The organism is Lacrimispora sp. YZC11 (assembly GCF_057543815.1).
In genome coordinates this window covers 1-115,343 of record NZ_BAAJYQ010000003.1, presented here as the reverse complement: position 1 = coordinate 115,343, position 115,343 = coordinate 1, and the positions used below count along the sequence as shown (strand labels likewise).

Sequence of the window (115,343 nt, the reverse complement as noted above, 5' to 3'; positions counted from 1 at the left end):
CGGCGGTTTCCAGGGTAGGCATGAGAATGTGGCAGGCAAAGGCGGTAATACTGACCATGGGCTGCCGTGAGCGCACGAGGGGAGCCATAGGGCTTCCGGGAGAGCGGCCTGCAGGCGTATTTACAGCAGGCGTTGCCCAGGCTTATATGAATCTGTTTAATACCATGCCTGCCAGGGAAGTGGTAATCCTGGGCTCGGGAGATATCGGCATGATCATGGCGCGCAGGCTTACTCTGGAAGGGGCTCATGTAAAGGCTGTATTTGAAATCCAGCCTTATCCCAGCGGCCTGCCCCGGAATGTGGAGCAGTGTCTGGGAGATTACGGCATCCCTTTGTATCTAAGTCATGGCATAACCGCAATTCATGGAAATACCAGGCTTACCGGAGTTACTGTCTCTGAAGTGGATGAGAATTTAAAGCCCATTCCGGGGACAGAAAAAGAATATCAATGTGACACGCTCATCCTTTCCGTAGGCCTGATTCCGGAAAATGAATTGTCCCTGGATGCGGGAGTTATCCTGGATGAACGGACTAAGGGGGCCTTGGTAGACGAATATTTCCAGACTGGCACAGAAGGGATCTTTGCGGCAGGAAATGTCCTCCATGTTCATGATCTGGTTGATTTTGTATCCATGGAGGCGGAGAATCTGGCCGGTTCGGTGGTGGAATACGTAGAAAAAGGGAGCTTAAATCCGGCTGCTATTTCGATTAAAACGGATTGCAGCATCGGATATACGGTGCCTCAGAGAGTCAGCGGAACGACAGAATTCACATTGTCCTTAAGGGTAAAAAAACCGATGAAGGACTGCCGCATTGTTGTGCGTCAGGATGGAAGAGAAGTGGCTGTTAAAAAGATGAAAAAGGCCATACCGGCAGAAATGATCCGCTTTTGCATCTCTCATGAAAAGCTGGTATCCGGTTTAAATTTGGAGGTGAGCGTGGAATGATGAGGGAATTTACCTGTATTATCTGTCCAAATGGATGCGGGATAAGCGCAGACATAGAAATAGAAAGCGGAGTCAGCGTGATACGATCCATAGATGGCGCTCTCTGCCCCAGAGGGGAGACTTATGTGAGGCAGGAACTGATTGATCCCCGCCGCAACATTGCGACCTCAGTTCTGGTAAAAGGAGGAATTCTGCCGTTAGCCAGCGTACGCCTGACAAAACCGATCCCAAAAGACAGGATCTTTGATGCTATGGAAGAGATAAAGAAGTGCAGCCTGACGGCACCTGTTACCGCCGGTACGGTTATCGTGAAAAATGTTCTTGGATATGATGCAGATGTCATTGTAACAAAATCTGTGCCTGCCGGTGAATTGCTGAAATAATAGAAAATCAGGCAATATTACAGCAGCCGTAAAACAGAATTGTTTTACGGCTGCTTGTAGTGTAAAAATGTGGAATTATCTATTCAATGAAATAATCAGCAAATTCTTTCTTTAGTATGGTCTGATCTGCCAGTGCGGTGGATATGTGCCGGATCATGGCTTCGGAAGCTTTTTTCTTATCCTTTTCCTCGATGGCTTTGCAGATGGCGGAGTGATCGCTGATAACACGGTCTGACACATTGATCTGGTAACTCAGCTTTCGCTGCCTGTCAAAATGGGGCATAATGGTCTGCATGGTATTATAGATAAAGGACATTCCGCATATATCGTAAAATTCTTTATGAAAAGCAATATCCAGAGTCAAAAATTTCTCAAAATTCTCCCTAGGTCCATTGGACGCATAATCCTTTTGGAGCGTTATATAATCGTATAAATTATCTAAGTGCTCCTGGGTGATAAAATCGCAGCTCATTTCTGCCAGCGGCCCCTCTATCATTTTCCTCATGGTACAAACCTGTTCCACAATATTACAATCAATCAAAGAAATGAAAATTCCTTTTTGAGGATAGCTTTCGATCAAATGACCATTGGTCAGAGAAAGAATTGCTTCTCTGACCGGAGTCCGGCTGATGTTTAATTCTTTTGAAATTTCTATATCAGAGATTTTTTGTCCTGGCGTGAAATCCAGGTTGATGATCTGATCCAGAAGAAACCGAAGAGCATATTCGCGTGCGGATTCTCCCGGGTTTTGAGTAAATTTTTTCGTCATTTCTGCGCTCCTTTGGGTTACGGCGATGTCACGGTGAAATTCGGACATGGTATTTTAAATTAAAATCAATATATTACTTTGAAGAAAAATGGCACAATAGATACAGTATACGGTACAAACAATGTTTTTACCATGGATGAAAATAATAAATATAAATAAAAAAATAGACGTTTATTACATAGAAAACGATTATTTTGGTCAAAATGCATAAAATTTATATGTTTTTAATGGATAAAAGAAACAAAATCCTTGTTAAATAAATATCTATTATTGCTTTTCATTTACTGCTATAGTATACTAACGCCATAAAAATATATTACATAGCGACTAATATATTTTTAAATCAATTCAATTATATTCAGAATGCGCAAGAGGAGGATTACTACATGAGAAGGATGAAAAAAGTTTTATGCATGGCAATGGCGGTCGGTTTGACCGTCTCATCTCTGGCTGCCTGCAAAAGCAGTCCGTCAGGAGCGGCCAAAGCTTCCGCTGCAGGAGAAACTCAGGCAGGAGCCCAGTCAACAGCAACCGGTAAGCCGATCAAGGTGGGAGTTTCCAACATGGTAACAGGCCCCATGGCAGCGGGAGGGCTTCGTATGAAGCAGGCTGTAACTATGGCTTTTGAAGAAATCAATGCCAAAGGAGGAGTGCTGGGTGGAAGACCTTTGGAGATGGTTCTGGTTGATGATACAGGTACTCCCACAGGCGCGGTGAATGCAGTCAATAAGATCCTGGGAGAGAATGTTTCGGTGGCCATTGGTCCTCATACATCACCGATGGCATCTGCAACTCAGGAATTGTATCGGAAGGCAGCAGTTCCTTTTATCAGCGCAGCTACCTCACCGAAGCTTTTAGATGCACAGAATCCATACTTTTTCCGTATATCTGTTTCGGATGGGGCTGTTGGACCGGCTATGGTGGAGTTTGCCAAGGAACAGTTTAGTGCAGGAAAAGTAGGAGCTCTCTATGATACGGATGATTACGGTGTTGCAGCCGACAATGCTACAAAACAGTATTGTGAAAAGAATGGAATTGAGTATTACTCAGAAGGCTTTACAACAGGAGATAAGGACCTGACTTCACAGCTTTCCAAGCTAAAGGGCTGGGGACCGGATGTTATCTTTGACTTTACCCATGACGCTGAAGCGGCTTTGGTTGTACGCCAGCTGGACGAGCTTGGTATGGGAGATCTGCCTCACGTTGGACCCAATGCCCTGGCCCAGTCCCAGACCTATGATTTATGCGACGCAAAACAGCTGGAAGGGACTTATGCATCTACGGATTTCTATGCTGACCAGACCAATGATACCATGAAGAAATTCCTGGATGATTTTAAGGCACGCTGGGGAGCAGATGTGGAACGTTATGCAGCTATGTATTATACGGCAGCTTACTTAACGGCCGATGCCATTGAACGGGCCGGCTCCGATAAACCGGAAGATATCCGGAAGGCTCTTTCTGAAACAATGGATTTTAATGCGGTATTCGGCAAACTTAATTGCTCCGAGCAGGGAGAGATGAATACCAACCTTTATATTCTGGAGTTTGACGGGGAAAAGAATATGTCTGTAACCAAGCAGGTATCCTTAGACTGATTTTAGCAGGTGAATGAACGGCACCCGGCGGCTTATAACTGCCGGGTGCTAATAACGAGGAGGTACTACATATGCAGGTATTTGTACAGCTTCTCATTACCGGTATTGCCATGGGCTTTATCTATGCTCTGGTAGGTATTGAGTACACTCTTATCTGGAACGCAACAGGATTATTGAATTTCAGCCATGATAAGTTCATCTTATTTGGAGCTTATATGTTTGCCGGTACCTATGTGTTAGGTCTCGGGCTTCCGCCGGTATTGGGAATTCTTTTTGCTGTTCTTACCATGTTTTTGTTTGGAATTGTCAGCGCATTTGTGATTTTTAACCCGCTCAGCAAGCTTTCCACCAATTTATTCGCCGTTATCGGAACGGTCATTCTTGGAAGGATCATGATAGAATCGGTCCGTCTGATCTGGGGCCCGCTTCCCTTTACTCTGGACAATTTCTTAAGAGGATCTATTCACTTCGGTTCTGTGGTGGTTTCAAAAGCCCATCTGGTGATTATTGTGGTATGTTCCCTGATTACCGCCGGCCTGCAGATTTTCTTTAAAACAACCAAGACAGGAAAAGCCATGCGCTGTGTATCGGAAAATAAAACGGCGGCTTCCTTAATGGGAATCAATGTTCCCATGAACATCGCTTTTACCATTGGTTTATCAGCGATTGTCTGCGCCACCATCGGAATCCTGGTAATTCCTATCTTCAATGTGGAGCTTCAAATGTCCTCCATGATCGGTTTAAAAGGCTTTGCCTCCGGTGTTATCGGTGGTTTTGGCTACCTTCCGGGAGCAATTGTGGGCGGCATACTTTTAGGACTTGTTGAAATTTTTGGAAGTATGCTGATTCCGTCGGTTTATAAAGACTGCCTGTCATTTGTACTGTTAATTATCTTCTTGTTGGTGAGGCCGTCAGGAATTCTGGGAAATAAGAGATAAGCGAGGAGGAAAGCAATGAAAATAAATAAATCATCGGTATTAATTGCAATAGCTGCGATAGCTCTGGCAGCGGTCCTACCCATGTTTATTTCCAATAACTATCATCTGAATCTGATGATCCAGGTGCTGATTAATATCATTATTGTAGTGGGCCTTAATTTTATTACCGGTCTTACCGGGCAGATGAATCTGGGAACAGCCGGTATTTTCTCTATGGGAGCATATACGTCTTCCCTGCTGGCTACGAGACTTGGGATCAATCCATGGATTTGCTTAATAGCGGCCGTGGGCATGGGACTTTTAATAGGAATGGGTCTTGGCTATCCTTCCTTAAGGGTATCCGGAGTATATCTGGCCCTTACTACCATTGGATTTTCTGAAATCGTCCGTATTCTGATGACGAATTTAACAGGTCTGACAGGGGGCGCGTTAGGTGTGACGGGAATTCCTCCGTTTTCCATATTGGGCCATAAATTCCAGACCAATAAAGAGATTTATTATCTCTACCTGATCATAGCGGTAATTCTTATCTTCAACGCATACAGGATTGTTAATTCCAAATGGGGACGGGCCTTCCTGGCAGTTAAGGATAATCCGGATGCTGTGGAAGCAGGAGGAATCAACATTGCCTCCATTAAGATTCTGGCGTTTACCCTTGCGGCCGTCTATGCAACAGTGGCAGGAAGTCTTTATGCCCATTACGTTGGTTTCATCAACCCCAGTGCGTATAATTTGGAGTATTCCATTAATTACGTTGTCATGCTGGTAATCGGAGGATTAGGCTCTGTGCCAGGCAATGTCCTCGGTGCCATTCTGGTCACTCTTGTGCCGGAATTTTTAAGATTCATGGAAAATTACTACTGGCTTGTATTTTCGATCATCACTCTGCTGTTTGTCATCTTTATGCCAAATGGGATCGTTTCTCTGTTTAAGGGAAAGAAGTGGACGGCAAAAGCAGGGAAAGGAGAGCAGGTAAATGGCAGATAACAGAGAAGGAAAATCCATTTTAACCTTAAATCATGTAACAAAACGCTTTTCCGGGCTGGTTGCAGTAAATGATCTGTCTCTGGATATGAAGGAACGCACCATTCATGCGCTGATCGGTCCAAACGGGGCAGGCAAGTCAACCGCTATCAACATGATCACCGGCCTTCTTCCGCTTACGGAGGGTGAGATCTACCATGAGAATACGAAAATAAGTGGCATGAGTGCTCATCAGATCGCCCGAACCAACTGCAGCCGGACATTCCAGAATTTAAAATTATACCGTTCCATGACGGTAAAGGAAAACTTAATGATGGGAAATATGACAGACCGGAAGCAAGGGTTTGTGCCCTTTCTGTTTGATATTAAGAACGCTTACAGAGAAGAAAAGCTGATGAATGAAAAAGCGGATCAGATTCTGGAGTTTATGGGATTAAAGGATCTGGCAGAAGAGTATCCGTCCAATATGCCTTACGGGAAACAGAAACTTACGGAGCTTGCCAGGTCTCTCATGTCAGACCCCAGACTGTTGTTCTTAGATGAACCTGCCGCAGGGCTGAATCCTTCCGAGCGTGTGGAATTTGTAAACATTATGCTAAAGGTATTTGATTCCGGCATTGATATTTTCCTCATTGAGCACAATATGGATGTTATCATGAATATCAGCAATTACATCACTGTTATTAACTTCGGCGCTAAAATTGCAGAAGGCACACCGGAAGAGATACAGCAGGATCCGGTGGTAATAAAGGCGTATTTGGGCGACCGGTATAAACAGAATATGGCAAGGGGGGCTTCACATGCTTAAGGTAAATGGCATTGACGTATATTATGGCAAGGTTCAGGCTCTGTTTGACGTATCCATTGAAGTAGGTGACAAAGAAATCGTATCCATCATCGGGGCCAATGGGGCAGGAAAGACTACCCTGATGAAGTCCATCATGGGAATCAATAAGCCCAAAAAGGGTACCATCGAATACAACGGTCAGGTAATAAGCGGTCTTCCTCCCCACAAGGTGGTAGGCAAAAAAATTGTTTATATTCCGGAAGGACGGGAAATTTTCCCCAATATGACCGTTCAGGAGAACTTAGAAATGGGCGCTTATTCCGTAAAGATGTCAAAAACGGAAATGGAACGGCATTTAGAAGAACAGTACGATATTTTTCCAAGGCTAAAGGAGCGGGCAAAGCAAAAAGCCGGTTCTATGTCAGGAGGCGAGCAGCAGATGTTAGCCATCGCAAGAGGGCTGATGTCAGACCCCCAGCTTTTGATGTTGGATGAGCCAAGCCTTGGCCTTGCTCCGGTAATTGTTGATGATATGTTTGATGTGATTGTCCGCGTGAACAAGGTGAGAAATATACCGATTGCGATCGTGGAGCAGAATGCATTTATGGCCATGTCCATATCTGACAGGACCTATGTACTTGAGGTGGGCAGTCTGGTTACCTGTGGAGAAAGCAAATCTTTGATGGATTCGGATGAAATCAAAAAAGCCTATCTGGGTGGCTGATGGCTTGTTGTTGTTGACATAATTTATGGAGGTAAAGGAACTATGCGCGCTATCTATTTAGAAGAACCGTGGAAGGTTGCATGTATTGACATTGAAAGACCAGAGCCAAAGGAAGGGCAGGCTCTGATAAAAGTAAGGGCAGCAGGTATCTGTGGAAGTGATATAGGCGCTTTCCGGGGAACCAACCCTTTGGTATCCTATCCAAGGATCATCGGCCATGAGGTTGTGGGTGAGGTAATATCCATTCCGGAGGACAACAAAAATGGAATCAAGGCAGGAGACCATGTGATCGTAGATCCCTATCTCTTCTGTGGAGAGTGTTATCCCTGTTCGATTGGACGTACCAACTGCTGTACCGATTTAAAGGTGCTTGGCGTCCATGTGGAGGGAGGAATGTCCGACTATATGGTACATCCGGCAGATATGCTGTGGAAGCTTCCAAAAGATATGCCTTGGGATATCGCACCTATGGCAGAGCCTCTTACCATTGCCCTGCATGGAATACACAGAGGAGGCTTAAAGAAAGGCGAACATGTGGCTATCATAGGGGCCGGCCCCATAGGCCTTCTGGCAGCCATGTCAGCTCTTGCTTACGAGGCAGAGCCCATTGTCATTGACGTTGTAGAAGAGCGCCTTTCTTTTGCGAGAGAGCTTGGAGTAAAATATACGATTCATTCAGCAGAAGAAAATCTGACAGAAAAGGTACTGGAATATACAAACGGACGCATGGCAGAGCTTGTTATGGAGTGTTCCGGCGCTAACCCGGCAGTTCGTTCTGCTCTGGACATTACAGCAAACGCAGGCCGGATTACTCTTACCGGATGGCCGAAAAAGGAGACCCCGCTCCCTACCGATATGATCACCAGAAAAGAAATCGATATCCGAGGAGCCCGTACCAGTGCCAATGAGTTTGAAGAAGCCATTGATCTGATCCATACGGGCAGGGTAGATGTAAGAAAAATACTGACCAAAACCGTTACAATGGAAGAAACTCCGGCAGTGATTGCTGACATTGAGCAAAATTCCGGTAATTATATGAAGGTTAACGTAATGCTTTGACAGATAGCAGGAGAAATTGATTGTTGACAAATGAGCCATTAGAACGTATAATTGTCTGGATCGAAGACAGAAGTATCTGATTTATAACTGAATACGCTTCATTAAGAGGGAGTAGTTTTAATGCATCATCAACATCCTGATTGCCAAAGGGCAGTCTGGTGGTGCATGCCAGACAATGGTTACCAGACTTTTAATGTATTTATTCTGAACTTTTCATATTTTCAGAATAAGTGCATTAAAAGTCTTTTTCTTTTTCTTTTTGGGGCAATAATAAATCAGAGACGGTATGTACATGATGATGCAGGCTGTCCGTATGGGCAGCAGAATGGAGGAAAGTTTGAAAGACTGGTATCAGAAAACAGAGGAAGAAGTATTAGAAGAGCTTCATACGTCAAAGGAAGGATTGAGCACGGAGGAAGCTGCCGGACTTCTTGCCAGCAAGGGAGAAAATATTCTGGAGGAGGGAAAGAAAAAAAGCACCCTTCAAGTATTTGCCGAGCAGTTCCGGGATCTGCTGGTGGTCATTCTGATTGCAGCGGCCGTCATTTCCATGCTTTCGGGAAATGCGGAAAGTACCATCGTTATTGTAGCGGTTATTGTATTAAATGCGGTTCTTGGGACAGTGCAGCATGAAAAAGCCCAGAAGTCCCTGGCCAGCTTAAAATCCTTATCATCACCGACAGCCAAGGTGATCCGGGGCGGTCAAAAGATTGAGATCGCTTCAAGAGGCGTGGTTCCGGGAGATATCCTGCTTTTGGAAGCCGGAGATATGGTAGTGGCTGATGGAAGAATTATTAATAATTATTCCCTGCAGGTAAACGAAAGCTCCTTAACCGGCGAATCCACCAATGTGGATAAGGAAGAGGGGACTCTTGAAACAGAATCGACTTTGGCAGACCGGACCAATATGGTTTATTCCGGAAGCCTGGTTACTTACGGCAGAGCGGTTGTGGCTGTCACCGGAACAGGAATGGATACGGAGATCGGAAAGATCGCCAGCCTGATGAACGCTACAAAGGAGAAGAAAACTCCTTTGCAGGTCAGCTTAGACCAGTTCTCCAGCCGCCTTGCCATGGTCATCATGGTAATCTGCGCCCTGGTGTTCCTGTTAAGCATTTACCGCAAAATGCCGCTTTTAGATTCCCTGATGTTTGCGGTGGCTCTTGCAGTCGCTGCCATACCGGAGGCCTTAAGCTCCATCGTAACCATTGTTCAGGCAATGGGAACCCAGCGGATGGCAAAGGAAAACGCTATCATTAAAGAATTAAAGGCAGTAGAAAGTCTGGGCTGCGTTTCTGTCATCTGTTCCGATAAGACCGGAACCCTGACCCAGAATAAGATGACTGTACAGGAAATCTATGTGGACGGCAAAGTCTGTAAGCCGGATGAGTTAGATCTTCGCAACCAGCTCCACCGGTACCTTCTTTATGATGCGGTGCTGACCAATGATTCCTCCATTGTGGAGGGAAAGGGGATCGGAGATCCTACGGAGTATGCCCTTCTTGAAATGACGGGAAAAATCAGCTTAAGCCATGATCTCATCAGGGAAATGATGCACCGCTTAGAAGAGCTTCCCTTTGATTCCGACCGGAAGCTGATGAGCACCAAATATCATCTCCATGGGGTTCCTACCGTACTGACAAAGGGCGCGGTGGATGTATTGCTGTACCGGACCACCCGTATCCGTACCGCTGAGGGAGTCAGGGAACTGACAGAAAAGGACAGGGAGGAGATCCTTGAGCAGAATATGAGATTTTCAGAAAATGGACTTCGGGTGCTTGCCTTTGCCTATAAGGAAGTGGAAGAAGACCATGTGCTTTCTTTAAATTCTGAAAACGGTTTTATCTTCATTGGGCTCATTTCCATGGTCGATCCGCCGAGAGAGGAATCCAAAGAAGCGGTAGCCGATGCCAAACGGGCAGGAATCCGGCCGGTAATGATCACCGGAGATCATAAGATCACGGCGACTGCCATAGCAAGGCAGATCGGTATTTTCGAAAAAGGAGACATGGCTGTGACCGGCGCGGAATTAGACGCCATGAGTGATGAAGAGCTGGACTCAAATATTGCAAAGACCTCCGTATATGCCAGAGTATCGCCGGAAAATAAGATCCGGATTGTGGATGCATGGCAGCGGCGGGGAAATGTTGTTTCCATGACAGGAGACGGTGTCAATGATGCGCCTGCTTTAAAGAAGGCCGACATTGGAGTCGCTATGGGAATCACCGGTACAGAGGTTTCCAAGGATGCTGCGTCCATGATACTGGCAGATGACAATTTTGCAACCATTATAAAGGCAGTTGCCAACGGCCGTAATGTGTACAGGAACATAAAAAACGCCATTCAGTTTTTGCTTTCCGGAAACATGGCGGGAATCCTTTCCGTCCTTTATACATCCATTATGGCACTTCCTATCCCCTTTGCTCCGGTTCATCTGCTGTTCATTAACTTGCTTACGGACTCCCTTCCGGCAATCGCCATTGGTATGGAGCCTGCGGAGCATGGCTTGCTTAACAAGAAGCCAAGAGATCCTAAAGAGGGAATCTTATCCAAAGAATTTATGCTTAAGTTACTGGCACAGGGCACATTGATTGCCGTGTGTACCATGACGGCTTTCCATATTGGTTTAAATCAGGGCAGTGCAGCCACAGCCAGCACCATGGCTTTTTGTACCCTGACACTTTCCCGTTTGTTCCATGGATTTAACTGCAGAAGCCGCAGTTCCATTTTCCGGCTGGGCTTTGCAAGCAACTGGTACAGCCTGGGAGCATTCCTGGCAGGTGTTGTCCTGTTAAGTCTTGTCATGTTTGTACCTGTTCTTGAAAAGCTTTTTTCCGTTACGCCTCTATCGGCCGGCCAGATCGGCATTGTATATGGCCTTGCGGTCATCCCTACGGCAATCATACAGCTTGTAAAAGTCATAAAAGAAAACAGGAAATAATTTCTTGAAAAAAAGAGGTTCAGCCATGAAAAAAGTGTTGAACCTCTTTTCTAAAAATGATAAAATATTTCATAACCTAAAATCTAATATAGAAGAAAGGAACGACATGACAGGACAACTTTCATTAAAAGTAAGAAATTGCGGACCGCTGTCCAGGCGGACGAAATTCCAGATTCTTGCCCTGGTGCCGATTTATTTTATTGTTGCAGGCCTCTTGCTGCAGCCGTTTGATGAAATCTTTAAGGGTATCATTACGATTGTCAGGGAGCCGGATTTCCTGATTACGGATTATTTTGCTATTGGAGGCGTAGGAGCTGCGTTTGTCAACGCGGGTGTATTAACTTTATTAAGCATTGCAATTGTTTATTTTCTAGGTATGGAGATGAGCGGCCATACTATAACTTCATGCTTTCTTATGTTTGGTTTTTCCCTGTTTGGGAAAAATATCATGAACATATGGGCTATTATGATGGGTATCTGCCTGTATTCTTATTATCATAAAACTTCCATAACACGATATATTTATGTTGGCTTTTACGGGACTTGTCTGTCCCCGATCATCACTCAGACCATGCAGATCGGCCACCTTCCTTTGGCGGCCAGGCTGATTCTGAGTATTTTTATCGGATTGAGCATTGGATTTGTGCTCCCGCCCTTATCCACCCATACTCACGATGCCCATAAAGGGTATTCCCTTTATAATGTGGGTTTTTCCGCCGGAATCATTGCCACGGTCATTGTATCCCTGATGAAATCCTTCGGAATTTCCACAGAGGAAAGACTGATCTGGTTTGAGGGCGACAATGTGCTTTTTGCAAGGCTGCTTCTGTTTTTGTTCCTCAGTATGGTGATTTTTGCATTTCTGTTGTCCAAGAATGTTGGAAAGCGTTATCTGAACATACTTAAATCCTATGGTATCAGCGGAACCGATTATGTAAAGAGCGATGGATTTGCGCCTACGCTGCTGAACATGGGGGTTAACGGTATTGCAGCGACACTGCTCCTTCTCATGACAGGCGGAGCTTTAAACGGACCTACCATTGGCGGGATATTTACCATTGTAGGCTTCAGTGCAACAGGGAAACATCTTCGAAACATATTTCCCATCATGGTGGGAGTGATTCTCGGAGGGTATATCCAAAACTGGGAGATTACGGATCCAAGTGCCCTTTTAGCGCTTTTGCTGTCCACGACCCTGGCGCCGATTGCCGGTGAGTTCGGTATTGTTGCGGGTGTTATAGCCGGATTTCTTCATTCTGCCGTTGCCCTTAACGTGGGCATTGTTTACGGCGGTCTGAACCTTTATAATAATGGCTTTGCAGGAGGCCTTATTGCCACCTTTATGGTGCCGGTGCTCCAGTCCATCCGGGACAAAAGCGCGCGGGCCAAGGCCCATATGTCATTATAGTTTCATGAGATATGAAAGTTAAACAGAAAAAAATGTAAGAACAGAGGAATTTAAAAATGCTGTATCAGATAAAGGATGGGACTGTTACTGCCGGAGGCAGCCTGATCCTGTCACACATTGATTTTGAAATACACGGCAAGGAAAAGATCGCTGTGGTAGGAAACAATGGAGCCGGAAAAACCACGCTTTTAAGGCTGATAGCCGGAGAATTGGATATGGACCGGGATGACAAGCGGGAAGGCCCTGGAATCACCAGTTCCAGAAAACTGACCGTAGGATACTTAAAACAGCAGACGTTTGAGGATAAAGGCAGGACAGTAGAAGAAGAACTGCTGTCCTCTTGTCCGTATGGGGATTCTTTTGCTGTGGAGCGGTTTGAGTATGAACGGGAATATGATACGTTGTTTACCGGGTTTGGATTTACAAAGGAAGATAAGAAGAAAAGGATTTCCCAGTTTTCCGGCGGAGAGCAGACCAAGATTGCCCTTATCCGCCATTTGCTTTTAAAACCGGATATCCTGCTCTTAGACGAGCCTACCAATCATCTGGATATTCAGGCAACGGAATGGTTGGAGCAGTATATGGAGCAATATGAAAAATCAGTGGTAATGGTATCCCATGACCGCTTTTTCCTTGACCAGACGGCATCTGTGATATATGAACTGTCCGGAAAAAGGCTTACCCGGTACCCGGGAAACTATACCCATTACCGGGAGGAAAAGAGGAAGGCGGTCAAGATACAGACAAAGGCTTATGAACGGCAGCAGGAAGAGATCAAACGCTTAAATGATCTGGTGGAACGGTTTAAGAATAAGCCCCGCAAGGCTGCGTTTGCCAGGGCAAAAAGAAAGACAATAGAAAGGATGGGCCAGGCGGTAAAGCCGATGGAAGATGATATCCATATGTTCACAGGGCCTTTGGAACCGGCTTTCTTAGGCAGTAAATGGGTTTTTGAAGCAGAACACTTGAAAATCGGTTATGACCATCCTCTTATGGAGCTGACTATGAGGATCCGCAGGGGGCAGAAGATAGGGATCCTTGGCCCAAACGGGGCCGGAAAAAGCACCTTTTTGAAAACAGTGGCAGGTCTTATTCCTCCTGTTTCCGGAGATCATTCCCTGGGAAACCAGATTACCATCGGCTATTTTGACCAGCATTCTTCGGAAATTGATTCCGATAAATCCGTTGCCCGGCATTTCCATGATTTGTTCCCTTCCCTGACAGAAAAAGAAGTACGAAGCATATTGGGGTCATACTTGTTTGGAGGGAAAGAGGCTGGAAAACGAGTGGGCCTCCTGTCAGGAGGAGAAAAAGCAAGGCTTGTCCTGGCAGAGCTTTTGCAGAGCAGGCCAAATTTTCTGATTCTGGATGAACCCACCAACCACATGGATATCAGAGCAAAGGAAACCCTGGAATCCGCATTCCGGGCTTATACGGGCACCATTCTGTTTGTATCCCATGACCGCTATTTTTTAAGCCGGGTTGCTGAATCGGTCCTCATCTTTGAGAACCAGTCCGCTTTTTACTATCCATTCGGTTATGAGCATTATCTGGAACGGAGCAGAAGGGCAGAGAATGGAGAAGGCCTTGCAGCACAGATAAGAGCAGAGGAGCAGGCTCTGATCGCCGGAATACGGGGAGTCCCCAAGGCAGAAAAGCACAGGCTGAGAGAGATACCGGTGGAAGAAGCCTATTTGGACTGGAAGCTTGGGCTGGTCCTGGAACGGCTTTTGCCGGCAAGGGACAGGGTGATGGAATTGACTGCTGTAATGGCTGAGAGGAAGGAAAGGTGGCTGGAATCGGAAGGCTTCTGGAAGGAAGGCGAGTGGGAAGAGTCCGTCCGTTATGAGGAGCTAAAGGAAGAGCTGCAAAAGGCATGGGAGGCCTGGCATGAGCTGTGCCTGGAATGGTTTGATACGGCTTATGAGGAAGGGATGTGAAAGTCTGCCGAAGTATGTTTGTATAGTCAGCTTACACAATAAAACAGGTTTACGGCATAAAAAATGAGCTTTGAAATGGTTTTTAGACCAATCAAGGCTCATTTTTTTATATATTATATTACTTACTCAATCAATACTTGCCGGAATAATCATAGGCTGTTGCCGTTTTAGCATAAAATTCAGGTTCTGCGCTCTCAAAGGAAGGGACATATTCTTTATGAAAATCAACTTGCTCTCCGTTTAACTTAAATCTTCCGACTTCCTGCTGCAGTGTCTGGGACTGGGCAGCCAGCTCTTCGCTGGAAGCGGAGCTTTCTTCTGCGGTTGCTGCGTTTGTCTGTATTACTGCAGATACCTGTGACAGACCCTGGTTGATCTGTTCGATTGCCATGACCTGCTCGGAAGAAGCTGATTCGATTTCCTGGATCGCCTGCTCCACAAACCTTGACTTTTCCTCAACTTCCTTAAGGATTCTTGCAGTATCAACTGACATTTGTCTGCCTTCTGTAACGGCTTCTACGGAATGGACGATAAGGTTTGCCGTCTCTTTTGCCGCTTCAGCAGATTTGATTGCAAGGTTGCGCACTTCATCTGCCACCACTGCAAATCCTTTTCCGGCGCTGCCGGCACGTGCGGCTTCAATTGCGGCATTTAAGGCAAGAATATTTGTCTGGAAGGCAATGTCCTCAATCACTTTCGTTATGTTGGAAATTTCTTCGGAAGCTGCGTTAATCTTACTCATAGAATCGTTCAGGCTTTGCATGCGTGTATTGCTTTCATTGACTCCGGCTCCGTTTTGCTCTACGTACTTATATGCAACACGGACATTGTCTGCATTTTGGCTCGCCTGTCTTGATACTGTTGTAATGGCGGCGTTAAGTTCTTCCACGGTTGCGGCCTGTTCCGTTGAACCGGAAGCCAGAGCCTGTGCTGCGGAGGCCACCTGCCCTGCGCCGCTGCTGACCTGATCGGCGGCTGTGCTTATAAGAAGCAGGGTCCGGTTGAGATCCTTTTCAATTTTGCGAAGTGCAAGTCCAAGAACATCTTCCTCAGAACGAAGGGGAACTTCCTGTGTAAAATCCCCGTTGCTGATTTTTTCAGCGATGAGCACCTGATCCCGGATGCCAGCAAGCATGGCGGTAAAAGAGGAGGCAAGCTGACCGGTCTCATCTTTGGAGTTAACATCCTTTAAGTCAACATCCACATGTCCAAGAGCGATTTTGTCGGCAGCCTTTACAATCTGCCCGATAGGCAGGCTGATCATGCGGGAAATTCTTAAGCCCAGGTATATGGCAATGGCTGTTCCGGCTAAAAGGATGACGCATAGAACAACGGTCAGGATGATTGCGGTAGAATCGTTGGTTTTACTGGTCTCGTTAGCCACCCTCATCCGGACATCCACCAGCTTGTCAAAGTTATCAAACATCTTTTGGATGTTGTCCTTCTCATTATCAAAAGCGTGCAATGCCGTGTCTTTAGACCCCTGTTTAGCTACGTTTAAGCATTTTTGGATGGAGGGATCAAAGGAATCCGTAAATAATTGGGTTGCTTCATCTATTAAAGTGAGGGCTTCTGTATTCTTGATACTTGTCCGGTACTCGGCGGAACTGCTAAGAAAGTTGTTCTTTGCTTCCACATAGTTTTTTTCCAGAGATTGCAGTTCCATGGTATCACCGGCATGGCTGGCCATTGCGTTGGCATCTGCACGAAGCTGATACAGGTTTTTGGTGGCAATGATTAAGTCCTTCATGGGAACCGTCTGCTCTTTGTACAAATAGGTGTCCATCTTGTTGATTTGAGACATGCCCAAAATCCCTGTGATGCCGATCACAAGCATAATAAAGACCATGCTGAGAAAGGCTGTAAGTAATTTCCTGGTGATGCTGTAGTCATTGAATTTCTTCATATTGATACCTCCTAGTTTTTCGTCTGCAACTTATGTATGATTTTTCCATTTGGACTGTCATGTTCCTCAAAACACATATACATACGACGTCTGAAGCCCCGTTTTCGGTATACAATATGAACCCATATTTTGTGAACATCCCAAATCAGCAGTTTTACCAAAACCCTGCCATCCTTTTTTTGACAAATATCGACAATGTTCATTATATAATACATAATTATTGTTTGTCAATCTAAAGAAAAAGAGTGTTAAATATGGGGTTTTATTTTGTTTTGATAGAAAATAAAAAGTATTGCATGCAGATTTTAATATATTCAACATCAGAAATTTCGGCATAGAATAAAAGAGATGTTATTTTTAAAAATATTGTGCAATATACACATGACAATTGTCATATAACTCATTACATTAGTAATAAATGCATAAAAAATATTGACTTTTTCTCTGGAGTTGTTATGATGATTACAGAGAGAGGGGGTTAAACATGAATTATCAGGAAGGGAAGAAAAAAATTGTGGTGGCCGGACATATTTCCCTGGACATTACGCCGGTTTTTAAAAACAGCGGTGACCAGAAGTTTTCTGCGCTTTTGCGTCCGGGAAAGCTGCTGCGTGTGGGAAAGGCGCAGGTATCCACAGGAGGGGCTGTTTCCAATACGGGCCTGGGTCTTTATGCACTGGGAGCCGACGTACTTTTGATGGCAAAGGTTGGAAATGATGATTTTGGCCTGATATTAAAAGAAAAGATCAGACAAAGCGGATGTGAGAGCAGCATCCCGGCAGTGGAGGGGGAATCCTCATCTTATACGGTGGTGATAGCTCCAAAGGGATTTGACCGTTTTTTTCTCCATGATCCCGGGTGCAATGATACGTTTTGCTGCGATGATGTGGATTTTGAGCTGGTGTCCGGGGCGTCCCACTTTCATTTTGGATATCCCACGCTGATGCGCAGATTTTACCAGAATAACGGAAAAGAGCTGGCCTGCCTTTTCAAGCGGGTCAAGGAGCTTTCCCTTACCACATCCCTGGATTTAACGGCAGTTGACCCGGATTCTGAGGCGGCTGGCTGTGACTGGGAGCGGATTCTGGCATCTGTGCTTCCTTATGTGGATTTTTTTGTCCCAAGCATTGAAGAACTGGGATACATGCTTGACAGAAAGCTCTATGACAAATGGCAGGAAAAGGCAAGAGGGGAAGACATCACTTCCATACTTTCCCTAAGTGAGGATGTAGAGGTTTTAGCGGACCGGGCTTTGAGTCTGGGAGCAAAAACCGTATTGTTGAAATGCGGGGCGGCCGGCATGTTTTTAAAGACTGCACCGGAGCATTTTATGGAAGGATGGGACGGCATTGCCATTTTCCAGAACAGCTTTGTGCCTGACCGGATCCTTTCGGCAACCGGAGCAGGGGATACGAGCATTGCCGCATTTATAAAGGCCATGCTGGATGGATTAGGGCCAAAGGAGTGTCTGGAGCTTGCGGCCGCAACCGGAGCTTCCTGCGTGACGGCTTATGATGCCGTCAGCGGACTTCTGCCCTTTGAAGCCCTGAGGGAAAAGATACAAAACGGGTGGGAACAGCAGAAAATCATCCGCCCATAAAAAAATTATAAAACAGGAGGAAAAAGATATGCTGATCACGATGAAAGCCATATTAGAGCTGGCGGATGCAAAAAACATAGCAATAGGGGCATTTAACATTACTTCCCTGGAGGGGATCCAGGCAGTGCTTGAGGCTTCGGAAGAATTAAACCAGCCGGTAATCCTGCAGTTTGCCCCGGTACATGAAGCCATCATCCCCTTGTCAGTCATAGGTCCCATCATGCTCATGATGGCGGAAAATGCTGCGGTGCCGGTAGCAGTGCATCTGGATCACGGCGACGATTTAAGCATACTGAAGAAGGCCCTGGATATGGGATTTACTTCGGTCATGTATGACGGCTCTGCCCTGTCCTTTGAGGAGAATGCGGCCAACACAAGGATCGCAGTCCAGATGGCAGAGGTATATGGAGCATCCGTGGAGGCGGAGATCGGCGCCATGGGAAGACAGGAATTCTCCAGCATAGGTGAAGGGGAAGAGGGAGAAGCCACGGAAGGCTGCTACACAGACCCGGAACAGGCGGAGAGATTTGTAATGACAACGGGTATCGATGCCCTGGCATGCTCTTTTGGCACGGTACACGGACTTTACCTTACGGAACCAAAGCTGGATTTTGACCGGATCAGCCAGATACGGACCCGGATCGGACTTCCTATTGTTATGCATGGAGGCTCCGGCGTCAGTGACCAGGACTTCAAGAAGTGTATCGAAAACGGTGTCCGCAAGATCAATTACTATACATACTTAGCCAAGGCAGGCGGGATGCATGTAAAGGAAAAGGCCATGGAGGCGGAAGGATACGTATATTATCACGATGTGACCTTATGGGGCATTGAAGCCATGAAAATGGATGTGCTTCATACCATAAAGATATTTTCCAATTTGAAATAAGAAAGGGTTCAGGAGGTATCAGATGAAACGTTCAGAGATTAACAAAGCATTAAGGGATATGGAAGAGATGACAAAGGCATGCAGCTTTGCCCTTCCCCCCTTTTGCAGTTTTACGCCGGAGGAGTGGAAGGAAAAGGGCCATGACTATGATGAAATCCGCGACAACATGCTGGGTTGGGACATTACGGACTTTGGAATGAACGACTTTGATAAAGTGGGATTTTCCCTGATCACACTGCGAAACGGCAATGTGAACTTGGAGAAGTATGCAAAAACTTATGCGGAAAAGCTGCTTTATATAAAGAAAGGCCAAACCGCGGCCATGCATTTTCACTGGAATAAAATGGAGGATATTATCAACCGGGGCGGAGGCAATGTGCTCATCCGTGTCTATGAGTCAACAGCGGATGGGGAATTTGCGGATGGGGATGTGACCGTTCACAGCGACGGGCGGGAATACAAGGTGGCCGCAGGGACTCAGGTAAAGCTGTGTCCGGGGGAAAGCATTACCATCTATCCCGGACTGTATCACGATTTTGAGCTGGAGCCGGGAAGCGGTCCTGTTCTTTTGGGAGAGGTATCCATGTGCAATGATGACAATGGGGATAACCGGTTTTATCTGCCTGCCGGGCGATTCCCGGAAATAGAAGAGGATGAGCCTCCCTACCGCCTTCTTTGCAATGAATATCCGGCAGCAAAATGAGACTGGGAAAATAAAGATGTTACATTTGTCACATAAAACTCATTACATTGTGCACATGTTTTAAAAATAAACTCGTGATATGATAAAAATGTAGCAATTACAACAAACAAAATGTGTACAAGGAGGATGTAACATGAAAAAAAGCACAAAAAAATTAACTGCAATGTTGATTTGTGCAGCTCTTGCAGGAATTTCACTGGCAGGGTGTAGCAATGGGGAGCCAGAGACGAAAGCGCCTGAAACAACGGCAGCCGCCACTACGGCAGCAGAGACAACAGCCGCCGCCGCCGCAGAGACCAAGGCAGCGGTGAAATTCGACGCCGGTGTCAATATGGCTGATGCAAATGTGAAGAAAAAAGACCCAAGCAAACACTACAAATTCGGATATACCTGTATGGATGGCACAAACCCATTCTTCGTTACCATTGAGAAGACCATGAGGGAAATGGTTGAGGCCCAGGGCGATGAGCTTATTTCCGTGGACCCGGCCAATGATGTAACCCTTCAGATCACCCAGGTGGAAGATTTGATTTCCCAGAGTATTGATGCCATGTTTATGAACCCGGCCGAGGCAGAAGGCATTCTTCCGGCCCTGGACCAGTTAAAGGCGGCAAATGTTCCCATCGTAGGCTTTGATACGGAAGTGGCTGACTTATCCTATTTAATTTCCTATACAGGATCCGATAACTATAACGCCGGTTATGTATGCGGCGAGGATTTAGTTAAGAAATGCCCGGACGGCGGAGATATCATCGTGCTGGATTCCCCAACCATGAATTCAGTAACCGACAGAACCAACGGATTCTTAGATGCGATCAAAGGACATAACTTTAACATCGTGGCCCAGCAGGATGCAAAGGGCAATTTACAGGTTGCCATGGGCATTGCAGAAGACCTTCTTCAGGCACACGGTGATGTAGTTGCTATTTTCGGCGGCAACGATCCGACAGCACTTGGAGCCCTGGCAGCAGCCAATGCGGCAGGCATTAAGGACTGCAAGATTTACGGTGTTGACGGTTCTCCTGACATCAAGGCAGAAATGGCTACCGGCGATTCCCTCATTGAAGGAAGCGGCGCACAGTCACCGGTTAAGATCGCACAGTCTGCAGTAAATATTATGTATTCTTATTTAAATGGCGATAAAGTAGATGACCGTTATCCGGTAGAAACCTTCCTGATCACATCTGATAATGTAAAGGACTACGGAACTGACGGCTGGCAGTAACAGAAACTTTGAAAGTGCTGTGGGAGGGCGTCTCAAAACAGGAGAAACATTGGGTTTGGGACGCCCTCCGGGCGCTTTTTAACGGTAAATCCCAGAAGGCAAAGCAAAAGTGAGAACAGGCAGGTGAGTTTATGAGCGAAAAGATTCTGCTTCAGATGAAAAATATCCATAAATCCTTCCCAGGAGTAAAGGCGCTTTTGGGAGTGGATTTAGAACTCCGTACCGGTGAGGTCCATGCGCTTCTTGGGGAGAACGGAGCCGGCAAGTCAACGCTAATAAAGGTTTTGGGCGGCATTTATATAGCGGAAGAGGGAGATATTTTCATTGATGGCCAGAAGGTGATCATTGACGGAGTAAATACGTCCCATGCAAACGGTATCTCCATCATCCATCAGGAGCTGGTTCTGGTTCCTCATATGACCGTAGCGGAAAATATCTTTCTGGGACGGGAGCCAGGAAAGGGCGGCTGGATCAATCATGAGGCCATGGAAAAGGATGCCCAAAAATTACTTGATGCCTATCATATGAACATTGATGCCCAAGCACTCGTTAAAGATTTAACCATCGCCCAGCAGCAGATGGTGGAGATCGTAAAGGCGATTTCCTATAATTCCAGGATCCTGGTTATGGATGAGCCGACCTCCTCCATTTCGGATAAGGAAGTGGAATTTTTGTTCCAGACCATGCGGGCGCTGACAAAGAAAGGCGTAGGCATTGTTTACATTTCCCACAAAATGGATGAACTGGAGCAGATCTGTGACAGGGTGACCGTATTGCGGGATGGTGCATTTGTAGGAACGGAAGTCGTTAAGGACACCACGAGAGATAAGCTGATCGCCATGATGGTTGGCCGGGAGCTGACAAAATACTATACCCGTGATTATCTGGAGCCGGGCGAAGTGGTATTAAAATGTGAAAATATTGCAGACGGAAAAATGGTAAAGGGAGCCAGCTTTGAGCTGCGTAAAGGGGAAATCATAGGATTTGCAGGACTTGTGGGAGCAGGGCGCAGTGAAACCATGAAATGCATCTTCGGCCTTACTCCTGGTTCTACGGGAGAGATTTACGTGGAGGATAGGGAAGTGAAGATCAAATCCCCTGTTGATGCCATGAAATTCGGTATTGCCCTGGTGCCGGAGGACAGGAAGCAGGAGGGGCTTTACAAAGTGCAGACCGTCCGCTTTAACTCTACCATTGAAGTGCTTAAATCCTTTATAAAGGGAATCTGGGTGGATTCAAATAAGGAAGAGAAGATCACTCAGGAATATATTGATATGATGGACACCAGGACACCGTCCCAGGAGCAGTTAATTGGAAACTTATCCGGCGGAAACCAGCAGAAGGTCATGATCGGCAGATGGCTTGCAACCTCTCCTAAGATCCTGATTCTTGATGAGCCTACCAGAGGCGTGGACGTAGGGGCAAAATCAGAAATCTACGGGATCATGAACGAGCTGGTAAAGGATGGCGTGTCCATCATCATGATTTCCTCCGAGCTGCCTGAGATCTTAAACATGAGCGACCGGGTTTATGTCATGTGCGACGGCAGGATCACAGGCTGTTTCAGCCATGAGGAATGTGTCACCCAGGAAGAGATCATGAAGCTGGCAGCAAAGTAGGAAAGAGGGGAAAATCAAATGACAACAAGACTTCAAAAAAATATTAAGCAATACTTGAAAGACAATATCGGTATTATCGGGGCATTGCTGATTCTGTGTATTTTCTTATCCGTATTTCCAAAGACCAGCGGTGCCTTTCTCACACATAAGAACATGTTCAATGTGTTAAGGCAGATTTCATCCAACTTATTCCTGGCATGCGGCATGACCATGGTCATTATTTTGGGAGGCATCGATCTTTCTGTAGGCTCTATCATCGCTTTGTCCGGCTGTGTGGCGGCCGGCTGTGTGGCCCGCTATAATCTCCCCATTTTTGCAGCAATCATCATTGGCGTGCTCATCGGCATGGCGGTGGGCATGATGAACGGTGTGGTCATTTCCAAAACCACCATTCCTCCGTTTATCGTAACCCTTGCTACCATGAACGTGGCAAAGGGTCTGGCGTATGTATATACCGGCGGTTCACCGGTGCGGGTGGTTACGAAGGCATGGCAGTTTCTTGGTGCCGGTTACATCGGCGGAGTTCCCACGCCCGTCATACTTCTGGTATTTGTCCTGATCATAACGGCGGTTATCATGAATAAGACAAAGCTGGGGCGCCATATCTACGCGGTTGGCGGCAACGCCCAGGCGGCGAAGTTCTCCGGCATCAGCACCGCCAGGGTAAAGCTTCTGGTTCATACATACTCCGGCATCATGGCCGGCCTTGCCGGTGTGGTATTGGCCTCCCGCATGTACTCCGGGCAGCCCACAGCAGGTGACGGTGCGGAAATGGATGCCATCGCAGCAGTTGTGGTAGGGGGTACTTCCATGGCGGGCGGTTCCGGAAAGATCGGAGGAACCATTATCGGCGGCCTTATCATCGGTGTTTTAAACAACGGGCTGAATCTGATGAATGTCAATTCCTTCTGGCAGTATGTGGTGAAAGGCATCGTCATTCTTCTTGCCGTATTCATCGATTATTTAAGAAACAAAAAGAAGGATTAATATCATGTCCTTACAAAAGCGTTTCCTTAAAAAAGAGACGCTTTTTGTGGTATACTATCCAAAGCAATGAGCAGGATTCGTTCGCTGCACTTCGGTACAATAAATAGACCATATTAGGGAGTGAAACACATGAAGGTGAGGACAGGATTATTCGTTCTGGTCATTGGAATATTGGCCCTCTTACCCGGCTGCAGAAGAAATGAGGGGGAACCAAAGCAACACGAGGCTCTCCTTTTTGGGGCGACCTATATGACCAGGAACAACCCCTACTTTGACGTTTTAAACCAGGGGATCGAAGAGGTGGTTGAGGCCAATGGGGATATTCTTCTCACCAGGGATCCGCTGCAGGACCAGGAGAAACAGAATGAGCAGATAATGGAATTGATTCATGAAGGAATCTGCATGCTGTTTTTAAATCCGGTGGACTGGGAGGCTGTTTCCCCTGCCCTTGATGCGTGCAAAGAGGCTGGAGTTGCCGTCATCAATGTGGATACCGTGGTAAAGGACAGGGATTCTGTCATATCCATCATAGAGACGGATAATTATCAGGCAGGTCAGCTTTGTGCCCTGGATATGATGAAGCGGAAGAAATCCGCCAACATCATAATTCTGGACAACCCCATACAGATGTCCATCACCTACCGTTCCCAGGGGTTTACCGACGCCATTGCAGGCAACGAGAATTACCGGGTGGTGTACCGCCATGCGGCCGGCGGGGAAATTGAAGTGTCTTCCAAGGTAATGGAGGAGATTTTAAGAAAAAACATTGATTTTGATGTGATCCTTGGCGGCAATGATCCTACGGCCCTGGGGGCCCTGGCGGCTTTGCAGCAGGCCAAAAGAGAGGAAGGGATCCTGATCTACGGGATCGACGGTTCACCTGATTTTAAAGCAATCCTGGATATGGGCTATGTAACCGGGACCAGCGCCCAAAGTCCTAAGTCCATTGGCAGGGTTGCGGCAGAAACAGCATACCGGTATCTGGCAGGAGAGCCGGTGGATAAATACATAAGCCTGCCCAGTACCCTGATCACAAAGGACAGTCTTGATAATTACGAAATTGACGGTTGGCAGTAGGTAGAAGAGATGGAAGCAAAAAAATACAACAGCCGGATCGGCCTCCTCCAGGTGGGGATTCTGGCCCTGAACATGATCTCGGTCATGGGGATCAGCATATTTATTTACTGTACAATTGAAAAAATCCGCAGGGTGTACGCTGCAAGGGAATTTTTAAACGGGATCCAGGCGATTGTGTGGTATCCTTACGCAAAAATCTGGCTCTGCGCCCTTCTTTTGGTATTGCTTACCTTAAGCATGGTGATCCGGGACCGTTTGTTTCCCAATAACAGCAAGGTCATACTCACCAGCCTGGTGGCGGATTTTATCATATGTTTTATAATCATCATCCTTTTAAATTTCAATTATAACGGAATCCTGCTGCTGGTGTTTTCCAATGTCATCATGTATGTGAAGAATGGAAAATCCAGATATATCCTGGCCGCTGTTGCAATCGGAAGCTTCATATTGGCTGATTATGAGCTTTTGTCCATTTCCTACCGCCTCTATTCCATCCAGGATTATATCTCTTATTACAGCGTATCGGTGCAGCAGTACCTTTTAAGTGTATACAATATTTTAATATCCTTAAATGTCATTGTGTTTGTTGTGTACTGTGTCAATATCATCAACGAACAGCAGGGAAATTTAGATGAGATCCACGGACTCAATGAAAAGCTGCAGGAGGTCAATGAGCAGCTGCAAAAATATTCCCTTATGGCTGAAAAAATGGCTGAGACAAGGGAAAGGAACCGCCTGGCACGGGAGATTCATGACACCCTGGGCCATACCCTGACCGGGATTGCAGCAGGGATCGATGCCTGCCTTGCCATCATCGGAACTTCCCCGGAGCAGACGAAAAAGCAGCTGGAGCTGATCTCCATGGTCACCAGGGATGGGATAAAGGATATCCGCCGCTCGGTCAGCGAATTAAGGCCGGATGCCCTGGAGCGTTTCAGCCTGGAATATGCCATTAACAAAATGGTCACGGATATTAATGCTGTATCAGAAACCAGGATCTATTTTGATTGCAGGGTCCAGAATTTAAAGTTTGATGAAGATGAGGAAAATGCCATCTACCGTGTCGTTCAGGAAGGGATCACCAATGCCATCCGCCACGGACATGCCAGGGAAATCTGGATCACTGTGAAAAGAGAAAATCAGGACATCCTGGTTCAGATTAAGGACAACGGGATCGGCTGCGAGGAAATGAAAAACGGCTTCGGCACAAAGCATATGAAAGAGCGGATCAGGATGTTGAGCGGAGTTGTGACGTTTGATGGAAGCAATGGGTTTATTGTCAATGCAAGAATACCGATTCGGAGGGGAGAGACTTATGATTAAAGTATTGATCGCGGATGATCAGGAATTAATCCGTCAGAGCCTGCAGATCGTATTAAACAGCAGGCAGGACATGACGGTGACCGATGTGGCTGCAGACGGCCAGGAGGTGATCCGGTGCGTGAGAAAGAACGTGCCGGATGTGATTTTAATGGATGTGAGGATGCCAAAGATGGACGGAGTTCAGTGCACGAAGATCATAAAGGAAAGCTATCCACAGATCAAGATCATCATACTGACCACTTTTGACGATGATGAATACGTGTATAACGCGCTGAAATACGGGGCAAGCGGGTACATGTTAAAGGGTGTTTCCATGGATGAGTTAGTAGGAGCCATCACAACGGTTTACAATGGATGGGCAATGATCAATCCGGATATAGCGGCAAAGGTGCTGCGTTTCTTTTCACAGATGGCCCAGGCGGATGATACCATATCTGTCCGGGAGAAGAACATGGATGAACTGACCAGGACGGAATGGAAGATCATCGCCCAGGTGGAGAAGGGGGCCAGCAACAAGGAAATTGCAAAAACCTTAAACCTTTCCGAGGGAACGGTCCGCAATTACTTAAGCACGATTTTGAATAAGCTGGATTTTAGGGACCGTACACAGCTGGCCATCTGGGCTGTCCAGACCAATGTAAGAAAGCGGATAGAAACTTAGAAAGTAAAATAGAACAACAAAGGGGAAGCAGCAATGGGGAAGTGGAGAAAGCGCCTTTGCATCAGTACCATGATAGCGGCACTGATTACAGCGGCCTTGATTTACCGCGGTCAGCATAGGGAAATCATCCTTGAATTCGGCATGTTCACAGGGAGCAACTGGGATGTGGCCAGTGCCAACAGCTTTAAGATCATAGACAAGGCGGTCAGACGATTTGAGGAGTCACACCCGAATGTGAAGATCCATTATTACAGTGGAATCGCAAAGGAGGATTATTCGGAATGGTGCGCCCGCAAGCTGTTGGAAGGGGAGATGCCGGATGTGTTCATGATTCTGGATTCAGACTTTGACAAGTTTACCTCCCTGGGAGTCATGAAGGATCTGGATGATCTGATGAATGGGGACAACACATTTCATAAAGAGGATTTTTTCACCACGGCCTTAAATACGGGCCGGCGCAATGGACGCCAGTATGCCCTCCCCTACGAAACAGTTCCCACGCTCATGTTTGTAAACAAGTCTCTCCTGGCAAAGGAGATGATCCAGATGCCAAGGGAAGACTGGACCTGGGAGGATATGTACGGGATATGCAGGAGGGTGACAAAGGACACGGATAAGGACGGGCTTTTGGACCAGTTCGGTACTTATAATTACAGCTGGCGGGATGCATTTTATACCAGCGGGGGAAAGCTGTATGATGAGAGCCAGGACCAGCTGTCCTTTACAGATGGCCGGGTGCTGGACGCAATCAAATATATCAAACGGCTGAACGACTTAAACCAGGGGCAGAGCGTCACCCAGGAAGATTTTAATGAGGGAAGGGTAGCGTTTATGCCACTGACCTTTGCAGAATACCGCACCTACAAGACCTATCCCTACCGGATCAAGAAGTACACCAGATTCCAGTGGGACTGCATCACCTTCCCGGCGGGCAGGGAAGGAGAAAACATATCAAAGGTAGATGCCCTTTTGATGGGGATCAACAGCAGGACAAAGCATGAAAAATTGGCATGGGAATTCTTAAAACAGCTTACCTATACGGAAGAGATGCAGATGGATGTGTACCTGTATTCCCAGGGGGTCCCGGCCTTAAAGAGCGTAGCTTCTTCTAAGGAAGGAGCGAATATCATTCAGGAAGATATGGATGAGGGAGAGCAGGTCATCAGCAGCACGCTGCTGTATAATGTCATTGAGGAGGGCATTATTGAGCCTAAGTTATTGCAGTATCAGCAGGTCATGAATCTGGCTGATGGGGAGGTATCAAAGATTTTGCAGGAAAATAAAAATGTTGACAGCAGTATGAAAATATTCCAGAGGACGATCAGTAAATATCTTCAGCAGCAGAAGTGAAGATAAGACGCATGCCGTTGATTTGATATGTGCTCTTTCTTTTTGCAAAAAACGGGGATGCCGCAAAATTAACGTGAGTTGTTTTGCGGCATCCCTATCTGTTTCATATTCTGTTTTTGAATCTTGCAGTACAGATTACTTTATTACAAATGATTCAGCAATTATTTGTTAGTATATTTTCTCAGCAGTATGTTTGCAGATGCTGCCATGCCTAAAAGTGCCGAGATGCAAAGCAGGCCGTAAATAACCATATCGCCGGATACGTTGTCGCCGGTTTTTGGCAGACCATTTCTTCCGTATCTGGTTCCGGTAGGAATATTGCCGTTGATGTCAACCAATTCGTCGGGGGTTTTGCCTTCCATGTTGCCGGTAGGTGTACTGCCGTCTACGTTGACTGTGGGATCTGCCGGAACAGGAGCAGCAGGTGTTGTCGGTGTGTTAGGCTTGGCAGGCACCTTTGGATTGCCGCCACCGCCGCCACCGCCGCCTGAGCTGGTGGGTTTGCGGTATGTGTTTGTAAATGCAGCGGTTGATGATACAAGGGTGCGGATAGTGCCTGTGTCTCCTGTATTGGTGGTCGTGTATCTTTCAGAGGAATAGTTTGCCTCTGTCACCTGATATTCGGTTCCGTCAGGCAGTCCGGTGATGGTGATGCTTTCCCCATCTGCGAGAGAAATCTTATCGCCGCTCTTGATGGTTCCGTTGGAAACACCTTTTCCCGTATAGGAATAGGTACCGCCTGCTTTAAAGGTCACTGTAAAATCAAACTTCTTTTTGGTGTCGGCTCCACTTCCCGCAACTGTTTTGCTGATGGTCAGGCTTCCTGGCATAATCTTCGTGTTGATGAAGGAGGCTATTTGTTCCTCATCTGTCCGAATGGTGCCGGACGAGCCTGTAGAGGCAGTGGAAAATCCGTTATTGGAATAGTCTTCTTCAATTACCTCGTAGGTAATATCTTTTGGAAGTCCGGTGATGGTGATGCTCTGCCCATCCGCGAGAGAAATGGTATCCCCGCTCTTAATTGTTCCGTCAGGAACCCCGTTTCCTTTGTAGGAATAGGTGCCATCTGCTTTAAAAGTAACAGTGAAATTAAACTTCTTATTGGCTTCACCGCTGTTTCCGGCAACGGTTTTTTTGATGGTCAGGCTTCCTGGCAAGAAATTTGTGTTAATAAATTCGGCAATCTTCACCTCATCGGCTGCAATGGTGCCGGATTCGCCGTTACTGAAACTCTGATATCCATCACTGGAATAATCTTCTTCCGTTACCGCATAGGCCGTATCCTTTGGCAGTTCCAGAATGGTGATGCTTTGGTTATGGGCCAGAGATATGGTATCCCCGCTCTTGATGGATCCATTTGGAACTCCGATTCCGATGTAAGGATAGGTACCGGATATATCACTTAAGGTCAGTGTGAAATTAAATTTCTTATTGGTCTCTCCACCGTTTCCGTCCACTGTTTTTTTAATGGTCAGGCTTCCCACCGTATTATCATGGAAGTTTTTAACCGTGATAGTATTTGCATTTGCTCCGGATTTGCCATCAATGGAGGTAATGACTGTTTCACCGGTGGTCGTAACTGACAGAGTATGCTTGATTCCCTCCAGATTGTAGCCTGCTGGTGCTGCAGTCTCCAGAAGTATGTATTCTCCATCAGGAATGACCTTGAGCTTAAGTGTTCCGTCATTGGCAGTGATTCCTTTTTTTATGACAGTCACGCCGTCTAAGGCAAAAAGTGTAAATTCAGCACCTGGAAGACGTACGCCTGATCCATCAGTTTTTGTTATGGTGATATAACCATTTCTTTGCATGCTGGCACCGCCGTCAGCAGCAGTAATGGAATAGGGCTTACTTGTTTCTTCCTGTTTGGTGCTGTCTCCATATAAGGATACCTTATTGGATACGGAACCAGGTTCTCCTGTAATATCCGTAATATAGCTGAAGCAGTATGCTTTTTTGCTGTCAGGAATCATGAAGCTCAAAATCCTGGTTGTGTTATCGTAGGAAATATTTTCCCCCGGTATTAAGGTGACTTCATCTCCTGAGGCATAGGTGCCGTCAGCATTCAGGGTCATCTCATTAACCGTAATGTTTCCGCCGGTTAAGAGCAGAGCTCCGCTGGCGTTGGTTCGTAAATCGATTCCGGTTGGCAGCGTATCTTTTAGTACGGAACCTGTCTGCGGAAGATTATAAGGCTTGTAATACACGGTCCATTTCAGCTCCCCGGCTTTGGGAAGGGTATTGGATTTCTCAAGAATCTGGCTGTTAATGGTAACTTTCTGAGAACTGGGCACTTCCGGGGATTTGTCGGTCTTCAGGCTTAGATTATTAGTTACATTCGTTGCCTTATTGGTGTCAAAGTATCCGGCAGCCGTTTCGCTGGTTGGCCTTGCCTTGACCAGAATCACATATGGCTTATCAAGGGGATTAAACGTAAACGTGGCTGTTCCTCCGCTGAAACTGGAAGTAAGACCTGTGACTGTTACCGGTGCAGAGCCTGCCGCCTGAACACTTCCGCTTCCGTCAGGGTAATTGGTTCCTTCAAAAATCAGGTAATCCGATCCGTCTATTTTATCGAACACCCAGCCAGTGGGTAAAGTATCGGTAACGGTTGCCGTTCCCATTATCTCTCCGGCTGCATTTACCATGTTGGTCAGATCCATGCCGTTTGCGTTGACGCTTAAGCGGAAAATCACGGATTTGTCTTGATAATCAAATCCTTCCGAAGCGTTAGTGGTGCGGTTGTTGACTCCGGCGGCAGGATCAGCCATGGCTTCACGCTTTAACATCTCCTTGGAGAGCATCTTGCTTTGATAGCCGGGGGTTGCCGTTGCTTCATTCAGCTTTGCGTTGGAGCTGAAGAGAGAGGCGGTATTATAAACGGTTGACGATTGGTTTGTTGCAAATATTTCCGGGTCTAAAACCTGACTTTTAAAAGTAAAGGTGCTGGCACCGGAACCAGCGCCGGTGAGAAAACCGGTGATTTCTAATAAGTCGGCTACCGGAACGCCGCCCTGATCAATCTGGTGCACGGTCAGAGTGAGACCCGATCCTGAAAAGCTGTTTTCTATATACTTTTGGCCATAACGCGCCGTTAAATCGCCGGGAGTAATTCCAGCAGGAATCCCCGTAGCAGATGAGAGATCAAATCCACTTGAGCTGTTTCCATAAACAAGAAGGTCGTATACCTTGGGATCAGGTATTATCTGTTCCCTTGGATCAACGGTAACCTTCCAGGTGACCTCACCGGTGGACGGATTGGCAGTGCCTTCCTTCTTAATGGCATTATACCCGATACCGACACCAACATTGCCCGAGCCATAGCCGGGGCCTGTCAGACCATCCCATTTGATGTTTGCAGAGTTAGTAAAGGTGGTTACTCCGGTAGTAAGGTTTGTGTCCAGTACTTTCGTTACGATGGTAAGTTTAATTTGGGAGTTTATATCACCTATGACGTATTCACCGCTTGCTCCAGGATCAGGAAGATTTACATCATTGACCCAAACGGTACCGTTCCATGTCTGCCATTTTGCAGATAAAAACTGTAAACCGGAAGGAAGTACATCAGTGATAACAGCATTGTCAAGCTTTGCTCCATTGTGGTTAGCAGTTATGGACCAGGTGATCGTGCGGTTTGTAGGATCATAAATACCTGTACTGCCCTTGTCACTTGATTCGCCAGACTTCTCAATCCATTTCGGAGTCCATGAAACTGTAAATTGTCCTTCCTTTTTTAATGTATCCTCTTTATCCAGAAGCTGTGCTTTGTTACCGATTGTCTGTCTGGAAGAGGAATAGTAGGAAGCATCGGGTATTTCGGTTTTGAAGGTCACCTTTTTGGGGCTTGTTGAACCCGCAGGAAAGGTATAACTGATGACCTTGCCATTCTCCGCAGGAGTAACACCGGTATTATCTACCATAAATGAGCCTGGGATATATTCTCCTACGCTTGTTAAATCATCAGAAAATTTATAGCCCTCTAAATCAATGCCTTCGCCTGATTTGGCTGCGGAAATATTTACCGTCCATTCAATGCTTTTACTTGTCAGATCAACTTCTCCTGATTTTAACACATTATAAATGGTCTCAACCGGAGGTACCGTAACGGTGTAGGTTTTGTCTAAAATGGTTATGAGATGATCTCCTTCACTGCCGGCAGAGCCGCTGGAATCATACTTTAAAGTTGCGCTGAACTTACAGCGTACATTATTAAACACTTCATTGAAGACATCCGGGTTTCCATCAAAGTCAACCTGGGCATACATTGTACCTGAATCAGTGAAAAAGGTCACATGGCCGACCAAAGTGTTATTTTCACTTCTTAAATCAATATTTGTGCCGGAGACCAGCTTAAAGGCATTGCTCAGCTCAAAAATCGCTGTGTCGCCCAATTGTACTGTGGTGGGAGCAGGGGTTATGCCGCTGAAGTCATCCCCATCCACCGGTACTCGAAAGGAGACTTCCACAGAAATAGTATCCGTGCTTGTTAAAGTTTCCCCTTCGTTGATTATTTTTCCGTTTTGCTTGATGGTCTTTTTCAGTTCCATGAGTGCACTTGTTTTATCCTCTGAACTGAATGCCACCGGCAGAAGACTTACGCTGGAAGGTGTCGCCTTTGGTGCGCCTGATGTACCGCCTTTACCAGAATCCGTTGGATCCCTGTCTGCATTGGAAGGAGTTCCCGTGGGATCATCAGTTTTTTCATGATCGTTGACCACCGGATCCCGGTCCGCATTGGAAGGGGTTCCTGTGTTCACGTTGATTACGTCTTCACCAGATGTTCCCAGCCCTTCGGCCCATACATTGTTGAGCGGCGAAAACATGTTTAACGCGAGCATCAATACCAGCAGCCAGCTTACCAGCCGTCTATGTTTCCTTATTTTCAATCTCATTCCTCCTCTTGTTACTGCCTTTCATCTGTTTTTCAAGCGTACGCCTGAGAATGACGGCCTTATATTTGAAGTAATTCCTCCGCCTAAGGTTCCCGCCTCAGCGTAAAGAATCCTACAAAGATTATATAGGTAGGTTTTTCCTGATGCTTGAAAGTTTGGATAAAAAGTTACGGGAAAATAGACAGGAAAGAAAAAATATGTAACAATATTTTCCAGGAAAAGAAAAGAGAGGATGAAAACGTCACACTGAAATAGACAAAAGGAAAAAACCGTGTTACAATATTTTGCAAAACAGGAAATAGTGGGGGAGCAAGAGATGAAAACCGGTAAATTGCTGGAAGAGCTGATCGATATTGCACAGACGCCGAAAACAGACTTTGCAATCAGCATGAATATGACTCCTAGTGGATTAAGTAAGATCCTAAAAGGAGGCAGGCTGCCTTTTTTAAAGGAAAAGAGGGCATTCAGCAGGCAGGCTGCCGCCTATTTTGCCGAGGTTCTGTATGGCCACGGCTGTTATTTAAAATTTATGCACATCTTTCCGGTCCTTTATGATTTCAGTTCCAGATATGAACTGGAAATGTTTCTGGCCTATGCCATAGAATATGCTTTTGATAAAGATTTTGATGAAGAGAACAATGGAAATATGGGCTATCCTGACAGGGAGGCCAGCTTTTTGGGAAAAAAGACCATCCTGAACATGTTCTGTGTGCTTGTTTCCGATCATATTTTGGTCAATCATGATATCCCCCTGGAGTTTTACAGTACCATCCCTTTTTTTGACCAGTCTTATTCCGATATTTTCCAAAGGATAAAAATATCAAGCTCACAGAAGCGGGAAAGAGCTGCCTTTAACCACTTTTTTGATATGTCCGCTATTGAGGCGTCAGCCAGCGATAATAATACGGACCTTCTCTCCGCCATTGTCGAGGCACAGAAGTATGTGGATTTGAATTTATGGAAAGCCACAAAGGAAATGAATCACACCTTTTTGCTTTTGAAGGGACAATTTCTTCTGCTCTTCAGCCTGCAGCTGGATGGGATGCCTCTTATGACCTTTGTCAGTCATAAAGGCTATATAAATGTATTCTTTAATTCACTTGTAAAAAAGGACGCCAAGAAAATAAGCTATAGCGGAAGGGAGGCATCAGCGGCTTTAGAAGCAGACCCAACGATTCTGCCCAGGCAGATGGGCAGGCATGTAGATGCCGTATATAATTTTATATCCATCGGTTATTTAGTAGAAGAAAAGGACTTAGAGCCTGTAAATGGCAGGGAGGTCTCAAAAAGAGCCATTCTGGAACTTTTTCATAAAATTCTGGATAAGGAAACCACTTTTTTCGTGACGGTTGATGCGATGCTTGGCTTTTGTTCTACAGGAAAAGCCATTGTACCCCTTTTTGGTGCCATCGACTTTCCTCCCGAGAAACGTATCCCGTACCTGCAAAGGTTTAACACCTTTATTAGTGATAAAAGCTCTGACAAAGTCAGGATTATTAACAGTGAGCGGCCGAAAGCGGCAATCTTCTGTTTGCAGGGACTAAATCTGATTTACATAATTGATCATGATTATAAGACGGAAAAAATCCATTGCTTTGAAACGAATCTGTTCAATGATATTTTAAGCAGGGAAGCATCAGGAAACACCATGAAGTTACTGGATTTCAGCCCGGACTTATGGCTGGCTTATCTCGATGAAATGTCCAGGAACCTTGGGAGAACTGCTTTATAAAAATATACAGAAGATTTTAAAGGCTAAGGTATAATGCCGGAGACAGGCTTTGCTGATGTCAAAAATTATATAAATATTAACGTTCAAAGAAAACCGGTGCCAGGACACAAATCCTGGCACCGGTTTATTTGCTGATTTCTAATCAAAAGTCTGGTAATAAATATTCTGGTTTTTTATCCTTGGTATTCTGACATTTTTACCTGAAGTACGTAACCCCCAATTTTGGCGAAGTGATTTGGTTAATATGAAATTCAGTTCATTAAATACCTAATTAGATGCGTAATACCTCTTTTTGGTTTGATTTCTGATAAAATGTGTCAGATATAAATATGAGGTTTTCTTTAATGTTTTGCAAGATTAAGATAAGAATTTTATAGAAGAAAGGGTCAGAATATGGTAAGGAAATTTATATGAAGACAGTTGATGTCAGAAATGGAAAAGTACTGGCTTTCTAAATTATACTTGCTAAGTTAAGTTAATTTTAAATAGTTTAAAAAGGAGCCACCAATGCGTGTTTTCAAGGCATTACCAGTAGAAAGTTACGATAGAACAGTGGTGTAGTTTGGAGCAAAAAGACAGCTGTTTATACATTAATCAATACAAATTGAGTAAAATGGGATAAAGTAATTTTGAGAGAAATTGTTAATCGAAATAAGGGAAATAACCAAAATCTACATGCAGCAGGAAGTGGGTTTGTGCAAATATGGAAAGGTCAGGAAAAATTTATCAGCCAAAACATGCCGCAGTAACGAATTACTGCAGCCAGTCATTCTGGCTCTTACTTATAAAATGTACTGTGACTGCGGTGGCGGCAGCGGTGATTTTTAATACATTGTTTGGCATTGCAGTTGTATCGGGGACCTCGATGGAACCGACTCTTTATGATGGAGATGTAATCGTATTCTGGAAACATTCAAGTTCCTATGAAAGAGGAGATATTATTTTTATTAAGGCAAATGGACGGAAAGATTACGTCAAACGTATCTGCGGCATATCCGGAGATGTACTGGGGTTTGATGATGATAACGGACTTTTTCTCTTAAATGGAGAAGTACAAAGAGAGCCGTATATCTATGAAAGGTCTTATGGGAAGACGAAAGTAGGCTATCCGCTCATGCTTTACGAAGGCCAGTATTTCGTTATGGGAGATCACCGAAGTGATTCACTGGACTCCCGTAACTATGGCGCTGTAAGTAAAAAACAGATCAGTGGAAAGGCGCTCATCATATTTCGTGGTGGGTTATGAACGTATGAAATTTTTGGAAGCAGAGGTACAGTATGAGAAAAAAATGTAATTGGCACATTGGCCTTTCGCTGTTGCTGGTAGTGTTGCTGATTGTAGGACTGCTGCCTGTTACAGGTATTGCCCAGAATGACAATGAAGAGGAATTAATTATGTCCTTTGACATGCCTGTGACAGAAATCATTGTTCCATTAGGTACGGAAAGTGCAGATATTCCATTGCCTGAAACCCTGACAGCAACACTGGAGGGCGGCTCTGCGGTAAACATACCCGTAACATGGGGAATCAGTGGGTTATATCACAAGGATGAGGCGGGAACATATCTGTTTACTGCTGATATCGGAACCTATGTTTATGCACAGGCACGTCCCGTTGCTGTCGTAACAGTAGCACCTACAGACGAACTTTCCCCTGGCAATCGGATCAGCGGCAAGCTGTGGCTGGATGAAAATGGTGACGGTGTGATGGATGATGGCGAAAATGCTATCGCTGGTTATCCTGTCAGTCTTTATACAGCGGATGATAAGAGCATGGCAATACGGGATACGAAAACTATGTCGGATGGTACCTATCAGTTTGATAACGTGGAACCCGGCAGTTATGTGGTGGGAATAACATCTGAGACCATTGAAGAAACAGAATATCTTCTGCCGACGGCCGGAATTACCGGTGACAATCAATTTAAATTAGTACAGATAGACGAGGAAATTACAGCTGCTTACAGCGAAACAGTTGTGATCATGGAGGATGTTGATACTGCGGCTGAGAATATCAATGCGGGCCTGCACCGGGGTGCCAACCTGTTTCCTTTTGCCTCAGAAGCATTTATAAATCTGCCTTTAGGAGGAAATATACTTGCCAGCGGCGACACGGCCAAATTGGTTGTAATGGAAGCGGACGGGGATCCTGTAAGCGGCTATTATGAGGCATATACTGCAAATGAAAGCGGCCTGCGCGCGGCACTGCTTGGACTATATCAGAGAAATCAGGCAGAATGCGATTATATCATGTATCTTGGTTCCAATATTACGAGTCTGCCGGGTAATATTTTTAATAATACCGCCTCGGCAACCGGTACCGGGGATATCACATTTGCCTCCTTGCGTGGGAGGCTGAATACTCTTGTCCTGACAGGGAATCAGGAGGATCCGGTTACGGACACGCCGGCGGCTTCTGCTCCCTCCGATGCCAGCCTCATCTCGATTTCAGGCACTGGTGAGAGATATTTTGGCTGTAACATCATTCTCCGCAATGTCCGGCATACGTTCAATGCAGGCGAAAGCGGGACACAGGGTGTATATATGAACGGGTATGCCCTTATCCTGGGGGGAAACTCCTGGCAGACGACAGCCACCCGCTATTTTGGAGGAAGCAGCACCGGGTCTGTTACGCCTTATGAGGAAACTGCCTCCATAACGGTTTACTCTACCGGTAACGGGAGCTCTTACTTCATCGGCGGTATGAGGACAGGTACCTTAAATGGCAATGCTGCTGTTACAATTCTCGGTACCAGCGGCAATACCTTCAGCATCCGGGGCGGTGGTCTGGGCACTTCCGCCAGTGCTCCTGCCAATATTACCGGCAGTGTGACCAGCACCATCAGCAATATGGCCACCGGAAGCGGTGGATTGGAACGCTTCCTTGGCGGGGTGGAATATGGATCTGTAGGAGGTCCGATCACCAATGAAATCAGTGGGAACGGCCGGTTTTCATCCTCTGACACAGGCTATTTATGGGCTTCGGCAACAAGCCGATTTGTCGGAGGCTCCCTGTACGGTAATGTGGGAAGCGATGCCACGCTGGGGAGTGCTGTGGATACCTCCGACCTTTCGGGTCTTTTAGATACGGGCGATTACGTCATCAAGAACAATCTCGATACCAGTAATTTTACCTATGGAAGAGCGTGTTATATCGGTACCAACTACCAGTCCGGAATAGTAAAAGGTAATGTTATCAACCTTGTAAAGGCAGGTACGGACAACCGGGGATCCCTCAGTGTATTTTCCGGAGGCGCGGGTATCTACGCGGCCATCGGGGGCGCCTGGCAGAGCCAGTTCACGTATTATCCTTCCACCGCAAAGGTTACAAACGTGGAGGCCGGCCTTGCTGCAGCTAAGGCTGCTTCCGGTTACCAGCTATATGGAAATATTACAAATGTAATATATTCTGGCAGCATTTGCTACAGCGCAGACAATGAGCATTGGTTCCGCGGTGCCGGCTGGGGATATATGGAAGGAAATGCTTATTCAGAGGTTGGAACAGAGGGAATAGCCTATCTGGGAAACTCTAACAGTTACAGTTATTCCACCACCAATAGAACCCAGGGATACAATACGGGGTTTGATCTAGTCGGAGGCGGAGGAACTATCTCTTCCAACAACAGTTTTTGTATCAAGGGGGATACTACGCTGGTTACCAGGAATGTTCTTGCCCGCTGGACCTACGGCGGCAGCTTCGGCGGGGTGCAGGTAGGGGATTCTGTACGGATTCATCATGGCGGTGTGGTTGATACCTGCGAGGGAACCGGCTACAACAGCTTTATCCATGTAGGGGATGGCCGCGCAGAAGTGCACGGTGGACAGGTGGATTGGTTTCTCAGCGGCGGCGGCTGGAACGATTCGTATCAGGATGGGAATGTAAGCGTCGAAGTTTTTGATAAACCAAATGTTTACATAAATGCTTCAATGGGAGGCACCTATGGTTCTTCGACTACCCACTATATCAGCGGCGATTCGACGATAGTCGTACATGGAGGCAATTTTTCCGGGACGGCGCGTGCTGACGTTTTCCGGGGGTTTTCTGCGGGCCCGTCATATGCCGGGTATATTTACGGCAATGCAAGTGTTACGATCGACCTGCGCGGAAACCAGTATGGTTTTTCCATTGAGTCCGGTGACAGCATAAGTGGCGGACGAAGGCTAAACGCTGGTACAGGTTCTTATCTTGGTTCGGATGCGAATAATACGGTTACATTGAATGTTCTGACCGACAATTCCCAGACGGATTTACTGAACGGACTTAACATATACGGAGATTGTTCTCTTGATGCAGGCAGTGCGGGTAATACAAGGGCCGGGCATATTATCATCAATGTCAATGCACCCAATGCCATCATCGGAAATCTTTATGCTACGAATTACTCTAATCTTTCCGGAGGAACCTTAAGAAGAGATGTACAGGTCAATCTGGTTTCTGCGGGGACCATTACAGGACTTTGTGCCGGCAATGGAACGGAGAACATCACAAATGCCGTGGCCTCGGCAAGTGAACAAGCCGGTAAAAAAGCAGTAATAAACGTTGGACCGCAGTCTGCGGATACCAATGATATCCTGGGTGACAGGGAAACCGGCCAGACCCTTGACGGTCTGCCTCATCGGATTCAAATATCCACGAACGGCATCATCGGTTTTACCTCCATGGATATCCGGAATCGTTTGCTCGTCGCACAGAACGGTAATATTAAAAACGGATTAAATGCCACGGTATCCAATCACGGCACGTCCTATCATAGCTTTGGAGATGTGACCTTACATGCCGGGGAAGGAATGGAAGGTGCAGGCCTGGGTATTGCCTCTGCCGGTGCATCTTTCATTGCGGGTACAGCACGTGTGGAAGGTGAAGGCCAGGTATATATCCAGTCTACCGGTCAGGCAGACCAGATCGTTCTCACGGATATCATAACCACCGAAAATAACGCACTGACATGGCTGAAGGTGGGGAATGTAAGTGCGGACAGCAATCTGCAGACGAACTGGTTCGGAGTTAACAGCGGCTGGCGCGTCATTACCTTAAACCCGGATAAAGCAAAAGCAAAAGACAGGATAACCCCTGTGAATTTCAGAGGTTCTGAGGAATCCACCGGAAAAACGTTCATCGGGGACAGTGATACGCATTTCTCTGGAAATAATGGATATGCGGTTGCAATTCTCGGTTCGGTCTATAACTGGGAGGTAACGGAAGGATATGGCAAGGTCTCCCATAATGTTCCGGTATCTACAGCAGCGCCGTCCTCCGGGCAGTCTATAAGCGCTTATGGTACCGTTCCGGCAGATACGCCGTCTGTAAAAGGGTCCATTGCTCTTCCAAGTGCTTTGATACCAGGGACGGTTCCCTATCCGGTGTTTTCCTTTATCCCGGATTCCGCCTGCGGAGAACATGTGGAAGGCGTTGATATCTTCGGCTCTGACCGGTATATATCCTCAGCGCCGCATAATTACCACGTTGATGCAGGTGATGTGAATCAGATAAAAACCTGGACAGCAAGCGGTGACGACAAGGATTATAGCTTTGATATCAGAGCACAGTTTGCCCAGGGCGATACCCAGGTATCTGCCCGGGATGTCATTATCACGGAATCGGAGGCGGCGGCCATTAACAGTGCGGATGATGTCATCTCCTATACGCAGGCCAGCGGATCTCCTTTCTTCCAGAACAATATAACGGATCAGCTCCTTGAAGAGATCCGCGCATCTCTGGGGCAGGGTCAGACGTGGCGGTCCCATACGGTCAGCTATACAGCGGGAGATGAGGCGCTTACAGGGGGTCAGATACATACCGACGCCCGTGTGACAGTTGTGAGAGACGGGACGGCTGTTTCGGCGGACCGGCAGTATGCTCTCTATGCTAACGATGGGACGATGACACTGACCCAGGCCCAGGAGATAGGCGGCCAGACGGCTCTGGACAGCGGATATACCAAAGCTGCCGCGATTCTGGCCAATGGAACCACTGCGGTGCCGTCCATTGACAATGAAGCGATTCCTGCAATTACAGGCTCGACTGCCGCAACGGTTCCAAAAGACGTACCGGTCAGCTATTCGTATGCTCCGGATGGTCAGTCCCAGGCAGTTACGAAACAGGTAACCATACATATTAATGGTCCGAGTGAAGTAAATGTTACCATTTCCAAAAGAGTAGCAGGCGACTACGCCGACAAAACAAGGGAATTTTCGTTTGCAATATACTTCCGGGACAACAGCGGAGCCGCCCTTCCAGCCGGAACCCAGCTTTTGTATACGGGCAGCACCGTATCCGGTCCGGAAGCAGAGTCACCGGCCAACGGAACACTGACGCTTAACGAGGAAGGAAAAGCCACGTTCACTCTGAAACACGGCCAGCAGATTACTATTAAAGATCCTGTGCCCCAGGGCAGTGTCCAAATTGTGGAAACCGCCGATCCGAATTACAGCGTGTCTTTTACGGACACCACTACCACAGACACCACAAACGGTTCGGATACCGGGGAGGTCAGTCTGGCAGGAGCAGACAGAACGTTTGATTTCATCAACACAAGAATTTCTGCCGTACCGACCGGTGTATTGATGGGAGACATTCAGGGGCCGGCTCTTCTGGGGCTTTCCATGCTTCTGCTGATGGTACTGGTGAGCGTCGGTATGATCAATTACCGCAGGAAAAGGAGTCTGTGATATGACGGAAATACAAAAACAAGAAGAAATCAAAGCAGCAGGAAATAATTATGAATTTTCGGCAGAACCCTCGCTTGGAAAGGAAATCCTGTTTCTTCTGATTAAAATTGCTGCAATTATCCTTGCATTCCTTTTGGTGTTTACGTTTCTGTTTGGCCTTTGCCGCAATTCGGATGCATCCATGGTTCCGTCCGTTAAAGACGGAGATTTGGTGATGTTCTACCGACTGGACAAAAGCTATGTGGCCCAGGACACTCTTGTTCTGGAGTTTAAAGGAAAGAAACAGGTGCGCCGGGTGATCGCCACAGCAGGTGACACCGTGGATATCACGGAAGACGGGCTTCTGGTCAATGGCGCGCTTCAGCAGGAAGCAGAAATCTATACACTGACGCAGCGTTATGAGGATGGCGTAGAATTTCCGCTCACTGTAGGCGAAGGAGAAGTATTCGTTCTTGGTGACAGCAGGGGAAATGCCACAGACAGCCGTATATACGGGGCTGTGAGGGTAAAAGACACACTGGGGAAAGTGATGACGATTCTCAGACGGAGAAATATATAGCATACGTGGAACGGCAGGCGGCAGAATGTCAGAATTCTGCCCCGCCATCCCCGTGTTTTTATATAAAGTACAAGAAATAACAAATAAGGAGTGAAAAACGATGAAAAAAAAATCGAATGAGTTACGAGGGAGGATAGCGGCCATGGCGCTTACTGTGGTCATGTGCATTGGGACTGCCGCATCCGCATTTGCGGCCGGAAATCCGATCTTTGGTACAGAAGACGAACCTGCAACGGCCGCGATTACGAAAAATCTGATCATGCCGGCAGGGACTACAACACCTGATGCTGTTTTTACTTTTCAATTTTCACCGGTAAGCGTTGATGATAGAACAACGTCTGCTGATTTAGACACTATGCCGGCCGTTGGTCCAACGACAATTGCATTCTCAGCCAGCGATACAGGCACTGTTTCTACCGGCACCAAGACCATATTAAAGCAGTCCGGGAATGTGCTTTCCGGCGTTTCCTTCCCTCATGCGGGCGTATACGTATACACGATTCAGGAAAATCCGAGTGTGACTGGCTATACACCCGGGGAAAATGAAACGTATGTATTTTCTCCTGCTCAGTATACGCTTGCGGTTTATGTGAAAAATGGCGATAACGGGCTGTACGTGGCTGCTGTCGCTTCAAGTATTACAGTGAATGACAGCGGTAACCAAACCTCTGATCCCGGCGATAAGGTGGACCCGACTCCGCAGCCAGGTGACCCTAACATCACCGGCAATTACAGTAAAATAATCTTTACCAATACCTATTCCAAAACTGCAGGCGGCGTTGACCCTACGGATCCGAACAACCATGTTCTTACCATAGGAAAAGCTGTTTCCGGCGATTATGCTGATAGGTCCAAATATTTTGCATTTCAGATAACAGCGACTCAGCCTGGCGTTGTTCAAGGCTCTGTTACATATAAGGCATATGTTCTGAATTCATCCAATCAGGTGGTTACATCAGAAAACAATGCCTCGGACTTACAAACCGATGGCGAAGGTTATTCGTATATTGAATTTACGTCGGGAGCCGCAGAGACGGTCAATTTAAAACACGATCAAAAGCTGGTATTCACTGATCTGCACATTGGTGCAGACTATGTCGCGGTGGAAAGTGCGGTGGAACATTATACGGCATCCGCAATGGTCGTAGAAAACGGGATAGGTCCGGTCCAATATAACAATGTAATCGATAATACGTCTCTCAGTATTGGCACCAAACTGATTGGCGAAAATCAAAACAGTGCGGCATTTACCAATACCTACAGGACCATTACTCCTACAGGCGTGATCATTAACAACCTACCCTTTGTTATGATTTTGATTCTGGCAGCTGGGTCATTCGTGGTTTTTGTAGTAATAAAATCCCGTAAAAAGCGCAACCATGTTTCCCATCGCTAGGTTTGGACGGGAAAGCGGCCGGAATACTTATGATTAATATTTAACATACCGGAAAGGGGTCTCATATGGACATAGCAACAGTAAAAAATATAGGCAGAAAAGCAGTAAGAACCGCAAACAGTATTGTAGATTTCCTGGTACTGACTGTCATCCTACTGCTGGTCGCTGTAGCTGTTTATGCCATATGGGACTCGGATCAGGTATATCAGGCAGCTGACGCTGCCCAGTACTCCGTTTATAAGCCAGACACAGAAAAAGGCGGCATATCATTTGATGAACTTAAGGCAATTAATCCGGAGGTATTCAGCTGGCTCACGGTTTATGGCACGAATATTGACTATCCGGTAACACAGGGAAATGACAATGCGAAATATGTAAATACCAATGCATTCGGAGAATACTCCCTATCGGGAGCAATCTTCTTAGACTATTCCAACAGTAAGGATTTTCAGGATTTTAACAGTATTTTATACGGACATCACATGGAAAAACAGGCAATGTTTGGAGAACTTGGCTCATTCAGCAGTAAAAGTTTTTTTGACAGCCATGAATACGGCAATCTGTTTTATAACGGGAAAGATCACGGATTGGAATTTTTTGCTTTTATTAAAACAGATGCATACGATGGAGGGGTATTTGCACCTCGGGTCCAGGGAAAAGAGGCGCAGCAGGCATATCTGCAATATCTGTTGGATAAGGCAATTTACACCCGTGAAACCGGGGTGACCACAGAGGATCATATTCTGCTTCTGACCACCTGCGCTTCGGATGCCACCAATGGAAGAGATATCCTGGTAGCTAAAATCATGGAAGAATGTTACACCAATACGTTTGACAAGGAAATATCAGGCAATGCAGACGGACCGGTATCGGTGGACTTACAGGCCGGCCTGTGGGAAAGTCTTCCCCGGTGGCTGCAGATCATGCTTCCGGTGATACTGATCATTCTGTTTGCTATTGTAATTTATAATAAATTCAGAAAAAAAGCGAAAGGGGGTAATGGGGATGAGCTCCAAAATTAAAATGCATATGAAAGGCACAGCAGTATGGTATCTGCTTTTTCTCAGCCTTTTGGCTATCGCATTTCCCCTGGATATTCACGCAGGAACGGAGTCGGTTCCCGTTACGCTAAATGTAGATCAGGCTTTTATAAAAAACAGTACTGCGTCAGATGTGAACAATGTGTTTACATATGACCTTATTTCTCTGGATACAGGAAATCCAATGCCGTTTGGGAGCTTAAGCAGTGTCTATTCCTTTACGGCTGCCGGTACAAGCGTAAAAGAAGTCGGTCCCATCACCTTTTCTAACACCGGCATATATCGTTACGAAATCAAAGGGAATGCATCATCACCGGCCAGGGGGTATTCCTATGATACCCAGGTTTATTCTGTGGAAGTCTATGTGAAGCGGACGGAAGATGATCTTTCGGCTGAGATCATAGTAAAAAAAAGTGACGGCAACAAAGTGGGCGGTATTAAGTTTGAAAATATTTACACCCCTCTTGCAAGCGATCCCGAGATCATGGTAGACCCGCCTGTGAAAAAAACGGTATCTGGAAATCCATCCAGGACCAGCAGCTTCACCTTTTCCCTGACTGCCAAAGATAGAGCCAATCCCATGCCGGAAGGCAGCGTGAACGGTGTCAAGTATATGACCATTTATGGTTCCGGCGAAGAAGATTTCGGTACATGGAAGTATATCCGGGAAGGTACTTATTATTATACCATTTCTGAAGTAGTCTTTCCGGACACTGGATATACTTACGATAGCTCTGTTTACACGATCACCGATGTGGTAAAGGATGCAGATGGTCAGCTTGTGGTTATACGGACGGTGACAAACGGTTCGAATAAGCAGGTGGAATCCTGTACTTTTATCAATAAGTACAACGGAGGAGGCGGAAGTGGTGGTGGAGGCGGAGGCAGCGGAAGCGGCGGAAAAGGGAGCGGCGGTAACAACGCAGGCGGCCCTGGTGTCAAAGTCGACGAAAACAGTGACAGCATTCATTTTGATAATGGGGATACTCCGCTTGTAAGTTTTCCTGGCAGTGAAAGCAATTCCGGTGCTGGGACATACAGTCCGAAAACCGGTGATAATATCAATTACGAATTATATACAGCAATGCTTTGGACGGCTGTTGCCGTAGCGGCGGGCTGCATGATCTATTTAATCCTTGCCGCCGGCCGTAAAAAGAAGATTCAGCGGAAAGCTGATAGCAGTGAAAAAATGACAGGTGAAGCATGAGTAAGAGGCAAAAAGCAATTACAACAGCAGTATGGCTCCTTCTGATCGGTTCGATCTGTGTCATCGTGTTTTCCGGGTATAAGCTTAAGGAAAGCCTGCAGATTTATGCAGAAGGGGATCAAAACTATGAAAATCTGAAAGAGCAGGTCCGCCATCAGGAAAGCAGCAGTTCTTCTGATGATGCAGAGGATATCCCCCCGGTCTTCATCGATTTTGAAGCGCTGAAAAAGATCAATTCTGATGCAGCCGCATGGCTGTACTCCCCGGACACCATAATTGATTATCCGGTTATGCGTGCGCACGATTACGACTGGTATCTTCATCATCTTCCGGACGGTACCTATAATGCCAATGGTACCTTATTTCTCGATTACAACTGCCCGGAGGATTTCAGCGGAGGCCTAAGCATTATTTACGGACACCATATGAAATCCGGCGGGATGTTTGGCTCATTGACAGAGTACAAGGAGCAGGATTATTTTGAAGAGCACCCTTATCTGTACCTGTACACAGAGCAGAGAAGTTATCGGATTGATTTGAAATATGGCTGTGTCATCAGTGCTGGGGAATGGCGGGACCGGGCATTTATGTATGAGGTAAACCGGAAGGCATTGTTATCATATGCCTCGTCAAAGACAACGTTTGAGAGCAGTGCAGAATATACGGATCGTGACAGGCTCCTTGTGCTTTCCACTTGCAGCTATGAATTCGACGATGCCCGGTACGTTGTTATTGGTATTCTGCGACCGGAATACGGAGACTGGTGAGACAGAGGAAAGGAGTAAAAAATGGTACTGACGAAAGAAGCGATTGAAGCGGTTAAGCTGACAAAAAGATACAGAAAATGTTATGATGCCCGGGAAGTTGATATCCTCCTGGATGAGATTGGGGAGGCAGCGGAAGAGCTGTGCCAGGAACTGGAACACCTGCGCAGCGTGCGTACGGAATACAACCAAATGAAGAATCAGATTTCAGAAGCTCTGCTTTCCGCACAACAGACTGCAAAGGAAATGCTTGAGCAGACCCGGAATAAATGCAATGACGAGCTGGCAGCAATGCAGCAAAGAAGAATTAAGCTGCAGCTTGAGATTTCCGGCCTTGAGAGGTATAAGGCTCTTGAAATTGAGAAGATCCGGAAAGACCTTGAAAGACTGTTGGGAGATCCTGAATCAGATGAGTCGGCGCAAGAGGCAGCCGCATCAAAATAAGGAGGAATATCGAATGAAAAAATATACTTCATTTCTTATCTCTGCGGTGCTGTGTTTCAGCTTGATTACCGGGAAGATCGTTTTGGTATATGCACAGCAGGAGGAAGTAAGGCTGGAAGAATCGGAACAAGTGGATAATACGGAGCAGGAAACGGCTGAGTCAGATACGGATCAAAGCGAAGCAGAAACCCCCGAAAATTCTTCGGAATCGGAAATTCCCGATGGACCAGAAGTTCCTGATGGATCAGAAGTTCCCGGATCGGATCATGATCAGACAGAAGAGGAAGAGCAGCAGACAGATTCCGATGGAGACGAGGGAAGTGCCCCCCAGGAGGAAAGTGAAATCCTTAAGGAAAGCGAGACCCAGGAGGAAAGTAAGATTCCGGATGAAAACCAGGTTCCGGAGGAAACAAAGGTCCAGGAAGATAATGAAGGCAATCCGGATGTTGCGGCAGCCATGGAGGCTGCATACACCAGCTTTTACGATCACATCGGTGATATTGCCGGGCTGCTTGATATGTCAGACGACTATACGCTCATAGAGGGTGATGATAATTTTTGCGAAGCACTTGCCGTCTATGCCATAAAACATGATCAGACCGTGAATTATCCGTATGGTGTGGAAATAACAAGTGAGGCTGATTTTGACGAACTTCAATCCATCTATTGGAGACTGAATGTGGTAAACGGGGCTAAAAACGAAAAAGAATCGGTTATCCGTGTAACACGGCTGTCCGGTGTGGATGTATACGCCTTATCCGGTACCGATAAAAAAGTTTTTCAATCACTCAATACTGACAATAACAGAGAAAAAATCCGTACACTGCTTTCGGACTGATAGAAGAAAATCCGATAAACGTAGATATGAAAGAGGAGAGGGATTGTATGGTGAAAAATGAAGAAATACAGGACATCTGCCGCGGCATGACTGTAACGGACCGCATCAGCACAATGCTGATTTGTTTTCATGGAAAAGAAGGGGAAGATTTTTATGGTGAAATCCTTAACTGTTACATAGACAAGCCTGTCTGCTTTTTTGGTATCGGTGATCTGATTCTTAAATTAGATGAAATGTGCGACTGGATCGGTACCCCTCAGCCAACGACGGAGCCAAGGTTTCTTAATAAAAAAATGGCTAAGCAGTATGCGCTCAGGAGTAAGAAAAAAATTAGAATACCAGAAAAAGCTAGTATTCAGCTTCAGAACAGTACGGTACTGTGTTCACAGGCTAGCCGGGCGAAGAGCACGCTGTTGATCAAAATAGAGTATCGTCAGAATGCCAGCATGCAGGGAAGAGTGATCGGAAAGATAACCGCCCAAAATTATATAAGCTTCCGGAGTGCTTTGGAACTGATGCGTATGATAAAAGAAATTTCCATAAGGACAGAGAGCACTTATTTATAAGGCGGCTGTAAATCAGTGCTTTTATGGCATGCTGCCTGCAGTCTGAAATCCCCTGCATCTGCAATCAACCCAGATGCAGGGGATTTTGTCTTCTATCCTTACATTTTTCATCAGATCCGGATTCCTCCCCCCTATTCCAGGGTCTATCAAAGACTTCTTTATCCGGCTCCATAACTATCATGTGGCACATTCTGTACCAAGGTATCGGTAAAAATACATATGGAAAATGATGTAAAATGTGTTACAATGGCAGAAGCGGAAAAAGGAAATTTACGCTGAGAACGTTTCACCATAGGAGAGGTACACATGAAAGAAAAAAAGTCAATGATTAATGTTATGATCGATGGGATCTCAGGAATTTTCCTGCCTATTATCAATCTGTTAAGCGCGGCAGGAATATTAAAAGGCATATTGACCATTCTCACCGCGTCAAATATTGTGTCGGGAACAAGTGAGACTTATCTGGTGTTAAATGCCATGGCAGACAGCCTGTTTTATTTTCTGCCTATGGTACTGGCATTTACCGCGGCAAAAAAATTTGGCTGCGACCCATTTACTGCAGTGGTCATCGGCGGTGTGCTTTTGTATCCCTCCTTAACTAAAGTATTTGAGACAGGCACTAACATATTTTTTGCCGGAATTCCCATGAAGGCCGTTATATACCATTCCGGCGTAATCCCCATCATCCTGGCGGTGGGACTTCTTGTATATGTGGAACGGGTGGTATATAAAATACTGCCGGATTTAATAAAAGGTTTTTTTGCCCCTTTGATCTGCATTGTGGTAGTTGGACTGGTCACACTGTTTGTATTCGGGCCAATCGGGAATGTAATAGGAGACGGTCTGGCTGCGGCTTATGAATTTGTATATCAGATCAGCCCAATGATTGCCGGTGCAATATTAGGAGCGGTGATCCAGCCGATGGTCATATTTGGTTTTCACTGGAGTTTTGTACTGGTTGCAATGAATAATATTTCTATAAAAGGCTCTGATACCATATTGGCTTTGATCGGGCCGGCAGTATTTGCCCAGGCAGGTGCGGCACTTGCGGTGTGTTTGAGAAGTAAGGATAAGAAGTTCCGGTCCCTCTGCTTATCCGCCGTAGTGTCTGCCTGTTTCGGAGTTACAGAACCGGCCATGTTCGGCGTGAACCTGCCGCTAAAAAAGCCCATGATCGCGGTATGCATCGGCGGTGGGGTTGGAGGAGCCATAGCGGGATTTTCGGGAGCTCAGGCAATGACCTTTGCATTTCCAAGCATGATTACATTGCCTGTTTTTCTGGGAAAGGGATTTGGGCTGTTTGTTGTGAGCTGCTTTGTTGGGTTTTTAACGTCATTTTTGCTGACGATATTCCAGCCGGGGGTAGCTTACGACGGAATCCCTACAGAAGCCGCATGTTAAAGGGGTGTGATCTGACTTTTCATATTCATATACGAATTCACAAAAAAATCACAAATTTATGATGTAAAATTAAGGTTTGTTTCAGGTTCACATGGTAAATATGAAGCAGAAGCTAATTTTGAGTTGAAATGAGGAGGAATTTATATGTATATGTTAAAAAGGTGTGCAGCATTCATGACAGCAGTTGTTTTAGCAGCCGTTCCAATGACAGCGCTGGCGGCGACAGGGACTTCGATCAGCAGTGTTTCTCTTTACATATCATCAGAGATTGAGGCTGGAGAAAGCGGCGGTGATGTAACGGTCACTTCCAGTTCCAGTAAATTCGGCATCAATGATACTGAGGTTACAAATGAACCGGATGGTGAATGGAAGAATGGAAACAAACCCAAATTAAAGGTCACTTTAGAAGCAGAAGGCGATTATTACTTTGACTCAGGTTTTTCCAAAAGCAGTGTAAGTCTCAGCGGTTCTGACGGGACAGTCAGTTCTGTAAGCCGGAGCAGCAGTAAACTGATTGTGTATATAACGCTGGATGCTTTAGAGGATGATGAAGATGACCATGAGCTGGCTGTGAGCAACCTGGAGTGGGATGAAGGGAACGGTACAGCCTCCTGGGATGAATGTGAGGATGCCAATAAATATGAGGTGCGCCTTTACCGGGGAAGCAACGCAGTAACTTCCGTGCTCACGACCACCTATACCAGCTACGATTTTGCAAGCTATATAACTAACAGCGGCGATTATTCCTTTAAGGTACGGGGAGTATACAACTCATCCAATAAAGGCAGTTGGGAAGAATCTGACAGCTGGTATGTTTCATCCAATGAGGCTGAGGAGATCAGTTCTGCAAGCTCAAGCGGCGTATCAGGGCCGGGAAGCAGTACAGGAACCGGCGCATGGCTGAAGGACAGCACAGGCTGGTGGTATTGTAATGCGGACAGAAGCTATACCGTCAGTAACTGGCAGTATATTGATGATTGCTGGTATTATTTTAACCAGTCCGGATATATGGTTACTGGCTGGGTCAACTGGAACTCAAAGTGGTATTATTGCGGAGAAAGCGGGGCAATGCTCACAAGTACTACTACGCCGGATGGGTATAATGTAGGAAGTGGCGGCGCGTGGATCCAGTGATAAAACAGACAGAAAAGGGATGACGGCAAAAAGGACAGGCAGTTTATCTGCCTGTCCTTTCGTATGCCGGAAAATGGATAAGTATCAGTGAATCCTCATCATTTCATTGGCCCACACTGCCGCCAGATTCACTGCCCCCCGGAATCCCGCAAGGGGAGGCTCATAGGAATGCCGCCAGATGTCATCAGGTGTTGCAATCTGCAGGCTCTGGTCCCTTTTAGCCATTCGCAGCAGTTCGCCGCTGCCCATAAGGATGCCCCTTGAATCGTTGGCAATCCTCTCTTTTGCATCATCATCCAGATAGGCCATATGAGGGCCTGCCATATGAGGGCAGTCACAATAACAATCGGTCGTTGTAAAACCGAAACATTCTTTTCCGTATTCTCCGATTCCTTGAACGACATCGGCATGTCCGGCAAGAATCAGCCTGTTTTCCTCCCTGTGGACCCGCAGGAAACGTCCAAGCACAGCCTGTATGGGTGCGATCTGCTCCATGGCATTTTCTTTTTCCTGCCGGATAAATGCTTTGTCAGCGGGCCGGCCCCAAAGGGATGCCGCCGCCTCCAGCCAGTCAAGGGTTCCCTGTATCCCGTAGGGACGTGCCATCAGATAAGGTGTACCAAAGCGCTCTTTAAGATATTTCGCGGCGGCTTCGCCTTCCCGGCGGATAACAAAGTTCAAATGGGCCGCGCCCATTGTTTCCAGCTTGGAGATGCTTGTTCCGGAGGTCATAGTGCACAAATGCTCCATTCCCAAGGCACCTGACGCCAGCCGGGCGATCTCGGCGGAATCAGCATGAAAACGAAACATATCCGCACAGGAGCCGATGATGTTAAAGGAGGGCTGTTCCGATAGGGGCATTTCCTTTGGAAAGGTTTTGCAAAGCTCCAAAAGGGTCAATTCCACCCCCTTGTGTCCGCAGACATCAAATCCACCTGCAGTCAGAGGAATCAGACGTGTATCCGGGAATTGGGGCGACAGCTCCTGGGCCAGGGCTTTTAAGTCGATTCCGATTACCTCCGGTACGGAGGAGGGCAGCAGGAAAATCGTTTTTATACCCTGGGTTTCTGATACCCACTCCACCGCACATGTCAGCCGGCTGGTATCGCCCATGGCAATATCGGTTTCTCCGATATGGGTTGAATAGAGTTTTCCGCCAAAAGAACCCATCCGGTGAAGAAAGGTTCTTCCGTAGGCCATATGCCCCATGCAGCCAAATTCCACCACGGCTGACTGGGCGATGCCTGACAAACACCAAAGTGCACCCATCCGCCCTGACAGGGGCGGTGCTGTTTTATAAAGTCCCATTGCTCCTTTCCTCCTTTCCTGTCCTAAATGCTCTTGTAATTCGTTCCAGCAGTTCAATGGTTCTTTCATATCCAATGTGACCGTATAGGTCCAGTATGGGTACACTGGACGGATGGTTCTGCCCCCTGCCGCCCCAATCGCCCATTACCAAATCCGGGCCTAATGCTTCCATGATCTGCTTATCGGCCTGCTCGTTAAGCATCAGACAGATGATGGGGTTAATATCCCGCCCGGTCAGTATTTCTTTCCATTGAGTATCCGAGGGATAAAATTCCGCCAGGTGTATCATGATAGGAGACATTCCTAAGTCTGATAAATATGCCGACAAGGGCAGCGGCTGAACAGTTCCCAGGTTTGCGCTGATATACTGTAAGCTCTTTAACTGGGCAGCTGCCGCTTTCTGCGCTTTTTTCGCTTCTTTCCTCTGTCCGGCAAACTCTTGTGCCATCTCCAGGCCCAAATGCTGTCCGATCTGTGAATAAGTGTTTTCTATCTCCCGGACATTGTAAACATCATGGAGGCTGGCAAAGGGAATGTCATGCTCCTTAGCCATCCATTGGGCAAGAGGTTCCATAAACGGGGAAAGAACCAGATTCAGTCTTGCGTCCCCGGAGGATATAAAGTCATCCAGCGAAGAATCCGGCGCCAAAAAGCGCAGGGGCACATCCTGGCGTTCCAGTAACGAAATTAGATGAGGCATGGGAACATGTTCCTCCAGGGCACTGCGGCCAAGGACATTGACAGTCATTCCCTTACTTCCGGACTTCTCAATGGTTTTTCCCATTGCCAGAAGGGTTTTCCAATATCCCGGTTCGTAGCCGCCGCATTTGAAATTTCCAAGGGGAAGGTGAATGAGCATTGCTTTTACCTCTGTCTGCATCTCATGGCAGATGCTTTCCATGTCAAGGCCGATGAGCTCCGGCACACAGGTGGATAGGAGCAAAATAAGCCTTGCACCGGCTTTATCCATTTCCCGGATGGCCTCCATCAGCCCTTTCCGGAATCCAAATACCACCTCTTTGCTGTCCAGGACATAATTCCAATGCAATGCCTCCTCCCCATAAGGGGAAGAAAGGGGGACGTTGCGGCTGTAGTACCCGCATTCAGCGGTGCCGATAAGGAGCGTGGACACACCTCTTATTTTAGAGGCAAGGGCCAGTGCTGTGTGCATGGGGCAGTGGACGCCTGGAAAGGCAGCAGGTGTCAGCTGTCGGACAGCCGTCATGCTCCTGACAGCCGACAGGCATTTTAAATGCTTGATATCGTTCATGACAGTCCTCCTTCCAGAAGCAGGCGGGCCAGGTCCTGATACCTCTTTGCCATATGGCTGTCAGGAAATGCCTCCACCACTGTTTTTCCCTGTTCTTCCGAACGCTGCACATGGTGATCCCGGGGGATATGAAAAAGGATGGAGGTGTCTATTTCATCGGCGGCTTTTTGTACAAGCTCTTCCTCGCCCTCAAAGTTTTTTGCGTTAAAAATCAGACCCCGCAGGCCGGCATAGCCTCTGGGTGCAAAGCTCTTGACTGCCTGCGCGATGTTGGCGGCAGCGTAAAGACTCATCATTTCACCGGAAGTGACAATGCACACTTCGTCTGCATAGCCGCCCCGGATAGGCATGGCAAATCCTCCGCAAACCACGTCACCTAATACGTCGTACAGCACGACGTCAGGAGAAAACACGGCATAGGCATCCAACTCTTCCAGCTTTTCAAATGCAGTGATGATGCCCCGGCCGGCACAGCCCACGCCAGGAACCGGCCCGCCGGATTCTACACATAAAACACCGGTTTTACTTTTGTACACAATATCGTCTAGTTCTACATCTCCCTTATCCCGCAAATTGTCCAGCACAGTTGGGATGTTTTTTCCGCCTGTTAAGTTACGGGTGGAATCCGCTTTGGGGTCACAGCCGATTTGCAGTACGGTGAGTCCCAGTTTTGCCATGGCAGCAGATAGGTTGGAAACCGTCGTTGATTTTCCAATGCCGCCTTTGCCATAAATTGCAATTCGTTTCATATATTAAACCCCCTTATTAAATCAAATGGTATGAGATGCAGGCAGGCCTGCCGGTCCGTGGGTCGGCGGCGATCTCTGCATCGATATGGAAGGTATCCCGCAAAACCCCGGGCGTCATGATTTCCTCCGGCGTACCCTGTGCAACAATGCTTCCGCCCCGGATGGCCACAAGAAAATCTGAAAAGCGGGAGGCGAGGTTTAGGTCATGGAGCACCATGGCAATGGTACAATTCCGTTCCCTGTTAAGCTTTTCTAACAGTTCCAGAACCTCAAGCTGATAGGCCATGTCTAAGTAGGTGGTGGGCTCGTCAAGTAAAATCAAGTCGGTCTCCTGGGCAAGGGCCATGGCAATCCACACTCTTTGCCGCTGACCGCCGGAGAGGGCATCAACAGCCGCTGTTTCTAAACCGGAGAGCCGGGTCACCTCCATCGCCCATGTGATCATGTCTTCATCCTCTTTTTTTAGCTTGCCCAAACCCTGGCGGCGGGGAAAGCGCCCATAGGATACAAGTTCCCTTACGGTCAGCCCTGCTGGCGCAGTGGGTGTTTGGGGCAATATGGACATCCGCTTTGCCACCTCTCTTGTGGGAAGGGCCTGGATATCACTGCCGTTAAGAAACACCCAGCCTTTTTGCGGTTTAAGTATGCGGCCGACCGCCTTTAATATGGTGGATTTCCCGCAGCCATTGGGCCCTATGAGGGAAGTAACCTTCCCGCGGGGTATCATTAAATCCAGACAGTTCACCACCCGATGTCCATCATAGGCAAGCCTTAATTCTTTTGTTGTTATTGCATTCATTTTTATCGCCTCGTTTCTTTTTCACGCCGGGACAGCAGGTATATAAAATACGGTGCGCCGATCACGGATACCACGACACCAGTGGGTAAGGATGCCGGCTGGATAATGACCCGGGCAATGGTATCGGCTGCCGATACCAGCAGTGCTCCCACCAGAGCGCATACGGGCAGGGCGATGCCATGCCCCGGTCCAACCATGCGGCGGGTGATGTGGGGAGCCATAAGCCCCACAAAGCTGATGCTGCCGCTTACCGAAACACAGGCGCCGGCAAGGGCTGCCGCCATGAGCAGAAGTTTTCTCCGCTCCCTGTTCACGGAAACACCAAGACCGGCAGCAGTTTCATCCCCAAGATTCATGATATCCAGGATCCCTGCTTTGTAAAGGGAAGCGGGAATCAGGATGCACAGCCAGGGCAGAAGGGCTAATACAAACGTCCAGTTTGCCCCCCAGATGCTTCCTGTCTGCCAGGAGGAAACAAAGGCGTATTGGGTATCATCAAGCTTAACCACCAGCAGAGTGGTAAGGGCGGATAATCCAGCCTGAATCGCGATTCCGGTCATTACCATGGATACAGGCGCCGTACCAGCACCTTTTTTGCAGGAAAGGAAATAGACCAGAACTGCCGCACCGCCTGCTCCAAAAAGTGCCAGAACAGGAAGTGTAAAAATGGAAAACGGTGACAGGGGGCCAACGAAAAGGACATAAAGTACCACCATAAGCCCTGCGCCCGAATGGATGCCTAACAGCCCAGGATCTGCCAGGGGATTTTTTGTAACTCCCTGCAAGAGACAGCCGGATACCGCCAGTCCGGCCCCCACCAGCATGGAAAGGACAATGCGGGGAAGCCGGAAGGAGAAAAGGATCAGGTTTTCTTTTTCCCTGCCGCCTCCCATCATGGCGTGGAGGAGGTCTGTGGGAGACAACCTGCTGTAGCCGGTGCTTAGGCTGATAAGCCCGGACAGGATAAGAAGCGCAAGACATGTTCCTATTACCACCGTGTTACGTACCATGGTCTTTCTTTTTGTAAATATTTGTTTTTTCTGCGTCATTCAGACAACCCTCCTTTTTTATGTGACAGATACAGGAAGAAGGGAACCCCTATGAGGGATGTGATAACACCTAAGGGCACCTCAAAAGGCGGATTTACCGTCCTTGCACCTAAATCTGCCAGAACCAGCAGCAAGGCACCCAGAACAGCCGCGGAAGGGATTATCTTTTTATAGTCCACGCCTACCAGAAACCGGGCCCCATGGGGGATGATAAGACCCACAAAGGAAACTGACCCTACCACCGATACAGAAATACCTGCCAATGCAAGCACTGCAAGTGTGCAGAGACAATGGATAAGGGTTGTGTTAAGTCCAAGACCTGTGGCAACATCCTCGCCCATATTCAATATGGATACATAGGGCGAAAGCAAAAACGCGCCAGCCAAGGCAGCCGAAACCACAGGCGCAAGAATATAAAACTGCTGCCAGGTTACGCTGGCCACGCCGCCCACAGTCCAAAACAGCACGTCCCTGCCCACATGAAAGCTCAGGGCGATTCCCTGGCTCAGTGCCGTTAAAAGCGTACTGACTGCAGCGCCGGACAGCACCAGGCCCATAGGACTCCTTCCGCCTTTGTGGGACGCGGCAATGCCGTTAATCAGAAGCGCACCAAGGGCCGCACCAAGGAAGGCAAAAACAATCATCATGCCATAGCTTATACCCGGCATAAATGCAAAGCACAATGCGATGGCAAAACCTGCTCCGGCATTGATTCCCATAAGTCCTGAATCGGCCATGGGATTGCGGGTGGTTCCCTGCATAATTGCACCGGCTACGGCAAGAGCCGCGCCAATCAGTCCGCTGATGAGCACTCTGGGCAGCCGTAAGTCTATGATCATAAGGTGCTGGGGATTCCTGCTGTCAAAATGCGTGAAAGCATCAACGACAGTATCCATAGAAATATTTGCAGTGCCTTGTGTGATAGAAAAACATAAAAGAAGGATTAATAAAATCATGCCGGAAGTAATGAGAGGGCGCAGCGGGATGGAGCGCCTATTGCTGCCGCTTTTATTAGGTATGTATTTATTGATCATCATTTGATTGTATGCACCAGCTTATTGGCAGTTAAACTCATGGCTAAGGGGCCAAACGTGTTAAGGGAATCATCAAAATAAACCACATTGTCATTTTTTACGGCGCTCATATTCAGCCAGACAGATGAGGCTTCCTGGGATTTTACAAATCCTTTGGCAGTATCAACGTAGTCCATGAAGATGATGTAATCCGGGTCCATTTCCGCCACCGCTTCCAGGGAAAAGGTCTCATAGCCGAAGGTATATCCTTTGGGCGGGGTGATGCCGAAGGCGTCGTAATAGCTGCGGCTGCCCCGGGCAACAAATGCCTTGCCTCCATTGGTGCGGAAAAGAGCAACGGTTTTATCCTGTTTGCTTAACACTTCATGGGCTGATGCTATGGTGTCCTCGGTTTCCTTGATGATTTTCTCAGACACATCTTCCTTACCCACAATTTCTCCGCAGTCACGGGTCTGGTTCTGCCATGTGTCACTATAGTCCAACAGCACCACAGGGGCGATCTGATTTAACTGGTTATAGATTTCGTCCAGACCTGAGTGCCCGGCAAAAGTTACAATCACATCAGGTTTCGCTTCCAGAACCGCTTCCAGATTAATTTCCCGTGCGCTTCCAAGATCCATGATTTTTGCGGTTCCACCATAGGGAATCAGTGTTTCATAGGTGTCCAGAGCCTGCTGCGCCGTCCCTACCGAAGCGCCTGCCGAGGCGGCAACGGGGGTGCCAAGTGCAAAGAAGTATTCCAGATAGTTGGAATGGAGAATGGCAATGCGTTTGGGCTGGCTGGCCAGGGTTATTTTATGACCACCGGCGTCCATGATGGTGCGCGGCCACGAAGAATCTTTAGAAACGTCCGGATCCTGCGGTTTTTGGGATTCTTCTGCACCTATGTTTTCCGTTGGCTCGGGGTTTGACGCCTCCGGCTGCTGATGTCCCTTTGAACAAGCGGATAACAGTCCGGCAGATAAAAGCAGTGCAAGTAAAATAGAAATATGTTTTTTCAATGTAGCACCTCCTGAATTATTGGTTAGCCAAAACTAACTTCCGGTTAAATATATCAGACCACGATGCTTATGTGAATGGCTTTATCCGCAATTTATATGGACATATCCTGAATAGCAGTCAACAGCATAAAAAAACGCCCATGAAAAAAGTATGGGCGTTTCCTTGTACCTGGTGCTTATTCTTCCCTGAATTTGCTTGGAGGCACTCCAAAATGTCTCTTAAATATACGGCTGAAATACAGCGCATCCGGGTAGCCAGCTTGCTCCCCTATGGTTCCTATGGGAATGGAGGTCGTGACAAGCAGCTCCCGGGCACGGTTCATACGGTATGTCCGCAGGTAGTCTGCCGGCCCCATGCCCGCATACTTTTGAAAAACGTAAAACAACCGGTTTTCATTGACTCCGTTTTGCCTGGCCAGTGAACTTACGGTTAAACCATCCATGTAGTGGGTGTGGATGTACTCCGAAACCGATTCAAAAAGCTCCTGTGCACCGTATTTTGTTTGATTCCTGACACACAAAAACGTCTCCACCAGCGCCCGTCGGAACAAGGTTTCCGTTTGTAAAGCTGCCAGACCGCCTGGCCGGTTGGAGGTTGCGTACAGATGATGAAGCATATCGTATAGCTGGGGGCTTTGCCCGACGGTTAAGCTGAAATGGGTATTCTTTAATTTCATGAGTGGTGATTCGCCGCAGGTTTCATAAAGAACAGAAACGAATTCCCAGTCTTCGTCTCCAATAACACGCTTGCGTATGGCGGTGTCGGCCGAACCATGGACGACAACCCCTGGTTTGATGAAATAAGGCGTATCGTTAAACTGGTATTCCGCGCAGCCGGAAAGCGGGAATATAAACCCTGGATAAGGAGCAGTCTTTTGTATGCCCTTACTACCGGCTGGTATCTTATAACGGTAAACCCCTTGTACTTTAAAAAACGTGGATGCAAAATGATCCACAATCGTATTCAGTTCCATTGCCATGGCTCCACATCACATTCCTTAAATAATAAAAATATTGATAGTATCACATGATCTTTCCCTATCATCATACCACAGGTATTCTGTTATGAAAGAGGTATTCGCAGAAATATCATGATTTCAGTTGCAGGGGATAGGATATAGCGCGTAGAAAAGGAAATCAGCATGCTTATGGGAAGAACATTACAAAAAAGCTGTTGAGAAAAAGACTCATTCCTTCTTACATATCTTCATTGACAACAGATTACCTCCCCGATATACTGAGATGGCAATAGTTAGTTAAAACTAACTTGAAATAGGAGGATGCAATGGTTAAGAAAAAGTTGATTCAAAAAGCAGTGGCACCAATATTGACAGCCGCTTGTGTACTTTCCCAGTTTGGCATAGCCTGGGCGGGCGTAACAGGCAGTTCCCCGGCAATCAGAGAGAGGGGCATATACGCACAAGGCGACTGGAAATATGAAAATGAAAGCTGGAAACATTATGAGGTCTCAGGAACCTTAAGTGCCGGCTGGATCCAAAAGGCATCGGGCTGGTATTATCTTCGCCCGGAAGACGGAACCATGATGACAGGTTGGTTTCAGGATGAAAAGGGAATAAGGTACTATCTGAACACTTCCAATGATGGTACAGTGGGCCAGATGCGCTCCGGCTGGTACCAGGATGGAAACGGAACATGGTACTTTTTTAATACGGCTAATGAGGAAACCTTTGGGGCCATGAAGACAGGGTGGCAGTGGATTGACGGATATTGCTATTATTTTAATGCTGCTGACGGAACAGACATGGGAAAGATGTATACAGGCCAGACAACCCCGGATGGATATTTTGTGAATGGAGAAGGCCGCTGGGCAGAGTCTGACGGTAACGTCCATTATGAGGCGGGAAGAGGCTTAGCTTCAACGCCTGCAGCAGAAAACACAAAGAAAACAGCATCTTCCGGTGGGGGAAGCAGTTCCTCTGGCAGAAACGGTTCCTCAGGTGGAGGCAGTTCCTCCGGCAATGAGAATAACGGAAGCGGTACCAGCGGGAATGGGGGCAATCAAAACGAAGAAAGCAGCAACCAGGAAGGTAAGGCGGTTTTTGTCAATGAGGAAAAGACAAAGCTGATAGACTTAGGCTGGATACAATATGCAGTAATTGCATTCCAGGAAGGAAAGATAGACGATTATACCATTGATGTAGATGGGACAGATATTACGGATGTATGCACTAACGTAGACGATGACGGAACTGTGGTCAAATGGCAGACGACCTCATGGAAGCCGGGTACCATTACAGTTACCAGGATTTCTGACGGCAAAGAGCAGGGCGTAAAGGTTGGAAAGGGCTCTTTGGCAGAAGCGCCGGAGAGAGGCAGCCTTGATTTGGCTCCCGGCGCGATCCTGACCAACGGACCGATATCTGTCTTTGACTATTGGCTGGATAATTACGATAAAGACGGCAATGTACGCGTAAGACCTGAGAAGACTACTTTTCAGTTAAGCGGAGAGAGTCAGGAGGTTTCTTCTGAGGTGCCTGCCGATTATTACATACCTGATACCATGATTGATAAAGATGGAAAGGGCAGGATCCAGCTTAAGATGTCGTTAAAGACTCTGGCGCAGGAAAATTGGTTTGACCAGTTAAAAACCATTAAGGCTCTGGATTCTGAGAACTCTATTTTAAACAAGAACCTTGTTTTTACTACTGCAATCGAATCTGAATATGGAAAAACAGGGGTGATTACGATCCAGCTGCCTCAGACAAACCTTTTTGCCCGGGGGCGTTATCAGCTGAATCTGTCTTCCGGATCCAGCAAGGCAACCATGAATGTGCCCCTTCATCTTGTGGACAACAGGCTTTTTGTGATGAACTTAAATGCCCTGAACCCGAGTCCAAAGCAAGGAGAAGACTTTGCCTTTGAAATTGTGGGACCGGATGGTGAAAGCTTTGGAACAGAGATCCTGTCTCCGATTTACAGGGTAGATCTGACTACGCCGTCAGGAAACGTGAAGTCTCTTACAAAAATAAACCAATGGTACGAGATTGGCCCCATGCTTCATATCTGCGGTACAGATACGGATGGCAATGTGATTACTGATGAAAGCGGCATATATACGGTTACGGCATATGCAAATGGCTACCAGACAATGTCTAAGAAAGTGGAGGTGGGCGTCAATTCCCAGGTTGGGACAGATGACATTAAAATCTTTGCAATGGCAGAACCTTACGGTATTGACGCCATGTCAAGCGCTACTGTTGTCATACCGGATGGCGGCGGTACCGGAGGCTCTGGTACTTCCGGAGGTTCAAAGATGAACGGATTCCTGATATTTGACCATGACCTGCTGGCAAATGCATTGATCTTACATGAGATCAACGATGTAAGTGAGGACAGCGAGGCGGTAGTGCAGTGGTGGTATGACCAGAAGGCACTGGCGGTTATGGATGAAAACGCTGAAATTTTTTATGATTTTACCCATTATTTAAATGCGGTTAAAGATGGAAAGCTGGGGACAGGAGAATATCTTTCCTTTGAAAAATATAAAGAGATCCAGACCGGAGGAGAGACTGGAAACCGCCCATACCAGATCAAGAGGGTCCTGGAAGACGGAAAATTAGGAACCGTTGAAAGCCTTCTCTCTATGGTAGGAAAGACAGCGCCTGCCCTTAAGGGAACAGAAGGAAAGCTGGGTGAGGATCTGGTGCTGACCTCTGATAAGGATTTAGAATATATTTCGAAGATAACAGCCCTTTATCTGGATAATTCTGCAATAGCTCTTAGAAGTGACGATTACATTACAGCTTATAAGATCAGCGAGGCAAAGGAAAACGTTACCATTCTGTCAAAAACTGAAGGAACAGGCGGCGGTACGATCCAGCTTACGGAAGGAGAACACAAGCTGCGCATTGTGGCAGAGGGATACAAGGAGCAGACAGTTGTTTTACATGTGGTTAAGGAATTGGAAAGGTTTAAACTTTCTCTGGCTGATAACCCTGATAAGGCAGAGGCTGAGGAAGCGGCAGCTTACCATGTAGGACAGATGGTTACCATCAATGCTGCAGCCGATGAAGACGATGAAAGCCAGAAGAAGCTTCGCGGTGACTTTATGAAGAACTTAACAGGGGTGACCCTGACCGACCCGGAAGATAATACAAGGAAAGTGCTTTCCAAGGAACAGGGCGGAATGTTCAGCCAGGACAATTATGAAAAAGAAGATTATTCTTTCGCACTTCAGAAAAATCTGTTTCAGAAGGCCGGGCGGTATACGGTTCTGGTGACTGCTGAAGGGTACACTGCCAAGACCCTGACCTTTGAAATCCAAAAAGCTGCAGGGAAACCGGTCGAAAATGAAAAATCAGCTCCTGATGTGCAAACGTCAAATTACGTGAAAGCAACGAACTGGGATCCGGCATATTATCGTGTAACCTTTGATGCAACAGATGAGAAGGCGGCAAAAGAGTACCTGAATGCAGATAAAACAGTGATAGTTAACGGAATTCCTTATAAAAAGGCCATATTGTTGTCCAGTTCCAGACAAAATGAATTTAAAGTATCTAAGGATGAATCCTATGGAGTTGTGAAATATCTTGACTTCACGGCAGATAGCTTTACAGAAGAAGAAAATGAAGTGGTTATTGAGGTAAATGGCTACGAGACATTGACATTCATCGTCGAGTTATATGACCCTGAAACAGATATGGAAGGAAAGAGTGATCCTGAAGCCCTTAAGGAAGAGGTTGCAGAAACCAAGAAAGACAAGGCAGAAGAAACAAAGGAAGAACCGGTGGAGACCGAGGAAGAGAAAACAGAAGAAACAAAGGAAGAACCGGTAGAAGCCGAGGAAGAGAAAACAGAAGAAACAAAGGAAGAACCGGTAGAAGCCAAGGAAGATAAGACAGAAGAAACGAAGGCAGAACCGGTGGAAGCCGAGGAAGACAAAACAGAAGAAGCTAAGGAAGAACCGGTGGAAACAGTGGGAGACAAGACAGAAGGCACCAAGGAAGAAACCGTAGAAATCAAGGAGGAGGAAAACGCAAAAGAAGCTGCAGAGAGCAAGACAGAAGAAATTCAGAAAGATACTGCTAAGACCAAAGAGAAAGTTTCTGACAGCCTGGGAAAAAAGCCGGAGGAAGAAGTGTAAATTATAAAAATTGCTGATACGGCAGTCAAAGAATAAAAAGGTGGATTAAAAGACAGTGTAAAAGAGGGGTATTTTACCCCTCTTTTACAAAATGTAATTGTAAATGTATTCACCCGTTTTTCAAGAAGCGATATTCTGGACAAATATTTTCAGACAAAGCGTTTGCCAGATAAAGTATCGGTGAAACAATGCACAGCTCACGATGCTCATCACCACCAGATCCATGGGAAAGAAGTGATCGTACAATAAAACAGAATCAGGACCGGAGCGGATGGCAGCCATACCGTGCATAAGAAACGAATTGACAGAAATCTCTAGTCAAGAGTATAATCGATTCATAACAAAATACAAGTAATATGAATTGAAGGTAAGGAATATGGATTATATGAAAAGTAACAGCCAGCCGTTTTCCGCTGATTATGTTTTCCTCAACATCAGAAAACGTATTTTGAAGCTGGAATTAGAGCCTGGAACCAGGATCAGTGAAAATCAGATGGCAGAAGAATACGGGGTGTCAAGAACCATCATCCGTAACGCCTTTGCAAGGCTGAATCAGCTTGGGCTTCTTACGGTATACCCTCAGAGAGGAACTTATGTAAGCCTGATCGATTTAAAACTCATCGGAGACCTGTTGATTTTAAGGACTGCCGTGGAAAAGGAAGAGCTTTACGAGCTGTTGTCCCAGAGGGACGAAGAGAAAATTAAAAAACTGGTAAAAGAACTGGAGGATAATTTAGAAAAACAGGAGTCCTATCGGAATGTTGAAGGATATGACCTGGAGTTTCAAAAGCTGGATTCGGCATTCCACCGGGCCATTGCGGAAAGTGTGGAACGGTATAATCTTATAAAATTGCTGGAGGATTTAATGCTCCACATTTCAAGATGGCGGAATTTTGACGTGGCACTTGGCAAAAGGATGCCTTGCCTGATCGATGAACATCGGAAGATTGTTGACGAAATCAAAGGCGGCGATTTTGCCAAAGCCCAGCAGGCTATGGCAGATCATCTGGAAACCATATCTGAAATCAGGACTAAAGCAAAGGAAAGGTATCCACAGTATTTCTTAAACATTTAATCCGGCTGGATAAGAATAAATGGTCAGAAATCCTCAGTCATTTGAGGTTCAAGCCGTTTGCAGCAAAAACAGCCGATTATTTGTTTATAAGAAAAAGATCGTCACAAATTAGACGATTACAAAAGGAGAAGGAGAAGAGCATTGCTTGAATCAGGTTCCATATAATATCTAAACAATATCCTGATTTAAAAAAAGTTATTGACAAATTCGACAAATTTTGATAATCTATGCATGAAAAAGTGTATCTTATTACATTTAATTTTTTATATTAACTTGTATACAAGGATACACTTTTCCATACAGCAACTTGTATACATGTATACATATATATTTTTTTCGAAAAGATTGTTATAAAATAGACAAAGAAAGGAAGCAACCATGTTTACTTTAGGTGTTGACATAGGCTCTACCACCTCCAAAGCAGTCATTCTGAAAGAAGGACAGGAGATTCTGGCTACTTCCCTGATTGGGGCAGGGACAGGAACCGACGGGCCGGGCCGGGCAATAGAGGCAGTACTTGCCGCAGGGAGCCTGAAGCTGGAAGAGATAACTTCTGTTTATGCCACCGGTTACGGAAGGAAGCTGTTAAAAAATGCCGATGGAGAGATGAGTGAGCTTAGCTGCCACGCAAGGGGGGTCCATCATCTGCTTCCGGATGTACGGACCATCATCGACATCGGCGGTCAGGATGCAAAAGTACTTTCCCTGGGTGCCGACGGGCGCTTAACGGAATTTTTGATGAATGACAAATGTGCGGCAGGGACCGGACGGTTTCTGGACGTCATGGCAGGAATCCTGCAGCTGAGGATTGATGATTTAGAAAAGCAGGCGGCCCTGTCTAAGCATCCGGTCAAAATATCCAGTACCTGTACTGTATTTGCCGAATCCGAGGTCATTTCCCAACTGGCAAACGGAGTCGAGATTCCGGACCTGGTTGCCGGAATCTGCCAGTCCGTAGCCAGCAGAGTGGCGGCTCTTGCGAAACGGATCGGTGTGAAAGAAATGTTGTGTATGAGCGGCGGCGTTGCCCAAAATGGCGGAGTACGAAAAGCCATGGAGCAGGAGCTGGGTCTTGAAATTACCTATTCGCCAATGGCCCAGCTCATGGGTGCTTTAGGAGCAGCGCTTTACGCTTATGATAAATCATAAAAGGAGGAATTTTTCATGGGTGAAGGAGAAACAAAACCAAAATTTACCATTGACCCCAATTCAGCCAAGTTTAAGCTGAATGAGATCGTGGCAAAGCATTACAAGGAGATCCAGGAGGCAAAGGACAGGGGAGAAAAAATCGGCTGGTGCGCCAGCAATTTCCCTCAGGAAATTTTCCAGACTCTGGGCATTAAAGTATGCTATCCCGAGAATCAGGCGGCAGCCATTGCTGCGAGAGGAGCCGGGCAGCGGTTATGTGAAATTTCTGAGGCGGAAGGGTATTCCAATGACATCTGTGCTTATGCAAGAATCAGCCTGGCACATATGAAAACGGGGGAAACTCCGGAACAGAACATGCCTCTTCCAGACTTCGTGCTTTGCTGCAATAACATCTGCAACTGCATGATCAAATGGTATGAGAACATTGCAAAAGAACTGAATATACCGCTTATCCTCATTGACATTCCCTTTAATCCTGATTACGAGGTCTCAGATGCCCAGGTCGATTATGTCAAGAGCCAGTTTCTGGCGGCAATTGAACAGCTGGAGGAGATCACAGGTAAAAAGTGGAGTGATGAAAAATTCAGGGAGATCATGGAAATCTCAAACAGGACTTCCAGAGCATGGCTGGAGGCGACATCTTATACCAAGTATACCCCTTCCCCGCTTAATGGCTTTGACCTGCTAAACCATATGGCAGTGGCCGTCTGTGCCAGGGGAACCGTTGAAGCGGCCGAGGCCTTTGAAACCCTGTTGGAAGAATACAAAAAGGCGGTGAAAGAGGGAACCAGTACCTTCCGTGCAGAGGAGAAATACCGGATCATGTTTGAAGGAATCGCCTGCTGGCCTCATTTAAGAGCCACGGCTACCGGCTTAAAATCCAGGGGAATCAATATGGTGGCAACTATTTATGCCGATGCCTTTGGATTCATCTACGATGATTTTGACGGTCTGATCCGTGCCTATTGCAACGTACCCAATGCCATGAACTTAGAGCATGCCCGGGATAAGAGAGAAGCAATTGTAAACAAAACCCGTGCAGAAGGCCTTCTGGTACATACCAACCGGTCCTGTAAGCTTTGGAGCGGCTTCATGTATGAGATGAGCCGCCAGATCGGAGAAGACTGCCGGATACCGGTCACCTCATTTGACGGCGACCAGGCAGATCCGCGAAACTTCTCGGGAGCGCAGTATGAAACAAGAGTTCAGGGGCTGACGGAAATCATGGAATCCAACAAGAGGGGGTAAGACTGATGGCAACATTGAATGAATTATTAGAAAATTTTCATGAAATTGCGTATTCACCGAAAAAGCGGTTGAATGCTTATGTGGAACAGGGAGAAAAGGTTGTGGCCTGTGTCCCTGTCTACACTCCGGAAGAGCTGATCCACTCCATGGGGCTTGTTCCTATGGGAGCATGGGGAGCGGATATTGAGCTGAAAGAGTCAAAAAAATATTTTCCTGCATTTATCTGTTCCATCATGCAAAGCATTCTGGAGCTGGGAATTAAGGGAGAATACAAAGGCATTTCAGCCATTGTGATTCCTTCCCTCTGTGACTCTTTAAAATGTCTGGGGCAGAACTGGAAATATGCGGTGAAGGACATTCCTTTTATCCCCATGACCTATCCACAGAACCGGAAGCCGGAGGCGGGGAAAAAATTCACCAAAGCTTCCTATGAGCGTGTCATAAGAGACTTGGAGGCAGCGACCGGTGCAAAATTCAGCGAAGCTTCTCTGGCACGGTCCAATGAAATCTACAATGAACATAATGCGGCAATGAGAAAGCTGGCGGAGGTTTTAGAACAGCATCCTTCCATCACGGCAATCCAAAGAAGAGATATTTTTAAGAGTGCTTATTTCATGCGGAAGGAAGACCATACGGCACTGGTTAGCCAGCTGATGGAGGCTTTGTCACAGAAAGAGGAGAAGGAAAGCAAAATTAAGGTAATCACTACCGGAATTCTGGCCGACAGCGACGGGCTGTTAAAACTCTTTGATGAGCATGGGATGCAGATTGCAGCAGACGATGTTGCCCATGAATCCAGACAGTACCGTACGGATGTAAATCTGGAATTGGCACCTTTGGATGGACTTGCGGATAAGTTCTCCCGGATGGACCATTGCTCCGTTTTATACGATCCGGAAAAGAAGAGAGCCGGTTATATCGTTGATCTGGCAAAGAAATACAACGCAAGAGGTGTGGTGGTTCTGCTGACAAAATTCTGTGATCCGGAAGAATTTGATTATGTAATGGTGAAAAAAGCCTGTGATGGGGCAGGAATTCCTATGATACAAATGGAAGTCGACAGGCAAATGGTTAATTATGAGCAGGCAGGAACTATGATGGAAGCATTCAAGGATATGCTTTAACAGGAGGAGAAGGATATGATCGATAAAAATAAAATGCCGGTAGCGGTGGGCGTTGCATTCGTATGGTTTACCACACAGTTTGGCGGAGGATTTGCATCCGGTGCACAGCTGGTCCAGTATTTCGTTGCGTTCGGTATTTGGGCGCTTATTACCCCGATTCTTGCTCAGGCCATCGGAGCGGTGTTCCAGTGGTACGGGCTTCGGTTCGCGAAGCTTCATGATGCTTATGATTACAGAACCTTTAACAACAAATTTTATGGAAGATTTGCTCCCATTTTCTCCAACCTTTATGAGTTAGTATACATATTATTGCTGTGCCTGGCTCCCTCTGTTGCCTTTGCGACCGGAGGCTCCACCATGCAGTCCCTGACTGGAATTCCATATATGGTCTGTACTTTAGTCATTGGCTTATTTATCTTTGTGGTGACCATTTTCGGAACGGATTTTGTAAGAAAAGCGGCTTCCACATTGTCTGTGATCATCATTGCAGGTCTTTTGATTGTGTACATACCAAATATTATTGTCAGCTGGGGTGATATCGTAAGAAATATCAAGACTTTGGGTGCTGATCCTGCACCTGCCGGCCCTGCTCTCTGGAGCTGCTTTATCTATGGTTCCTTCCAGCTGGCTTCCATCGGATTGTTATATCAGCATGCGGAATCATTTAAATCAGAAAAAGAAGCCGGAACCAGCATGATTTACGGATTTATCGTAAACTCCGGATTGATTATGCTTTCCACTTTGGGACTTATGGCAGTTGCAACCAATCCGGATTTATCCAAGGATCCCCTTCCGGTTATTACTTTGATCAAAGGCGGAGTTGGAGCCAGCTTTATGAATCCGATGATTTCCATACTCATTATTTTAGGGGCGGTATCAACGGCGGTTAACATGATTGCCGGAGCAGTCCAGAGAGTTGTGGTTGCATTTGAAAAACCGGAGGAAAGAAGAAGTGACGGAAAGCCTTCGGCAAAGACCTTAATCTGCGCTTTGTTATGCACCATTCTTGCTTTCGCTATCGCCCAGTTCGGACTTCTTCCGCTGGTAAAGGTAGGGTATGGATATCTGGGTTATGTAACCATTGTAGTGGTACTGGTTCCGTTCCTGATCCGAATGATCGGAGAAGCCTTGGGAAAAGTCGAGAAATAACTGACAGAGACATGGGGCAGAGGTTAGCAGGAGAATAAATATGACAGGCCTTTTATCAGAAACAATCGGAGAACTGCTTCATAAAAGAGCTGTTCTTACGCCGAATGGAGCAGGAATCTGCTACCAGGACAGAAGCTATTCCTGGAAAGAGGCGGATGAAATTTCAGATTTTTGGGCAGCTGACTTTATGAAAAAAGGAATTTCACGCGGGAAACATGTCGCGTTGTGGGGGATTAACAGCCCGGAATGGATCATGGCGTATTTTGCTTTTATGAAGTCCGGGGCAATTGTGCTCCCGGTCAATACATGTTATAAGGAACAGGAATTAACCGGGGTTTTAAAAGAAGCGGATGCGGATTATCTGTTCTATGGGAAGGGCTGCAGGAATGCGGACTACGGACCGGTCATTTCAAAAGCAGGACTGGACCGTCCGGGCAGCTTCTTAAAAGGGATCGTATCCTTAGACCATCTGCCTGGCTATGAAATGGGTGAAGACAGGGAGGAAGATAAGCGGCTTTTAAATGAAGCAAAACGGAATCTGTCCTCAAAGGATACTGCCAACATCCTTTTCACCTCCGGTACCTCCGGCGTTCCCAAAGGAGTGATGTTAAGCCATGAAAACCTGGTCAACAATTCTGCCGAAATGGTACATTCCATGCATTGGAACGAGAGTGACCGCATGTGTTTATCTGTTCCCCTGTTTCACTGCTTTGGCATCACAGCGGGCATTCTGTCCGCTGTCCATGCCGGAGCGGCAATTTATATAAATCAGTATTATAAGTCCATTGGAGTTATGGAAAACATACAGAAAAATTCCTGCACCATTCTAAACGGTGTTCCCAGTATGTTCCTGGCTATGGTAAAGAATAGCAGGAGAAATGAATTCGATCTAAGTTCCTTAAAGAGCGGAATTATCGCGGGTTCCGCCATTCATCCGTCAGATTATATTAATATCTGTGAAGAGCTGAAGATGGAGCATCTGCAGCCTTCCTATGGGCAGACCGAGTCTTCCCCTGCGATTACCATGACCGGATATTCAGAACCAATCTGCCGAAAGGCCCTTACGGCAGGAAAAAAGATACCTTATACGGAATTAAGGATCTGGGATGAAAGAAGAAAGTGCGTTGCCAAAACAGGCAATGCCGGAGAAATCCAGTCACGGGGATATCACATCATGAAGGGCTATTACAACAGAACAAACGAAACAGAAAAAGTGCTGGATGAGGAGGGCTGGCTTCATACCGGGGACTGCGGTTATCTGGATGAAGAAGGCTGTCTTACTATAACCGGACGAAAAAAAGAGATGATTATCCGGGGCGGTGAAAACATAGCGCCGGTGGAAATTGAAAACTGCATCCTGGAGCTTCCGGAAATCAAGGATGTTAAGGTAGTAGGAGTCGAGGCCCAGGTTCTTCAGGAAGAAATCGCTGCCTGTATCATCACGGAGCCTGGAGCGGAGTTTTCTGTAGAAAGGGTCAGGGAACACGTCCGTCAGAATTTGGCAGATTATAAGGTTCCCAAATATGTTTGTCGGTTTGATTCATTTCCTTTTGGTAACAGCGGAAAGGTTAAGGTCCATGAGTTACGGCAGGAAGTCGAGAAACGGTTAGCGAAAAGAGGTTAAGGAGGAAACAACATGTATTTTACAAAACAGCATGAGCTTGTCCGGAAACTGGCGAGAGAGTTTGCGGAAAAAGAACTGACCAATGAAATCCTCGATGAGGTTGAGGAAAGCGGGACATTTCCGGAGGAAATCCTTTACAAAATGGGAAAGGCCGGATTTTTCGGCATTAAGACGCCAAAGGAATACGGAGGTTCAGGCGGTGATGCCCGCTGTTACGTGCTGGTGATGGAGGAAATGGCAAGAGTCAGCGGAGTTGCAAGCATTTATGTATCTTCCCCCAATTCCCTTTCCGGAGGTCCTCTGTTATTATCCGGCACAGAGGAGCAGAAACGGAAATACCTTCCCTCATTGATAAACGGGAGCAAAAAGCTTTGCTTTGCCCTGACAGAGCCGGGAGCAGGTTCCGATGCCGGCGGTATGCAGTCGACTGCGGTAAAGGAAGGGGATTCCTACATATTAAATGGTAGAAAGACCTTTATCACCATGGCGCCTCTGGCAGATTATGCGGTGGTCTACGCAAAGACGGATATGACAAAGGGAACAAAAGGAATCAGCGCATTTATCGTGGATATGAAAAATACTCCTGGAATTTCCTGCGGAAAGCCGGAACATAAAATGGGTGTCATCGGCTGTGCCACCAGCGATATCATTATGGATAATGCAAGAATTCCGGCAGAGAACCTTCTGGGTGAGGAGGGCATGGGCTTTATAAACGCCATGAAGACTCTGGATACCGGTCGCATGGGAGTAGCCGCCCAGTCCATCGGAGTTGCCCAGGGGGCTTTGGATGAGGCAATAAAATACGCAAAGGAAAGGAAACAGTTCGGAAGACGGATCGGGGATTTCCAGGCAATAGCCTTTATGATCGCAGATATGGCGACTAAGCTGGAGGCGGCAAAACAGTTGGTTTATAAGACTGCCTACTTAATGGATACCCATCAGCCTGCAACCTTGGAAGCTTCTATGGCTAAGTATTATGCTTCTGAAGTCTGCAATGAAATCGCTTCAAAATCCCTTCAGATCCATGGCGGTTACGGATTTATCAAAGATTATAAGATTGAGAGAATGTACAGGGATTGCCGTGTGTTCACCATTTATGAAGGTACCTCACAAATTCAGCAGCTGGTGATTTCCGGAAAACTGCTTAAGAAATAATGACTACACGGAAGGAGTAATGAAAACGATGAAAATTTTGGTTTGTGTGAAACAGGTACCGGATACCAATGAAGTAAAGATCGATCCGGTAAAGGGTACATTGATCCGTGACGGAGTTCCCAGCATTTTAAACCCTGATGATGCAAATGCCCTGGAAGAGGCATTGAAAATAAAAGATGAAAAGCCTGGAACAACGGTTTCCGTTATTACCATGGGGCCGCCTCAGGCTGATGATATGTTAAGGGAATGTCTGGCAATGGGAGCGGATGAGGCTTATCTGCTCAGTGACAGGGCTTTTGGCGGTGCCGATACCTGTGCCACCTCCACCACCATTGCTGCCGGCATCCAGAAAATCGGAGATTACGACATGATTTTCGCAGGACGCCAGGCCATTGACGGTGATACGGCCCAGGTAGGCCCCCAGGTAGCCTGGAGACTTGGCATCCCGGTTGTGACCTATGTTCAGGATGTAAAGCTCTGCGAAGAAAAGGTAATCGTACAAAGGCAGATGGAAAATGGATATGAAATTCTGGAAGTCCAGATGCCCTGTCTTCTCACGGCGGTAAAAGAGCTGAATGAGCCCCGTTACATGAGCATAGGCGGTATCATGGACGCTTATGCAAAAAAAGTTACCGTATGGAATCATGAGGATGTGGTACTGGATCCCAAAGACTGTGGTTTAAATGCTTCCCCCACCCAGGTTTTCCGTTCCTTTACTCCCGCTCCCAAGGGAAAAGGGGAGATGCTTAACGGAACAGTGACAGAAATGACAGAACTGCTGACAGAGAAACTGAAAGAGAAGCATTATCTTTAAGACCCAGGAAAAGGAGGAAGGTTCATATGGCTGTAAATGTAATAAAAGAAAAATGCAGGGGCTGTACGATCTGCGTAAAGAATTGCCCGTTTGAAGCAATTACAATGGAAAATAAGCTGGCCGTCATCGGTACTGCCTGTACCGGCTGCGGCGTTTGTGTAGAAAAGTGTCCGTTTGATGCTATAGAAAAGTCAGAAGAGCCAAAGGATACGGTTGATTTGTCGGAATACCGGGATGTATGGGTATTTGCGGAACAAAGAGAAGGGGCACTCATGCCAGTTGTAAAAGAACTTCTGGGTGAAGGGCGGAAACTGGCGGATGAGATTGGATGCAGCCTTTGTTCTGTATTATGCGGTAACCAGGTGGAAGGACTTGTGGATGAACTGTTTGAATATGGAGCAGATAAAGTTTATCTTGCGGATCATAAAGAACTGGAATCCTACCGCACCGACGCTTATACGGCTGTGATTCACGGCGCGATCAAATCTTATAAGCCTGAAATCGTCCTTTTGGGAGCTACCCACATCGGCCGTGACTTAGGTCCCTGTCTGGCTGTCCGCTGCAATACCGGACTGACTGCCGACTGCACCAAGCTGGAAATTGATGAGGAAGATAAGAAGATCAAGCAGACCCGCCCGGCCTTTGGCGGAAATTTAATGGCAACCATCGTTTGTCCAAACCACAGGCCTCAGATGTCCACGGTTCGTCCGGGAGTTATGGAAAAAGCCGAAAGGCAGGAGGGCCGTAAGGGCCAGGTCATTCCTGTTTCTGTAAGTTTTGAAAAAGACGATATAAGAACCCGTATCCTTGAAGTGGTTAAGGAGGCAGGAGAGGCGGTATCCTTAACTGATGCGGAAATCATTGTATCCGGCGGTATGGGTCTTGGCGGAGCCGAAGGCTTTGAACTGTTAAAGAAACTGGCGGATAAGCTGGGCGGTGTGGTTGCAGCAAGCCGTGCAGCAGTAGACGCAGGCTGGATCGACCATTCCTATCAGGTGGGGCAGACCGGAACCACGGTACGTCCTAAACTGTATTTTGCTTGCGGCATTTCCGGGGCGATTCAGCATGTGGCAGGTATGCAGAACTCAGAGCAGATCATTGCGATCAATAAAAACCCGGCAGCTCCGATCTTTGAAGTGGCCGATTACGGCATCGTAGGGGATTATAATCAGGTGATCCCTGCGCTTATAGAAGCACTGGACAAATAAAGGAGGGAATTAATATGGGAAAGAAACTGTTAGAAGGAATCAAAGTAGTGGAACTGGCAACCTTTATCGCGGCTGCAGGTGCAGGACGTTTTCTTGCAGACTGCGGAGCGGATGTCATAAAAATCGAATCTGCCAAGGGAGATCCGTTAAGACACACGGCTCCATCCGAAGGAAGGCCTTTGGATATGTATGAAAATACTACCTGGGACTTGGAAAATGGAAACAAGCGCTGCATTTCTCTTAATATGAAGGCACCTGAGGGCAAAGAAGCATTTTTTAAGCTTCTGGAAGATGCGGATGTGCTGATCACCAACTGGAGGGTCCAGGCTCTTGAACGGGCGGGGCTGGACTATGAAACGTTAAAAGAGAAATATCCCAAGCTGGTTTATGCCATGGTGACCGGTTATGGAGAATACGGTCCGGATAAAGATCTTCCGGGGTTTGATTTCACGGCATTCTTTGCAAGGGGCGGCTATCTCCATTCCCTCCGCCAGAGAGGAACGGTTCCAATGAATGTGGTTCCCGGAGTTGGGGACCATAACGTGGCCATGAACCTTGCAGCAGGGATCCTTGCGGCATTATACCATGCAAAAGAAACCGGACAGGGAGAAAAGGTAGAGACCAGTCTGTTTGAGACGGCTGTCTATAACATGGGAATGATGATCCAGGCAGCCAATTATGACGGCCCGGCAAGGGAATACCCCATTAATATCAGGGAGAGTGCCAACCCCTTTAATGCGGCATGGAGAACAAAGGATGACAGATTCATTCAGACCTGTATGCCTGATTATAACACCTACTATAAGCAGTTCATGAAAGCTCTGGGAAGAGATGATCTGATGGAAAATGAGAATTACTTCCCAATCCAAAACCTTCAGACCAAAGATCTGGGCACGGAGGTCTATGATATCTGTATGGAAGCAATGGAAAAGAAAACAGCCAAGGAATGGGTACCGGTTTTAAAGGAACACGACATCGCGTTCAGCGTTGCCCAGTCCTGGGAAGAAATTCTGGAAGATGAGCAGGCATGGGCCAATGATTGCTTTTATAAAATGCAGTACGACAATGGAAATGTACGTACACTGGTAAGACCGCCGGTCAAATTCCAGGAGATGGGCGTTCCCGAGTACAATGGCGGTCCTTTAATCGGAGAGCAGGGACCGGAGATCCTGGAAAATCTGGGGTACAGCAAAGAGGAAATCAAGGAGTTTCAGGAGAAGGGAATCCTTTATGTGTGGAAGGATGAGAAGAAAAATTAATCCGTATTTGAATAAATAAAAGCAGAAAAGGGGCACACGGTACCCCTTTTCTGCTTTTATAAGGTTATTTGAGAATATCGCACAGGGCTTTTTATTGCTGCCAATGATAGGAAAAGCCGGCATAACCCATTTTATCAGTAATTTATATCAGAAACCCATTTCACCTTGAAAATCAGGATGGTTGTAATGATGGCTGCCATGTAATTAGAAAACAGGTTGCCCCAGAACACCGAATAAAAGCTTAAGTAGTGCTCTGTTACCAATATAAATATGTACCGCAGGAGCCATACCCGCAGCAGGCTTATGAAGAGAGTGATCCGGGTCTTTCCCAGTCCGATAAAGGCTCCCTGCTGGACCATACAGATCCCAAAGCCGATCACGGAATACGTGTAAATATGAAGCGCTTGGTTCGCTACGGCAAGGACGGAAGCATCCCTGGTGAATAACACCGTAAGCCTTGAAGACAGTGGTACGACCAGGGCGATCAAAAGGGCAGCAGTAATGGCACTTATGACACAGCCAATCAAACAGGCTTTTTTTGCTTTTTCCGGCTGTTTTGCACCCACATTCATGCTGACCATGGTTGTGACGGCGGAACCGAAGGAAGAGGGCAGTATGAAGCAGATGGACGTAATGTTATTGGCAATTCCCTGCCCGTTTAAAACAACGGCCCCGTACTTTTCCACTTCATTATTGATGAGGAAGAAGCCCAGGTTGAGCATCAGGCTGGAAAGCATGGCAGGAAAGCCTATGCGTAAAAGGGTGTTGATGATGGACCAGTCAAACCGGAAGCCGGACAGAACATAGCGTTCCCCTGTTTTTTTTAAGAATAATTCAAAATACATCCACCCGGTAATTAAAAAGTTGGATGCCAGAGAGGCCATGACAGAGCCCACAAGTCCCCAGTGGAAGACCACAATAAAGAGGGCACTGAAAATGATTTTTAAAATCAGCATGATCACCATGCGGACGAACGTATCCTCCGGCTTGCCATTGGCATTCTTTATGGAATTATAAATAGATTCCATGAAGGAAAAGGGCGTCACACAGGCGCTAAGTGCAAGATAGACAAAGACATCGTGAGAAATCTCTTCATTTACATGGGCGGATATGGGAAAGGCAAGGGCAATCAGCAAGGGCGCCAGGATAAAACCCAGCAGAAAAGTAAAAACGATGATTTGAGTGGAAATCTTCCGGCTGTGCTTAAAGTCGCCGGTTCCATTGGACTGCCCGATAATGGCCATTCCAGCCACGCTCACTCCCTGAGCCAGGGCAGAGATCATATTTACAATGGGTGTGCAGTATGTAACGGCACTTGCCGCCTGGGTTCCTACGAGATTGTTAAGAAACAGACCATCGATGACCGGTATAGCGGATTGTATAAGACCCATCATAAGGGTGGGAACGGAAAGAAATAATATGGTCGCAGAAACGGAGCCGTTGAGAATTAAATCCCGCCGCTGCTCGGTGCTTTGTTTTAAAAAGTTTGATTGCATGGTCGATTCACCTGATTAGTAGATTTGCGGTAAAGCTTTCGGTCATTACCGTACAATTTTAAAATATACACTTGAAGAAATGGAAAGTCAAGTAAACTTTTTCTCTGGTAATAATTTTGACACTAATATGGAAGTGGTTTTGTCATCGGTCTAAAATGCTGTGTAATGCAGCGGTGGGAATAATTTATTTCCATTATACCATGAAAGGTGGGTTCTTCGGAATCTGCCTTTTTCAGTTAAATTAACAGAGCTGCTGGTCGTAGGTTTTTTGCTTTCAGGCACAAAACCCCTTTTGCTGTATATTGTTTATTTTATAACAAAGATGTCCGCAGTATGGGTAAAAAACTGGATTTAAAGGAAGAATCCAGGTCATATTTTGCAGGAAACCCTATGGATTATCTCCTTTAAATGCATTTGTAATTGCGGGTTTTGTCAGTAAAGGTAATAAAAACAGAATAAAAAACACGTATAAATATAATGTCTCCATAATAGACTTATAAATTATTGTATAAAATGCATAAAAAGTGGCATATAAAAATTCTATCGTTTATGATAAAGAACTAGTATTTTTAATTATTGAGAATAAGAGGTAAACTAGTATCAGGAACAATGTTAAAAAAATCACTAATAACAAGTAGGGAGGAACCCAAAATGAGTCAATTTATTCAGTCATTGGTAGAACGTTCCAGAAAAGCACAGCAGATCTTATGCACTTATGATCAGGAAAAGACGGACGAAATTGTAAAAATGTTCGCAAAAGTTGTTTTCGATCATGCACAGCCGCTGGCAAAGCTGGCTGCAGAAGAAAGCAGAATGGGTGTATACGAGGACAAGATTACTAAAAATAAGGGAAAATCAAGAATTATCTGGAACTCGCTCAAAGGAAAGAAATCCATCGGCATCATTGGAAGAGATGAGGAGGCAGGCCTCATCGAAGTAGCAAAGCCCATGGGAGTCATCGCAGCTGCGACTCCGTGCACCAACCCGGTTGTAACACCTATGTGCAATGCCATGTTTGCAGTCAAATGCCAGAATACCATTATCATAGCTCCTCATCCCCGTGGCAAAAAATGTGCTATGGCGCTGGCAGATCTATATTATAAGGAGTTAGACCGCATGGGTGTTCCCAGAGATATCTTCCTGGTGATAGAAGAGCCGACCATTGATTTGACAACAGAACTGATGTCAGCCTGCGATGCTGTCATAGCAACCGGAGGTATGGGGGTTGTGAAATCCGCTTATTCCAGCGGAAAACCCAGCTATGGGGTTGGGCCTGGAAATGTCCAGGGACTGATTGATGAAGGAATCGATTACAAGGCAGCAGCAGGCCGTATGATAGCCAGCCGTATCTTTGATAATGGAATTATCTGTTCCGGCACCCAGAGTATCATTGCCCCTGAAAAGGATTATGACTCCATTATCAGAGAGTTTGTGGCTCAGGGCGCTTATTATATCGATGACCCGGCAGTGGTTGCCAGTCTGTCAGAGGTTGTATTCCCGGGCGGCGTCATTAATAAAAACGTGGTTGGACAGTCGGTTAAGACCATCGCAGGATTGGCGGGCATTTCCATTCCTGAGGGAACAAAGGTCATTATCGTTAAGCCGGAAAGACATGGTACCGGTGTGGCATGGAGTAAGGAAAAGATGTGCCCCATGATGGCGGCCTACAGCTATAAGACATGGGAAGAGGCAGTGCAGATTGCTTATGATAACCTTTTGGTAGAAGGAGAAGGCCATTCGGCAGATATTCAGTCTGATGATAAAACACATATCGAATATGCAGGTTTGAAGCTGCCTGTAAGCCGTGTGGTTGTGAATCAGACCTGTTCCAGCATGGCCGGAGGTGCTTTTGCAAATGCATTGAACCCTACCACAACGCTCGGCTGCGGAAGCTGGGGGAACAATGCCATCAGCGAGAACCTCTTCTATACCCATCTGATGAATAAGAGCCGTATTGCATTTGTTAAGAAAAATTGGAAACAGCCGTCTGATGAAGAAATTTTTGCATAGGAGAGTCCGTTCATGAAGGAAGTTATTTTAAAATCCCAGATTTCATATTACGAAACCTGTTCTGAATTCGCTGCGGATTTTCATCTGGGAAGCGAAGATCTGGTATTGACCAATGAATACATATATAACCCGTATTTTGGTGCAATGGGCTTAAAGGTACATACAATCTTTCAGGAAACCTATGGTACCGGAGAACCTACGGATGTCATGGTGGATGCGATTTTAGAAGCAGCAGCGAAAACTGACTGCAAACGGATCGTCGCCATAGGCGGAGGTACGGTAATTGATATTGCAAAGATCCTGGCTGTGTCAGCAGGAGGATCCCTGGATTCTCTTTATGGGGAGCCGGAGAAGATTGAAAAGAAACGAGACCTGGTGATTCTTCCCACAACCTGCGGGACGGGAAGTGAAGTGACCAATATTTCCATCATTAACCGGACCAGACTGGGGACTAAGGTAGGACTGGTATCACCTCATATGTATGCGGATGATGCGGTGCTTGTACCGGAGCTTCTTAAGGGGCTTCCCTTTGGAGTATTTGCCACAAGCTCCATTGATGCACTGGTTCATGCAGTGGAATCCAGCCTTTCTCCAAAAGCCAACCCTTATACAAAGCTGTTTGGCTACAAAGCTATTGAGATGATTATCAGAGGATATCAAAAGATTGCGGCAGAGGGAAAAGAAGCAAGGATACCGATTATGAAGGATTTCCTGATTGCAAGCAACTATGCTGGAATTGCTTTTGGAACTGCAGGATGTGCGGCTGTTCATGCCACCAGCTATCCACTTGGAGGAACCTATCATGTGGCTCATGGGGAAAGCAATTATGCCATGTTTACAGGCGTTCTGAAAAATTACATGGAAATACGCCAGGATGGAGAAATTGCCGTGATGAACCAGCGCTTGGCAAAGCTTTTGGGGTGCGGGGTCAAAGAAGTTTATGACAAGTTAGATGAGCTGCTGGGGATGATTCTTCCCAAAAAGCCTCTTCATGAATACGGCGTAAAACCAGAAGATCTTGAGGTGTTTACAAAGAGTGTCATGGAGCGGCAGGGAAGGCTTATGGCAAATAATTTTGTGCCCTTAGATGCACGAAGAGTCCTTAAGATTTACAAGGAACTATTTTGATCTTAATGATGCAATCACACTTTAATCTCATCAAGCAGCGAAGCGGATTGCGAATATCCGATTGACAAGGCTGGAAGACAGTCTGCAAAGTTAAAAAAAGGAGAAATGGTTATGGCATTGATGACAGGGGAAGAGTATGTGGAAAGCATGCGCGAAATGAAACTGAATGTTTACATGTTTGGGGAAAAAATTGATGATCCCATTGAAAATCCGATTTTAAGACCGTCACTTAATTCTGTAAAGGCCACTTATGATCTGGCTCAGATGCCGGAATATGAAGATTTAATGACAGTGACGTTAGAAGATGGGCGCAAGATCAACCGGTTTTCGAATATTCACAGAAGTACGGATGATCTGATGAAAAAAGTAAAGATGCAGAGACTTTGCGGCCAGAAAACGGCTTCCTGCTTTCAGCGGTGTGTAGGTATGGATGCATTTAATGCGGAATGGTCCACCACCTATGAGATTGATAAAAAGCATGGAACCCATTATCACGAGAATTTTAAAAAATTTTTAAGAATGGTTCAGGATGAGGATTTAACCGTAGACGGAGCCATGACGGATCCAAAGGGTGACAGGGGGCTGGCTCCTCATGACCAGCCGGATCAGGATATGTATTTGAGAGTAGTGGAGCGTAAAAAAGACGGGATCGTTGTAAGAGGTGCCAAAGCACATCAGACCGGTATTATCAATTCCCAGGAAGTAATTGTAATGCCTACCGTTGCCATGGGGCCTGATGATAAGGAGTTTGCGGTATCCTTTGCGGTCCCAACGGATGCGGCTGGAATCACAATGATCATCGGAAGACAGTCCTGTGATACCAGAAAGCTGGAGGGAGGCCAGATCGATGTGGGCAACAGCGAATTCGGAGGAGTGGAAGCGCTGGTTGTATTTGACGATGTATTTGTCCCCAATGACCGCATCTTCCTGGATGGAGAATATGAATTTGCAGGTGTTCTGGTGGAACGCTTTGCAGGATACCACAGACAGTCCTACGGCGGGTGCAAGGTAGGCGTAGGGGATGTTTTAATCGGTGCAACTGCTTTGGCGGCAGATTACAATGGAGTACCTAAGGCTTCTCATATCAAGGATAAGCTGATTGAAATGACTCATTTAAATGAAACCCTGTATTGTTGCGGCATTGCCTGTTCCGCAGAAGGGACCCCGACAGAATCCGGAAATTACATCATTGACCTTCTGCTGGCCAATGTATGTAAGCAGAATGTTACCAGGTTCCCGTATGAGATTGCGCGTCTGGCAGAAGACATTGCCGGCGGCCTTATGGTAACGGCACCGTCTGAAAAGGATTTGAATGATCCGGTCATTGGCGGCTATGTGGAGAAGTACTTAAAGGGAGTTGAGGGAGTCTCTACAGAAAACCGTCTAAGGATTCTGCGTCTGATTGAAAATCTGACTCTTGGCACAGCGGCTGTGGGATACAGAACGGAGTCTCTCCATGGGGCTGGTTCTCCCCAGGCACAGAGAATCATGATTTCCCGCCAGGGCAACATTGGAAGAAAGAAAGCGCTTGCTAAAGCCATAGCCAAAATTGAGGATTAAATAGAAGCCTGAATGTATGCGGCTTATTGAGGAGGAATATCCGCCATAAACATATGGGACTGGATTTATGGCGGATATTTTTATATCAAAATATTGTGTCAGGGAGGTTACATAAGTATGAACTGGAAAGAGATATATCTATCAAGACTTAAAACCATGGAAGAAGCCGTGCAGCTAATAAAATCAGGTGACCGTGTGGTAATAGGGCATGCAGTAGGGGAGCCGATGAAGCTGGTTGACACAATGGTAGATTATGCGGTAAAGGCTGACTTAAAAGACATTGAAATTTTTCAGCAGGTGGATATGGGGCACTCCCTTTATGCCCAGCCTGGTATGGAAAAGCATTTCAGGGAAAACAGCCTGTTCCTGGGAGCAAAAACAAGAGACTGCGTAAACAGCGGCCGCGGGGATTTTACGCCATGCTATTTTTACCAGACTCCTTATTTTTATCAGAATGTGAAAAAGCCTGATGTGGTTTTGGTTACTTTATCCCTGCCAGATGAACATGGCTATTGCAGCTTTGGAGTATCCTGCGATTATACAAAGCCGGCAGCAGAGGCAGAAGGGGCAAAGGTGATCGCCGTAGTGAATCCCAATATGCCAAGGACCATGGGAGACAGCTTTATCCATGTGAGCGATATCGATGTGATTATAGAGGATGATACACCGATTCCGGAGCTTGGGCTTCCTCACATCGGCGATGTTGAGATGGCAATCGGAGAACACATCGCATCTTTGGTGCATGACGGCGACTGTCTGCAGCTTGGAATCGGAGCCATTCCGGATGCAGTTTTAAAATTCCTTGGAAATAAGAAAAATCTTGGCATTCATTCTGAAATGATTTCAGATGGTGTGATTGACCTTTATGAGCATGGAGTGATTAATTGCAGCGCAAAGAATTTTAACCGGGATAAAATGGTGGTGTCATTTCTTATGGGGACCCGGAAACTCTATGATTTTGCAGACGATAATCCAGGCCTATACATGGCGCCGGTGGATTATGTCAATCATCCTACGATCATTGGAAGAAATGATAATCTGGTTTCCATTAACTCGTCAGTGGAAGTAAATCTCATGGGAGAGGCCTGCTCTGAGGCCATGGGTTTAAAACAGTTTTCCGGAATCGGCGGGCAGGTTGACTTTATTCGCGGAGCATCATTTTCCAGGGGAGGAAGAGCTATATTAGCATTTCCTGCCACTGCGAAAAAAGGAAACATTTCAAAGATCGTGCCTTTCCTGACCCAGGGAGCCACGGTAACAACATCCAGAAATGATGTGGATTATATTGTAACAGAATATGGAATTGCAAAAATGAAGGGTAATACTTTAAGAGAAAGAGCACGTCAGCTGGTCCGTATTGCAGCGCCACAGTTTAAGGACGGATTGGCGGAGGAATTTGAAAGACGTTTTGCCGAAAAATATCAGGAGGTGTAGCTACATGGACTGGAAAAAAATCTATGCTTCAAAGGTGAAATCCCCTCAGGAAGCTGTAAAAATCATTCATTCAGGGGATACGGTGTTAATTGCTCATGCGGCAGCAGAACCGGATGTGCTTGTGAGTGCAATGGTTGATCATGTGGCTGAGAAGGATTTAAAGGGCATCCATATTGTTCAGCAGCATGATATGGGAGCCTGCAGGTTTTTTGAACCTGGAATGGAGAAACATTTTAAATACACCTCCCTGTTTGTAGGCACGCGCAGCAGAAGCTATATAGCAGAGGGAAAGGGCGATTTCACCCCTTGCTTCTTCAACCGGATACCAAATTACGTAACACAGACTGCTTCTGCGGATGTATTTTTAGTAACCTTATCAACACCCGATGAACACGGTTACTGCAGCTACGGCCTTTCCTGTGACTTTGCAAAAGAAGTGGGAGAACAGCCGGGCACCAGGGTAATCGCAGCGGTCAATCCCAATATGCCAAGGGTTATGGGAGATAATTTTATCCATGTCAGCAATTTGGAAGCCATTGTGGAAAGCAATGAGCCGATTCATGAGCATGGCCGTCCGGTCATCGGAGCAGTAGAGGAAAAGATAGGAGAAAACATCGCCGGTCTTGTGCGGGATGGAGACTGTCTCCAATTGGGAATCGGAGCAATTCCGGATGCAGTCTTAAAATTTCTCGGGGATAAGAGGGATCTGGGGATTCATTCGGAGATGATTTCTGACGGTATCATAGATCTTTATGAAAAAGGGGCAATCACCGGGAAAAAGAAAAACATTGGCAGAGGGAAAATGGTCGTAACTTTTATGATGGGTACCAGAAGACTGTATGATTTTGTTCACGACAATCCTGCTATTTGCATGATGCCAGTCAGCTATGTGAACGATCCCTTTGTCATAAGCCAGAATGATAACGTGGTATCCATAAATTCCGCATTGCAGATTGATCTCATGGGGCAGGTATGTGCGGAAGCCATTGGTCTAAAGCAATATTCAGCAGTAGGCGGACAGATGGACTTTGTAAGAGGGGCTTCTGCCTCAAAGGGAGGCCGGTCAATCATTGCCTTTGGCGCTACTACAAAGGGAGGAACCATCTCTAAGATTGTTCCGTTTCTGGCAGAGGGGGCAGCGGTTACCACCAGCAGAAACGATGTGGATTATATTGTAACGGAATATGGAATTGCCCATTTAAAAGGAAAATGCTTAAGGGAACGGGCAAGGGAACTGATAAAGATTGCTGCACCGGCATTCCGGGAAGAATTATCAGGAGAATTTGAAAAGCGATTTGGGGAAGTGCTTTTGGTGTAATGTAAATGAAGGAGGGGATATATGAATATCATTATGATTTCTAATTTGCTGGAAACGCTTATGATTGTATGCTTTGGCATATCCTGGCCGTTTTCCATTCATAAGTCTTATGTGTCTAAAACTGCAAAAGGGAAAAGCCTTTCTTTTGAAATTTTTATCTGGCTGGGATACATATTTGGAATTGTGAGAAAGTTTTTGCTGTATGGATCATCACCTTCAGGGAATGACTGGCTGTTTTTCCTATCCTGGTTCTTTTACTTTTTGAATTTTATTGAAATTACATTCGATATGTGGCTTTATAGCAAAAATGTAAAATTAGATAAAGAAAGAGAGAGAGCAGGGGAAGTAAGCGTTACCATTTGAAAGGCCCGGAATAAAATCCCCGGAATAAAATCCCGGGCCAGGATAACATGGATGTTCTGATATTCCATGAATTAAAAAGAGGGCCTTACCTTTGCATCAGGAAAAGATTCGGTTTGTGTAATTGTGGTATCCATAGTAACCTCCTTGGCATAGTAGTCTGCCAATGCAGGGACGGTTTGTCAATGGAGATTACTATATGAATATTTTATGAAAGAAGTGATGGTATGACTGCTAATTTTGAGCATTATAAAGTCTTTTACTATGTAGCCAAATACAAGAATTTCACCAGAGCCGCAAATGCCTTGGTAACGAGCCAGCCATCAGTTACATATTGCATGCAGAATCTTGAGAGCATGTTGGGGTGCAAGCTGTTTATACGATCCAGAAAAGGCGTCACGCTGACAGCCGAAGGAGAACATCTCTACAGCTATGTGGCTCCTGCATGCAAACAACTGATGCGGGGGGAAGAAACGCTGAGAGAATTGATGGGAGAGCAGCATGACCATATTAATGTAGGGGTAACTCAGGTGGCTATGCGGTCTTATCTGGTGGAGAAACTGAAAATCTTCCAGGAACAGTATCCTCAGGTGAAACTTAATATCTTCAATTGTAATACGACGCAGACTCTCAGTGAACTGAAAGCTGGAAAGATAGATCTGGCGATTATTACAACCCCTATTGACTATGAACAGAGGTTGAAGGTAGTTGAAGTCAAATCCTTTAAGAGCATTCTGGTGGGAGGAAGAATGTATGAGGAATATGGAGAGAGGAAAATGTTCCTCTCAGAGGTAGTGAAGCTTCCTCTTATCACCATGTCCAGTACCACCACTACCTTTGGTTTTCTTCAGGAGTTCTACCGTTCCTGCGGCCTTACCATGCAGTCAGCCATTGAGGTGGCTACTATGGATCTAATTATACCGGTTATCCGAAAGAATCTTGGAATCGGATTTGTGCCGGAGGAGTTTGCCGGACCATTCCTTGAGGCGAAGGATATTCTGGAAATAAAGCTTCATGAACAGATCCCTGAGCGTAAGATCTGCATTGTCAGTGATAGCAACAGGCCCTTAAGCACCGTGGCCGAGGAACTGCAAAGCATGCTGGAATGTCAGAAGTAGCCAGGTATTCGGAGGCGGAGATGGTAATTGGGATTAAGTACTGCGGGGGCTGCAATCCTGTGTATGACAGGGCAAAACGGGTGGGAAAATTAAGAGAATCAAACCCTGGGCATGAATACGTGACCCCAAAGGGAGACCAGGTCTGCGATTATTGGGTGGTGGTCTGCGGCTGCAGCAGAAGATGTGCGGAAGTGAAAAATTTAAAAGCACGTTACAAGGTGGCTGTGGTATGGGATGAAGAAAGCTTCAGACAGCTGGAGCAGGAGCTTTCAAAATCAAATGGGGAAACCCCCTCCCTGTCCCAGGAAAAAAGAGTGCTGTATCTTCATGAAACGGCAGCGGCAAAGAGAACCATAACGAAAGAGGATATAGAAATGTTTGCCAGGCTGACTCAGGATGAAAGCAGGCTTCACCAGGATACACAGGTCGCTTTAAAGACCGGATTTGACCGGCCGCTGGCTCATGGAATGTTCATTGATTCCCTGGTTTCCGCACTTATGGGAACAAGGATTCCCGGAAGCGGAACGGTGTACATGGAACACAATACCAGATTCATACGGCCGGTTTTCTGCGGGGATACGGTAGAAATTACCGTCCGGTTTGTTTCCTTTGAGGAACAGGAGGACTGCTACATCGGACTTTTCTTCAGTACCTGTAAAAATCAGCATGGGGAAAGAGTTCTTACGGTCAGAAGCAGGCAGATGATGAAGAAAACATTGTTTGCCGTAGCAGGAGAAAGGGAGTGAGATTTTATGACAAATTTAGAGACTTACAACCGGTTATTTATCCGGGCTTTAAGAGTAAAGGAAGAGGACCTTCCCGGTCTGAATTACAGAGGAACCCATTCCTGGGATTCACTGGGACATATGGATCTGATTTCAGATCTGGAGGAGACGTTTGATATCCATATCAGTACTTCGGATGTAATGGCTTTTTCATCCTATGAAAAAGGAAAGGAAGTTCTGGCAAAATACGGTGTTGTGATTTAAAAAAGGGGGGAAGCCATTTATTATGGATTATGATGGCATTCTGAACAGGAAGCCGTTTTCTACAGCAAAGGATGAGAAAAAACTGATGTACGGAGAATGGCTGACAGAACTGACGGATTATCACAGAAAGCACTGCCATTCATACGGACAATTGTTGAAACACCTTATGATCCCGGAACATAGTCACATGGGAGAAGAAGAGATCCCTATGCTGCCGGTTGGACTTTTTAAGGATATGGACTTAATCAGCATCCCAGGAAACAAGGTATTTAAGACCATGACTTCTTCCGGAACAAAAGGGCAGACGGTTTCAAGGATTTATCTGGATAGGGATACGGCAAATTACCAACAGAGGGCGCTGGCAAACATTGGAGGAGACTTTTGGGGAGAGGAAAGACTTCCTCTTCTTGTCCTGGACAGTCCGGATGTATTAAAAAATAGAAACTTATTTTCAGCCAGAGGAGCGGGAATCCTTGGATTTTCCATCTTTTCCTCCAGAATCTGTTATGGGCTGGACCAGGATATGAATCTTGATACGGAAAGAATCCAGCAATTTCTGGACCGTTATACGGGAAAACGGATCTTGATATTTGGTTTTACCTATATAATCTGGAAGTATTTCTATCAGGCCCTTGCAAAGTCCGTACAGAAGCTGGATCTTTCGGAAGGAATCCTGATCCATGGGGGAGGATTTAAAAAGCTTGAGGATCAATCGGTTTCCGCTCATGAATTTAAGGAGAGGATCAGGGAAGTGTCCAGTATAAAGGAAATCCATAATTATTATGGAATGGCAGAACAGACAGGCAGCATCTATATGGAATGTCCCAAGGGGCACCTCCATGCAAGCTTATATTCCGATATCATAACCAGACGGGGTAAGGATTTCAGTGTTTGTTCCCATGGAGAAAAAGGGATCATACAGGTACTTTCCCCTCTTGCACTTTCTTATCCCGGGCATTCCATACTTACGGAGGATGAGGGAATCATCCTGGGAGAGGATGATTGTCCCTGCGGCCGTCTGGGAAAATATTTTAATGTATTGGGGAGAATACACCAGGCTGAGATAAGGGGGTGCAGCGACACCTATGATGGATGATGTTACCTATCTGGCAGGGGTAAGCCAGCCGGAAGCTGAGCCGTTAAAACCTTTTTCCGAACCTGTTTTGGATTTTCTGGAACAGCTTTCTATTGAAATACGCAAAAGGAGAACGGAGCTTGAAACCTACCGTGAAATCCCGGCTTTTGGGTTCTGGTTAAGAAGGACCCATATGGAGGAATTTCGGATGCGGTACGAGGATAGAAAACTTCGCATAGGAAGAGGTGTGACATTTCATATTGTTTCTTCCAATGTCCCGGTGTTGTTTGCCTACAGTATGGTCATCGGTCTATTGGCTGGAAATAGCTGCGTGGTACGGATCTCTTCTAAGAGCCGGGATGAGGATCACAAACTTTGTGAAATAATTGATAATCTATTGGGCCGGCCGGAATTTTCTTTTGTCAGAAATCGGATTTCTGTTTTTTCCTGTAAAAGAGACAATGAAATCATCAAAAGCTGGCTGGAGGAATGCGATGGTCTTATGGTATGGGGAGGAGATCAGGCCATACAATCGGTCAGGGGAATGAAACTAAGACCGGATGCCGTACAGGTCATGTTTCCAGACCGGTATTCCATCTGTATACTGGATACAAAACGGATTGGAACGATTCCTGATGAAGTCCTTCAAACGCTGGCATACGGATTTGTAAAGGATGCTTATGCTATGGACCAGAATGCCTGCTCCAGTCCTCAGTTTGTCATATGGAACCAGGAAGAGGAAGCGGAAAAGGCAGAACAGATCCGCACAAGATGGTGGAACGCCGTGAGGAAAGAAGCAGCCGCTTATGAGTTAAGCCCTCATAAGGCCATGAAAAAATACGAGACCTTATGCAGATATGCCATGATAACGGAGGAAATCTTAAGGACAGAGCAATACGATAACCTGCTTTATACGGTCCTGCTTTCTAAAATTCCTCCAAATCCGGAACGGTACCGTGGGACCTGCGGATTGTTTTTTGAGTATCAGGGAGATTACCGGACGGCAGTCGGGCAATTGGCAGTCAGAAAACTTCAGACGGTGACGTATTACGGAATCCGCAGGAAGGAACTGACAGATTATATTATAAATAACCATTTATATGGAATCCACAGGGTGGTGCCCATAGGGGAAGCCTTGAATATGGATCTTGTATGGGATGGGCAGGATCTGATCGAGATACTGTCCAGGGAAATTGTCTGGGAGGAGTAATATGCGTCTGTTTCAGGAAGAAAAGACATACGGAGACCGGATGCTGGCAGCAGATGATGCCGGACAGACGGTGACATACCGGGATCTGGATTCTTTTGCAGAGGAGCTGTACCGGTATATCGGAGGGAAAAAACTGATTTTTATATTATGCCAGAATACCATTGGGTCTCTTCTTGGGTATCTGGGCTGTTTAAAAACAGGGGTGGTTCCTTTGATGCTGGAAAAACACATCAACCAGGAGCTTCTAATGCGGCTGATCCGTGAATACCACCCGGCTTTTCTATACATACCCCAGGACTGCCTTTTAAAGGCAGAGGAATGTGAGATCGTATGGAAAATACAGGGATACTGTCTGTGCCGCAGAAAGGAGAAGCTGCCGCCTTCCCTTTACGGAGAGCTTTCCCTGCTTCTTACTACATCAGGGAGTACAGGAAGTCCAAAGCTTGTGAGGCAGAGCGGAAGGAACATCGATGCCAATACAGAGTCCATATGTAAGTATCTTGATATCCATGAGAAGGAACGGCCAGTTACCACACTGCCCATGAATTACACCTATGGATTATCCATCATCAACAGCCACGTAAACGTGGGGGCAGCCCTTTTGCTTACGGTCCGCAGTATGGTAGAGCAGCCGTTTTGGGATTTTGTAAAGGAGAAAATGGCCACATCCTTTGGAGGAGTTCCCTATACCTACCAGGTTCTGAAACGGATCGGGTTTCTCCAGATGGACTTACCGGATTTACGGACCATGACACAGGCAGGAGGAAAGCTTCCCATGAACCTTCATAAGGAGTTTGCTTCCTATGCAGAAAAGACAGGAAAGCAATTTGTTGTAATGTATGGACAGACAGAGGCCACGGCTAGAATGGGGTATTTGCCCGCTGCAAAAGCAGTGGAGCGATGCGGGAGCATGGGAATTGCCATACCAGGAGGCAGGTTCTGGCTGGAGGATGATAAGGGAGAAGAAATCAAAGAACCGGATACCCAGGGAGAACTGGTATATGAAGGGGAAAATGTAGCCCTTGGATATGCCTGCTGCCCTGAGGATTTAAAAAAAGAAGATGAGTGGAAGGGCCTCCTGCATACCGGTGATATGGCAAAACGTGATCAGGACGGTTATTACTACATCACCGGAAGAAAGAAACGTTTCATCAAAATGTTTGGAAACAGGGTAAATCTTGATGAGGCAGAGCGGCTGTTAAAGGAACATTTTGATGGAATTGATTTTGCCTGTGTGGGAACAGATGACAATCTGGTCATTTATACAGATCACAGGGAGGAATCTGGAGAGGAGCTGATCCTGGAACATCTTTACCAGATGACAGGGATAAATTCCAGGGCAGCAGAGATTCGCCGGGTGGATAAGATTCCTAAAAACCAGTCAGGAAAAACTCTTTATAAGGAGCTTGAATAAAGAACGTAGCTTATGACATTGTTGTATTTGATGGAAAAGGAGGTCTTATTATGGGGGAAAGGGTTGTATTGGCAGGAGCCTGCCGCACGGCTATCGGAACCATGGGAGGAGCATTAAGCACAGTTCCTCCCCAGGATATGGGAGCAGCCGTTATCAATGAGGCATTAAAACGGGCAGGAGTCAAGCCGGATCAGGTTGATTTTGTCTATATGGGATGCGTGATTCAGGCTGGCCTGGGACAGAATGTGGCTCGCCAGGCTTCATTAAAGGCAGGGATTCCTGTGGAGACTCCTGCGGTTACCATCAATGTGGTATGTGGTTCCGGGTTAAACTGTGTAAATCTGGCAGCCCAGATGATCCAGTGCAAAGAAGCGGATATTGTAGTGGCCGGAGGAACGGAAAATATGTCCATGGCCCCTTATCTTTTAAAAGATGCCCGTTTCGGATACCGCATGAATCACGGCCAGCTCATTGATGCTATGGTAAATGACGCACTATGGGATGCATCCCATGATTACCATATGGGTGTAACGGCAGAAAATGTGGCAAAGCAGTGGGGGCTTACAAGAGAGGAGCTTGACCGTTTTGCGGCATCCAGCCAGTTGAAGGCATGTGCAGCCGTTGAATCCGGCCGTTTTCAGGAAGAGATTGTGCCAATGGAGATCAAAAAGAAAAAGGAAACCGTTGTCTTTGACCGGGATGAAGGTCCAAGGCCCGGAACAACGGCGGAAGGAATTTCAAAACTGCGCCCGGCCTTTCAAACGGAGGGAGTCGTTACGGCCGCCAATTCCTCCAGCATAAACGATGGTGCGGCAGCAATTGTAGTCATGAGTGAAGAAAAGGCAAAGGAGCTGGGCGTTAAGCCCATGGCATACTGGGAAGCAGGTACCCTTGCAGGCGTAGCACCTGAGATAATGGGCGTGGGTCCGGTGGCAGCAACCAGAAAGCTTCTTCAAAAGACGAATATGACGGTGGATGAGTTTGATCTCATTGAGGCCAATGAAGCATTTGCGGCCCAGTCATTAGCTGTGGCGAAAGATCTAAATCTTGATCTGTCAAAGGTAAATGTAAACGGCGGGGCCATTGCCCTTGGCCATCCGGTAGGAGCATCCGGATGCCGGATTCTTGTGACGCTGCTTCATGAGATGGAAAAACGGAATGCGAAAAAGGGGCTTGCCACCCTTTGCATCGGAGGCGGTATGGGCTGCGCCACCATCGTGAAAAGAGAATAAAACGGTTGACATAATAATGAAAGAAATGAGGTGCCGGTACATGGAATTTGTTACATACGAAGCGGAAGGACTGATAAGTATCATTACCATTAACCGTCCCAATGCTTTAAATGCTTTAAACAGCCAGGTTTTAGAGGAGCTTGACCAGATTCTTGACCAGATTGACACAGCTTCCGTCAGAGCAATGATTCTTACGGGAGCCGGAAATAAATCCTTTGTGGCAGGAGCGGACATTGCAGAAATGAGCACCTTCACAAAAAAGGAAGGAGAGGCCTTTGGAAAAAGGGGAAACCATATCTTCCGCCGTCTGGAAACCTTTCCCCTTCCTGTCATAGCTGCGGTAAATGGATTTGCCCTTGGCGGAGGCTGCGAACTCTGCTTAAGCTGCGACATACGGATCTGTTCTGAAAATGCCGTATTTGGACAGCCGGAAGCAGGTCTTGGCATTACCCCCGGTTTTGGAGGCACCCAGAGACTGGCAAGAATCATTGGCCCTGGAATGGCGAAACAGATGATGTTTACTGCAAGAAATATAAAGGCAGAGGAAGCTTACCGGATTGGCCTTGTCAATGCCGTATACCCTCAAGAGGACCTGCTTTCCGAGGCGAAAAAGATGGCAAAAGGAATTGCTGATAATGCTCCCATTGCGGTGAGAAATTGTAAAAAAGCCATCAATGATGGTCTTCAGGTGGATATGGATCAGGCGGTCGCCATTGAAGAACGGCTTTTCGGAGACTGCTTTGAGACCCTGGATCAAAAGGAAGGAATGGGAGCATTTCTTGAGAAACGGAAAGAAAGAACGTTTCTTATGAAGTAAGGCGAGGGGTGATTTGTCCCGACACATACAAACATAGAAGGAGGGATATGAAATGAAAGTCGGAATTATTGGTGCAGGGACCATGGGGTCAGGAATTGCCCAGGCATTTGCCCAGACAGAGGGGTATGAAGTATTTTTATGTGATATCAATGAGGCGTTTGCGGCAAATGGAAAAAAGAAAATTGCAAAGGGCCTGGAACGGAGAGCCGCAAAAGGAAAAATGACACAGGAAAGTGCTGATGCAGTTTTGTCCAAAATTCAAACAGGGGTAATCAGTATCTGCCAGGACTGTGATCTGGTGGTAGAAGCAGCCATTGAAGATATGGCAGTGAAAAAACAGACGTTTCAGGAACTCCAGGATATATGCAAAAAAGAAGCATTGTTTGTAAGCAATACGTCCTCACTCTCCATCACAGAGCTTGGGGCAGGGCTTGACCGGCCGGTTGCGGGAATGCATTTTTTTAATCCGGCGCCGGTTATGAAGCTGGTGGAGGTCATTGCAGGACTTAACACTCCTCCTGAAATGATCACAGAGATCAAGAAAATAGCCGCTGACATAGGAAAGGTTCCTGTACAGGCAGAGGAGGCCGCAGGGTTTGTGGTAAACAGGATTCTCATACCGATGATCAATGAGGGAATCGGAATTTATGCAGAAGGAGTTGCAGACCCGGAGGGCATTGACAGCGCCATGAAGCTGGGAGCCAACCATCCCATGGGACCTCTGGAACTGGGAGACTTAATCGGGCTTGACGTGGTCCTTGCCATTATGGAGGTGCTTTCTTCGGAAACAGGAGATCCCAAATACCGTCCTCATCCTTTGCTTAAGAAGATGGTGCGGGGCGGAAAGCTTGGACAGAAAACCGGAAGCGGTTTCTATCAATACAAAGGATAACGGATAGGGAGGAGAAAGAGATATGGCGGTTGTGCAGCTTCCCTTTGGAAGGGAAAAAATCAGTCTGAATATTCCTGACAGCAGATTAAACGGGTTACTTATGTCAGGAGCTCACAGCTATCAGGCAGATGGTGGGGAAGAGGATCTGGTCCGGAAAGCGATGGAACACCCCATCCACTCCCCAAGGCTGAAAGAACTGGTTAAGGGTAAGAAAAACATTGTTATGATAGCAAGCGACCATACCCGGCCGGTTCCAAGCCGGGTGATAGCACCTGCGGTCATAAAGGAAATCAAAGAAGGAAATCCCCAGGCACAGCTTACAATCCTTATTGCCACCGGATTTCACAGATCCACCACCAGGGAGGAGCTCATTGATAAGTTCGGCCAGGAAATTGCCGGCCGGACGGATATCCGCTTTGTTGTTCATGAAAGCCGAAAGGATGAGGATATGGTTTTCATAGACACCCTCCCCTCAGGGGGGAAGCTATTGATTAACCGGATAGCGGCAGAGGCAGATCTTCTAATCTCAGAAGGCTTTATCGAACCGCATTTTTTTGCGGGCTTTTCCGGCGGTAGAAAAAGCGTGCTGCCGGGAGTCTCAAGCGGGGTGACGGTCATGGCAAACCATTGCTCTGAGTTTATTGACAGTCCGTATGCAAGAACCGGTATTCTGGAGGGAAATCCCATACAAAGGGATATGGTTTATGCCGCAGAGCAGGCAAAGCTTGCTTTTATTGTCAATGTAGTGCTGGATGAAAATAAGAAAGTGATAAAGGCCTATGCGGGCCATTTTAACGAAGCTCATAAGGAAGGCTGTAAGTTTGTGGACCAGCTATCAGGAGTGGATGCCATTCCGGCGGATATTGTAATCACTACGAACGGCGGATATCCCCTGGACCAGAATATATACCAGTCGGTAAAAGGAATGACGGCAGCAGAGGCCACCTGCAATCCCGGGGGTGTCATCATCATGGTATCAAGCTGCAGCGACGGCCATGGAGGCCAGTCCCTTTACGATACTTTTGCAGGGGGAGAAGATAAGAATGCAATCATGAACCGGTTTCTTGATACGCCCCGGGATAAAACCGTACCGGATCAGTGGGAGGCACAGATTCTGTGCAGAATTCTCTTGAAATATAAGGTGATCATGGTCACCCAGGCTCCCAGGGAAATGGTCCGTAACATGCAGATGGATTATGCAGACAGCGTGGAAGAGGCAATTTCCATGGCAGATCACTATCTGGGTAAGGCTGATGGGAAGATTACGGTCATTCCTGACGGGGTTTCCGTAATCGTCAGGAGCAGACCGGCTTAGTAATTACCGTAAAGGAGAAATTAAGATGGAAGAAGTAACTTACAACAAAGTTACCCCGGAACTCATACAGGAATTTAAGAAAATCGTTCCGGGTAAGGTTCATGAGAAAGAAGAAATGAATGAGGATTATTTCCACGATGAGATGCCGATCTATGGAAAAGGCATTCCGGAGGTGGTAATTGATGCGACCAGTACGGAGGACATTGCTGCCATTGTGAAACTGTGCTTTTCAAACAATGTTCCAGTGATTCCAAGGGGAGCAGGAACCGGTCTAACGGGAGCGGCTGTGGCCCTTCACGGCGGAGTTTTACTTGATATGAGTAAGATGAACCAGATCCTTGATTATGACAGGGAAAACTTTGTTGTCCGTGTCCAGCCCGGCGTTCTGCTTAACGATCTTGCGGAGGATGCTAAGCGTCAGGGACTTTTATATCCGCCGGATCCAGGGGAGAAGTTTGCGACCCTGGGAGGTAATGTTTCAACAAATGCAGGGGGTATGAGGGCCGTCAAATACGGTTGTACCAGAGATTATGTAAGGGCCATGACCGTGGTGCTTCCTACGGGCGAAATCATCAGTCTGGGTGCGCCTGTTTCCAAGAGCTCTACCGGCTACAGCCTGATTCATTTAATGATCGGCTCGGAAGGAACCCTTGGGATTATCACCGAACTGACTCTTAAGGTAATTCCGGCGCCCAAAGAAACCATAAGCCTTATTGTCCCCTTTGAAAATCTTACGGACTGTATCGGGACGGTGCCTAAGATTTTCATGGCCGGCTTAAAGCCGCAGGCACTGGAGTTCATGGAGAAAGAAATTGTTCTTTCTTCGGAGCGGTATCTGGGAAAGAATGTATTTCCAAAAGAAGTTGACGGCGTTGATATCGGCGCATACTTACTCATCACCTTTGACGGTGATAAGCTGGAGCTTTTAGAAGAACTTTCGGAGCAGGCGGCAGAGGTGGTTTTGGAGGAAGGGGCCGTAGACGTACTGGTGGCGGATACGCCGGTGAAAAAGAAGGAAGCCTGGGAAGCCAGAAGTACCTTCCTTGAAGCCATTGAGGCGGAAACAAAGCTATTGGATGAGTGCGATGTGGTAGTGCCGGTAAATCAGATACCTTCCTATCTCTCCTTAGTTAAATCACTGGAAAACCGGTATGATTTTTCCATAAAGAGCTTTGGTCATGCAGGGGATGGAAACTTACACATCTATACCTGTGCCAATGAAATGGAGGAAGAGGCATTTAAACGGCAGGTAGCAGAATTTATGGATATTATATACAAAAAGGCGTCGGAATGCGGAGGACTTATTTCCGGTGAGCATGGCATTGGTTATGGCAAGATGGACTATCTGGCAGCATTTGCAGGTGAAACAAGCATGCGCTTGATGAAGGGCATCAAGGAAGTATTTGATCCAAAGATGATTTTGAATCCCGGAAAAATCTGCTATAAGCTTTAGAACATAAAATTCATTTATCCAGGAGGAGAGCAAAATGGCATATTTAATATCAGAAGAAGCGCAGGACCTATTACAGGATGTGAAAAATTTCTGCGAGAAAGAAGTAAAGGAGGCGTGTAAGGAATACGACGTATCCGGAGAATGGCCAAAGAGTATTTATGATAAGGCAATTGAGCAGGGCTATCAGGCTTTAGAGGTCCCGGAGGAATACGGAGGACCTGGATTAAGCCGTGTGGATGTGGCTGCTTTGATCGAGCAGATGGCAATTGCAGATGCAGGCTTTGCTACAACAATTTCGGCCAGCGGCCTTGCCTTAAAACCGGTGCTGATTGCAGGCAGCGAGGAACAGAAAGAACGTGTGTGTGAAATGGTTTTGGAAGGAGGTTTTGGCGCATTCTGCCTGACAGAACCAGGGGCAGGCTCCGATGCAGGAGCAGGCAAGACAACTGCTGTAAAGGATGGAGATAATTACATACTAAATGGTAGAAAGTGCTTCATCACCAACGGAGCAGTTGCCTCCTTTTATTGTGTCACTGCAATGACAGATAAAACAAAAGGGGTAAAAGGAATGTCCATGTTTCTAGTGGAAGCCGGTACTCCGGGACTTAGCACTGGGAAAGAAGAAGACAAAATGGGAATCAGGACCTCTAATACCTGTGACGTTGTGCTGGAGGATTTAAGGATACCGGCTTCCAATTTGATCGGTGAGGAAGGAAAGGGATTTTCCATTGCAATGAAGACACTGGATCAGGCCCGTACCTGGATGGGTTGTATTGCGGCAGGCATTGCACAAAGAGGCATTGATGAGGCTGTTGGGTATGGGAAAGAACGAATCCAGTTCGGGAAACCTGTCATCAAAAACCAGGCGATGCAGTTTAAAGTTGCCGATATGCAGATCAAGACGGAGACTGCCCGTCAGATGGTAGCCCATGCACTGACCAGGATGGATATGGGACTTTCCTATACCATGGAATCGGCCATTGCCAAGTGCTATGCCTCAGACATTGCCATGGAGGTAGCTTCAGAAGCCATCCAGATGTTTGGAGGTTATGGATACAGCCGGGAATATCCGGTTGAAAAGCTGTTAAGAGACGCGAAGATATTCCAGATCTTTGAGGGAACCAATGAAATCCAGAGAATTGTTATTGCTGGCAATATCATTGGGAAATAAAGAAGGAGCGTGCCAATCATGGAAATGTTAGTTTGTATCAAGCAGGTACCCGATGACTCCGTGGAAATCTCCCTGGATCCGGCTGCAAAATTACCGGATTTGGAGGGAGTGACGCCGGTGGTGAACGCCTTCGACACCTATGCCCTTGAAATGGCTGCCAGGTTAAAGGAAACTTTGGGCGGTGAAATCACAGTGGTTTCTATTGGTAATGAAGATGTAAAAAAATCTCTGAAAAACTGTCTCGCCGTGGGCGCAGACGGTGCATATCTGGTAAAGCATGAAAATGCAGAGTCTCTTGATCCCTTAAATATCGCAAGGATCTTAAGGAAAGCAGCCCATGAAATAGAAGAAAATTCAAGTAAAAAGTTTGATCTTATTTTCTGCGGAAAGGAATCCACGGACTATGCCTCCAGCCAGGTTGGACTTCTTTTGGCGAAAGAGCTTTCCCTGCCGGCAGCAACCAATGTGATCCAGGTAGAGCCTGGGGATGGCATTATAAAAATAAAGCAGGAAACAGAGGAAGGCTATCGGATTTTGGAATCCCCTGCTCCCTGTGTTGTTACGGTTCAAAAGCCTAATTACGATCCCAGGTATCCCACCATTAAAAGTAAGATGGCTGCCAGAAAAAAGGAGATTAAGGAATTAACACCTTCTGAGGAGGAAGACAGCATGCTGGAGGTTCTCCGGGTGTTCGAACCGGCAAAGCGGGCGGCAGGCATTAAAATAAAGGCGGATAGCCCGCAGGAGGCAGTTGCACAGGCGATGGCAGTCATGACAGAGGCCAGGATCTTTTAGGAGGTGAAAGAAATGAGTTTTTCAGATGGAAAAAATATTATGGTTTATGTTGAGACCGTTTCCGATACTCCTGTGGGCGGTGCGCTGGAGGTGCTTACAAAAGCCCATAAGCTGGCAGAAGCCAGGGGAAAAGAGGTAATTGCTGTTTTAATCGGCAGAGATCTGGTGGATGCGGCCCGTACAGCCATTATGGCAGGAGCAGACAAAGCGGTCATTGTAAAAAAAGAGAGTTATCAGATGGAGGAATACGGAACAGTCCTTACAAAACTGGCAGAGAAATTTAAGCCTTTCCTGATTCTTTCAGCAGGAACTCTTGTGGGAAAAGATCTTCTTTCCCTGGTTGCAGGAACACTTCATACAGGCTATACTGTGGATGTAATGGATATATCAGACAGAGATGAGCGTCTTATCTTTACCTGCCCGGTTTACGGGGGGACGATTCTCAATGATCTTGTCATAAAGGGGACACCGGCAGTTGCAGCCGTCAGACCAGGGGCCTTTGTAAAGGAACTTCTGGCGGAAAGAACCGGTAAAATTATGGAAGAGAAGGTGGAATCAGAAGAAGCTGTTCACACAAGGATCGTTGATGTGGTAAAAGAAATGGCAGAGGCGGTAAACCTTGAGGAAGCGGAGGTGATTGTATCCGGCGGCCGTGGGATGGGAAGCAAGGAGAATTTTAAACTGGTGGAGAACCTCGCGTCAGCCTGTCATGGTGTTGTGGGGGCGACAAGACCGGCCATTGAGGCAGAATGGGTACCTCGTTCCCATCAGGTGGGACAGTCAGGGAAAATTGTGGCGCCAAAACTATATATTGCCTGCGGGATATCAGGAGCGACCCAGCACGTATCCGGTATGGTTGGTTCAGGATATATTGTGGCAGTCAATAAAGATGAGGATGCTCCTATTTTTGATATTGCGGATGTGGGGATTGTCGGTGATGCAGTCAAGGTGATTCCTCTCCTGATAGAGGAGATCAAAAAGACCCGGTCACTGTAGGGAGAACCATGAAAGTTGTATGGGGGCGTTTATGAATATGATTATCTTTCTTTTGGCATTGGCACCTATTCTATGGCTTATGATTGCTTTGAGCCTGTTGAAGCTTCCGGCATTTAAAGCCTGTCCCATTGCACTGGCAATTGCCATTGTACTATCTATGTCCTTCTTTAAAATGCCGGCAGTAAATTGTCTGACCGGAGGCTTAGAGGGAATCGCTCTTGCGCTTTGGCCCATTAGCCTCGTGATTCTGGCAGCCATTTTTACCTATAATCTTTGCATTGCAACCGGAAGCATGGACTGCATCAAACAAATTCTGGCCGGAGTATCCGGGGATAAACGGATTCTGCTCCTGATCATCGGCTGGTGCTTTGGAGGCTTTATGGAAGGTATGGCAGGCTTTGGAACTGCAATTGCAATTCCGGCCAGTATGCTGTGCGGTATGGGCTTTCCTCCGATTGCGGTAACGGCAGCGTGTCTGGTTGCCAATGCATCTCCTACGGCATTTGGTTCGGTAGGAATTCCTACGGTCACTGCAGCCCAGATCGCAGAACTTCCAAGCGGGGAAGTGGCCTTTGCAGCAGCCCTTCAATTGACTCCGTTTCTATTGATCACACCCTTTCTTATGGTGTGCATCATCGGAAAATCGGTAAAGGCCTTAAAAGGAGTCTGGCCGGTTGCCCTTATTTCAGGAATATCTTTTGCGGTACCGGAGCTTTTGGCCGCAGCTTTTCTTGGGGCAGAGCTTCCGGTGATCATCGGTTCCATTTGTTCCATGGCAATTACCATAGGTGTTGTGAAGAAATGGTTTAAAAACCCGGATCCAGACTATGGGATTGATGAAAATAAATCCTGTGGGAAAAATAAAATAACGGGCAGGGAAGCAGCAAAAGCCTGGATGCCCTTCCTTTTGATCTTTGTATTTTTACTCCTTACTTCCCCAATGGTTCCCCCTGTAAATCAGATGCTTTCCGCTGTTAAAACATCAGTTTCCATTTACACAGGGGAGGGAGCAAAGCCATATACGTTTGTCTGGCTGGAAACACCGGGGGTTTTGATTGCAGCAGCGGCAGTGATCGGCGGTAAGATACAGGGAGCGGATTTCAGACTTATTGGGAAGGTATTTATCAGTACCATGAAACAGATGTGGAAAACCATCCTGACCATTGTTACCATTATGGCCATGTCAAAAATTATGGGATACAGCGGAATGATTGCCGCCATTGCTGGCACGATGCTGGCACTGACAGGAAGTTTCTATCCTTTTACAGCTCCTCTTGTGGGTGCGCTGGGGGCATTTGTAACAGGAAGCGGGACTTCTTCCAGTGTTCTGTTTGGCAGCCTGCAGGCTCAGACGGCTGCAAACCTGGGCGTCAGTCCGGTCTGGCTGGTTGCGTCAAGTACCGTAGGCGCCACCATCGGTAAAATCATATCCCCTCAGAGCATAGCCATTGGCGCTGCGGCAGCCAATTTGCTGGGCAGTGAGAGCAAGGTATTAAATCAGGCAGTAAAATACAGCGCTGCTTTCATTATAATTGCCGGCTGTATCGCGTATTTTGGAAGTAGGGTTTATTAGGAAAGGAAGAAAAAGAATGAAGATCCTTGTTTGCATCAAACAGGTACCTGACAGCAATAAAGTTGAGGTGGATCCTGTTACAGGCGTGTTAAAAAGAGACGGAGCGGCTTCAAAGATGAATCCCTATGACTTGTATGCCATTGAAACTGCTCTACGGATCAAAGAGAAAACGGGAGGTATTGTTGACGTCATTTCCATGGGACCTCCTCAGGCCATGCAGGTCATTAAAGAAGCGTTTTCCATGGGAGCAGACCATGGAACGCTTTTGTCAGACAGACGTTTTGGAGGGGCCGATGTCCTTGCGACCAGCTATACCCTGGCACAGGGAATTAAGGCAATGGGAGAGTATGACTTAATTCTTTGCGGCAAGCAGACCACAGACGGGGACACCGCGCAGGTAGGCCCGGAAATATCGGAATGGTTAAATCTTCCAAGCGTATCCAATGTGGTGAGGATCCGGAAGTTAGAAGAAGATGGAATTACGGTAGATATGGATCTTCCCGATGAGGTAGAGGTAGCTAAAGTAAAATTCCCATGCCTTTTAGCAGTGGATAAAGATATCTTTCAGCCAAGACTCCCGTCATATGTAAAAAAATCAGAGACAAAGGACAGACAGATTCAGGTCCTTACCCTTGATGATATGAAGGATAAGGACGAAATGAATTACGGTCTTAACGGATCGCCCACTCAGGTACAAAAGATCTTCCCTCCAGAAACAAACGATAAAAAGGAAGTGTGGGATGAGTCGGGAGATGTGCTTGCGAAAAAGCTGTTTAAAAAGATTGAAGAGCTGAAATTTGTTTAGGAGGTGAAGAAATGGCAAGATTAATCATACATCAGGAGAGAATTCCTGATCATCAGGAATTGATAAAGATCTGCCCCTTTGGAGCTTTGGAGGAGCAGGATGGAAAAGTTATCGTAAATGCTGCCTGCAAGATGTGCCGCCTTTGTGTAAAAAAGGGTCCTGAAGGCGCAGTAGAGTATGTGGAGGACGTAAAAAGAACCGGGATCAACAAAGATGAATGGAAGGGAATTGCTGTTTATGCAGACCATGTAGATGGCGCCGTTCATCCGGTCACCTTTGAACTGATTGGAAAGGCAAAGGAAATGGCAGCAGTCACCGGGCAGGAGGTATACGTTCTGTTCATGGGAAAAGATATCCGTGAAAAAAGTGAAGAAATCCTCCATTACGGAGCTGATAAAGTCTACCTCTATGATAAGGATGAGCTGGATCGTTTCAAAATAGAGCCCTATACAGCAGTCTTTGAAGATTTCATCAAAAAGGTCAAGCCCTCCTCCATTCTGGTAGGAGCAACCACCGTAGGACGTCAGCTTGCGCCAAGAGTGGCTGCCAGAATGAAAACCGGCCTGACTGCGGACTGTACCATTTTAGAAATGAATGAAAATACGGATTTATCCCAGATCCGGCCAGCCTTTGGCGGCAACATTATGGCTCATATCAAGACCCCGAACCATCGTCCTCAGATTGCTACCGTTCGGTATAAGATCATGAATGCCCCTGCCCGCTCGGAAGTAAAATCGGGAGAAATCGTGAATTCTGATATAGATAAGGGAAAGCTTGTCTGTCACATGGAGGTCATTGATATTCTGCCAAAGGAGAAGGAGACCTTCATTGAGAATTCTGAAGTTCTGGTAGTTGCCGGAAGAGGAGTGAAAAAAGAAGAGGATTTAAACATGCTCCGGGAGCTGGCAGATCTTATGGGAGGCCAGGTGGCATGCACCAGACCAATGGCAGAATCCGGCTGGCTGGATGCAAAATATCAGATTGGCTTAAGCGGCCGTACTGTCAGGCCGAAGCTGATCATCACCTGTGGAGTTTCCGGTGCCATTCAGTTTGTGGCCGGCATGAACCATTCAGATACTATATTTGCAATCAACAACGACCCCAAGGCGCCGATCTTCAAATCAGCTCACTATTGTCTGGTAGGCGATCTCTATGAAATTCTCCCGAAACTGATAACAAGGGTAAAAGAGAAGAAAGGAGTATAATCATGGGATATAAGAAACTGGATAAAGATGATATCGCTTACATAAAAAGTATCATTCTGGACGAGGAGCGTATACTGACCGGTGATTTTATTAATGAAGAGTACAGCCATGATGAATTAAGCGGTACCAGCAGCTATCCTGACATTGTAGTGAAAGCAAAATCAGCAGAAGAGATATCTGAAATTATGAAGTATGCCTATGAAAATGTCATCCCCGTGACTCCAAGAGGTGCCGGCACCGGCCTGGTAGGATCATCCGTAGCCATGGAACACGGGATCATGATAGATACCACGCTGATGAATCAGGTACTTGAACTGGATGAGGATAATCTGACAATTACGGTGGAGCCAGGTGTTCTGCTGATGGAGTTTTCTGCTTACGTGGAAGATCATGATCTGTTCTACCCGCCGGATCCAGGCGAAAAATCGGCTACCATTGGGGGTAACATCAGCACCAATGCAGGCGGCATGCGCGCCGTGAAATATGGAGTGACACGTGACTATGTAAGGGGTCTGGAAGTTGTCCTTCCAAGCGGTGAGATTACGGAATTCGGAGGGAAGGTCGTAAAAAACAGCTCCGGGTATGCCCTTAAGGATTTAATGGTCGGAGCTGAGGGGACTCTCGGTTTTATTACAAAAGCCACGTTAAAGCTGATTCCCCGCCCCAAGATGGTGATCAGCCTGCTGATTCCGTTCCCTACCCTGGATCATGCAATCAATACGGTTCCTTTAATTGTCAAATCAAAGACCATTCCCACAGCCATTGAATTCATGCAGCGGGAAGTTATTATTGATGCAGAGCAGTATTTAGGAAAGGCATTTCCGGATAAGCAGTCAGACGCTTATCTGCTCTTAAAATTTGACGGAAATTCGGTAGAAGAAATTGAAAAGGCATATGACAGCGTTGCAAAGCTCTGCCTGGAACAGGGTGCCTTAGATGTTCTGATTTCTGATACGGAGGAACGAGAAGAATCCATCTGGAAGGCCAGGGGAGCATTCCTGGAAGCCATCAAAGGTTCTACTACCTACATGGATGAGGTTGATATGGTTGTTCCAAGAAGCTCAGTCAATGAAATGGTCACCTATCTGCATAGCCTCCAAAAAGAGTGTGAGTTAAGGATCAAGAGTTTCGGACATGCGGGAGACGGGAACCTCCATGCCTATATGCTGAAAGATGATTTAAGCGATGAGGAATGGGAAAAACGTATGAGCAAAGCTATGGAGAAGGTTTATGAAAAGGCCAGGAAGCTGGGAGGCCAGGTGTCCGGAGAACATGGCATTGGGTTTGCTAAGAAGCCTTATCTTAGGGAATCTCTCCCGGAGGTGAATTTAATTCTGATGAACGGAATAAAAAAGGTGTTTGACCCTAATAATATTTTAAATCCTCACAAGATTGCCCAGATGTAACGGAATGAAGTATGTACGACGATTAATTGGCGTTAAGTTTAAAAAAAACTATATTGACCCCAATTGGCCTATCAAGGCGACTGTCTCTGAAAGTGGTTAGAGGTCAACCACTATATGTGTGATTTAGGAGCAACCTTGCTCGTTCCACCACCGATAGCCGGAGCAACTTTGGGGTGTCAACAGCTGGAACTAGGCTTGAAGTTAATCGTATCGGCTTTCCTGCTCAGCGAACAGCGCCTTGCGCACCAGCAGGCTGGGCAGCGGCTGATCTCTGCTCCGACAGTAACAAATCCACCATTCTGTCGTAGCTGTACACACCGTCCGCCTGGTTGTTCGCCTTCAGATACATGTCCATGACAGTTCTGGAAACATTTGAGATTATACCCTCATGCTGGCTCCAGAACTGTTTGTGCTGCACCATGTCGCGCTGCACCGCTTGGGACAGGCCGGATATTATTTCCGATGCCAACTCCGGATCGGCTTCCTCCAGAGCGGAGATGGAATGGTCAAACGCTAAAAAAAGCCCGCTGTAAAGCATCATTGGCTCATCCGACAGCTTACATGCCAGATAGGCTATGAAATTCGCCTCATCCTCGCGCATAAAGCCGCTCTGATGAGCTAGTTCGTGCGCCATAGTAGAGGGAAGCGTGAAGAATGGAGCGTTGACATTGATATTGGAAGTGAAGGGAACAAATACCCCTCCTATACCTGCATTTGACATTAGCTCCGACATCACCACTGGTTTGGGCGCAGAGTATAGCGACCTGTCCAGCACGGGATACTGCTCCGCCAGCATCTTCATCACCAGCACTGAGTGCTGCGCGTAGTAATCGAAGTCCCCCGGCCAGGGAGTGGAAAGGTCAGTATCATTTCCCAGTTGCTCCCTCACCAGCTCCATGTCCTCGGCAAGGGATGTGCACAGTTGCTCCAGTTCCTCTACGCTGGACTGCTCCACATCATATCCGGTGTAATATGTAAAGGTATACCGATGATAGTTCAGCCCACACAAAGCGGTAAAAACAAAATACACCATGCAGAATATTGCGACTGCCCCCACCACGCCACGGTATGCAGCCATACCACGCCCATCCTTGCTTATGATGACCTTGCGGACGTGATAAACGATATATCCCAGACAGAACAGCAAAAACAGCACCACCAGCCATTCAGTCACCGAAAAGCCTACCAGCGACGGCAAAAATCCCACCGCTGTGGACAGCACAGGATACACCGACAGGCTGTACACCTTCTCGGTCCAGTCGGGATTATACCGTGCATATTTTGTCACTATGTATGCGGCGGTTCCAGGTAGGATAAACAGCAACCGCTTGAGTAAGAACTTTTTCATAACGGCCTCCTATATACCAGCAATTGCAACAGGTTTTTCACCGTCACATATCAAGAGAGTATTTTCAACAATAGTTTCTTAATTTTATATCATCTACACATCATAGACTTTCAAAAAAACGCTATCTTTTAGAAAAAGGGAGGCGGGCATTCCCATCATTCGTTTTGTAACCGCTGCAAAATGTGACGGCGTATCAAAATTTGCAAGCATAGCTGCTTTGGTTATATTTTCACCATTCAACAATGCAAGAAAAGCTTTCTGCATCTGATGAAATTGAATATAACTTTTTAAAGGCATGCCAGTCTGTTCCCGAAATAAGTGCGACAATCTACTGGGTGATAACGCCACCTTATCAGCGAACGTTGAAATTGATTGCACATCACAATTACAGCACTCAATGTAACGCAGTAATTCCTTAATTCTATCATCGTATATCTTGACTTGCTCGTTTATACCCAGGCAGTCATATAGCCTGCTGATTAAACTGTGGTAAGCATCAAGTTCATTATTGTGTACAAGTTCATATGCAAGGTTTTGTGCTTCGACAATATCAGGATTATCGAAAATATAATAATCCTCACTCTTTATTATTTTTTCCAACTGGCTGGCCGTATCTGAGGCAGGCCCGATTATTATCGAAAAATGCAATCGGCTATCCGACGAAAAGCTATGACTGACGTTCCCATTTACAACCACACCTTTGCACCTGATTCTTTTTCCAGATATGCATATGTCCAGATTATCTTTAAGGCTTAGGAACAACTGCAGCGCCCAATGCTTATGTTCAACTGCATCGATCTGGTCTGTTAGCATTGATATTTTATCTTTATCCCAATATATTTTGATCATAATATTTTTGCACCTCTGTTATTTTTATATCTATCTACATTCCCAATCATCATAATAACATATCTAATGCGACATGTAGCTGTCGGATTGGAAAATATATTTTTTCTACCAAGACTTTGCCTTTTTCGTAGCCCTTTTCAGCAAACGGAGCGCCCACGGGAAAACCGCCTTTTTCGGGGGTTTCGTTAAACGGCAGGCAGGGCAAGTGTCAAGACACTTGCACGTTTATCAAATTTTCCGTAGTTGGAAAACTTGATAAACTCCGCTTGTTGGGGCAGCCGCCCCAAACCCTGCAACTTCGAGGTGTTGACAAATCCTATTATTAAACCCCTCTGATGTGATATAATAAGAGATAGAAAAAAGCCCGGAGGGCAAGCACATGATGACAAGAAACTGCGGTAAGCAGGTTAAATTCCATACATTGAACAATGAGAACCTCGTTCCTGAGTACCATTTCCTGCGAAAGCTGGTAGGACGCCAGCGCGTAAAAATCAAATATTGGGCTGAGTGCCGTTACTAAAAATAATAAAGGAGCTTTTAGCCTTATGAATCAATACCGATCCATAAGGTAAAAACTCCTCCTAAAAAACTAAAATTTAATTCTCTTCTCCAGCAAAGCAATCCCCTGATACAAAATCGCTGATACAATACACAGGATCACGATGCTCATGACTACCAGATCCATTTGGAAGAGATGCGGATACGAAATGATATGGTAGGGGATCGCTCTGTTTTTTATTAAAGTATCTCATAATGGGAATCATAAAGAATAATTGTTGATACTTATCGAGGTTCACACTGGCGTGCTTAATAGTCCTTCCCGAACTGTTTTCTTGTTTGTCGTATGCGTTCGTACAATTCCATTAGCTCTTTTTCAACTTCAGCTTTTTTCACCCTTTGAAATATGTTAAGTTTCATATTGATTGCTTCAAGTTCTTTTACTCGTTCTCGCAACGAGTGCATAGCATTGTTGAATTCTTTCTCTAAGCGCTGTCTTTCTTCCGTCTTTAAACGAGCCTCTTCTTTGAGCTTATTTGCCATAGTGCGACTTGAATTTGCTTTATTACCTGAATCTTTATATTCCTTTAAGCCATCAAACAATTCAGCAGCATCTAAATATTGTCTCTCCGTCTGGGCGTCCTTAATTTTACATAATCCCATTTGATATATACCCTCTATGCGTTCGTTTTCCAACCTATCCATAATTTTTTGGTTGTAACCCTCAACTGTTATTTTAAAATTGTTGTCAGAGAATCGAACCGCTTTTTGGTAGTCAGGATAATCATCAAGGGGTTTGTCGTGGGATATAATTTCTTCCGAATAATGCAGTTTCAACGTAGCTAAGAGTTTATAAAAATAAGCCTGTGAGTTTCTTGGTTCCAGGTCTAAAATTCGATTACAATACTCATTGGCTGATTGAAAATCACCATCTTCAAGAAAAAGGCTGACACGGTCTAACAATTGATTAACACCAGGTGTCAAAAAAGGCATATCCCCATTTGCCTGCGAATAACTGTCACTTTTCTCCACAGAAGAAGACAGCACTTTTGTTATACCACGTATTAAGTCCTGGATAAAGCCGATCTTTGTCATATCCTGGCTTTGAAGCATAGATAATTCTTCAGGTAAATCGTATGCGTCCATATCGCTGTAACAGGGAATCAAAAGCCTGCTTCTATCTTTTTTTGTCAACGTCAGATAGCGACTCCATTCATTTTTAACCCAAGTGGAATTAAAATATTCCTGCTTTGTACCTATAACGACCATAACCTTTGCACTGTTTAAAGCTGCAAATATGTATGGTTCATATTGTTGACCGAGTTTATCCTCTAATGTAATTCGAGAGAAAAACACTTTATATCCTTCATTTGTTAACTGGTAGTAGACATCTTGTGCAATTGTGCTGTCTTTTGTGCGGTTTCCACCGTCCGTGGTTTCCTTATAACAAATGAAAACATCATACGGTTTCTCTTTCGCGGATATTGAAAGTATACTCTTTTGAATTTCAGCAATGCGCTTTGCTTCTGACTCATAAAGCTTTTTGGTGTAGAGATCTTCTGCATTTTCAATCGCTGCAAGATAATCCGCATCTGCCAAAATCGAATCGCTATGTACACGATGGCAGGTAGGAATCCGTTCATGAGACTGAGGATCTTCCACATATTCGATTCCATATCTTGATAACACGAGACCCCAATGTGCCTCTGCTGATAAGGAATCAATATTAAGGATGCTCTCATATGCAATTACTGCTTTATCAAAGTCATTTTGGCGTCTAAAATGATTTGCTCGGTTATAGAGGTTTGTTATTTGCTCGTCAGTTGCTTTAGGTAGAGTCATTGTGCTGCCGCAATGGTCACAGGTTCCGTATGTTTGATTTGCGGCTGCTTCGATATCCCCACCGCACATTTTACATTTTAATAATGCCATAGTAATGTCTCCTCAATAATACACTATTTCATAGTTTTACATTTTCCATTACGTTCAGCGATTAGTTGCTGAAGTTCGTCACAACTTGATTTTATTATAGATGAATCATAAATAGCTATTGCATCTGTAAGACCAGCTACTTTTGATTCAATCTTGTTTTCGATTGCTGCGAGCTGTGGACTACTCATTGGATCGCTGTAGCGTATTGATTCGGCAAGATTTTTTAACATCTTTTTTGTAATTTCATCTGGGGCTTTGGTAATCAGGTTTTCTATATCTGTCTGCAAGGATTTATTGTGAAAAATTTTTTCTTTTACCTTTAAATCGATACGTTCAATTTCAACTTTTGCAATGTCAGTAGCAATCAAGCCAATTGTGCATGCTCCAAAGAGAATTGTATTTAGTACGATTCCATATTGGAATGGAACATCTGATAAAATCATCTCTAACACACCGATAATTAGTTGTGCTATTAGATAGCACCACACAAGAGAAAGCAGCGTACACCCATAGACTTTGCTTCTCAGGCCCTCTCGTCGGAATGCATAAAAGCCAACACCAGCAGTCAGTAAAATAGCCACCATTGAAAAAAAGTATCCGGTCCAAAACATTCTCCCATGGTTGAATGGGAGCATAAAAGCTATTATGTTATAAACAGCGAGTATGATAAAGACTATTACGAGAGATAAGCCCTTATTTTTTGAGATATTCATAAATATAAAACCTCCTTTGTAAATTGGTTTAATTACAGGCTGTTCAGTAGTTTTTTCTTTTCTTCATCAAATTCCGCATCAGAAATAATTTCCGCCTCTTTCATTAACTTCAGCTTTTCTAGCTTCTGCTTAAAAGAAGCCATTTCATCAGAATCATCCAATGGCCCTTCTCCAGATTCAGCAGGCGCGTCCGTTTGCGACATAACAGGGTGAATGGCTTCGTTAGTAATGCCAGCTACCACTGCGCTCATGCTACCAGCAATACCTCCCATCATTCCAAGACCAATGCCGGCACTGGAAAGATTCCCAACTCCTTCATTTTGGGCAACTTTTTCAGCGATATCATAACCTCGTTCCGATTGATAAGTATATCCTTCTTGCGCCCTTTTTTGAGCCATTGCAGCAGATTCAATGACTAATCTCTGTGCGCTGGTTTGTTGGTCGATTATACCAACCTTTTGTCTTAATTGTGCATTTGCAACATCAGCATATTGCCGGATATGTATATCCTGAAAGGACTCATATGCTTTATCTCCATCAGGCTTCACAATCGTTGTAACAAAAAAACGTTCAAGTGACAGGCCATAATCAGCAAAGTCGGGAGCCAATTGTTTGTGCAAAGCAGTTGAAAGCTCATCCATATGTGAATCAACTTCAAATATGCCGAATTCACTGTTCTGCATTGTTTGAGCAAGATATGGTTTAACTCTGGCCATTAGAAAAACACGGAACATCTGCGTAAGCTCTGCTTTATCAATGGATTTTTCCGCTCCAACAAGTTTCATAAGCATTTTTCTGGAATCGTCAACACGCAAGGACATTTCACCCGACGCCCCAATTTTTAAAGGGAATTTATAGGAGGGGTCCATGTACTGAACCTGACTATCTGTCCCCCATTTAATCGACATTAGCTCAGCTTTATTAATAAAATAGACTTCACAATGAAAAGGCGTCTGGTCATTCGTTGGTGCACTCAGAAACTTTCTTACTAAGGGAATATTTTGTGTTTCAAGTGTATGGCGTCCTGGACCAAATAAGTCTAACGCCTGACCATTCATAAAAAATATTGCTTCCTGAGACTCATGGACGATCAGTTGAGTTCCAGTGTTAAAATCTTCAATATCTGATTTCCATATAAAAGTGCTGTTATCTCCTTCATACTTGACAATCTGAAATATATTTGCCATTGCGTGCCCTCCCGTAATAGTACTTTTATTTAATAATCTTTTTAAACGATAGTTTTCCTTCTATATGAAACAATTAATGGGCTTTTGACATATCCACTTTGTGTTTGTAATGTTAAAGTCACATAAATGATAGCATATATAAATGAAGAAAACTCTTAGTATTAGTTATACATTATGTTATTAAATGTTTCAATATGTAATGGGGAATTTAAACACAAATAAGCTCTCATCACAGGAACTGTTCGCGCTGAGAGGTTTCGTGATGGAGCGTTACTGGACTACTTTAATAGCGGTTGTATAGCAAAATGACTGAACCGATTAAGGGAAATAGATTCTCAAATGTGTCATTGAGCAAACGCAATTATCGATAAAATCAACCAGATGGTTGTTGAAAAAATAAGGGTAAAAATTAGAACATAGATAAAAGGAACTTTTGCAGCATGGCTAATGAATATATGGCAAAAGCTCCTTTTATCAAGTGAAAAAGTTATAACTTAATTCTCTTTTCCAACAGGGAAATCCCCTGATATAAAACTGCCGATACAATACAAAGTATTACAATAGACATCACTACCAGATCCATCTTAAACACCTGGCTTCCATAGATAATCAAATATCCCAGTCCTTTATTCGCCGCCAAAAATTCTCCAATAATAACGCCGACCAGACAAAGTCCGATGTTGACCTTTGTATTGCTGATGATGAGAGGTACAGAACCAGGAAGCAGTACCTTGAAAAGAACATCCTTTTTCTTTCCGCCCAGAGAATAGATCAGCTTGATCATGTCAGGATCCACCTGGGAAAAGCCGGTATGGAGCGTCATGATGCATCCAAAAACGGCTACGGAAATGGAAGCGACGATAATTGTCTTAATATTGTTGCCCAGCCATACAATTAAAATGGGAGCAAGGGCAGATTTTGGAAGGCTGTTAAGCATGACAAGATAAGGCTCCAACACTTCCGACACACTGCGGCTGGACCATAAAAGAACAGCGATCAGCAGGCCGGAGACGGTGACCAGGGCAAAGCTTATGAGGGTTTCCATCACGGTTACCCCGATGTGCATAAAAATGCTTTTGTCCACTACCATATTAAGGAAGCAGGTGGTCACACGGGAAGGAGAGCTGAATATGAAGTCATTGATAATGCCCAGTCTTGCACACAGCTCCCAAAGGGAAAGAAGCAGTACCAGCAGCATGGTACGCCACACCCGTACATTGCGGCGGTGCAGCTTTTCCTTTTCAATAAACTCCTGTTGGGCTAAGGTGGGATGAGTCTCAATCATGATTCTGCAGCTCCTTCCATACCTGATTAAAGTAAACAGAAAATTCCGGCATGTTCCGCCGTGTCAAAGGCCGTATATCGTCATCTCCGAAGGAAACCGGTACGATGGCTTTTATTTTGCCCGGCCTGCTTGTCAGTACGATGACTCTGTCGGCAACACTGATGGCTTCAGAAAGGTCATGTGTGATGAGAATCGCAGTTTTATGAGTGCTTTTTATAATGGAACTGATGTCATCACAGACGGAAAGCCTGGTTTGATAGTCCAATGCAGAAAATGGTTCGTCTAATAAAAGAAGGTCCGGTTCCAGGGCCAGGGTGCGGACCAGTGCGGCACGCTGCCGCATGCCTCCGGACAGTTCAGACGGCTTTGCCTGCTCAAAGCTTCCAAGGCCGTAAGTATGGAGCATCTGATGCAGCTTTTCTTTGGAGCTTTTGTTTCGCTTTTTCTGAATTTCCAGCCCCAGTTCGGCATTTCCCATAATGGTACGCCATTCAAAAAGGTGATCCCGCTGCAGCATGTAACCGATATTGACGCCGGATTTTGCCTGTGAGACGCCGTCAATTATGATTTCTCCTTCGTCAGGTACTAATAATCCGCTAAGAAGAGATAGAAGAGTTGATTTCCCGCAGCCGGATGGACCGACAATTGCAAGGAATTCTCCGTTATCTGCAGTAAATGATATATTGGAAAGGGCCAGTGTCTCACCCTCAAGGGAATGATAGGAGTAACTGATCCCGCGAACTTCCAGTTTTGGCTTCATGGGTCCTCCTTATATGACAGATTTGATCTGATATAGTGTTATGATATGTACAAAAAAAAGGAGTGTGAAGGACTAAGCCTTCCGATCTTTGATACAACATGCACTATCGCTATTTTTTCCTTCCTTCATAGCCTGATAAAGACCCGGATGCAGGAATAGCCAAAAAAATGGTGGAATATATGGCGGAAATGCTGGAAAAATAAGAAAAAACCCTTGCAATGGAGAATAAACGGTGTTATACTATCTAGGATAACATGATAGTTAGACTGATAAAGAGTGGGCGAAAGTCCACTCTTTCAATTTGTTTGGAAAGGTGGGAGAAGGATGGCGAGGAGAGAAGAGTACGAGGCAAAGACAGAAAGCTTTTTGCTGCCACTTATGGAAGAAAATAATTATGAACTGGTTGATGTAGAGTACGTAAAAGAGGCAGGAAACTGGTATCTGCGGGCTTATATAGATAAAGAAGGCGGGATTACGGTAGATGATTGTGAAACCATAAGCCGCAGGCTGGGAGATTGGCTGGATGAAAAGGACTTTATTGCGGACAGTTATATTTTAGAAGTCAGCTCTCCAGGGCTTGGAAGACCGCTTAAAAAAGATAAGGATTTTAAGAGAAGTATCGGAAAAGATGTGGATATAAAGTTATATAAACCTTTAAACAAACAGAAGGATTTTACAGGGACGCTTTCATCCTATGACAGGGAAACAGTGACCATTACCCAGGAAGACGGAATAGAGCTTGTGTTGAACCGCCCGGAAATCGCTTTGATCCGGCTGGCATTTGATTTCTAAACAGTAAGATATATTAGGAGGATAAAAAAATGAATAAGGAACTGTTAGAAGCACTGAATATTCTGGAGAAAGAGAATAATATTAGCAAGGATACCCTGTTAGAGGCAATCGAAAATTCTCTCCTTACGGCGTGCAAGAACCATTTCGGAAAAGCGGATAATATCAAGGTCAGCATTAATCGTGAAACCTGTGATTTCAATGTATTTGCAGAAAAAGAAGTGGTGGAAACAGTTGAAGATCCCCTGCTGCAGATCAGCCTGGCAGATGCAAAGATGGCAGATCCGAAGTACGACATCGGTGATGTGATTCATTGCCAGATTGACTCCAAAAAGTTTGGAAGAATTGCCACACAGAATGCAAAGAACGTGATTCTGCAGAAGATCCGGGAGGAAGGCAGAAAATCTCTTTTTAACGACTGGTACTGCCAGGAGAGGGAAGTTGTCACAGGAATTGTGCAGAGATATTTGGGCAGGAATGTAAGCATTAATTTAGGCAAGGTGGATGCCATCCTGAATGAAACAGAAATGGTAAAAGGGGAAGTATTTAAGCCTACAGAGAGAATCAAGGTGTTCGTTCTGGAAGTAAAGGATACTCCCAAGGGCCCAAGAATTTCCGTATCCAGAACTCATCCGGATCTTATAAAGCGGCTGTTTGAATCCGAGGTCGCCGAGGTGAAGGACGGAACGGTAGAAATCAAGGCAATTGCAAGGGAGGCAGGGTCAAGGACAAAAATTGCTGTTAAATCCAATGATACCAATGTAGATCCGGTGGGTGCATGCGTAGGCTTAAACGGTGCAAGGGTTAATTCCATAGTGAATGAGTTAAGAGGAGAGAAAATCGATATCATTAACTGGGATGAGAATCCGGCCTACTTAATCGAAAACGCGTTAAGCCCGGCAAAGGTTATCTGTGTCGTTGCAGATGAGGAATCAAAGGAAGCACAGGTTATTGTTCCGGATTACCAGTTATCACTGGCCATCGGAAAGGAAGGACAGAACGCAAGGCTTGCAGCCCGGCTTACCGGATATAAGATTGACATTAAGAGTGAGACACAGGCAAGAGAACTCGGTCTGTTTGAAGAGCTGGGACTTGATTATCAGGACTCAGGAGCCGGATATGAAAGCTATGGAAATGAATACCATGACGGCGGAAACAGCGAAACGCAGTACTACCAGGAAGAGTATCAGAACGACTACCAGGAATAAGACCTGGCTGGTGATTACCAGAATAATAAGCAGGAAGTGATGGAAACGTGAGTACAAAGAAATTGCCGCTCAGACAGTGTATCGGCTGTGGTGAGATGAAAAATAAAAAAGAAATGATTCGTGTTCTGAAAACCTCAGAGGATGAGATCCTTCTTGACGCAACCGGACGTAAAAACGGACGGGGAGCTTATCTCTGCCCTTCTTTGGAATGTTTTAAGAAGGCAGTAAAAAGCAAGGGACTTGAGCGTTCCTTCAAGATGGCGATTCCGAAAGAAGTTTACGAAGCATTGGAAAAGGAGATGGAACAGTTTGAATGACAGACAAAAGATCCTTAATCTGATTGGTCTGGCCACAAAAGCAGGAAAGACTGTAAGCGGAGAATTCATGACAGAAAAGTCCGTAAAAACTGGGAAAGCATCGTTAGTGATCATATCTGAGGAGGCCTCGGAGAATACTAAAAAGATGTTTACCAATATGTGTACTTACTATGAGGTTCCAATCTACTTTCTTGGGGGAAAAGATGAACTGGGCCACGCTATGGGTAAGGAGATGAGAGCATCTCTTGCTATTGTGGATCATGGGTTTGCAAAGGCAGTCGTGAAACTGATGAATACAAAGGTCGGTAGTGAGTGTGAAGAGGACCTTTCACATCTACCGGTATGTGCTGCGGAGCGCGCACAGAATGGAGGAAAGCATGAGAGTATATGATCTGGCAAAAGAACTGGGAAAAGACAGTAGTAAGGAGATACTGGATATCTTGGAAAAACATAATATAAATTTAAAGAGTTCTTCTAACGTTACGGATGAGCAGGCGGCAATTGTGAAAAAAGAAGTTGGCGGTCACAACCGGGGACCTTCACCGGCACAATCCAATGCACCGGATGGGGATGACTCCGATGCGCCGAAGAAAAAGATTGCGGCAGTATTCAGACCGCAGAACGCGCAGATGAAGCCACAGGGACAGCATTCCCAGCCGCAGAATGGAAGAGAAGGAAGACCTTTTCAGTCTGACCGGCCGAGTGGGGAGCCAAGAAACCGTCAGGTAACAGAGCAGTCTTTATCTGGAACTACTGAAATTCCAAAAGAACAGAATACAGGAAGCCGGGAAGGCGGAAGACCGCAGGGAGGCTACCAGGGAAACCGTGACAACCGTGAGGGAAGACCGCAGGGAGGTTACCAGGGAAACCGTGACAACCGTGAGGGAAGACCACAGGGTCAGGGAGGCTATCAGGGTAACCGCGATGGAAGACCACAAGGCCAGGGAGGCTACCAGGGCAACCGTGATGGAAGACCACAGGGCCAGGGAGGCTACCAGGGCAACCGTGATGGAAGACCACAGGGTCAGGGAGGCTATCAGGGCAACCGTGATGGAAGACCACAGGGTCAGGGAGGCTACCAGGGAAATCGCCCACAGGGTCAGGGT

Annotated in this window: 94 protein-coding genes and 1 pseudogene (1 of these 95 running past the window's edge); 76 read left to right on the top strand and 19 right to left on the bottom strand. The window is 46.1% G+C overall.

What is annotated here, in order from left to right; genetic code table 11:
• On the top strand, nt 1-947 hold the 3' portion of the coding sequence (locus AC27IJ_RS02425) for an NAD(P)/FAD-dependent oxidoreductase (protein ID WP_487147327.1). It extends 313 nt beyond the left edge of the window; only the last 947 of its 1,260 coding nucleotides appear in the window; the start codon falls outside the window, past its left edge; it ends in the stop codon at nt 945-947.
• Entirely contained in the window at nt 944-1,330 is a 387-nt protein-coding gene (locus tag AC27IJ_RS02420) for a DUF1667 domain-containing protein (RefSeq protein WP_312446405.1), read from the top strand. The genes AC27IJ_RS02425 and AC27IJ_RS02420 overlap by 4 nt, the downstream gene beginning before the upstream one ends.
• A gap of 79 nt (nt 1,331-1,409) precedes the next feature.
• On the opposite strand, the gene AC27IJ_RS02415 is transcribed toward AC27IJ_RS02420, so the two are convergent.
• Nucleotides 1,410-2,099, bottom strand: coding sequence for a GntR family transcriptional regulator (locus AC27IJ_RS02415; RefSeq protein ID WP_312446407.1), 690 nt, complete (start codon nt 2,097-2,099; stop codon nt 1,410-1,412).
• A gap of 386 nt (nt 2,100-2,485) precedes the next feature.
• On the opposite strand from AC27IJ_RS02415, the gene AC27IJ_RS02410 reads away from it, so the two are divergent.
• From AC27IJ_RS02410 to AC27IJ_RS02370, 9 genes are all read left to right on the top strand, one after another.
• Nucleotides 2,486-3,697: an ABC transporter substrate-binding protein gene (locus AC27IJ_RS02410; protein WP_487147326.1), complete on the top strand. Its 1,212-nt coding sequence runs from the start codon at nt 2,486-2,488 to the stop codon at nt 3,695-3,697.
• 71 nt (nt 3,698-3,768) lie between these two features.
• Entirely contained in the window at nt 3,769-4,635 is an 867-nt protein-coding gene (locus tag AC27IJ_RS02405; protein WP_312446410.1) for a branched-chain amino acid ABC transporter permease, read from the top strand.
• 15 nt (nt 4,636-4,650) lie between these two features.
• Entirely contained in the window at nt 4,651-5,622 is a 972-nt protein-coding gene (locus AC27IJ_RS02400) for a branched-chain amino acid ABC transporter permease (RefSeq protein WP_312446412.1), read from the top strand.
• On the top strand, nt 5,612-6,427 hold the full coding sequence (locus tag AC27IJ_RS02395; RefSeq protein ID WP_312446414.1) for an ABC transporter ATP-binding protein: 816 nt from the start codon (nt 5,612-5,614) through the stop codon (nt 6,425-6,427). Before AC27IJ_RS02400 ends, AC27IJ_RS02395 begins: the two co-directional genes overlap by 11 nt.
• Nucleotides 6,420-7,130, top strand: coding sequence for an ABC transporter ATP-binding protein (locus tag AC27IJ_RS02390; protein WP_312446416.1), 711 nt, complete (start codon nt 6,420-6,422; stop codon nt 7,128-7,130). Before AC27IJ_RS02395 ends, AC27IJ_RS02390 begins: the two co-directional genes overlap by 8 nt.
• Before the next feature lie 42 nt (nt 7,131-7,172).
• Nucleotides 7,173-8,189 carry a zinc-dependent alcohol dehydrogenase gene (locus tag AC27IJ_RS02385; protein WP_312446417.1) on the top strand — a complete coding sequence of 339 codons (1,017 nt, stop codon included), beginning with the start codon at nt 7,173-7,175 and terminating at the stop codon, nt 8,187-8,189.
• A gap of 337 nt (nt 8,190-8,526) precedes the next feature.
• On the top strand, nt 8,527-11,130 hold the full coding sequence (locus AC27IJ_RS02380) for a cation-translocating P-type ATPase (RefSeq protein ID WP_487147366.1): 2,604 nt from the start codon (nt 8,527-8,529) through the stop codon (nt 11,128-11,130).
• Between the two features lie 106 nt (nt 11,131-11,236).
• Nucleotides 11,237-12,538, top strand: coding sequence for a DUF1576 domain-containing protein (locus AC27IJ_RS02375; protein ID WP_312446540.1), 1,302 nt, complete (start codon nt 11,237-11,239; stop codon nt 12,536-12,538).
• 56 nt (nt 12,539-12,594) lie between these two features.
• Nucleotides 12,595-14,478: an ABC-F family ATP-binding cassette domain-containing protein gene (locus tag AC27IJ_RS02370; RefSeq protein WP_487147325.1), complete on the top strand. Its 1,884-nt coding sequence runs from the start codon at nt 12,595-12,597 to the stop codon at nt 14,476-14,478.
• A 130-nt stretch (nt 14,479-14,608) separates the two neighbouring features.
• Here the strand turns inward: AC27IJ_RS02370 and AC27IJ_RS02365 are convergent, their stop codons facing one another.
• Nucleotides 14,609-16,384, bottom strand: a complete 1,776-nt coding sequence (locus tag AC27IJ_RS02365) for a methyl-accepting chemotaxis protein (protein ID WP_312446420.1) — start codon at nt 16,382-16,384, stop codon at nt 14,609-14,611.
• A 484-nt stretch (nt 16,385-16,868) separates the two neighbouring features.
• Here AC27IJ_RS02365 and AC27IJ_RS02360 point away from each other — a divergent pair, with 484 nt between their 5' ends.
• The 10 genes from AC27IJ_RS02360 to AC27IJ_RS02315 all read left to right on the top strand — a co-directional run bounded on the left by AC27IJ_RS02360 (nt 16,869) and on the right by AC27IJ_RS02315 (nt 27,818).
• A complete protein-coding gene (locus tag AC27IJ_RS02360; RefSeq protein WP_487147324.1) occupies nt 16,869-17,984 on the top strand; it encodes a carbohydrate kinase family protein in 1,116 nt (371 codons plus the stop codon).
• Between the two features lie 28 nt (nt 17,985-18,012).
• Nucleotides 18,013-18,873 (top strand): class II fructose-bisphosphate aldolase, encoded by an 861-nt coding sequence (locus AC27IJ_RS02355; RefSeq protein WP_487147323.1) that lies wholly within the window; start codon nt 18,013-18,015, stop codon nt 18,871-18,873.
• Between the two features lie 22 nt (nt 18,874-18,895).
• Nucleotides 18,896-19,576 (top strand): D-lyxose/D-mannose family sugar isomerase, encoded by a 681-nt coding sequence (locus AC27IJ_RS02350; RefSeq protein ID WP_312446424.1) that lies wholly within the window; start codon nt 18,896-18,898, stop codon nt 19,574-19,576.
• A gap of 133 nt (nt 19,577-19,709) precedes the next feature.
• The gene (locus tag AC27IJ_RS02345; protein WP_487147322.1) at nt 19,710-20,801 is read left to right on the top strand and encodes a substrate-binding domain-containing protein; all 1,092 of its coding nucleotides are present in this window, start codon (nt 19,710-19,712) and stop codon (nt 20,799-20,801) included.
• Between the two features lie 131 nt (nt 20,802-20,932).
• Complete coding sequence (locus tag AC27IJ_RS02340) at nt 20,933-22,420, top strand: sugar ABC transporter ATP-binding protein (RefSeq protein ID WP_312503199.1); 1,488 nt, start codon at nt 20,933-20,935, stop codon at nt 22,418-22,420.
• An 18-nt stretch (nt 22,421-22,438) separates the two neighbouring features.
• On the top strand, nt 22,439-23,407 hold the full coding sequence (locus AC27IJ_RS02335; RefSeq protein ID WP_312446428.1) for an ABC transporter permease: 969 nt from the start codon (nt 22,439-22,441) through the stop codon (nt 23,405-23,407).
• Nucleotides 23,408-23,536: 129 nt separating this feature from the next.
• Complete coding sequence (locus tag AC27IJ_RS02330; RefSeq protein WP_312446429.1) at nt 23,537-24,484, top strand: sugar ABC transporter substrate-binding protein; 948 nt, start codon at nt 23,537-23,539, stop codon at nt 24,482-24,484.
• Nucleotides 24,485-24,493: 9 nt separating this feature from the next.
• Nucleotides 24,494-25,807: a sensor histidine kinase gene (locus AC27IJ_RS02325; protein WP_312446430.1), complete on the top strand. Its 1,314-nt coding sequence runs from the start codon at nt 24,494-24,496 to the stop codon at nt 25,805-25,807.
• Entirely contained in the window at nt 25,800-26,468 is a 669-nt protein-coding gene (locus AC27IJ_RS02320; protein ID WP_313256573.1) for a response regulator transcription factor, read from the top strand. The genes AC27IJ_RS02325 and AC27IJ_RS02320 overlap by 8 nt, the downstream gene beginning before the upstream one ends.
• Nucleotides 26,469-26,537: 69 nt before the next feature.
• Nucleotides 26,538-27,818 carry an ABC transporter substrate-binding protein gene (locus AC27IJ_RS02315; RefSeq protein WP_487147363.1) on the top strand — a complete coding sequence of 427 codons (1,281 nt, stop codon included), beginning with the start codon at nt 26,538-26,540 and terminating at the stop codon, nt 27,816-27,818.
• Between the two features lie 161 nt (nt 27,819-27,979).
• On the opposite strand, the gene AC27IJ_RS02310 is transcribed toward AC27IJ_RS02315, so the two are convergent.
• Nucleotides 27,980-32,704 carry a DUF7601 domain-containing protein gene (locus AC27IJ_RS02310; RefSeq protein ID WP_487147321.1) on the bottom strand — a complete coding sequence of 1,575 codons (4,725 nt, stop codon included), beginning with the start codon at nt 32,702-32,704 and terminating at the stop codon, nt 27,980-27,982.
• 322 nt (nt 32,705-33,026) lie between these two features.
• On the opposite strand from AC27IJ_RS02310, the gene AC27IJ_RS02305 reads away from it, so the two are divergent.
• The 13 genes from AC27IJ_RS02305 (at nt 33,027) to AC27IJ_RS02245 (ending at nt 50,460) form a co-directional block, all read left to right on the top strand.
• Complete coding sequence (locus AC27IJ_RS02305) at nt 33,027-34,442, top strand: hypothetical protein (protein WP_487147320.1); 1,416 nt, start codon at nt 33,027-33,029, stop codon at nt 34,440-34,442.
• Between the two features lie 703 nt (nt 34,443-35,145).
• Nucleotides 35,146-35,688 carry a signal peptidase I gene (gene lepB, locus AC27IJ_RS02300; protein WP_312446438.1) on the top strand — a complete coding sequence of 181 codons (543 nt, stop codon included), beginning with the start codon at nt 35,146-35,148 and terminating at the stop codon, nt 35,686-35,688.
• A gap of 32 nt (nt 35,689-35,720) precedes the next feature.
• Nucleotides 35,721-41,111, top strand: coding sequence for a DUF7601 domain-containing protein (locus AC27IJ_RS02295; protein WP_487147319.1), 5,391 nt, complete (start codon nt 35,721-35,723; stop codon nt 41,109-41,111).
• A 1-nt stretch (nt 41,112) separates the two neighbouring features.
• On the top strand, nt 41,113-41,670 hold the full coding sequence (gene lepB / locus AC27IJ_RS02290) for a signal peptidase I (RefSeq protein WP_312446442.1): 558 nt from the start codon (nt 41,113-41,115) through the stop codon (nt 41,668-41,670).
• Nucleotides 41,671-41,770: 100 nt separating this feature from the next.
• The gene (locus AC27IJ_RS02285) at nt 41,771-43,066 is read left to right on the top strand and encodes a DUF7601 domain-containing protein (RefSeq protein ID WP_312446444.1); all 1,296 of its coding nucleotides are present in this window, start codon (nt 41,771-41,773) and stop codon (nt 43,064-43,066) included.
• Between the two features lie 65 nt (nt 43,067-43,131).
• The gene (gene srtB / locus AC27IJ_RS02280; RefSeq protein WP_312446445.1) at nt 43,132-44,088 is read left to right on the top strand and encodes a class B sortase; all 957 of its coding nucleotides are present in this window, start codon (nt 43,132-43,134) and stop codon (nt 44,086-44,088) included.
• Complete coding sequence (locus AC27IJ_RS02275; RefSeq protein ID WP_312446446.1) at nt 44,072-45,313, top strand: Spy0128 family protein; 1,242 nt, start codon at nt 44,072-44,074, stop codon at nt 45,311-45,313. The genes srtB (AC27IJ_RS02280) and AC27IJ_RS02275 overlap by 17 nt, the downstream gene beginning before the upstream one ends.
• Nucleotides 45,310-46,080 (top strand): class B sortase, encoded by a 771-nt coding sequence (srtB, locus tag AC27IJ_RS02270; RefSeq protein WP_312446447.1) that lies wholly within the window; start codon nt 45,310-45,312, stop codon nt 46,078-46,080. The genes AC27IJ_RS02275 and srtB (AC27IJ_RS02270) overlap by 4 nt, the downstream gene beginning before the upstream one ends.
• Nucleotides 46,081-46,101: 21 nt before the next feature.
• Nucleotides 46,102-46,521 (top strand): DivIVA domain-containing protein, encoded by a 420-nt coding sequence (locus tag AC27IJ_RS02265; RefSeq protein WP_312446448.1) that lies wholly within the window; start codon nt 46,102-46,104, stop codon nt 46,519-46,521.
• Nucleotides 46,522-46,534: 13 nt separating this feature from the next.
• Nucleotides 46,535-47,359: an ICP22 family protein gene (locus AC27IJ_RS02260; protein WP_312446449.1), complete on the top strand. Its 825-nt coding sequence runs from the start codon at nt 46,535-46,537 to the stop codon at nt 47,357-47,359.
• Between the two features lie 47 nt (nt 47,360-47,406).
• On the top strand, nt 47,407-47,925 hold the full coding sequence (locus AC27IJ_RS02255) for a hypothetical protein (RefSeq protein ID WP_312446452.1): 519 nt from the start codon (nt 47,407-47,409) through the stop codon (nt 47,923-47,925).
• Between the two features lie 306 nt (nt 47,926-48,231).
• Entirely contained in the window at nt 48,232-49,326 is a 1,095-nt protein-coding gene (locus AC27IJ_RS02250) for a PTS transporter subunit EIIC (protein WP_312446456.1), read from the top strand.
• A gap of 144 nt (nt 49,327-49,470) precedes the next feature.
• Nucleotides 49,471-50,460, top strand: a complete 990-nt coding sequence (locus AC27IJ_RS02245) for a hypothetical protein (protein ID WP_313153486.1) — start codon at nt 49,471-49,473, stop codon at nt 50,458-50,460.
• A gap of 84 nt (nt 50,461-50,544) precedes the next feature.
• On the opposite strand, the gene AC27IJ_RS02240 is transcribed toward AC27IJ_RS02245, so the two are convergent.
• From AC27IJ_RS02240 to AC27IJ_RS02205, 8 genes are all read right to left on the bottom strand, one after another.
• Complete coding sequence (locus AC27IJ_RS02240; protein ID WP_487147318.1) at nt 50,545-51,768, bottom strand: nitrogenase component 1; 1,224 nt, start codon at nt 51,766-51,768, stop codon at nt 50,545-50,547.
• Nucleotides 51,755-53,038: a nitrogenase component 1 gene (locus tag AC27IJ_RS02235; RefSeq protein ID WP_487147317.1), complete on the bottom strand. Its 1,284-nt coding sequence runs from the start codon at nt 53,036-53,038 to the stop codon at nt 51,755-51,757. The genes AC27IJ_RS02240 and AC27IJ_RS02235 overlap by 14 nt, the downstream gene beginning before the upstream one ends.
• Complete coding sequence (locus tag AC27IJ_RS02230) at nt 53,035-53,787, bottom strand: nitrogenase iron protein NifH (RefSeq protein ID WP_312446462.1); 753 nt, start codon at nt 53,785-53,787, stop codon at nt 53,035-53,037. The genes AC27IJ_RS02235 and AC27IJ_RS02230 overlap by 4 nt, the downstream gene beginning before the upstream one ends.
• Nucleotides 53,788-53,803: 16 nt before the next feature.
• Nucleotides 53,804-54,586, bottom strand: coding sequence for an ABC transporter ATP-binding protein (locus AC27IJ_RS02225; protein ID WP_312446464.1), 783 nt, complete (start codon nt 54,584-54,586; stop codon nt 53,804-53,806).
• A gap of 2 nt (nt 54,587-54,588) precedes the next feature.
• Entirely contained in the window at nt 54,589-55,635 is a 1,047-nt protein-coding gene (locus AC27IJ_RS02220; RefSeq protein ID WP_312446466.1) for a FecCD family ABC transporter permease, read from the bottom strand.
• Entirely contained in the window at nt 55,632-56,672 is a 1,041-nt protein-coding gene (locus AC27IJ_RS02215) for a FecCD family ABC transporter permease (RefSeq protein WP_312446468.1), read from the bottom strand. The genes AC27IJ_RS02220 and AC27IJ_RS02215 overlap by 4 nt, the downstream gene beginning before the upstream one ends.
• Nucleotides 56,669-57,670, bottom strand: coding sequence for an iron-siderophore ABC transporter substrate-binding protein (locus AC27IJ_RS02210; protein ID WP_312446470.1), 1,002 nt, complete (start codon nt 57,668-57,670; stop codon nt 56,669-56,671). The genes AC27IJ_RS02215 and AC27IJ_RS02210 overlap by 4 nt, the downstream gene beginning before the upstream one ends.
• Before the next feature lie 176 nt (nt 57,671-57,846).
• On the bottom strand, nt 57,847-58,644 hold the full coding sequence (locus tag AC27IJ_RS02205) for an AraC family transcriptional regulator (protein WP_312446472.1): 798 nt from the start codon (nt 58,642-58,644) through the stop codon (nt 57,847-57,849).
• Nucleotides 58,645-58,955: 311 nt separating this feature from the next.
• Between AC27IJ_RS02205 and AC27IJ_RS02200 the strand changes: the two genes are divergently transcribed.
• The 11 genes from AC27IJ_RS02200 (at nt 58,956) to AC27IJ_RS02150 (ending at nt 74,579) form a co-directional block, all read left to right on the top strand.
• The gene (locus AC27IJ_RS02200) at nt 58,956-62,774 is read left to right on the top strand and encodes a hemoblobin-interacting domain-containing protein (protein ID WP_487147316.1); all 3,819 of its coding nucleotides are present in this window, start codon (nt 58,956-58,958) and stop codon (nt 62,772-62,774) included.
• 376 nt (nt 62,775-63,150) lie between these two features.
• Nucleotides 63,151-63,849: a GntR family transcriptional regulator gene (locus AC27IJ_RS02195; protein WP_312446475.1), complete on the top strand. Its 699-nt coding sequence runs from the start codon at nt 63,151-63,153 to the stop codon at nt 63,847-63,849.
• A 378-nt stretch (nt 63,850-64,227) separates the two neighbouring features.
• Nucleotides 64,228-64,998, top strand: a complete 771-nt coding sequence (locus AC27IJ_RS02190) for an acyl-CoA dehydratase activase (protein WP_312446477.1) — start codon at nt 64,228-64,230, stop codon at nt 64,996-64,998.
• 15 nt (nt 64,999-65,013) lie between these two features.
• Nucleotides 65,014-66,246 (top strand): 2-hydroxyacyl-CoA dehydratase subunit D, encoded by a 1,233-nt coding sequence (locus tag AC27IJ_RS02185; RefSeq protein WP_312446479.1) that lies wholly within the window; start codon nt 65,014-65,016, stop codon nt 66,244-66,246.
• 5 nt (nt 66,247-66,251) lie between these two features.
• The gene (locus tag AC27IJ_RS02180; RefSeq protein ID WP_312446481.1) at nt 66,252-67,370 is read left to right on the top strand and encodes a 2-hydroxyacyl-CoA dehydratase subunit D; all 1,119 of its coding nucleotides are present in this window, start codon (nt 66,252-66,254) and stop codon (nt 67,368-67,370) included.
• Nucleotides 67,371-67,385: 15 nt separating this feature from the next.
• Nucleotides 67,386-68,519 carry a YkvI family membrane protein gene (locus tag AC27IJ_RS02175; RefSeq protein WP_312446482.1) on the top strand — a complete coding sequence of 378 codons (1,134 nt, stop codon included), beginning with the start codon at nt 67,386-67,388 and terminating at the stop codon, nt 68,517-68,519.
• Nucleotides 68,520-68,559: 40 nt separating this feature from the next.
• Nucleotides 68,560-70,143, top strand: coding sequence for an AMP-binding protein (locus tag AC27IJ_RS02170; RefSeq protein ID WP_312446483.1), 1,584 nt, complete (start codon nt 68,560-68,562; stop codon nt 70,141-70,143).
• A 12-nt stretch (nt 70,144-70,155) separates the two neighbouring features.
• Nucleotides 70,156-71,298, top strand: coding sequence for an acyl-CoA dehydrogenase family protein (locus AC27IJ_RS02165; RefSeq protein WP_312446484.1), 1,143 nt, complete (start codon nt 70,156-70,158; stop codon nt 71,296-71,298).
• Between the two features lie 28 nt (nt 71,299-71,326).
• A complete protein-coding gene (etfB, locus tag AC27IJ_RS02160) occupies nt 71,327-72,112 on the top strand; it encodes an electron transfer flavoprotein subunit beta (protein ID WP_312446485.1) in 786 nt (261 codons plus the stop codon).
• 26 nt (nt 72,113-72,138) lie between these two features.
• A complete protein-coding gene (locus AC27IJ_RS02155) occupies nt 72,139-73,320 on the top strand; it encodes an FAD-binding protein (protein WP_312446487.1) in 1,182 nt (393 codons plus the stop codon).
• A 14-nt stretch (nt 73,321-73,334) separates the two neighbouring features.
• Nucleotides 73,335-74,579, top strand: a complete 1,245-nt coding sequence (locus tag AC27IJ_RS02150; RefSeq protein WP_312446489.1) for a CaiB/BaiF CoA transferase family protein — start codon at nt 73,335-73,337, stop codon at nt 74,577-74,579.
• A gap of 134 nt (nt 74,580-74,713) precedes the next feature.
• On the opposite strand, the gene AC27IJ_RS02145 is transcribed toward AC27IJ_RS02150, so the two are convergent.
• Nucleotides 74,714-76,075 carry an MATE family efflux transporter gene (locus AC27IJ_RS02145; protein WP_312446490.1) on the bottom strand — a complete coding sequence of 454 codons (1,362 nt, stop codon included), beginning with the start codon at nt 76,073-76,075 and terminating at the stop codon, nt 74,714-74,716.
• Nucleotides 76,076-76,726: 651 nt separating this feature from the next.
• Here AC27IJ_RS02145 and AC27IJ_RS02140 point away from each other — a divergent pair.
• From AC27IJ_RS02140 to AC27IJ_RS02025, 24 genes are all read left to right on the top strand, one after another.
• The gene (locus AC27IJ_RS02140; RefSeq protein WP_312446491.1) at nt 76,727-78,085 is read left to right on the top strand and encodes an aldehyde dehydrogenase family protein; all 1,359 of its coding nucleotides are present in this window, start codon (nt 76,727-76,729) and stop codon (nt 78,083-78,085) included.
• A 12-nt stretch (nt 78,086-78,097) separates the two neighbouring features.
• Nucleotides 78,098-79,213, top strand: a complete 1,116-nt coding sequence (locus AC27IJ_RS02135; protein WP_312446493.1) for a 4-hydroxybutyrate dehydrogenase — start codon at nt 78,098-78,100, stop codon at nt 79,211-79,213.
• Nucleotides 79,214-79,324: 111 nt separating this feature from the next.
• Nucleotides 79,325-80,773: a 4-hydroxyphenylacetate 3-hydroxylase family protein gene (locus tag AC27IJ_RS02130; RefSeq protein WP_312446494.1), complete on the top strand. Its 1,449-nt coding sequence runs from the start codon at nt 79,325-79,327 to the stop codon at nt 80,771-80,773.
• Between the two features lie 117 nt (nt 80,774-80,890).
• Nucleotides 80,891-82,207: an acetyl-CoA hydrolase/transferase family protein gene (locus AC27IJ_RS02125; protein WP_312446496.1), complete on the top strand. Its 1,317-nt coding sequence runs from the start codon at nt 80,891-80,893 to the stop codon at nt 82,205-82,207.
• Between the two features lie 4 nt (nt 82,208-82,211).
• Nucleotides 82,212-83,525 (top strand): acetyl-CoA hydrolase/transferase family protein, encoded by a 1,314-nt coding sequence (locus AC27IJ_RS02120; protein ID WP_487147315.1) that lies wholly within the window; start codon nt 82,212-82,214, stop codon nt 83,523-83,525.
• A 21-nt stretch (nt 83,526-83,546) separates the two neighbouring features.
• Nucleotides 83,547-83,888: a hypothetical protein gene (locus AC27IJ_RS02115; protein ID WP_312446498.1), complete on the top strand. Its 342-nt coding sequence runs from the start codon at nt 83,547-83,549 to the stop codon at nt 83,886-83,888.
• Between the two features lie 224 nt (nt 83,889-84,112).
• Complete coding sequence (locus AC27IJ_RS02110; RefSeq protein ID WP_312446499.1) at nt 84,113-85,003, top strand: LysR family transcriptional regulator; 891 nt, start codon at nt 84,113-84,115, stop codon at nt 85,001-85,003.
• Between the two features lie 20 nt (nt 85,004-85,023).
• Complete coding sequence (locus tag AC27IJ_RS02105; protein WP_312446500.1) at nt 85,024-85,749, top strand: MaoC family dehydratase; 726 nt, start codon at nt 85,024-85,026, stop codon at nt 85,747-85,749.
• Between the two features lie 6 nt (nt 85,750-85,755).
• Nucleotides 85,756-85,992, top strand: a complete 237-nt coding sequence (locus AC27IJ_RS02100; RefSeq protein ID WP_312446501.1) for an acyl carrier protein — start codon at nt 85,756-85,758, stop codon at nt 85,990-85,992.
• A 22-nt stretch (nt 85,993-86,014) separates the two neighbouring features.
• On the top strand, nt 86,015-87,088 hold the full coding sequence (locus AC27IJ_RS02095; RefSeq protein ID WP_487147314.1) for a LuxE/PaaK family acyltransferase: 1,074 nt from the start codon (nt 86,015-86,017) through the stop codon (nt 87,086-87,088).
• Nucleotides 87,078-88,277, top strand: a complete 1,200-nt coding sequence (locus tag AC27IJ_RS02090) for an acyl-CoA reductase (protein WP_487147313.1) — start codon at nt 87,078-87,080, stop codon at nt 88,275-88,277. The genes AC27IJ_RS02095 and AC27IJ_RS02090 overlap by 11 nt, the downstream gene beginning before the upstream one ends.
• Nucleotide 88,278: 1 nt before the next feature.
• Entirely contained in the window at nt 88,279-89,691 is a 1,413-nt protein-coding gene (locus AC27IJ_RS02085; protein WP_487147312.1) for an AMP-binding protein, read from the top strand.
• Nucleotides 89,692-89,741: 50 nt separating this feature from the next.
• Entirely contained in the window at nt 89,742-90,923 is a 1,182-nt protein-coding gene (locus AC27IJ_RS02080) for an acetyl-CoA C-acetyltransferase (protein ID WP_487147311.1), read from the top strand.
• A gap of 40 nt (nt 90,924-90,963) precedes the next feature.
• Nucleotides 90,964-91,740 (top strand): enoyl-CoA hydratase-related protein, encoded by a 777-nt coding sequence (locus AC27IJ_RS02075; protein WP_487147310.1) that lies wholly within the window; start codon nt 90,964-90,966, stop codon nt 91,738-91,740.
• Nucleotides 91,741-91,792: 52 nt separating this feature from the next.
• Nucleotides 91,793-92,632 carry a 3-hydroxyacyl-CoA dehydrogenase family protein gene (locus tag AC27IJ_RS02070; protein WP_312446508.1) on the top strand — a complete coding sequence of 280 codons (840 nt, stop codon included), beginning with the start codon at nt 91,793-91,795 and terminating at the stop codon, nt 92,630-92,632.
• Between the two features lie 22 nt (nt 92,633-92,654).
• Nucleotides 92,655-93,947 carry a nickel-dependent lactate racemase gene (gene larA / locus AC27IJ_RS02065; protein ID WP_487147309.1) on the top strand — a complete coding sequence of 431 codons (1,293 nt, stop codon included), beginning with the start codon at nt 92,655-92,657 and terminating at the stop codon, nt 93,945-93,947.
• A gap of 25 nt (nt 93,948-93,972) precedes the next feature.
• Entirely contained in the window at nt 93,973-95,400 is a 1,428-nt protein-coding gene (locus tag AC27IJ_RS02060) for an FAD-binding oxidoreductase (RefSeq protein WP_313256523.1), read from the top strand.
• A gap of 34 nt (nt 95,401-95,434) precedes the next feature.
• Complete coding sequence (locus tag AC27IJ_RS02055) at nt 95,435-96,571, top strand: acyl-CoA dehydrogenase family protein (RefSeq protein WP_312446511.1); 1,137 nt, start codon at nt 95,435-95,437, stop codon at nt 96,569-96,571.
• 18 nt (nt 96,572-96,589) lie between these two features.
• Nucleotides 96,590-97,366 carry an electron transfer flavoprotein subunit beta/FixA family protein gene (locus AC27IJ_RS02050; protein WP_313256521.1) on the top strand — a complete coding sequence of 259 codons (777 nt, stop codon included), beginning with the start codon at nt 96,590-96,592 and terminating at the stop codon, nt 97,364-97,366.
• A 12-nt stretch (nt 97,367-97,378) separates the two neighbouring features.
• Nucleotides 97,379-98,362, top strand: a complete 984-nt coding sequence (locus tag AC27IJ_RS02045) for an electron transfer flavoprotein subunit alpha/FixB family protein (protein WP_487147308.1) — start codon at nt 97,379-97,381, stop codon at nt 98,360-98,362.
• Nucleotides 98,363-98,393: 31 nt separating this feature from the next.
• The gene (locus AC27IJ_RS02040) at nt 98,394-99,935 is read left to right on the top strand and encodes an L-lactate permease (RefSeq protein ID WP_487147307.1); all 1,542 of its coding nucleotides are present in this window, start codon (nt 98,394-98,396) and stop codon (nt 99,933-99,935) included.
• Between the two features lie 16 nt (nt 99,936-99,951).
• A complete protein-coding gene (locus AC27IJ_RS02035) occupies nt 99,952-100,740 on the top strand; it encodes an electron transfer flavoprotein subunit beta/FixA family protein (protein WP_313260234.1) in 789 nt (262 codons plus the stop codon).
• A gap of 11 nt (nt 100,741-100,751) precedes the next feature.
• On the top strand, nt 100,752-101,945 hold the full coding sequence (locus AC27IJ_RS02030; protein WP_313260232.1) for an electron transfer flavoprotein subunit alpha: 1,194 nt from the start codon (nt 100,752-100,754) through the stop codon (nt 101,943-101,945).
• 2 nt (nt 101,946-101,947) lie between these two features.
• On the top strand, nt 101,948-103,351 hold the full coding sequence (locus tag AC27IJ_RS02025) for an FAD-binding oxidoreductase (protein ID WP_487147306.1): 1,404 nt from the start codon (nt 101,948-101,950) through the stop codon (nt 103,349-103,351).
• A 223-nt stretch (nt 103,352-103,574) separates the two neighbouring features.
• On the opposite strand, the gene AC27IJ_RS02020 is transcribed toward AC27IJ_RS02025, so the two are convergent.
• Nucleotides 103,575-104,699 (bottom strand): DUF3810 domain-containing protein, encoded by a 1,125-nt coding sequence (locus AC27IJ_RS02020; RefSeq protein ID WP_312503135.1) that lies wholly within the window; start codon nt 104,697-104,699, stop codon nt 103,575-103,577.
• A 93-nt stretch (nt 104,700-104,792) separates the two neighbouring features.
• Nucleotides 104,793-105,548: an AraC family transcriptional regulator gene (locus AC27IJ_RS02015; RefSeq protein WP_312446521.1), complete on the bottom strand. Its 756-nt coding sequence runs from the start codon at nt 105,546-105,548 to the stop codon at nt 104,793-104,795.
• Between the two features lie 379 nt (nt 105,549-105,927).
• Here AC27IJ_RS02015 and AC27IJ_RS02010 point away from each other — a divergent pair, with 379 nt between their 5' ends.
• Nucleotides 105,928-106,068, top strand: coding sequence for a hypothetical protein (locus tag AC27IJ_RS02010; RefSeq protein ID WP_312446522.1), 141 nt, complete (start codon nt 105,928-105,930; stop codon nt 106,066-106,068).
• Nucleotides 106,069-106,355: 287 nt separating this feature from the next.
• Here AC27IJ_RS02010 and AC27IJ_RS02005 read toward each other — a convergent pair whose 3' ends face one another.
• The 3 genes from AC27IJ_RS02005 to AC27IJ_RS01995 are packed head-to-tail and all read right to left on the bottom strand — an operon-like array spanning nt 106,356 to nt 109,878.
• Nucleotides 106,356-107,978 (bottom strand): toll/interleukin-1 receptor domain-containing protein, encoded by a 1,623-nt coding sequence (locus tag AC27IJ_RS02005; RefSeq protein WP_487147305.1) that lies wholly within the window; start codon nt 107,976-107,978, stop codon nt 106,356-106,358.
• Nucleotides 107,979-108,001: 23 nt separating this feature from the next.
• Nucleotides 108,002-108,691: a hypothetical protein gene (locus AC27IJ_RS02000; RefSeq protein WP_313155211.1), complete on the bottom strand. Its 690-nt coding sequence runs from the start codon at nt 108,689-108,691 to the stop codon at nt 108,002-108,004.
• 32 nt (nt 108,692-108,723) lie between these two features.
• A complete protein-coding gene (locus AC27IJ_RS01995; protein WP_487147304.1) occupies nt 108,724-109,878 on the bottom strand; it encodes an SPFH domain-containing protein in 1,155 nt (384 codons plus the stop codon).
• A 228-nt stretch (nt 109,879-110,106) separates the two neighbouring features.
• Here AC27IJ_RS01995 and AC27IJ_RS01990 point away from each other — a divergent pair, with 228 nt between their 5' ends.
• Entirely contained in the window at nt 110,107-110,187 is an 81-nt protein-coding gene (locus AC27IJ_RS01990; protein ID WP_312446541.1) for a hypothetical protein, read from the top strand.
• A gap of 178 nt (nt 110,188-110,365) precedes the next feature.
• Here AC27IJ_RS01990 and AC27IJ_RS01985 read toward each other — a convergent pair whose 3' ends face one another.
• Both AC27IJ_RS01985 and AC27IJ_RS01980 read right to left on the bottom strand, forming a co-directional pair.
• Nucleotides 110,366-111,163, bottom strand: coding sequence for an ABC transporter permease (locus tag AC27IJ_RS01985; RefSeq protein WP_487147303.1), 798 nt, complete (start codon nt 111,161-111,163; stop codon nt 110,366-110,368).
• The gene (locus tag AC27IJ_RS01980) at nt 111,156-111,923 is read right to left on the bottom strand and encodes an ABC transporter ATP-binding protein (RefSeq protein ID WP_312446531.1); all 768 of its coding nucleotides are present in this window, start codon (nt 111,921-111,923) and stop codon (nt 111,156-111,158) included. Before AC27IJ_RS01980 ends, AC27IJ_RS01985 begins: the two co-directional genes overlap by 8 nt.
• 324 nt (nt 111,924-112,247) lie before the next feature.
• On the opposite strand from AC27IJ_RS01980, the gene AC27IJ_RS01975 reads away from it, so the two are divergent.
• From AC27IJ_RS01975 to AC27IJ_RS01955, 5 genes and pseudogenes are all read left to right on the top strand, one after another.
• Nucleotides 112,248-112,715: a ribosome maturation factor RimP gene (locus AC27IJ_RS01975; protein WP_312446533.1), complete on the top strand. Its 468-nt coding sequence runs from the start codon at nt 112,248-112,250 to the stop codon at nt 112,713-112,715.
• Between the two features lie 29 nt (nt 112,716-112,744).
• Nucleotides 112,745-113,920: a transcription termination factor NusA gene (nusA, locus tag AC27IJ_RS01970; RefSeq protein ID WP_312446535.1), complete on the top strand. Its 1,176-nt coding sequence runs from the start codon at nt 112,745-112,747 to the stop codon at nt 113,918-113,920.
• A gap of 47 nt (nt 113,921-113,967) precedes the next feature.
• Nucleotides 113,968-114,237 carry an RNase P modulator RnpM gene (gene rnpM, locus AC27IJ_RS01965; RefSeq protein WP_312446537.1) on the top strand — a complete coding sequence of 90 codons (270 nt, stop codon included), beginning with the start codon at nt 113,968-113,970 and terminating at the stop codon, nt 114,235-114,237.
• Nucleotides 114,230-114,562, top strand: a pseudogene (locus AC27IJ_RS01960) (L7Ae/L30e/S12e/Gadd45 family ribosomal protein); the annotation flags it as partial. The gene rnpM and the pseudogene AC27IJ_RS01960, both read left to right, overlap by 8 nt.
• 52 nt (nt 114,563-114,614) lie before the next feature.
• Nucleotides 114,615-115,343 (top strand): translation initiation factor IF-2 N-terminal domain-containing protein (locus tag AC27IJ_RS01955; RefSeq protein WP_487147302.1); only part of this gene is annotated, 729 nt, incomplete at its 3' end.

What these genes read in the sequence shown, in the direction of transcription:
- AC27IJ_RS02420 (WP_312446405.1), top strand. Translation starts at nt 944, where the DNA reads ATGATGAGGGAATTTACCTGTATTATCTGTCCAAATGGATGCGGGATA.
- AC27IJ_RS02415 (WP_312446407.1), bottom strand. Translation starts at nt 2,099, where the DNA reads ATGACGAAAAAATTTACTCAAAACCCGGGAGAATCCGCACGCGAATAT.
- AC27IJ_RS02410 (WP_487147326.1), top strand. Translation starts at nt 2,486, where the DNA reads ATGAGAAGGATGAAAAAAGTTTTATGCATGGCAATGGCGGTCGGTTTG.
- AC27IJ_RS02405 (WP_312446410.1), top strand. Translation starts at nt 3,769, where the DNA reads ATGCAGGTATTTGTACAGCTTCTCATTACCGGTATTGCCATGGGCTTT.
- AC27IJ_RS02400 (WP_312446412.1), top strand. Translation starts at nt 4,651, where the DNA reads ATGAAAATAAATAAATCATCGGTATTAATTGCAATAGCTGCGATAGCT.
- AC27IJ_RS02395 (WP_312446414.1), top strand. Translation starts at nt 5,612, where the DNA reads ATGGCAGATAACAGAGAAGGAAAATCCATTTTAACCTTAAATCATGTA.
- AC27IJ_RS02390 (WP_312446416.1), top strand. Translation starts at nt 6,420, where the DNA reads ATGCTTAAGGTAAATGGCATTGACGTATATTATGGCAAGGTTCAGGCT.
- AC27IJ_RS02385 (WP_312446417.1), top strand. Translation starts at nt 7,173, where the DNA reads ATGCGCGCTATCTATTTAGAAGAACCGTGGAAGGTTGCATGTATTGAC.
- AC27IJ_RS02375 (WP_312446540.1), top strand. Translation starts at nt 11,237, where the DNA reads ATGACAGGACAACTTTCATTAAAAGTAAGAAATTGCGGACCGCTGTCC.
- AC27IJ_RS02370 (WP_487147325.1), top strand. Translation starts at nt 12,595, where the DNA reads ATGCTGTATCAGATAAAGGATGGGACTGTTACTGCCGGAGGCAGCCTG.
- AC27IJ_RS02365 (WP_312446420.1), bottom strand. Translation starts at nt 16,384, where the DNA reads ATGAAGAAATTCAATGACTACAGCATCACCAGGAAATTACTTACAGCC.
- AC27IJ_RS02360 (WP_487147324.1), top strand. Translation starts at nt 16,869, where the DNA reads ATGAATTATCAGGAAGGGAAGAAAAAAATTGTGGTGGCCGGACATATT.
- AC27IJ_RS02355 (WP_487147323.1), top strand. Translation starts at nt 18,013, where the DNA reads ATGCTGATCACGATGAAAGCCATATTAGAGCTGGCGGATGCAAAAAAC.
- AC27IJ_RS02350 (WP_312446424.1), top strand. Translation starts at nt 18,896, where the DNA reads ATGAAACGTTCAGAGATTAACAAAGCATTAAGGGATATGGAAGAGATG.
- AC27IJ_RS02345 (WP_487147322.1), top strand. Translation starts at nt 19,710, where the DNA reads ATGAAAAAAAGCACAAAAAAATTAACTGCAATGTTGATTTGTGCAGCT.
- AC27IJ_RS02340 (WP_312503199.1), top strand. Translation starts at nt 20,933, where the DNA reads ATGAGCGAAAAGATTCTGCTTCAGATGAAAAATATCCATAAATCCTTC.
- AC27IJ_RS02335 (WP_312446428.1), top strand. Translation starts at nt 22,439, where the DNA reads ATGACAACAAGACTTCAAAAAAATATTAAGCAATACTTGAAAGACAAT.
- AC27IJ_RS02330 (WP_312446429.1), top strand. Translation starts at nt 23,537, where the DNA reads ATGAAGGTGAGGACAGGATTATTCGTTCTGGTCATTGGAATATTGGCC.
- AC27IJ_RS02325 (WP_312446430.1), top strand. Translation starts at nt 24,494, where the DNA reads ATGGAAGCAAAAAAATACAACAGCCGGATCGGCCTCCTCCAGGTGGGG.
- AC27IJ_RS02320 (WP_313256573.1), top strand. Translation starts at nt 25,800, where the DNA reads ATGATTAAAGTATTGATCGCGGATGATCAGGAATTAATCCGTCAGAGC.
- AC27IJ_RS02315 (WP_487147363.1), top strand. Translation starts at nt 26,538, where the DNA reads ATGATAGCGGCACTGATTACAGCGGCCTTGATTTACCGCGGTCAGCAT.
- AC27IJ_RS02305 (WP_487147320.1), top strand. Translation starts at nt 33,027, where the DNA reads ATGAAAACCGGTAAATTGCTGGAAGAGCTGATCGATATTGCACAGACG.
- lepB (WP_312446438.1), top strand. Translation starts at nt 35,146, where the DNA reads ATGGAAAGGTCAGGAAAAATTTATCAGCCAAAACATGCCGCAGTAACG.
- AC27IJ_RS02295 (WP_487147319.1), top strand. Translation starts at nt 35,721, where the DNA reads ATGAGAAAAAAATGTAATTGGCACATTGGCCTTTCGCTGTTGCTGGTA.
- lepB (WP_312446442.1), top strand. Translation starts at nt 41,113, where the DNA reads ATGACGGAAATACAAAAACAAGAAGAAATCAAAGCAGCAGGAAATAAT.
- AC27IJ_RS02285 (WP_312446444.1), top strand. Translation starts at nt 41,771, where the DNA reads ATGAAAAAAAAATCGAATGAGTTACGAGGGAGGATAGCGGCCATGGCG.
- srtB (WP_312446445.1), top strand. Translation starts at nt 43,132, where the DNA reads ATGGACATAGCAACAGTAAAAAATATAGGCAGAAAAGCAGTAAGAACC.
- AC27IJ_RS02275 (WP_312446446.1), top strand. Translation starts at nt 44,072, where the DNA reads ATGAGCTCCAAAATTAAAATGCATATGAAAGGCACAGCAGTATGGTAT.
- srtB (WP_312446447.1), top strand. Translation starts at nt 45,310, where the DNA reads ATGAGTAAGAGGCAAAAAGCAATTACAACAGCAGTATGGCTCCTTCTG.
- AC27IJ_RS02265 (WP_312446448.1), top strand. Translation starts at nt 46,102, where the DNA reads ATGGTACTGACGAAAGAAGCGATTGAAGCGGTTAAGCTGACAAAAAGA.
- AC27IJ_RS02260 (WP_312446449.1), top strand. Translation starts at nt 46,535, where the DNA reads ATGAAAAAATATACTTCATTTCTTATCTCTGCGGTGCTGTGTTTCAGC.
- AC27IJ_RS02255 (WP_312446452.1), top strand. Translation starts at nt 47,407, where the DNA reads ATGGTGAAAAATGAAGAAATACAGGACATCTGCCGCGGCATGACTGTA.
- AC27IJ_RS02250 (WP_312446456.1), top strand. Translation starts at nt 48,232, where the DNA reads ATGAAAGAAAAAAAGTCAATGATTAATGTTATGATCGATGGGATCTCA.
- AC27IJ_RS02245 (WP_313153486.1), top strand. Translation starts at nt 49,471, where the DNA reads ATGTATATGTTAAAAAGGTGTGCAGCATTCATGACAGCAGTTGTTTTA.
- AC27IJ_RS02240 (WP_487147318.1), bottom strand. Translation starts at nt 51,768, where the DNA reads ATGGGACTTTATAAAACAGCACCGCCCCTGTCAGGGCGGATGGGTGCA.
- AC27IJ_RS02235 (WP_487147317.1), bottom strand. Translation starts at nt 53,038, where the DNA reads ATGAACGATATCAAGCATTTAAAATGCCTGTCGGCTGTCAGGAGCATG.
- AC27IJ_RS02230 (WP_312446462.1), bottom strand. Translation starts at nt 53,787, where the DNA reads ATGAAACGAATTGCAATTTATGGCAAAGGCGGCATTGGAAAATCAACG.
- AC27IJ_RS02225 (WP_312446464.1), bottom strand. Translation starts at nt 54,586, where the DNA reads ATGAATGCAATAACAACAAAAGAATTAAGGCTTGCCTATGATGGACAT.
- AC27IJ_RS02220 (WP_312446466.1), bottom strand. Translation starts at nt 55,635, where the DNA reads ATGACGCAGAAAAAACAAATATTTACAAAAAGAAAGACCATGGTACGT.
- AC27IJ_RS02215 (WP_312446468.1), bottom strand. Translation starts at nt 56,672, where the DNA reads ATGATGATCAATAAATACATACCTAATAAAAGCGGCAGCAATAGGCGC.
- AC27IJ_RS02205 (WP_312446472.1), bottom strand. Translation starts at nt 58,644, where the DNA reads ATGGAACTGAATACGATTGTGGATCATTTTGCATCCACGTTTTTTAAA.
- AC27IJ_RS02200 (WP_487147316.1), top strand. Translation starts at nt 58,956, where the DNA reads ATGGTTAAGAAAAAGTTGATTCAAAAAGCAGTGGCACCAATATTGACA.
- AC27IJ_RS02195 (WP_312446475.1), top strand. Translation starts at nt 63,151, where the DNA reads ATGGATTATATGAAAAGTAACAGCCAGCCGTTTTCCGCTGATTATGTT.
- AC27IJ_RS02190 (WP_312446477.1), top strand. Translation starts at nt 64,228, where the DNA reads ATGTTTACTTTAGGTGTTGACATAGGCTCTACCACCTCCAAAGCAGTC.
- AC27IJ_RS02185 (WP_312446479.1), top strand. Translation starts at nt 65,014, where the DNA reads ATGGGTGAAGGAGAAACAAAACCAAAATTTACCATTGACCCCAATTCA.
- AC27IJ_RS02180 (WP_312446481.1), top strand. Translation starts at nt 66,252, where the DNA reads ATGGCAACATTGAATGAATTATTAGAAAATTTTCATGAAATTGCGTAT.
- AC27IJ_RS02175 (WP_312446482.1), top strand. Translation starts at nt 67,386, where the DNA reads ATGATCGATAAAAATAAAATGCCGGTAGCGGTGGGCGTTGCATTCGTA.
- AC27IJ_RS02170 (WP_312446483.1), top strand. Translation starts at nt 68,560, where the DNA reads ATGACAGGCCTTTTATCAGAAACAATCGGAGAACTGCTTCATAAAAGA.
- AC27IJ_RS02165 (WP_312446484.1), top strand. Translation starts at nt 70,156, where the DNA reads ATGTATTTTACAAAACAGCATGAGCTTGTCCGGAAACTGGCGAGAGAG.
- etfB (WP_312446485.1), top strand. Translation starts at nt 71,327, where the DNA reads ATGAAAATTTTGGTTTGTGTGAAACAGGTACCGGATACCAATGAAGTA.
- AC27IJ_RS02155 (WP_312446487.1), top strand. Translation starts at nt 72,139, where the DNA reads ATGGCTGTAAATGTAATAAAAGAAAAATGCAGGGGCTGTACGATCTGC.
- AC27IJ_RS02150 (WP_312446489.1), top strand. Translation starts at nt 73,335, where the DNA reads ATGGGAAAGAAACTGTTAGAAGGAATCAAAGTAGTGGAACTGGCAACC.
- AC27IJ_RS02145 (WP_312446490.1), bottom strand. Translation starts at nt 76,075, where the DNA reads ATGCAATCAAACTTTTTAAAACAAAGCACCGAGCAGCGGCGGGATTTA.
- AC27IJ_RS02140 (WP_312446491.1), top strand. Translation starts at nt 76,727, where the DNA reads ATGAGTCAATTTATTCAGTCATTGGTAGAACGTTCCAGAAAAGCACAG.
- AC27IJ_RS02135 (WP_312446493.1), top strand. Translation starts at nt 78,098, where the DNA reads ATGAAGGAAGTTATTTTAAAATCCCAGATTTCATATTACGAAACCTGT.
- AC27IJ_RS02130 (WP_312446494.1), top strand. Translation starts at nt 79,325, where the DNA reads ATGGCATTGATGACAGGGGAAGAGTATGTGGAAAGCATGCGCGAAATG.
- AC27IJ_RS02125 (WP_312446496.1), top strand. Translation starts at nt 80,891, where the DNA reads ATGAACTGGAAAGAGATATATCTATCAAGACTTAAAACCATGGAAGAA.
- AC27IJ_RS02120 (WP_487147315.1), top strand. Translation starts at nt 82,212, where the DNA reads ATGGACTGGAAAAAAATCTATGCTTCAAAGGTGAAATCCCCTCAGGAA.
- AC27IJ_RS02115 (WP_312446498.1), top strand. Translation starts at nt 83,547, where the DNA reads ATGAATATCATTATGATTTCTAATTTGCTGGAAACGCTTATGATTGTA.
- AC27IJ_RS02110 (WP_312446499.1), top strand. Translation starts at nt 84,113, where the DNA reads ATGACTGCTAATTTTGAGCATTATAAAGTCTTTTACTATGTAGCCAAA.
- AC27IJ_RS02105 (WP_312446500.1), top strand. Translation starts at nt 85,024, where the DNA reads ATGGTAATTGGGATTAAGTACTGCGGGGGCTGCAATCCTGTGTATGAC.
- AC27IJ_RS02100 (WP_312446501.1), top strand. Translation starts at nt 85,756, where the DNA reads ATGACAAATTTAGAGACTTACAACCGGTTATTTATCCGGGCTTTAAGA.
- AC27IJ_RS02095 (WP_487147314.1), top strand. Translation starts at nt 86,015, where the DNA reads ATGGATTATGATGGCATTCTGAACAGGAAGCCGTTTTCTACAGCAAAG.
- AC27IJ_RS02090 (WP_487147313.1), top strand. Translation starts at nt 87,078, where the DNA reads ATGATGGATGATGTTACCTATCTGGCAGGGGTAAGCCAGCCGGAAGCT.
- AC27IJ_RS02085 (WP_487147312.1), top strand. Translation starts at nt 88,279, where the DNA reads ATGCGTCTGTTTCAGGAAGAAAAGACATACGGAGACCGGATGCTGGCA.
- AC27IJ_RS02080 (WP_487147311.1), top strand. Translation starts at nt 89,742, where the DNA reads ATGGGGGAAAGGGTTGTATTGGCAGGAGCCTGCCGCACGGCTATCGGA.
- AC27IJ_RS02075 (WP_487147310.1), top strand. Translation starts at nt 90,964, where the DNA reads ATGGAATTTGTTACATACGAAGCGGAAGGACTGATAAGTATCATTACC.
- AC27IJ_RS02070 (WP_312446508.1), top strand. Translation starts at nt 91,793, where the DNA reads ATGAAAGTCGGAATTATTGGTGCAGGGACCATGGGGTCAGGAATTGCC.
- larA (WP_487147309.1), top strand. Translation starts at nt 92,655, where the DNA reads ATGGCGGTTGTGCAGCTTCCCTTTGGAAGGGAAAAAATCAGTCTGAAT.
- AC27IJ_RS02060 (WP_313256523.1), top strand. Translation starts at nt 93,973, where the DNA reads ATGGAAGAAGTAACTTACAACAAAGTTACCCCGGAACTCATACAGGAA.
- AC27IJ_RS02055 (WP_312446511.1), top strand. Translation starts at nt 95,435, where the DNA reads ATGGCATATTTAATATCAGAAGAAGCGCAGGACCTATTACAGGATGTG.
- AC27IJ_RS02050 (WP_313256521.1), top strand. Translation starts at nt 96,590, where the DNA reads ATGGAAATGTTAGTTTGTATCAAGCAGGTACCCGATGACTCCGTGGAA.
- AC27IJ_RS02045 (WP_487147308.1), top strand. Translation starts at nt 97,379, where the DNA reads ATGAGTTTTTCAGATGGAAAAAATATTATGGTTTATGTTGAGACCGTT.
- AC27IJ_RS02040 (WP_487147307.1), top strand. Translation starts at nt 98,394, where the DNA reads ATGAATATGATTATCTTTCTTTTGGCATTGGCACCTATTCTATGGCTT.
- AC27IJ_RS02035 (WP_313260234.1), top strand. Translation starts at nt 99,952, where the DNA reads ATGAAGATCCTTGTTTGCATCAAACAGGTACCTGACAGCAATAAAGTT.
- AC27IJ_RS02030 (WP_313260232.1), top strand. Translation starts at nt 100,752, where the DNA reads ATGGCAAGATTAATCATACATCAGGAGAGAATTCCTGATCATCAGGAA.
- AC27IJ_RS02025 (WP_487147306.1), top strand. Translation starts at nt 101,948, where the DNA reads ATGGGATATAAGAAACTGGATAAAGATGATATCGCTTACATAAAAAGT.
- AC27IJ_RS02020 (WP_312503135.1), bottom strand. Translation starts at nt 104,699, where the DNA reads ATGAAAAAGTTCTTACTCAAGCGGTTGCTGTTTATCCTACCTGGAACC.
- AC27IJ_RS02015 (WP_312446521.1), bottom strand. Translation starts at nt 105,548, where the DNA reads ATGATCAAAATATATTGGGATAAAGATAAAATATCAATGCTAACAGAC.
- AC27IJ_RS02010 (WP_312446522.1), top strand. Translation starts at nt 105,928, where the DNA reads ATGATGACAAGAAACTGCGGTAAGCAGGTTAAATTCCATACATTGAAC.
- AC27IJ_RS02005 (WP_487147305.1), bottom strand. Translation starts at nt 107,978, where the DNA reads ATGGCATTATTAAAATGTAAAATGTGCGGTGGGGATATCGAAGCAGCC.
- AC27IJ_RS02000 (WP_313155211.1), bottom strand. Translation starts at nt 108,691, where the DNA reads ATGAATATCTCAAAAAATAAGGGCTTATCTCTCGTAATAGTCTTTATC.
- AC27IJ_RS01995 (WP_487147304.1), bottom strand. Translation starts at nt 109,878, where the DNA reads ATGGCAAATATATTTCAGATTGTCAAGTATGAAGGAGATAACAGCACT.
- AC27IJ_RS01985 (WP_487147303.1), bottom strand. Translation starts at nt 111,163, where the DNA reads ATGATTGAGACTCATCCCACCTTAGCCCAACAGGAGTTTATTGAAAAG.
- AC27IJ_RS01980 (WP_312446531.1), bottom strand. Translation starts at nt 111,923, where the DNA reads ATGAAGCCAAAACTGGAAGTTCGCGGGATCAGTTACTCCTATCATTCC.
- AC27IJ_RS01975 (WP_312446533.1), top strand. Translation starts at nt 112,248, where the DNA reads ATGGCGAGGAGAGAAGAGTACGAGGCAAAGACAGAAAGCTTTTTGCTG.
- nusA (WP_312446535.1), top strand. Translation starts at nt 112,745, where the DNA reads ATGAATAAGGAACTGTTAGAAGCACTGAATATTCTGGAGAAAGAGAAT.